Annotated in this window: 109 protein-coding genes (2 of these 109 running past the window's edge); 62 read left to right on the top strand and 47 right to left on the bottom strand. The window is 59.3% G+C overall.

Annotated features, from left to right (window positions below):
- Positions 1–901, bottom strand: partial view of a 4-hydroxybenzoate 3-monooxygenase gene (gene pobA, locus KIK84_RS00845; RefSeq protein ID WP_214121092.1) — the 5' portion only. The gene continues 275 nt to the left of window position 1, outside the view; 901 of the gene's 1,176 nt are visible here — the first part of the coding sequence; it begins with the start codon at positions 899–901; its stop codon lies beyond the left edge, outside the window.
- A gap of 96 nt (positions 902–997) precedes the next feature.
- Between pobA and KIK84_RS00840 the strand changes: the two genes are divergently transcribed.
- The 13 genes from KIK84_RS00840 (at position 998) to KIK84_RS00780 (ending at position 14,892) form a co-directional block, all read left to right on the top strand.
- Positions 998–1,888, top strand: a complete 891-nt coding sequence (locus KIK84_RS00840; protein ID WP_214121091.1) for a helix-turn-helix domain-containing protein — start codon at positions 998–1,000, stop codon at positions 1,886–1,888.
- 95 nt (positions 1,889–1,983) lie between these two features.
- Positions 1,984–2,766: a crotonase/enoyl-CoA hydratase family protein gene (locus KIK84_RS00835; protein WP_214121090.1), complete on the top strand. Its 783-nt coding sequence runs from the start codon at positions 1,984–1,986 to the stop codon at positions 2,764–2,766.
- Positions 2,767–2,791: 25 nt separating this feature from the next.
- A complete protein-coding gene (locus KIK84_RS00830; RefSeq protein ID WP_214121089.1) occupies positions 2,792–4,657 on the top strand; it encodes a feruloyl-CoA synthase in 1,866 nt (621 codons plus the stop codon).
- A 14-nt stretch (positions 4,658–4,671) separates the two neighbouring features.
- A complete protein-coding gene (locus tag KIK84_RS00825; RefSeq protein WP_214121088.1) occupies positions 4,672–5,949 on the top strand; it encodes a thiolase family protein in 1,278 nt (425 codons plus the stop codon).
- 82 nt (positions 5,950–6,031) lie between these two features.
- Positions 6,032–6,796 (top strand): SDR family NAD(P)-dependent oxidoreductase, encoded by a 765-nt coding sequence (locus tag KIK84_RS00820; RefSeq protein WP_214121087.1) that lies wholly within the window; start codon positions 6,032–6,034, stop codon positions 6,794–6,796.
- A 10-nt stretch (positions 6,797–6,806) separates the two neighbouring features.
- On the top strand, positions 6,807–7,226 hold the full coding sequence (locus KIK84_RS00815; protein ID WP_214121086.1) for an acyl-CoA thioesterase: 420 nt from the start codon (positions 6,807–6,809) through the stop codon (positions 7,224–7,226).
- 43 nt (positions 7,227–7,269) lie between these two features.
- Positions 7,270–8,403, top strand: a complete 1,134-nt coding sequence (locus KIK84_RS00810) for an ABC transporter substrate-binding protein (RefSeq protein ID WP_214121085.1) — start codon at positions 7,270–7,272, stop codon at positions 8,401–8,403.
- Positions 8,404–8,473: 70 nt separating this feature from the next.
- On the top strand, positions 8,474–9,514 hold the full coding sequence (locus KIK84_RS00805) for a branched-chain amino acid ABC transporter permease (RefSeq protein ID WP_214121084.1): 1,041 nt from the start codon (positions 8,474–8,476) through the stop codon (positions 9,512–9,514).
- Positions 9,515–9,603: 89 nt separating this feature from the next.
- Complete coding sequence (locus KIK84_RS00800) at positions 9,604–11,370, top strand: branched-chain amino acid ABC transporter ATP-binding protein/permease (RefSeq protein ID WP_214121557.1); 1,767 nt, start codon at positions 9,604–9,606, stop codon at positions 11,368–11,370.
- A 9-nt stretch (positions 11,371–11,379) separates the two neighbouring features.
- A complete protein-coding gene (locus KIK84_RS00795; RefSeq protein WP_214121083.1) occupies positions 11,380–12,114 on the top strand; it encodes an ABC transporter ATP-binding protein in 735 nt (244 codons plus the stop codon).
- Positions 12,111–13,787 (top strand): acyl-CoA dehydrogenase family protein, encoded by a 1,677-nt coding sequence (locus KIK84_RS00790; protein ID WP_214121082.1) that lies wholly within the window; start codon positions 12,111–12,113, stop codon positions 13,785–13,787. Before KIK84_RS00795 ends, KIK84_RS00790 begins: the two co-directional genes overlap by 4 nt.
- Before the next feature lie 10 nt (positions 13,788–13,797).
- The gene (locus KIK84_RS00785; RefSeq protein WP_214121081.1) at positions 13,798–14,283 is read left to right on the top strand and encodes a MarR family winged helix-turn-helix transcriptional regulator; all 486 of its coding nucleotides are present in this window, start codon (positions 13,798–13,800) and stop codon (positions 14,281–14,283) included.
- A 12-nt stretch (positions 14,284–14,295) separates the two neighbouring features.
- Entirely contained in the window at positions 14,296–14,892 is a 597-nt protein-coding gene (locus tag KIK84_RS00780) for a hemerythrin domain-containing protein (protein WP_214121080.1), read from the top strand.
- 19 nt (positions 14,893–14,911) lie between these two features.
- Here KIK84_RS00780 and KIK84_RS00775 read toward each other — a convergent pair whose 3' ends face one another.
- A complete protein-coding gene (locus KIK84_RS00775; RefSeq protein ID WP_214121079.1) occupies positions 14,912–15,832 on the bottom strand; it encodes a LysR substrate-binding domain-containing protein in 921 nt (306 codons plus the stop codon).
- Between the two features lie 104 nt (positions 15,833–15,936).
- Between KIK84_RS00775 and KIK84_RS00770 the strand changes: the two genes are divergently transcribed.
- From KIK84_RS00770 to KIK84_RS00720, 11 genes are all read left to right on the top strand, one after another.
- Positions 15,937–16,638, top strand: coding sequence for a substrate-binding domain-containing protein (locus KIK84_RS00770; protein ID WP_214121078.1), 702 nt, complete (start codon positions 15,937–15,939; stop codon positions 16,636–16,638).
- 39 nt (positions 16,639–16,677) lie between these two features.
- The gene (locus tag KIK84_RS00765; protein WP_214121077.1) at positions 16,678–17,721 is read left to right on the top strand and encodes an amidohydrolase family protein; all 1,044 of its coding nucleotides are present in this window, start codon (positions 16,678–16,680) and stop codon (positions 17,719–17,721) included.
- 1 nt (position 17,722) lies between these two features.
- A complete protein-coding gene (gene ligK / locus KIK84_RS00760) occupies positions 17,723–18,406 on the top strand; it encodes a 4-carboxy-4-hydroxy-2-oxoadipate aldolase/oxaloacetate decarboxylase (RefSeq protein WP_214121076.1) in 684 nt (227 codons plus the stop codon).
- A gap of 83 nt (positions 18,407–18,489) precedes the next feature.
- Positions 18,490–19,011: a TRAP transporter small permease gene (locus tag KIK84_RS00755; protein ID WP_214121075.1), complete on the top strand. Its 522-nt coding sequence runs from the start codon at positions 18,490–18,492 to the stop codon at positions 19,009–19,011.
- Positions 19,008–20,330: a TRAP transporter large permease gene (locus KIK84_RS00750; RefSeq protein ID WP_214121074.1), complete on the top strand. Its 1,323-nt coding sequence runs from the start codon at positions 19,008–19,010 to the stop codon at positions 20,328–20,330. Before KIK84_RS00755 ends, KIK84_RS00750 begins: the two co-directional genes overlap by 4 nt.
- A gap of 17 nt (positions 20,331–20,347) precedes the next feature.
- On the top strand, positions 20,348–21,373 hold the full coding sequence (locus tag KIK84_RS00745) for a TRAP transporter substrate-binding protein (protein ID WP_214121073.1): 1,026 nt from the start codon (positions 20,348–20,350) through the stop codon (positions 21,371–21,373).
- 8 nt (positions 21,374–21,381) lie between these two features.
- Positions 21,382–22,314 (top strand): amidohydrolase family protein, encoded by a 933-nt coding sequence (locus tag KIK84_RS00740; RefSeq protein WP_214121072.1) that lies wholly within the window; start codon positions 21,382–21,384, stop codon positions 22,312–22,314.
- A gap of 1 nt (position 22,315) precedes the next feature.
- Positions 22,316–22,759: a protocatechuate 4,5-dioxygenase subunit alpha gene (gene ligA, locus KIK84_RS00735; RefSeq protein ID WP_214121071.1), complete on the top strand. Its 444-nt coding sequence runs from the start codon at positions 22,316–22,318 to the stop codon at positions 22,757–22,759.
- Between the two features lie 3 nt (positions 22,760–22,762).
- Positions 22,763–23,632 (top strand): class III extradiol dioxygenase subunit beta, encoded by an 870-nt coding sequence (locus KIK84_RS00730; RefSeq protein ID WP_214121070.1) that lies wholly within the window; start codon positions 22,763–22,765, stop codon positions 23,630–23,632.
- 13 nt (positions 23,633–23,645) lie between these two features.
- Positions 23,646–24,596, top strand: coding sequence for a Gfo/Idh/MocA family oxidoreductase (locus KIK84_RS00725; protein WP_214121069.1), 951 nt, complete (start codon positions 23,646–23,648; stop codon positions 24,594–24,596).
- Between the two features lie 31 nt (positions 24,597–24,627).
- Positions 24,628–25,641, top strand: coding sequence for an aldo/keto reductase (locus KIK84_RS00720; protein WP_214121556.1), 1,014 nt, complete (start codon positions 24,628–24,630; stop codon positions 25,639–25,641).
- 40 nt (positions 25,642–25,681) lie between these two features.
- Here the strand turns inward: KIK84_RS00720 and KIK84_RS00715 are convergent, their stop codons facing one another.
- From KIK84_RS00715 to KIK84_RS00695, 5 genes are read right to left on the bottom strand one after another with little or no spacing between them, the layout of a single operon-like run.
- Positions 25,682–26,479 (bottom strand): SDR family oxidoreductase, encoded by a 798-nt coding sequence (locus KIK84_RS00715; RefSeq protein ID WP_214121068.1) that lies wholly within the window; start codon positions 26,477–26,479, stop codon positions 25,682–25,684.
- Positions 26,480–26,539: 60 nt separating this feature from the next.
- Positions 26,540–27,310, bottom strand: coding sequence for an SDR family NAD(P)-dependent oxidoreductase (locus tag KIK84_RS00710; protein ID WP_214121067.1), 771 nt, complete (start codon positions 27,308–27,310; stop codon positions 26,540–26,542).
- Positions 27,307–28,038, bottom strand: coding sequence for a FolB domain-containing protein (locus KIK84_RS00705; protein ID WP_214121066.1), 732 nt, complete (start codon positions 28,036–28,038; stop codon positions 27,307–27,309). Before KIK84_RS00705 ends, KIK84_RS00710 begins: the two co-directional genes overlap by 4 nt.
- 14 nt (positions 28,039–28,052) lie before the next feature.
- Entirely contained in the window at positions 28,053–28,532 is a 480-nt protein-coding gene (locus tag KIK84_RS00700; protein ID WP_502757528.1) for a cyanophycin metabolism-associated DUF1854 family protein, read from the bottom strand.
- Positions 28,532–30,841, bottom strand: coding sequence for a cyanophycin metabolism-associated ABC transporter (locus KIK84_RS00695; RefSeq protein ID WP_214121064.1), 2,310 nt, complete (start codon positions 30,839–30,841; stop codon positions 28,532–28,534). Before KIK84_RS00695 ends, KIK84_RS00700 begins: the two co-directional genes overlap by 1 nt.
- 77 nt (positions 30,842–30,918) lie before the next feature.
- Between KIK84_RS00695 and KIK84_RS00690 the strand changes: the two genes are divergently transcribed.
- Positions 30,919–33,093, top strand: coding sequence for a cyanophycin synthetase (locus tag KIK84_RS00690; protein WP_214121063.1), 2,175 nt, complete (start codon positions 30,919–30,921; stop codon positions 33,091–33,093).
- Positions 33,094–33,125: 32 nt separating this feature from the next.
- Complete coding sequence (gene cphA / locus KIK84_RS00685) at positions 33,126–35,699, top strand: cyanophycin synthetase (RefSeq protein ID WP_214121062.1); 2,574 nt, start codon at positions 33,126–33,128, stop codon at positions 35,697–35,699.
- 220 nt (positions 35,700–35,919) lie between these two features.
- Here cphA and KIK84_RS00680 read toward each other — a convergent pair whose 3' ends face one another.
- The gene (locus KIK84_RS00680) at positions 35,920–36,258 is read right to left on the bottom strand and encodes a DUF3579 domain-containing protein (protein WP_214121061.1); all 339 of its coding nucleotides are present in this window, start codon (positions 36,256–36,258) and stop codon (positions 35,920–35,922) included.
- 153 nt (positions 36,259–36,411) lie between these two features.
- On the opposite strand from KIK84_RS00680, the gene KIK84_RS00675 reads away from it, so the two are divergent.
- From KIK84_RS00675 to KIK84_RS00660, 4 genes are all read left to right on the top strand, one after another.
- Complete coding sequence (locus tag KIK84_RS00675) at positions 36,412–37,638, top strand: aspartate aminotransferase family protein (protein ID WP_214121060.1); 1,227 nt, start codon at positions 36,412–36,414, stop codon at positions 37,636–37,638.
- The gene (gene argF, locus KIK84_RS00670) at positions 37,635–38,606 is read left to right on the top strand and encodes an ornithine carbamoyltransferase (protein ID WP_214121059.1); all 972 of its coding nucleotides are present in this window, start codon (positions 37,635–37,637) and stop codon (positions 38,604–38,606) included. The genes KIK84_RS00675 and argF overlap by 4 nt, the downstream gene beginning before the upstream one ends.
- An 81-nt stretch (positions 38,607–38,687) precedes the next feature.
- The gene (locus tag KIK84_RS00665) at positions 38,688–39,311 is read left to right on the top strand and encodes a LysE family translocator (RefSeq protein ID WP_214121058.1); all 624 of its coding nucleotides are present in this window, start codon (positions 38,688–38,690) and stop codon (positions 39,309–39,311) included.
- A gap of 13 nt (positions 39,312–39,324) precedes the next feature.
- Positions 39,325–40,122 carry an AraC family transcriptional regulator gene (locus KIK84_RS00660; RefSeq protein WP_214121057.1) on the top strand — a complete coding sequence of 266 codons (798 nt, stop codon included), beginning with the start codon at positions 39,325–39,327 and terminating at the stop codon, positions 40,120–40,122.
- A 7-nt stretch (positions 40,123–40,129) separates the two neighbouring features.
- Here the strand turns inward: KIK84_RS00660 and KIK84_RS00655 are convergent, their stop codons facing one another.
- Positions 40,130–41,314, bottom strand: a complete 1,185-nt coding sequence (locus KIK84_RS00655) for an FAD-dependent monooxygenase (RefSeq protein ID WP_214121056.1) — start codon at positions 41,312–41,314, stop codon at positions 40,130–40,132.
- A gap of 96 nt (positions 41,315–41,410) precedes the next feature.
- Between KIK84_RS00655 and KIK84_RS00650 the strand changes: the two genes are divergently transcribed.
- A complete protein-coding gene (locus tag KIK84_RS00650; protein ID WP_502757527.1) occupies positions 41,411–42,892 on the top strand; it encodes a sensor domain-containing diguanylate cyclase in 1,482 nt (493 codons plus the stop codon).
- Between the two features lie 16 nt (positions 42,893–42,908).
- Here KIK84_RS00650 and KIK84_RS00645 read toward each other — a convergent pair whose 3' ends face one another.
- Positions 42,909–43,049 (bottom strand): hypothetical protein, encoded by a 141-nt coding sequence (locus KIK84_RS00645; RefSeq protein ID WP_214121054.1) that lies wholly within the window; start codon positions 43,047–43,049, stop codon positions 42,909–42,911.
- Positions 43,050–43,105: 56 nt separating this feature from the next.
- Here KIK84_RS00645 and KIK84_RS00640 point away from each other — a divergent pair, with 56 nt between their 5' ends.
- Positions 43,106–43,753 (top strand): hypothetical protein, encoded by a 648-nt coding sequence (locus KIK84_RS00640; RefSeq protein WP_214121053.1) that lies wholly within the window; start codon positions 43,106–43,108, stop codon positions 43,751–43,753.
- 10 nt (positions 43,754–43,763) lie between these two features.
- Here the strand turns inward: KIK84_RS00640 and KIK84_RS00635 are convergent, their stop codons facing one another.
- The 3 genes from KIK84_RS00635 to KIK84_RS00625 form a co-directional block, all read right to left on the bottom strand.
- Complete coding sequence (locus KIK84_RS00635; protein ID WP_214121052.1) at positions 43,764–45,032, bottom strand: sensor domain-containing diguanylate cyclase; 1,269 nt, start codon at positions 45,030–45,032, stop codon at positions 43,764–43,766.
- A gap of 24 nt (positions 45,033–45,056) precedes the next feature.
- Positions 45,057–47,384: a DNA topoisomerase IV subunit A gene (gene parC, locus KIK84_RS00630; protein WP_214121051.1), complete on the bottom strand. Its 2,328-nt coding sequence runs from the start codon at positions 47,382–47,384 to the stop codon at positions 45,057–45,059.
- 67 nt (positions 47,385–47,451) lie between these two features.
- Positions 47,452–49,443 carry a DNA topoisomerase IV subunit B gene (locus tag KIK84_RS00625; RefSeq protein ID WP_214121050.1) on the bottom strand — a complete coding sequence of 664 codons (1,992 nt, stop codon included), beginning with the start codon at positions 49,441–49,443 and terminating at the stop codon, positions 47,452–47,454.
- 83 nt (positions 49,444–49,526) lie between these two features.
- Here KIK84_RS00625 and KIK84_RS00620 point away from each other — a divergent pair, with 83 nt between their 5' ends.
- From KIK84_RS00620 to bamC, 4 genes are read left to right on the top strand one after another with little or no spacing between them, the layout of a single operon-like run.
- Positions 49,527–50,786 carry an MFS transporter gene (locus KIK84_RS00620; RefSeq protein WP_250207663.1) on the top strand — a complete coding sequence of 420 codons (1,260 nt, stop codon included), beginning with the start codon at positions 49,527–49,529 and terminating at the stop codon, positions 50,784–50,786.
- On the top strand, positions 50,783–50,950 hold the full coding sequence (locus KIK84_RS00615) for a hypothetical protein (protein WP_214121049.1): 168 nt from the start codon (positions 50,783–50,785) through the stop codon (positions 50,948–50,950). Before KIK84_RS00620 ends, KIK84_RS00615 begins: the two co-directional genes overlap by 4 nt.
- Positions 50,951–50,983: 33 nt before the next feature.
- Positions 50,984–51,877, top strand: a complete 894-nt coding sequence (dapA, locus tag KIK84_RS00610) for a 4-hydroxy-tetrahydrodipicolinate synthase (protein WP_214121048.1) — start codon at positions 50,984–50,986, stop codon at positions 51,875–51,877.
- A gap of 27 nt (positions 51,878–51,904) precedes the next feature.
- Positions 51,905–53,017, top strand: coding sequence for an NlpB/DapX family lipoprotein (gene bamC, locus KIK84_RS00605; RefSeq protein ID WP_214121047.1), 1,113 nt, complete (start codon positions 51,905–51,907; stop codon positions 53,015–53,017).
- Between the two features lie 114 nt (positions 53,018–53,131).
- On the opposite strand, the gene KIK84_RS00600 is transcribed toward bamC, so the two are convergent.
- On the bottom strand, positions 53,132–53,356 hold the full coding sequence (locus KIK84_RS00600) for a hypothetical protein (RefSeq protein WP_214121046.1): 225 nt from the start codon (positions 53,354–53,356) through the stop codon (positions 53,132–53,134).
- Positions 53,357–53,545: 189 nt separating this feature from the next.
- On the bottom strand, positions 53,546–54,673 hold the full coding sequence (locus KIK84_RS00595; RefSeq protein WP_214121045.1) for a cupin domain-containing protein: 1,128 nt from the start codon (positions 54,671–54,673) through the stop codon (positions 53,546–53,548).
- A 16-nt stretch (positions 54,674–54,689) separates the two neighbouring features.
- Here KIK84_RS00595 and KIK84_RS00590 point away from each other — a divergent pair, with 16 nt between their 5' ends.
- The gene (locus KIK84_RS00590) at positions 54,690–55,187 is read left to right on the top strand and encodes an FKBP-type peptidyl-prolyl cis-trans isomerase (RefSeq protein ID WP_214121044.1); all 498 of its coding nucleotides are present in this window, start codon (positions 54,690–54,692) and stop codon (positions 55,185–55,187) included.
- Here the strand turns inward: KIK84_RS00590 and dut are convergent.
- Both dut and coaBC read right to left on the bottom strand, forming a co-directional pair.
- A complete protein-coding gene (gene dut / locus KIK84_RS00585) occupies positions 55,171–55,617 on the bottom strand; it encodes a dUTP diphosphatase (protein WP_214121043.1) in 447 nt (148 codons plus the stop codon). The two genes, KIK84_RS00590 and dut, sit on opposite strands and share 17 nt — an antisense overlap.
- A 26-nt stretch (positions 55,618–55,643) precedes the next feature.
- Positions 55,644–56,864, bottom strand: coding sequence for a bifunctional phosphopantothenoylcysteine decarboxylase/phosphopantothenate--cysteine ligase CoaBC (gene coaBC / locus KIK84_RS00580; protein ID WP_214121042.1), 1,221 nt, complete (start codon positions 56,862–56,864; stop codon positions 55,644–55,646).
- A 114-nt stretch (positions 56,865–56,978) separates the two neighbouring features.
- Here coaBC and pyrG point away from each other — a divergent pair, with 114 nt between their 5' ends.
- Genes pyrG through KIK84_RS00550 form a run of 6 tightly spaced genes read left to right on the top strand, consistent with a single transcriptional unit; the run spans position 56,979 to position 62,147 of the window.
- The gene (pyrG, locus tag KIK84_RS00575) at positions 56,979–58,649 is read left to right on the top strand and encodes a CTP synthase (RefSeq protein ID WP_214121041.1); all 1,671 of its coding nucleotides are present in this window, start codon (positions 56,979–56,981) and stop codon (positions 58,647–58,649) included.
- The gene (kdsA, locus tag KIK84_RS00570) at positions 58,646–59,500 is read left to right on the top strand and encodes a 3-deoxy-8-phosphooctulonate synthase (protein WP_214121040.1); all 855 of its coding nucleotides are present in this window, start codon (positions 58,646–58,648) and stop codon (positions 59,498–59,500) included. Before pyrG ends, kdsA begins: the two co-directional genes overlap by 4 nt.
- Before the next feature lie 49 nt (positions 59,501–59,549).
- Positions 59,550–60,836: a phosphopyruvate hydratase gene (eno, locus tag KIK84_RS00565; RefSeq protein ID WP_214121039.1), complete on the top strand. Its 1,287-nt coding sequence runs from the start codon at positions 59,550–59,552 to the stop codon at positions 60,834–60,836.
- Between the two features lie 10 nt (positions 60,837–60,846).
- Positions 60,847–61,122, top strand: coding sequence for a cell division protein FtsB (gene ftsB / locus KIK84_RS00560; RefSeq protein ID WP_214121038.1), 276 nt, complete (start codon positions 60,847–60,849; stop codon positions 61,120–61,122).
- Positions 61,123–61,136: 14 nt separating this feature from the next.
- The gene (locus KIK84_RS00555) at positions 61,137–61,499 is read left to right on the top strand and encodes a 5-carboxymethyl-2-hydroxymuconate Delta-isomerase (RefSeq protein WP_214121037.1); all 363 of its coding nucleotides are present in this window, start codon (positions 61,137–61,139) and stop codon (positions 61,497–61,499) included.
- Positions 61,500–61,502: 3 nt separating this feature from the next.
- Entirely contained in the window at positions 61,503–62,147 is a 645-nt protein-coding gene (locus KIK84_RS00550) for an AAA family ATPase (RefSeq protein ID WP_214121036.1), read from the top strand.
- Here KIK84_RS00550 and KIK84_RS00545 read toward each other — a convergent pair.
- The 4 genes from KIK84_RS00545 to hslO all read right to left on the bottom strand — a co-directional run bounded on the left by KIK84_RS00545 (position 62,144) and on the right by hslO (position 69,495).
- The gene (locus tag KIK84_RS00545) at positions 62,144–63,529 is read right to left on the bottom strand and encodes a sensor domain-containing diguanylate cyclase (RefSeq protein ID WP_214121035.1); all 1,386 of its coding nucleotides are present in this window, start codon (positions 63,527–63,529) and stop codon (positions 62,144–62,146) included. The two genes, KIK84_RS00550 and KIK84_RS00545, sit on opposite strands and share 4 nt — an antisense overlap.
- Before the next feature lie 176 nt (positions 63,530–63,705).
- Positions 63,706–64,638 (bottom strand): diguanylate cyclase domain-containing protein, encoded by a 933-nt coding sequence (locus KIK84_RS00540; RefSeq protein WP_250207662.1) that lies wholly within the window; start codon positions 64,636–64,638, stop codon positions 63,706–63,708.
- 4 nt (positions 64,639–64,642) lie between these two features.
- Complete coding sequence (locus KIK84_RS00535; protein ID WP_214121034.1) at positions 64,643–68,383, bottom strand: PAS domain S-box protein; 3,741 nt, start codon at positions 68,381–68,383, stop codon at positions 64,643–64,645.
- Positions 68,384–68,520: 137 nt separating this feature from the next.
- Positions 68,521–69,495 (bottom strand): Hsp33 family molecular chaperone HslO, encoded by a 975-nt coding sequence (hslO, locus tag KIK84_RS00530; RefSeq protein WP_214121033.1) that lies wholly within the window; start codon positions 69,493–69,495, stop codon positions 68,521–68,523.
- 76 nt (positions 69,496–69,571) lie between these two features.
- Between hslO and KIK84_RS00525 the strand changes: the two genes are divergently transcribed.
- Both KIK84_RS00525 and KIK84_RS00520 read left to right on the top strand, forming a co-directional pair.
- Positions 69,572–70,408, top strand: a complete 837-nt coding sequence (locus KIK84_RS00525; RefSeq protein ID WP_214121032.1) for a ferritin-like domain-containing protein — start codon at positions 69,572–69,574, stop codon at positions 70,406–70,408.
- Positions 70,380–71,624, top strand: a complete 1,245-nt coding sequence (locus KIK84_RS00520) for an EAL and HDOD domain-containing protein (RefSeq protein ID WP_250207661.1) — start codon at positions 70,380–70,382, stop codon at positions 71,622–71,624. The genes KIK84_RS00525 and KIK84_RS00520 overlap by 29 nt, the downstream gene beginning before the upstream one ends.
- Before the next feature lie 100 nt (positions 71,625–71,724).
- Here KIK84_RS00520 and KIK84_RS00515 read toward each other — a convergent pair whose 3' ends face one another.
- Entirely contained in the window at positions 71,725–72,282 is a 558-nt protein-coding gene (locus KIK84_RS00515) for a lipocalin family protein (protein WP_214121031.1), read from the bottom strand.
- A 168-nt stretch (positions 72,283–72,450) separates the two neighbouring features.
- On the opposite strand from KIK84_RS00515, the gene KIK84_RS00510 reads away from it, so the two are divergent.
- Positions 72,451–74,697 (top strand): OsmC domain/YcaO domain-containing protein, encoded by a 2,247-nt coding sequence (locus KIK84_RS00510; RefSeq protein ID WP_214121030.1) that lies wholly within the window; start codon positions 72,451–72,453, stop codon positions 74,695–74,697.
- On the opposite strand, the gene xerD is transcribed toward KIK84_RS00510, so the two are convergent.
- Positions 74,694–75,659, bottom strand: coding sequence for a site-specific tyrosine recombinase XerD (xerD, locus tag KIK84_RS00505; RefSeq protein WP_214121029.1), 966 nt, complete (start codon positions 75,657–75,659; stop codon positions 74,694–74,696). The two genes, KIK84_RS00510 and xerD, sit on opposite strands and share 4 nt — an antisense overlap.
- Before the next feature lie 49 nt (positions 75,660–75,708).
- Between xerD and KIK84_RS00500 the strand changes: the two genes are divergently transcribed.
- Positions 75,709–76,635 carry an AEC family transporter gene (locus KIK84_RS00500; protein ID WP_250207660.1) on the top strand — a complete coding sequence of 309 codons (927 nt, stop codon included), beginning with the start codon at positions 75,709–75,711 and terminating at the stop codon, positions 76,633–76,635.
- 6 nt (positions 76,636–76,641) lie between these two features.
- Here KIK84_RS00500 and KIK84_RS16755 read toward each other — a convergent pair whose 3' ends face one another.
- The 3 genes from KIK84_RS16755 to queG all read right to left on the bottom strand — a co-directional run bounded on the left by KIK84_RS16755 (position 76,642) and on the right by queG (position 80,351).
- Complete coding sequence (locus KIK84_RS16755) at positions 76,642–78,264, bottom strand: methyl-accepting chemotaxis protein (protein WP_284150450.1); 1,623 nt, start codon at positions 78,262–78,264, stop codon at positions 76,642–76,644.
- A 135-nt stretch (positions 78,265–78,399) separates the two neighbouring features.
- The gene (locus KIK84_RS00490; RefSeq protein WP_214121028.1) at positions 78,400–79,242 is read right to left on the bottom strand and encodes a cysteine hydrolase family protein; all 843 of its coding nucleotides are present in this window, start codon (positions 79,240–79,242) and stop codon (positions 78,400–78,402) included.
- A 14-nt stretch (positions 79,243–79,256) separates the two neighbouring features.
- Positions 79,257–80,351 (bottom strand): tRNA epoxyqueuosine(34) reductase QueG, encoded by a 1,095-nt coding sequence (queG, locus tag KIK84_RS00485; RefSeq protein ID WP_214121027.1) that lies wholly within the window; start codon positions 80,349–80,351, stop codon positions 79,257–79,259.
- Positions 80,352–80,380: 29 nt separating this feature from the next.
- On the opposite strand from queG, the gene tsaE reads away from it, so the two are divergent.
- Positions 80,381–80,896: a tRNA (adenosine(37)-N6)-threonylcarbamoyltransferase complex ATPase subunit type 1 TsaE gene (tsaE, locus tag KIK84_RS00480; protein ID WP_214121026.1), complete on the top strand. Its 516-nt coding sequence runs from the start codon at positions 80,381–80,383 to the stop codon at positions 80,894–80,896.
- Complete coding sequence (locus KIK84_RS00475; RefSeq protein WP_214121025.1) at positions 80,893–82,344, top strand: N-acetylmuramoyl-L-alanine amidase; 1,452 nt, start codon at positions 80,893–80,895, stop codon at positions 82,342–82,344. The genes tsaE and KIK84_RS00475 overlap by 4 nt, the downstream gene beginning before the upstream one ends.
- A gap of 20 nt (positions 82,345–82,364) precedes the next feature.
- Here the strand turns inward: KIK84_RS00475 and KIK84_RS00470 are convergent, their stop codons facing one another.
- Complete coding sequence (locus tag KIK84_RS00470) at positions 82,365–82,943, bottom strand: helix-turn-helix domain-containing protein (protein ID WP_214121024.1); 579 nt, start codon at positions 82,941–82,943, stop codon at positions 82,365–82,367.
- A 103-nt stretch (positions 82,944–83,046) separates the two neighbouring features.
- On the opposite strand from KIK84_RS00470, the gene KIK84_RS00465 reads away from it, so the two are divergent.
- Positions 83,047–83,646 carry an AzlC family ABC transporter permease gene (locus tag KIK84_RS00465; protein ID WP_214121023.1) on the top strand — a complete coding sequence of 200 codons (600 nt, stop codon included), beginning with the start codon at positions 83,047–83,049 and terminating at the stop codon, positions 83,644–83,646.
- Between the two features lie 9 nt (positions 83,647–83,655).
- Positions 83,656–83,985, top strand: a complete 330-nt coding sequence (locus KIK84_RS00460) for an AzlD domain-containing protein (protein ID WP_214121022.1) — start codon at positions 83,656–83,658, stop codon at positions 83,983–83,985.
- Positions 83,986–83,996: 11 nt separating this feature from the next.
- Here KIK84_RS00460 and KIK84_RS00455 read toward each other — a convergent pair whose 3' ends face one another.
- Positions 83,997–84,635 carry a DedA family protein gene (locus tag KIK84_RS00455; RefSeq protein ID WP_214121021.1) on the bottom strand — a complete coding sequence of 213 codons (639 nt, stop codon included), beginning with the start codon at positions 84,633–84,635 and terminating at the stop codon, positions 83,997–83,999.
- A gap of 37 nt (positions 84,636–84,672) precedes the next feature.
- On the opposite strand from KIK84_RS00455, the gene mutL reads away from it, so the two are divergent.
- From mutL to KIK84_RS00425, 6 genes are all read left to right on the top strand, one after another.
- On the top strand, positions 84,673–86,727 hold the full coding sequence (gene mutL, locus KIK84_RS00450) for a DNA mismatch repair endonuclease MutL (RefSeq protein WP_214121020.1): 2,055 nt from the start codon (positions 84,673–84,675) through the stop codon (positions 86,725–86,727).
- A 63-nt stretch (positions 86,728–86,790) separates the two neighbouring features.
- The gene (locus KIK84_RS00445) at positions 86,791–87,357 is read left to right on the top strand and encodes an RNA polymerase sigma factor (RefSeq protein ID WP_214121019.1); all 567 of its coding nucleotides are present in this window, start codon (positions 86,791–86,793) and stop codon (positions 87,355–87,357) included.
- On the top strand, positions 87,354–87,815 hold the full coding sequence (locus KIK84_RS00440; RefSeq protein WP_214121018.1) for a DUF3619 family protein: 462 nt from the start codon (positions 87,354–87,356) through the stop codon (positions 87,813–87,815). Before KIK84_RS00445 ends, KIK84_RS00440 begins: the two co-directional genes overlap by 4 nt.
- Before the next feature lie 21 nt (positions 87,816–87,836).
- Positions 87,837–88,508, top strand: coding sequence for a DUF3106 domain-containing protein (locus KIK84_RS00435; protein ID WP_214121017.1), 672 nt, complete (start codon positions 87,837–87,839; stop codon positions 88,506–88,508).
- 135 nt (positions 88,509–88,643) lie between these two features.
- Positions 88,644–89,105: an RDD family protein gene (locus KIK84_RS00430; RefSeq protein ID WP_250207711.1), complete on the top strand. Its 462-nt coding sequence runs from the start codon at positions 88,644–88,646 to the stop codon at positions 89,103–89,105.
- Positions 89,102–89,521, top strand: a complete 420-nt coding sequence (locus KIK84_RS00425) for a diacylglycerol kinase (protein WP_214121015.1) — start codon at positions 89,102–89,104, stop codon at positions 89,519–89,521. The genes KIK84_RS00430 and KIK84_RS00425 overlap by 4 nt, the downstream gene beginning before the upstream one ends.
- A gap of 13 nt (positions 89,522–89,534) precedes the next feature.
- Here the strand turns inward: KIK84_RS00425 and KIK84_RS00420 are convergent, their stop codons facing one another.
- The 4 genes from KIK84_RS00420 to ppa are packed head-to-tail and all read right to left on the bottom strand — an operon-like array spanning position 89,535 to position 92,630.
- A complete protein-coding gene (locus KIK84_RS00420) occupies positions 89,535–89,873 on the bottom strand; it encodes a P-II family nitrogen regulator (protein ID WP_214121014.1) in 339 nt (112 codons plus the stop codon).
- A gap of 18 nt (positions 89,874–89,891) precedes the next feature.
- Positions 89,892–91,568 carry an NAD+ synthase gene (locus KIK84_RS00415; RefSeq protein WP_214121013.1) on the bottom strand — a complete coding sequence of 559 codons (1,677 nt, stop codon included), beginning with the start codon at positions 91,566–91,568 and terminating at the stop codon, positions 89,892–89,894.
- Between the two features lie 2 nt (positions 91,569–91,570).
- A complete protein-coding gene (locus KIK84_RS00410; RefSeq protein WP_214121012.1) occupies positions 91,571–92,059 on the bottom strand; it encodes a chemotaxis protein CheW in 489 nt (162 codons plus the stop codon).
- Between the two features lie 34 nt (positions 92,060–92,093).
- Positions 92,094–92,630, bottom strand: coding sequence for an inorganic diphosphatase (gene ppa, locus KIK84_RS00405; protein ID WP_214121011.1), 537 nt, complete (start codon positions 92,628–92,630; stop codon positions 92,094–92,096).
- Between the two features lie 99 nt (positions 92,631–92,729).
- Between ppa and KIK84_RS00400 the strand changes: the two genes are divergently transcribed.
- The gene (locus KIK84_RS00400) at positions 92,730–93,335 is read left to right on the top strand and encodes a response regulator transcription factor (protein ID WP_349815885.1); all 606 of its coding nucleotides are present in this window, start codon (positions 92,730–92,732) and stop codon (positions 93,333–93,335) included.
- Here KIK84_RS00400 and KIK84_RS00395 read toward each other — a convergent pair.
- From KIK84_RS00395 to KIK84_RS00385, 3 genes are read right to left on the bottom strand one after another with little or no spacing between them, the layout of a single operon-like run.
- Positions 93,328–95,262 (bottom strand): hybrid sensor histidine kinase/response regulator, encoded by a 1,935-nt coding sequence (locus KIK84_RS00395; RefSeq protein WP_214121009.1) that lies wholly within the window; start codon positions 95,260–95,262, stop codon positions 93,328–93,330. The two genes, KIK84_RS00400 and KIK84_RS00395, sit on opposite strands and share 8 nt — an antisense overlap.
- Positions 95,259–96,185, bottom strand: coding sequence for an ABC transporter substrate-binding protein (locus tag KIK84_RS00390; RefSeq protein WP_214121008.1), 927 nt, complete (start codon positions 96,183–96,185; stop codon positions 95,259–95,261). The genes KIK84_RS00395 and KIK84_RS00390 overlap by 4 nt, the downstream gene beginning before the upstream one ends.
- Before the next feature lie 2 nt (positions 96,186–96,187).
- Positions 96,188–98,140 carry a TonB-dependent receptor plug domain-containing protein gene (locus KIK84_RS00385; RefSeq protein ID WP_214121007.1) on the bottom strand — a complete coding sequence of 651 codons (1,953 nt, stop codon included), beginning with the start codon at positions 98,138–98,140 and terminating at the stop codon, positions 96,188–96,190.
- A gap of 80 nt (positions 98,141–98,220) precedes the next feature.
- On the opposite strand from KIK84_RS00385, the gene moaA reads away from it, so the two are divergent.
- Both moaA and mobA read left to right on the top strand, forming a co-directional pair.
- A complete protein-coding gene (moaA, locus tag KIK84_RS00380) occupies positions 98,221–99,306 on the top strand; it encodes a GTP 3',8-cyclase MoaA (protein WP_214121006.1) in 1,086 nt (361 codons plus the stop codon).
- Entirely contained in the window at positions 99,299–99,958 is a 660-nt protein-coding gene (gene mobA, locus KIK84_RS00375; RefSeq protein ID WP_214121005.1) for a molybdenum cofactor guanylyltransferase MobA, read from the top strand. The genes moaA and mobA overlap by 8 nt, the downstream gene beginning before the upstream one ends.
- Here mobA and rnhA read toward each other — a convergent pair.
- Complete coding sequence (rnhA, locus tag KIK84_RS00370; protein WP_214121550.1) at positions 99,955–100,404, bottom strand: ribonuclease HI; 450 nt, start codon at positions 100,402–100,404, stop codon at positions 99,955–99,957. The genes mobA and rnhA overlap by 4 nt on opposite strands.
- A gap of 12 nt (positions 100,405–100,416) precedes the next feature.
- Positions 100,417–101,226 carry a class I SAM-dependent methyltransferase gene (locus KIK84_RS00365; RefSeq protein WP_214121004.1) on the bottom strand — a complete coding sequence of 270 codons (810 nt, stop codon included), beginning with the start codon at positions 101,224–101,226 and terminating at the stop codon, positions 100,417–100,419.
- On the opposite strand from KIK84_RS00365, the gene gloB reads away from it, so the two are divergent.
- Positions 101,225–101,998 carry a hydroxyacylglutathione hydrolase gene (gene gloB / locus KIK84_RS00360; RefSeq protein WP_214121003.1) on the top strand — a complete coding sequence of 258 codons (774 nt, stop codon included), beginning with the start codon at positions 101,225–101,227 and terminating at the stop codon, positions 101,996–101,998. The genes KIK84_RS00365 and gloB overlap by 2 nt on opposite strands.
- On the top strand, positions 101,995–103,659 hold the full coding sequence (locus KIK84_RS00355; protein WP_214121002.1) for a transglycosylase SLT domain-containing protein: 1,665 nt from the start codon (positions 101,995–101,997) through the stop codon (positions 103,657–103,659). The genes gloB and KIK84_RS00355 overlap by 4 nt, the downstream gene beginning before the upstream one ends.
- A 24-nt stretch (positions 103,660–103,683) precedes the next feature.
- On the opposite strand, the gene KIK84_RS00350 is transcribed toward KIK84_RS00355, so the two are convergent.
- The 10 genes in view from KIK84_RS00350 to KIK84_RS00305 are tightly spaced (at most 27 nt apart) and all read right to left on the bottom strand, a layout consistent with a single transcriptional unit that may run on beyond the window.
- The gene (locus tag KIK84_RS00350) at positions 103,684–104,343 is read right to left on the bottom strand and encodes a 4'-phosphopantetheinyl transferase family protein (RefSeq protein ID WP_214121001.1); all 660 of its coding nucleotides are present in this window, start codon (positions 104,341–104,343) and stop codon (positions 103,684–103,686) included.
- Between the two features lie 27 nt (positions 104,344–104,370).
- Positions 104,371–105,612 carry a beta-ketoacyl synthase N-terminal-like domain-containing protein gene (locus KIK84_RS00345; protein ID WP_214121000.1) on the bottom strand — a complete coding sequence of 414 codons (1,242 nt, stop codon included), beginning with the start codon at positions 105,610–105,612 and terminating at the stop codon, positions 104,371–104,373.
- On the bottom strand, positions 105,612–106,844 hold the full coding sequence (locus tag KIK84_RS00340) for a beta-ketoacyl-ACP synthase (RefSeq protein ID WP_214120999.1): 1,233 nt from the start codon (positions 106,842–106,844) through the stop codon (positions 105,612–105,614). Before KIK84_RS00340 ends, KIK84_RS00345 begins: the two co-directional genes overlap by 1 nt.
- A complete protein-coding gene (locus tag KIK84_RS00335) occupies positions 106,841–107,572 on the bottom strand; it encodes a 3-ketoacyl-ACP reductase FabG2 (RefSeq protein WP_214120998.1) in 732 nt (243 codons plus the stop codon). The genes KIK84_RS00340 and KIK84_RS00335 overlap by 4 nt, the downstream gene beginning before the upstream one ends.
- Entirely contained in the window at positions 107,569–108,048 is a 480-nt protein-coding gene (locus tag KIK84_RS00330; protein WP_214120997.1) for a hotdog family protein, read from the bottom strand. Before KIK84_RS00330 ends, KIK84_RS00335 begins: the two co-directional genes overlap by 4 nt.
- On the bottom strand, positions 108,045–109,253 hold the full coding sequence (locus KIK84_RS00325; protein ID WP_214120996.1) for a beta-ketoacyl-[acyl-carrier-protein] synthase family protein: 1,209 nt from the start codon (positions 109,251–109,253) through the stop codon (positions 108,045–108,047). Before KIK84_RS00325 ends, KIK84_RS00330 begins: the two co-directional genes overlap by 4 nt.
- Before the next feature lie 6 nt (positions 109,254–109,259).
- On the bottom strand, positions 109,260–109,877 hold the full coding sequence (locus KIK84_RS00320; RefSeq protein ID WP_214120995.1) for a DUF3261 domain-containing protein: 618 nt from the start codon (positions 109,875–109,877) through the stop codon (positions 109,260–109,262).
- Complete coding sequence (locus tag KIK84_RS00315; RefSeq protein ID WP_250207707.1) at positions 109,874–112,309, bottom strand: MMPL family transporter; 2,436 nt, start codon at positions 112,307–112,309, stop codon at positions 109,874–109,876. The genes KIK84_RS00320 and KIK84_RS00315 overlap by 4 nt, the downstream gene beginning before the upstream one ends.
- Before the next feature lie 5 nt (positions 112,310–112,314).
- Positions 112,315–113,025 carry a LolA family protein gene (locus KIK84_RS00310; RefSeq protein ID WP_214120993.1) on the bottom strand — a complete coding sequence of 237 codons (711 nt, stop codon included), beginning with the start codon at positions 113,023–113,025 and terminating at the stop codon, positions 112,315–112,317.
- Positions 113,022–113,367, bottom strand: partial view of an acyl-CoA thioesterase gene (locus KIK84_RS00305; RefSeq protein ID WP_214120992.1) — the 3' portion only. It continues 80 nt past the right edge of the window; only the last 346 of its 426 coding nucleotides appear in the window; its start codon lies off the right edge, out of view; its stop codon occupies positions 113,022–113,024. The genes KIK84_RS00310 and KIK84_RS00305 overlap by 4 nt, the downstream gene beginning before the upstream one ends.

Here is a 113,367-nt window from a genome sequence, read left to right as displayed (position 1 = left end):
TGAGCCCACGAGCACCGGTGGGTGGCACGATGTGGGCAGCATCCCCAGCTAAGAACAGATTGCCATAGCGCATAGGCTCTGCAACGTAGGAGCGCAGCGGTGCGATGGATTTTTCGATCGAAGGGCCTGTCACCAACTGCTCGGCTACTTCGGTGGGCAAGCGTCGTTTGAGTTCAGCCCAGAATTGATCGTCCGACCAGTCTTCTACTTTGTCCGTCAGTGGCACTTGAATGTAATAACGCGACAAGACCTGTGAACGCAAAGAGCACAGGGCAAAACCGCGTTCATGGCGTGCATAAATCAACTCAGGTGAGACAGGCTTGGTGCGCGAAAGGACGCCCAGCCAACCGAATGGATAAACCTTCTCGTACTCTTTGAGCACATCGCGCGGAATGGACTTGCGGCTGACGCCGTGAAAACCGTCCGCACCGATCACATAGTCGCAATCAATGCGCACCACTTCATCACCATGGCGGTAGGTCACATAAGGAGGTGTGGCCGCTTTGAGGTTGTGCAACTGCACATCTTCTACGTTGTGGATGACCTTGCCCTTGAGTTTGTCACGGGCTTCATACAGGTCACGGGTCAACTCCGTCTGGCCATAAACCATGACGGAATTACCACCACTGTACTTGTACAAATCGACCCTGCTCTTTTTGCCGTCATGGGCAATATAAAAGCCTTCGTGTATTTCACCTTCACGGTCCATACGCTCGCCACAATGGGCTTGGCGCATCAACTCGGCAAAGCCGTGCTCAAGCACACCGGCACGGATACGGGAAAGTACGTATTCACGGCTTTGCCTCTCAAGAACAATGGTGTCTATGCCTTGAAGATGAAGCAATTGAGACAAAAGCAAACCCGATGGGCCGCCACCAATAATGCAAACGCTGGTTTTCATGAAAACTGTCTCCTGGTTGTTTTGTGCTTCCAAGAATAGGAGCAGTCCTCGACATCATCAATGTCACAATCCAACCAAAACTTGTCTATATCGAACATGCCAAGCGCTTCAAAACAAGCCAGCAATCAGGGCGTTCTTTTGTCCCATGGTTTGTTCGGCGAATCCACCCAGCTACCCGATGTGATGCACTGCGAGACGATTGCCATCCGTTCGTCATTGCATGACTGGGAGCTGGCACCCCATAGGCATGACCGTTTGCACCAAATCATGGTGGTGCACCAAGGTTCAGGAGTCGTTCAACTGGAAGGCGAGCACACCCCCTTTGCAGCCAACACACTGATCAACGTGCCTGCAGGCAGTGTCCATGCCTTTCGCTTTACACCGGCAACCGAGGGTTATGTCATCACACTGGCTGATGAGATGCTGGATCTGATCTTGGTTGAAGCTGCCGATGTGCGCTACGCGCTGGGTCACGGCGCTGTCTGCGATGCGCCCCCACAGGCGCTGCAGATCAGTGAAACCATCTGGCATGAGTTCAATGGGCTAGAAAGATCCCGCGCTTTAGTGCTGCGCGGTTTGTGCTCAACTTTGCTGGGCTTAACGGCTCGCCAGTTATTTCCATCGGAGCAAGGCAGCACAGCACAAGACCGAACGCATGTACTACAACGCTTCGAAGCCTTGCTCGATGCACATTACCTTGAACACTGGGGCGTTGCACAGTACGCGCGCAGTTTGTCGATTTCACCCACCCACTTCAACCGCTTAGTACGTGCTGCCACCGGATCGCCTGCATCTGCACTGATCAACGCGCGATTGGTGCGGGAAGCACGCCGCCAACTGGCCTACACCAACCTGCGCATAGCCAGCATTGCCGATGCATTAGGGTTTAGCGATCAGTCCCATTTCAGCCGGGTTTTCAGCCGCGCCACAGGCGTGTCGCCCCGCACATTCAGACAGCAGTTAGCCCAGCGGACGCCGGCTTACTAAAGCCTAGGGGAAAGCACTAGTGAAATTGGCGCTCACGGCCATTGAATTGGTTATTGGTTATAACCATAATTCCATCAAACAAAAGGGCATCAAACATGAGCAACAAAGACATCCACCTAGATCTCTGCGGCGACAGTCAGGAGATCGCCGTCATCCACCTCACGCGCCCCAAAAAGCGCAACGCCATCAACGACGGCCTGATTTTGGCCATCCGTGACATCTTCGACCACCTTCCTGCCACGGTGCGTGCCGCCGTCATTAGTGGCGAGGGCGAGCACTTCTGTGCAGGACTGGATCTGTCCGAGCTCTCCGAGCGTGACGCCAGTGAAGGCATCTTGCATTCCCGCATGTGGCACCAGGCGCTGGAGCGCGTGCAATATGGCCCCGTACCCGTCGTTGCGGCCCTGCATGGCGCTGTCGTTGGCGGTGGACTGGAACTGGCCAGCGCCTGCCACATCCGCGTGGCCGATGCCTCCACCTTCTACGCTTTACCCGAAGGCACGCGCGGCATCTTCGTGGGCGGTGGCGGTTCGGTGCGCATTCCACGCCTGATTGGTACCGCACGCATGGCCGACATGATGTTCACCGGCCGCGTTTACAACGCCGAGGAGGGTGAACGAATCGGCCTCTCCCAGTACGTGGTGCCTGCCGGCGAATCATTTGCCAAAGCCTTAGAGCTGGCCCAGGCGATTGCCCGCAATACCCCCATGACCAACTATGCGCTGATGCATGTGCTGCCACGCATCGCGGAGCAACCGGCCGACCAAGGTTTCATAACCGAGGCGCTGGTGTCCTCCATTGCCCAGAGCGCCCCCGAAGCCAAGGCCCGCGTTAAGGCATTCCTAGAAGGCAAAGCCGCCAAGGTCAAGAAGGCCTGAAGGCCCGACCCGAGGAGACAAGACAATGACTACAACCACATCCCATCCCTACCGAAGCCTGCGCTTTGGTGTCACACGCGGTATCCGCACCGAAGGTGCAGACGGCGTGCAATACCTGCGCGCCGAAACCTCCCTGCAGCCCTATGCCGAGCGCATGACCGATCGCCTGCTGCACTGGGCTGCGACGACGCCCAACCGCACTTGGATGGCCCAGCGTGTGCACCTGGCCGACGGCAGCAAAGGCGACTGGCGCACCATCAGCTATGCCCAAGCGCTGGCCAGTGCCCGCGCCATTGCGCAAAATCTGCTACAGCGTAATTTGAGCGCTGAGCGCCCGGTGCTTATCCTCAGCGAAAACGACCTGGATCACGCCCTGCTGACCTTGGGCTGCATGCTGGCTGGCGTGCCATGGTCTCCGGCATCGCCCGCCTATTCCACCATCAGCACGGACTACTCCAAGCTGCGCCATGTGGTGAACACCTTGACCCCTGGTCTGGTGTTCGCCGCCGACCCAGATCGCTATGGCAAGGCCATACAGGCCACCATTGGCAACGACGTGGATGTGGTGCTATCGAACGGTTCACTGGAGGGGCGCGCCAGCACGCCATTTGCCCAATTGCTCGCCACCACAGCCACCGATGCCGTGGATCGTGCCATAGCCGCCACCGGCCCTGACACCATCGTCAAATTCTTGTTCACCAGCGGCTCTACCAAGCTGCCCAAGGCCGTCATCAACACCCAGCGCATGTGGTGCGCCAACCAGCAGCAGATGCGCCAAAGCATGCCAGTGCTGACCGAGACAGCACCGGTGCTGGTGGACTGGCTGCCCTGGAACCACACCTTTGGCGGCAACCACAACTTCGGCATGGTGCTGTACAACGGTGGCACGCTCTACATCGACGAGGGCAAACCGGTTCCCGCCCTGATTGGCGAGACCCTTCGCAATCTGCGCGAGGTGGCACCCACGCTGTACTTCAACGTGCCCACTGGATTTGAAGCCATCGCTGCTGCGATGAAGACCGACCCGTTTTTGCGCAAAAATTTCCTCTCCCGCGTGACCATGTTCTTCTACGCTGGTGCCTCCCTGGCCCAGCCAGTGTGGGACAGCTTATTCGAAAGCGCGCAAGCCGAGATAGGCGAGCGCATCGTCATGGCCAGTGGACTGGGCATGACCGAGTCCAGCCCTTTTGGCCTGTTTGTGACCAGCCCTGATGTGGTCTCCGGCGACCTGGGCCTGCCTACACCGGGACTAGAGCTCAAGCTGGTGCCCACCGATGGCAAGCTGGAGGTGCGCTACCGCGGCCCCAATATCACCCCTGGTTACTGGCGCGCACCGCAGGAAACCGCAGCCCACTTCGACGCGGAAGGTTTTTTCTGCACAGGGGACGCCCTCAAGTGGGCTGACCCAGACAACATCCACCAAGGCTTGCGCTTTGATGGCCGCATTGCCGAAGACTTCAAGCTGGCCACCGGTACTTTTGTGAGCGTAGGGCCGCTGCGCGCCAAGATCATTGCCGCCGGAGCGCCGTGTATTCAGGACGTCGTCATCACCGGATTGAACCAGCACGAGGTCGGTGCCATGGTATTTCCCAACCTGGCAGCCTGCAGAAAGACTGCCGGTCAGGATGCCAGCGCCACACCCGAAGAGGTGCTGACACACCCCGCCGTGCTCGCTCACTTCCAGCAGCTGGTGAACACGCTGGCCGCCAGTGCCACCGGCAGCGCCAACCGCATCGCTCGCCTATGCCTATTGGCAGAGCCACCCACCATCGACCGCGGCGAGATCACCGACAAGGGATCGATCAACCAAAGAGCCGTGCTGGCACACCGCGCCGCCACTGTGCAGGCCCTGCACGACGGCAGTCTGCCCCACACCCTGACCCCCCAGTAACAAAGGACCCAACCATGGCTTCCAAAGGATTTTTCAGCGCATTCAATGACGTGTGGATGCTCGATGGTGTGCGCACTCCCATGGTGGACTACTGCGGCGCACTGGGCCACATATCCCCCACCGATCTGGGCATCAAGGTGGCCCGTGAAGCGCTCAAGCGGTCGGGCGTGCCAGGTGCGGATATCGGCTCGGTGGTGACCGGCAACATGGCTCCTGGCGATTTTGACCAGTTCTTCCTGCCACGCCACATCGGCTTATACGCAGGCGTGCCAGTAGAAGTACCAGCCATCATGGCCCAGCGTATCTGTGGCACCGGCTTTGAGCTGTTCCGCCAAGCTGGCGAACACATCCAGGGCGGTGCCTGCGATGCAGCCCTGGTGGTGGGCACCGAAAGCATGACGCGCAACCCGATTGCCGCCTTCGACCACCGCACCGGCTTCAAGCTGGGCGCGCCAGTGGGCTTCAAGGACTACATGTGGGAAGCGCTGAAGGATCCGGCTGCAGGCATCAACATGATCCAGACTGCGGAGAACTTGGCCAAGAAGTACGGCATTACCCGCCAAGAGGTGGACGCCTTTGCCTCCCTCTCCTTCGCCAAGGCCGTGGCCGCCCAGCAAAGCGGTTTCCATGCCGGTGAGATCGTGCCGGTGGTGACCGAGAAGTTCGAACTGGAAGGCTACAAGACCCGAGGCATCAAGCTGCAGGGCAAGATCACCGAGGTGACCCAGGATACGCACCCGCGCCTCTCGCCCCCCGAGGTGCTGGCCAAGCTGCAGACCGTTTTCCCCGACGGCGTGCAGACCGGCGGCAACAGCGCCGCCTTGGTTGACGCTGCGGCTTCTGTGGTGGTGGCCTCGGGCGACTACGCCAAGAACCATGGCTACCAGATCGTTGGGCCTGGCACTGGCCGCAAGCCCCTGGGCCGCGTGGTCGCGGCCGCAGCCGTGGGTGTACCGCCCGAAATCATGGGCATAGGCCCGGCACCGGCAATCCGCCTGCTGTTGGCGCGCACTGGCCTGACGCTCGATCAGATTGGTCGCTTCGAAATCAATGAGGCCCAGGGCGCGCAAACACTGGCTGTGGGCAAGGAACTGGGTATGGATTTGGCCAAGCTGAACGTGAATGGCGGTGCCATCGCACTGGGCCACCCGCTGGCCTGCACCGGTGTGCGCCTGACGCTGACCCTGGCGCGCGAGATGCAGCGCGCCAACGTCCGCTGGGGCATCTCCAGTGCTTGCGTGGGCGGCGGCCAAGGCATTGCGCTGCTAATCGAGAACCCGCAAGGCACGTGATTCTGCAGGAGTCAATAAGGCTACAGCCCTTACTGGAATTGCTTATGCAGCTATCAAATTCATAGCAAAAAGGAAACCCACCATGCAGATTCAAGGACAAGCAGCACTCGTGACCGGCGGCGGATCGGGTTTGGGCGAGGCCACCGCGCGTGAGCTGGCCCGCCTGGGCGCCAAGGTCGCCATCTTGGACGTCAACATCGACGGTGCAAACCAGGTTGCCGCCGACATTGGCGGCATTGCCATCCAGTGCGACGTGACCAGCCCGGACAGTGTGCAGTCCGCCATCGCCCAAGCGGCAGCCGCGCACGGACCGGCCCGCATCCTGATGCAGATCGCGGGCATTGGATCAGCCAAGCGCGTGATCGGCAAGGACGGCAATGCCGCGCCACTGGAAGACTTTGTGCGCGTCATCAACGTCAACCTAGTCGGCACCTACAACGTAGCCCGCCTGTTTGCCGCGGCGAGCGCCAAGCTAGAAGCACTGGAAGACGGCGAACGCGGTGTCATGGTGTTGACCGCATCCGTGGCAGCGTTTGATGGACAGGTCGGTCAACAGGCCTACAGCGCCTCCAAAGCCGGTGTGGCCGGCATGACCTTGCCCATGGCGCGTGATCTAGCGCAGCACGGCATCCGCGTCTGCACCATTGCCCCAGGGCTGTTTGCCACGCCGCTGATGAAGACGCTGCCCGAACCGGTGCAACAGTCGCTCGCCGCGAGCATCCCCTTCCCGCAGCGTCTGGGCAAGCCCCAAGAGTTCGCGCAGCTAGCCACGCACATCGTGACCAACGGCCACCTCAACGGTGAGGTTATCCGTCTGGATGGTGCCCTGCGCATGGCCCCGCGTTGAAAGGAAAATCATGAGCAAGACCGTTGTATTCGAAGTGGAAGTGATGTTTGGCGATTGCGACCCTGCCGGCATCGTGTTCTTCCCCAATTTCTCCAAATGGATGGACGCATCCAGCCTCCATTTTTTCCGCCAATGTGGCGTACCGCCTTGGCGCGAGTTGGTCAAGACCACCGGCATCATCGGCAACCCGCTGCTGGAGATCCACACCACCTTCAAACGCCCGGCTACCTATGGCGAACGGTTGCAGGTTCACACCACCGTGGAAGAGTGGCGCGAGAAAACCTATGTGCACCGCCATGTGATCAAGCGCGGTGACGAAGTGTTGTGCGAAGGCACCGAGATCCGCGCCTTCTGCGTCAAGGTGCCTGGCGAGGACTACCGCATCAAGGCCATTCCCATACCCGAAGACATCAAGGCACTGTGCACCTGATGTGCGTTCCCGTTCCCACCCCGAAAACAAAGAGGAGACAACCATGAAACTGTTCAAGATGAACCTAGTCGGCACCGCTATTGCCCTGCTGGCTACCAGTGCAATGGCCGACATCACCATCGGCGTGGTCGTGCCGCTGACCGGCCCGGCCTCCGGCCTGGGCATTCCGGCCGCCAATCAGGTCAAGCTGTGGCCCAGCACGATTGCTGGCGAGAAGCTCAAGGTCACCGTGCTGGATGACGGCACCGATCCAACCAACGGCAGCAAGCTTGCCAAGCGCTTCGTCACCGAGGACAAGGTGGACGTGATCGTCGGCTCCGTCGCCACCCCCGTGGGCGTGGCTATTGCCGATGTGGCGATGGAAAGCCAAACACCCCAGCTGGCCCTGACCCCCGTTGTCCTGCCTCCCGGCAAGGATGTTTGGACTTTTCGTCTGCCACAGTCCAATGATGTGATGGCCTACGCCATGGTCAACCACATGAAAAAGATGGGCGTCAAGACCGTGGGTTTCTTGGGTTACACCGACGCCTATGGCGAGCAATGGCTCAAGGCTTTCACCGCCGAAAGTGAAAAGGTTGGCATCAAACTCGTGGCGGTAGAGCGCTTTGCCCGCTCAGATACCAGCGTGACGGCCCAGGCCCTCAAACTCGTGGCAGCCAACCCCGATGCCATGTTGATCGTTGCCTCTGGCAGCGGCGCTGCCATGCCACACAAAGCCGTGGTCGAGCGCAATTTCAAGGGCAAGATTTACCAGACACACGCCGCTGCCACCAAGGATCTGATGCGCATCGGTGGCAAGGATGTAGAAGGCTCCTACGTGGTCTCTGGCCCTGTGATCGCGCCCGAGCAGTTGCCCGACAGCAATGCCTCTAAGAAGACTGCATTGGACTTTGTTGCCAAGTACGACAAGGCTTACGGCGCGGGCACCCACAACCAGTTCGCTGGCCACGCCTATGACGTGGTACTGGTGCTGGAAAAGGCGGTTCCGTTGGCTCTGAAGAAGGGCAAACCCGGCACACCCGAGTTCCGTGCAGCCTTGAAGGATGCCTTCGAGACCATGGGCCGCACGGTCGTAGCGCACGGTGTGCTGAACTGGACCAAGGACAACCACTGGGGCTACACCAACGACACGGGCGTGATGGTCAAGGTTGTCAACGGCGACTGGAAAGTCGACTGAAATGTGTGCGCCCACCTTGGGGCGGCCCGGGGTGGGCTAGCAACGAATTCAACAAACGATAAGGTTTGCCATGGACTTTTCGATCGCCAGCATTTTGATGCTGGACGGTGTGACCAACGGTGCTGTCTATGCCCTGCTGGGCTTGGCCACGGTGCTGGTCTTTACCGTCACGCGTGTCATCTTCATTCCGCAGGGCGAATTCGTCGCTTACGGTGCCTTGACGCTGGCCATTTTGCAGACCGGCAAGGTTCCTGGAACGGTGTGGCTGCTGCTCATCCTGGCCACTCTGGCGGCGGCCATGGATGCGACCGAGGTTTGGCTGCGCCAGCGCAACGTGGCGCGTTGCCTCCAAGCCGCAGGCAAGACGCTGGCCGTGCCGCTGGTCGTAGCCGCCCTGACCGCATGGCTGGCCCCCATGCAAACGCCCCTGCTGGTGCAGGCGGCGCTGTCCGTGGCCGTGGTTACCGCCTTTGGTCCGCTGGTGTACCGGGTGGCTTATCAGTCACTCGCCGATGCCACGCCGCTGGTGCTGCTCATCGTCTCGGTAGGCGTGCACTTTGCCATGACCGGCTTGGGCCTCTTGTTCTTCGGCGCTGAGGGATTCCGCAACCCGGCGTTCTGGGACTTGCGCTTGGTGCTAGGCCCTATCAGCCTAACCGGCCAGACGCTGATCGTCGTGGCTGCGTCGGCTGCACTCATCGTGCTGCTGTGGTTGTTTTTCGAACGCTCGCTGTACGGCAAGGCGCTGCGCGCCACTGCCGTGAATCGGCTGGGAGCGCGCCTCATGGGCATCTCTTCCCCGGCAGCCGGTCAGCTCACCTTTGCCATGGCGGCCTTCATCGGCGCGTTGTCGGGCCTGCTGATCGGCCCCACCACCACGGTGTTCTACGACACGGGCTTCCTGATTGGCCTGAAGGGCTTCGTGGCCGCCGTGGTGGCAGGCCTGTCCAGCTACCCTGGTGCGCTGGTCGGCGCGTTGTTTGTTGGCGTGGTGGAGGCTTTCGGCTCCTTTTACGCCAGTGCCTTCAAGGAAGTCATTGTGTTCACCATCATTTTGCCGGTGTTGCTATGGCGCTCCCTGCACGGCAGTCATTCGGATGAGGATCACTAAAAATGAAACACCCACGCTCTTTCACTTCGGGTAGTTCGCTGCCCCCCGGGGGGGCCGTTAGCGCCTTCGGGCGGCCAGGCAGCGCTGGCATGCTGGCGCGCAAATATGGTTTGTGGGTGCTGGTTGCCGTACTCATTGCGGTGGCCGTGCTGCCACTGCCCGATTTCTGGATCACCCAGCTCAACTACATCGGCCTCTACAGCCTGACCTGCCTAGGCCTAGTACTGCTAACAGGGGTGGCCGGTCTCACCTCCTTCGGGCAGGCCGCCTTTGTGGGCATCGGTGCGTATGCCAGCGCTTGGCTCACGCTCAATGCAGGCCTGTCCCCTTGGGTGACGCTGTTCATCGGGCTGGGTATCACGGCTGCATCGGCCTGGATCGTGGGCAGCCTCACGCTGCGCATGTCGGGCCACTACCTGCCGCTGGCAACCATCGCTTGGGGACTTTCGCTGTACTACCTGATGGGCAACGTCGACGCCCTGGGCAAATACGACGGCCTGCTGGGTGTGCAGGGCCTGTCCCTGTTCGGCTATGACCTGGGCCAAGGCCGGGGCTTTTATGTGCTCACTTGGACATTGGTGGTGCTGGCGGCGTTGGCGGTGTTGCACCTGCTGGACTCCCGTGTAGGCCGCGCCATGCGGGCGCTGCGCACCGGCACCCTGATGGCCGAGGCAATGGGTGTCAACACCTTGCGTTTCAAGATCATCATCTTCCTGATTGCCGCGCTCTTGGCATCGCTCTCGGGCTGGCTGTTCGCGCACTTCCAGCGCACGGTGAACCCCTCGCCATTTGGTTTGAAGATGGGCATCGAGTACCTGTTCATGACCGTGGTGGGCGGCGTGGGCCATGTCTGGGGCGCTATCACCGGTGCACTGTTGACCAAACTGCTGGAAGACCAGTTGCAGGTACTGCTGCCCCAGTTGCTTGGAACCAGCGGCAGCTTCGAGATCATCGTGTTTGGCATCGTACTGGTGCTGATGCTCAAACACCTCCCTCATGGTCTGTGGTCTTTTGTGGATAAGCGCCTGCCACGCCCCCAGCGTATGCAGGATTGGGCCGATGCCCCTGTGTTGCCCGAGAAGCCCAAGCCCGCCAAGGACGAGTTGGTGTTGGACGTGCAGGCCATTCGCAAGAAGTTCGGCGGCTTGGTGGCGGTGAACGGCATCAGTTTTCAGATCAAGGCGGGGCAGATCGTCGGCCTGATCGGGCCCAATGGTGCGGGCAAGTCCACCACGTTTAACCTGATCTCCGGCGTGCTGCCCCTCACCAGCGGCGATGTGGTGTTTCGTGGTCAGAAGATTGGCGGCCTGCGTTCGCGCGAAATTGCCGCACGCGGTATGTCGCGCACCTTCCAGCACGTGAAGATGATCCCAGACATGACGGTACTGGAAAACGTGGCCTTGGGTGCCCATCTGCGCGGATCCAAAGGCGTTCTCAGCGCCATGACCCGCATGAACCGTGCCGAGGAACAGCAACTATTTCGCCAGGCCCAGTGCCAGCTTGAGCGCATCGGCATGGGTGCCTACCTGCACGAGCAGGCCGGTAACTTGGCGATGGGCCCGCAGCGTTTGATGGAAATCGCCCGTGCCCTGTGCGGCGATCCGGCCTTGCTACTGCTGGATGAACCCGCCGCTGGCCTGCGCCACAAGGAGAAACAAGCCTTAGCCGATGTGCTGCGCCAACTGCGCAGTGAGGGTATGAGCATCCTGCTGGTGGAGCACGACATGGACTTGGTGATGGGCATCTGCGACCACTTGGTGGTGATGGAGTTCGGCACTTTCCTGACCGAAGGCACGCCCGAATTCATTCAGCAAAGCCCTGAGGTGCGCGCTGCGTACTTGGGTACCGAACACTAAGGAGCCGCAATGACTACCCCTCTCCTGCAAGTCAACGGCCTGCGCGCTGGTTACGGCCGTGCCGAGGTGCTGCATGGCATCAATCTCTCTGCCAACAAGGGCAGCGTCATCACCGTGATCGGCCCCAACGGTGCCGGAAAGTCCACCCTGCTCAATACCCTGATGGGCATCTTGCCCGGTCAGGGCGGCATTCAGTTCGATGGCAAACCCATTCTGGATACAACATTGGAAGAGCGCGTGATGCAGGGCGTGGCACTGGTGCCCGAGAAGCGTGAGCTGTTCGGTTCCATGTCGGTGCAAGACAATCTGGTGCTGGGCGGTTTTCGCCAGATGCGCCTGAAGAATGCCCAGTGGCGCGACCGCTTGGCCGATGTGTACGACCTGTTCCCGCGCCTGAAAGAGCGCCGCATCCAATTGGCCGGTACGCTGTCCGGCGGCGAGCGCCAGATGCTGGCAGTCGGCCGCGCCCTGATGAGCCGGCCCAGCCTCTTGATGCTCGACGAGCCCAGCCTAGGTCTAGCCCCGCTGGTGGTGCGCGAGATCTTCAACATCATCACCGAGCTGCGCCAGACTGGCGTGACCATCGTGCTGGTGGAGCAGAACGCCCGCGCTGCTTTGGCCGTGGCCGACTACGGTTACGTGCTGGAAATGGGTGAACTCAGCGTGCACGGCCCTGCTGCCGATCTGGCAGAAGACCCGCGTGTGATTGCCACCTACCTCGGTTCTGCTAAGAAGACTGCATGAATTCCTACCACCCCCCAGTGGCCGACATGGTCTTTATCCTGCAGACCGTGCTGCAGGCCACGACACAACTCCAAGCCCTGCCTGCGTATACCGAAGTCGATGCCGACCTGTTACAGCAGGTGCTCGAAGAGTCCGGCAAGTTTGTCGGCGAGGTCATTGCGCCATTGAACCGCATCGGGGACGAAATAGGCGCTCAGTGCAAGGATGGTCAGGTCACCATGGCACCTGGCTTTCGTGATGCCTACCAGGCCTTCTGGCAGGCTGGTTGGCCTGCGCTCTCGGCCGCGGTGGAGGACGGCGGTCAGGGTTTGCCCTCCGTGCTGGAGGCTACTCTGTACGAAATGCTCAGTGCCGCCAACCACAGCTGGACCATGGCACCGGGCCTGCTGCACGGCGCCTACGAGTGCCTCAAGCACCACGGCTCGCAGGAACAGAAAGATCAATACATCCGCAAAATCGCCACCGGCGAATGGCTGACCACCATGTGCCTGACCGAACCCCAGGCCGGCAGCGACCTTGGCTTGGTTCGTACCAAGGCCACACCACAGGCAGATGGCAGCTACGCCCTGTCGGGCACCAAGATATTCATCTCCGGCGGCGAGCACGACCTGTCCGACAACATCGTCCACTTGGTGCTGGCCCGCCTGCCCGATGCACCGCCGGGGCCCAAGGGACTGTCACTGTTCCTCGTACCCAAGTTCTACCCCGACGGAACCCGCAGTGCGGTGCACTGCGAACGCATTGAGGAAAAAATGGGACTGCACGGCAGTCCGACCTGCGTGATGCGCTTTGACCAGGCCCGCAGCTCAATCATCGGTGAACCGGGTCGCGGCCTCAATGCCATGTTCGTGATGATGAACGCCGCACGCCTGCATGTGGCCCTGCAAGGCATAGGCCTCTTGGAGGCTGCTTGGCAGAAAGCCAACGCCTATGCCCATGAGCGTCGCCAGATGCGTGCACCCGGAGCCAAAGACATTAGTGTGGTTGCCGACCACCCAGCCATCCGCCGCATCCTAGACACCCAGCGCGCTTGGATCGACGGCGCTCGTGTGCTGGCCTACCGCACCGCGCTGGAATTGGACATGGCCAAGCACCATGCGAACACTGCGCGGCGTGAGGCTGCGCTGCGCTGGTGCAGCTTTGTCACTCCGGTCATCAAGGCCGCCTTCACACACCAAGCTTTCTATGGTGGCAGCGAATGTCTGCAGGTGTTTGGCGGGCACGGCTATGTGTCCGAGTGGGGCATCGAGCAGCATGTGCGCGATGCCCGCGTGGCCATGATCTACGAGGGCACCAACGAGATCCAAGCCATCGACCTGCTGGTGCGCAAAGTGCTGCCCGATGGTGGCGAGGCTTTCTGCGATTGGCTCAATGGGCTGTGTGGCAACGGCCACCCCGACGATGCACTAAGTAGCTCTGTGCGCACCCTGCAGGGACTCACCGCCCGTCTCGCGCAGGCGGCCCAGCACAACCCGGCCTTGCCATACTGGGTGGCCGACGACTACCTGCGCGCCGTAGCCCTGCTGCTGCTGCAGTGGGCCTGGGTACAGATTGCCTCGCAGGCGTCTGCGGATGCGATGCGTTGGAACGCCCCGGCGCAGGCGTTTGCGCGCTGGGTGTTGCCTGAGTTGGAGATGCGCCTAGCTATGATCAAAAGCGCCTCCACTTCTTGACCGCTGCACCATGGACATTTCCCATAAAACCACTCCCGACTTAACCGCTGACACCGCCGTGGATCTGGTGGACACGCGCTTCCTCGAGTCCCTGCTGGGGTACAACACGCGACGGGCCACACTGGTCATCATCGGCGCGTTTTTGGAGCGCATGGAACAGTTCAATCTGCGCCCGGTCGACTTCTCGGTGGCTTCGCTCATCGTGCACAACCCCGGCATCACCTCGCGCCAGCTCTGCGCTACGCTGGGCCTGTTGCCGCCCAATCTGGTGGGCCTGATCAACACCTTGGAAAAGCGTGGACTCATCACGCGCCGCCCCCACCCCAACGATGGTCGCGCCATGGGCTTGCACCCTACGCCAGCCGGTATCGCACTGATGCAGGTGGCCGAACAAGAGGCTTTCGACGTGGAGGCCCAGGCCGCCTCCACCCTGACCGCCACCGAGCGCAAGACCTTGATCCGCCTGCTGCAAAAGGTCTACCTCACCTCCACCTAGCCCCAACCCACCATGACGCCCCAACAACAAGCCCTGTCCATCGTCCGCAACGAGCACATCACACTGATTGCCGTGATAGACGCTCTCAAGTACGTGGCCACCGACGTGGCTGCGGGCAAACTCACGCCCGACTACAAGCTGCTGTGGTCCATCCTTTACTACATAGAGGAATTCCCCGAGCGCCTGCACCATCCTAAGGAAGACGCGGTGCTGTTCCCACGCCTGCGTGCGCGCACGGCAGACATCAACGCCACCTTGGACGAACTGGAACGCCAGCATGTCAACAGCCAACCCGCACTGGATCGTCTGAAGGCCGTGCTAGGCCGCATGGAAGCCGATATTCCCGGTGCCAAGGCCGAATTTGCCGAGCGCTGTGCCACCTACGCGGGCTTTCACCGCCAGCACATGGCGCTGGAAGAAGCGGTGGTGCTGTCCAAGGCCACTGAGGTTTTTACGGACCAAGACTGGGTTGAAGTAGCCCAAGCCTTTGCGCAAAACAAGGATCCGCTGCGCAATGGTGCAGTGCACGACAGCGACTGGTTCCGCCAGTTTTACCGCCACATCGTGGCCTTGGTGCCTGAACCGTGGGGGGTGGGAGAGCGCAAGTAGGCCAACCTTTGGCCAACCATCACCGGTAGTACTGCATCGCCTCGCGCACCACGTCCGCTACCACCGCCTGTACCGCTTTGTGCGTTCCTGTGACGGGGCGGTGGGCCGACGTAACAAGCATCAGTTCGCACACCAGTTGGGGGTTGAACAGCTTGCGGGTTGAAAACACCTGCGCTTTGTCGATATGGCTGAGCGTGTAGGGCGGCAAAACGGCAAAGCCCAAACCCTCGCCCACCAGTTCCAGTATGGCGTTAAGGCCGTCCACCTCCAGCTCGATACGGGGCTTTAGTCCCAAGCGCACCAGTTCGGTCTCAATCAGGATGCGAAAGGCGTTGGGTCGGCTGGGCAGGATCAGGGGCAACTCGGCCAATGTGGCCAGCGGCATGCGGCTTTTCAGGCGCACATCGGGCACGCGCTTGATAGCGGCCTCGGACGCAATCAATACCAAGGTTTCGCGGCGCAGCACTTGGATTTCGATGTCGGGCGAGTGCGGTGTGTTGTAGAGCAGGGCCATGTCCAACCGTCCCGAACGCAAGCCCTCGTTCATGGCCACAGAAAACCCTTCGGTCAGCGTCAGGCGCGCCTGAGGCATGCGCTTGCGGAACTCCAGCGTCAGGGGGACGGAGATGAGCTTGCTGAGCGATGGCGGCAAGCCGATGGACACATGGCCTCCCAACGCGCCGCGGGTGGCCTCTAATTCCTCACGTGCTAGCGCTACTTGGTGCAGGATGCCGCGCCCGTGTTCCAACAACACCAGGCCCGGATCGGTCAGCGTCACGCCGCGCCCGTTGCGCAGCATAAAAGTCTGACGCAGCTCAACCTCTAGCTGGCGAACGTGGCGGCTCAGCAGTGGCTGCGGCAGTCCCAGTGCAGTAGCAGCGCGGGTGAAACTGCCCAGTTCAGCCACGCGGACAAAGGATTCGAGTTGTTTGAGGTCCATGTCGTATATCGGTATAACGCTTCACAAGCTATGCATTTCAGTTATAGCAGATAGTGGCCAATTTCGCACGACAAACGGGGGGGGCAATCCCTAGAATTTCCCGCATGCACACCCCCTGCGCAAACACCCTGACTGGCATTTCCTCCATGGCCACCCGTGCCGTGCTGGCCGACCTCGTACAAGCCTATGTGCAGCAGGGGGGCTCGCCCATTGCTATTGAATCGGTGGGTGGAGTGGACGCCGCCAAACGCGTGCAAGCCGGTGAATCCTTTGATGCGGTGTTCCTGGCTGGCGATGCCATCGACAAACTGATTGCCAGCAGCCATGTGCTGCCCGACAGCCGCGTGGATCTGATGCGCAGCGCTGTCTCGGTGGCTGTGCCAGCCGGTGCCGCGCTGCCAGATATCAGCAGCGAGGCCGCCTTGCGCGCCACCGTACTGGCCGCTCCCACCATTGGTTATTCCACCGGCCCCAGTGGTGTGGCACTGGTGAGGCTGTTTGAGCGCTGGGGCTTGGCCGCCGAACTGCACAGTCGCATTGTGCAGGCACCTGCTGGTGTACCCGTGGGCACGCTGGTGGCGCAAGGCAAGGTGGCGCTGGGCTTTCAGCAGACCAGCGAGTTGTTGTTCGTCCCCGGCATCACCCTTGTCGGCCCCATGCCAGACGAGGTAGCCATACTGACTACGTTCTCCGCCGGCATCTGCACCACCTGCCGTGACGTGCCTGCCACGCATGCCCTGCTGGAGTTCTTTGCCTCACCCGCCGCCTTGGCCGCCAAACGCCGCCAAGGCATGGAAGCGGTTTGAGTGAAGCCCCCCCTAGAAGATGCCCCCAGAGAGAGACCCATGAAACAACATTCCCTCATCATCGACTGCCACGGCCACTACACCACGGCCCCCAAGGCACTGGAGAACTGGCGCAATGCGCAGATCGCCGGTATCAAAGACCCGGCAGCCATGCCCAAAGTGGCCGACCTGAAGATCAGCGACGACGAGCTGCGCGAGTCCATCGAGACCAACCAGCTCAAACTGATGAAAGAGCGCGGTAGCGACATCACCCTGTTCAGCCCCCGCGCCAGCTTCATGGCCCACCACATTGGCGATTTCAACGTCTCCAGCACCTGGGCGGCCATCTGCAACGAGCTGTGCTACCGCGTCAGCCAGCTCTTCCCCAACCACTTTGTGCCCGTGGCCATGCTGCCGCAGTCGCCCGGTGTCGATCCGGCCACCTGCATCCCCGAGCTGGAAAAGTGCGTGAAGGAATACGGTGCCGTCGGCATCAACCTGAACCCCGACCCTTCCGGCGGCCACTGGACCAGCCCCCCGCTGACCGACAAGCACTGGTATCCCATCTACGAAAAGATGGTGGAGTACGACCTGCCCGCCATGATCCACGTGAGCACCAGCTGCAACGCGTGCTTCCACACCACTGGCGCGCATTACCTGAACGCTGACACCACGGCCTTCATGCAGCTTATCCAGGGCGATCTGTTCAAGGACTTCCCGACTCTCAAGTTTTTGATCCCCCACGGCGGCGGCGCGGTGCCTTATCACTGGGGTCGCTTCCGCGGTTTGGCGCAAGAGATGAAGAAGCCACTGCTGCAAGAACACTTGCTGAACAACGTGTTCTTCGACACCTGCGTGTACCACCAGCCCGGCATTGACCTGCTGAACACGGTGATTCCGGTGAAGAACGTGCTGTTTGCCAGTGAAATGATTGGTGCAGTGCGTGGCATCGACCCCACGACCGGGCATTACTACGACGACACCAAGCGCTACATCGAAGCCAGCAAGATCCTGAGTGCCGAAGACAAGCACCAGATCTACGAAGGCAACACGCGCCGCGTGTTCTCCCGACTCGATTCACGCCTGAAGGCAAAGGGGCTTTGATATGTATGAACTAGGCGTTGTCTACCGCAACATCACCCGCGCTGACCGAGCAGCCGCCGACGGCCTAGCCGCCCTTGGCTCGGCCACCGTGCACGAGTCCATGGGCCGCGTGGGTTTGCTCAAACCCTATATGCGGCCTATACAGACAGGCGTGCAGGTCAGTGGTACCGCCGTGACCGTGCTTCTGCACCCCGGCGACAACTGGATGATGCACGTCGTGGCAGAACAGATTCAAGCAGGTGACATCGTGGTTGCCGCCATTACGGCCGAATGCACCGATGGTTATTTTGGCGATTTGCTGGCCACTTCCTTTCAGGCACGTGGCGCGCGGGCGCTCATCATTGATGCGGGTGTGCGCGATGTGCGCACGCTCAACGAGATGAACTTTCCGGTATGGAGCAAGTGCATTTCCAGCAAGGGCTGTATCAAAGAGACCATTGGTTCCGTCAACATCCCGGTGGTGTGCGCTGGCATGCTAGTGACCCCTGGCGACGTGATCGTGGCCGACGATGACGGCGTGGTGTGCGTGCCTGCATCCCGTGCCGTAGAAACGCTGCAAGCAGCGCAGAAACGAGAAAGCTTTGAAGGTGAGAAGCGCGCCAAACTGGCCAGCGGCGTGCTGGGCTTGGACATGTACAAGATGCGCGAATCGCTGGAAAAAAAAGGACTGCGCTACATCGACTGAATCCGGAGGCCCCTGCAGCAATCTGCTGGCAACGTACCGGCACAGCAGGGTCTCAAGACAAGCACTAAAAATGAGGAGACAAGATGACCAACATATTGAGCGAGAGTGCGCCGCCGCAAGCCAGAGACTGGCTTGAGCGCTTGTGCGATGCCAGTGCCGCGGTTGGCGCACTGGTGCTTCTGGCCATTGCATGCATGACCACGTTCAGCGTCATTGGGCGCGCCTTTTTTGCCTACCCCATATTGGGCGACGTCGAGCTGGTGCAGCTAGGTGGTGCGGTAGTAGTGGCATCGTTCATGCCGTTCACACAGTACCGAAGCGCCAACATCATCGTGGACTTTTTCACGACTGGGGCCAGTGCGCGCACCCAGCATCGCATGGACACACTGGGCGTGCTGCTGTACACCAGCGTGATGGCTTTGGTGCTGTGGCGCGTGGCGGTCGGTGGCTTGGATATCCACTCTGCGGGTGAACGATCGATGCTAATGGATCTGCCCCTGTGGATTCCTTACTTGCTCATGCTCCCAGGTCTGGGTTTGTGCGTGCTGATTGGTTTGGTACAACTGCACCGCATGCAGCACGTCGATGGAAGAGCGACTGTATGAGCACCATGGCGATTGGTTTGGCAATGTTTGGAGCCATGCTGCTGTTGATGACGGTGCGTGTTCCCATCGCAGTGGCCATGTTTGTACCCGGCGCTGTGGGCTATTGGATGCTGTCTGGCTGGTATCCGCTGCTATCTCATCTCAAAGGGGCGGTCTACGCTCGGGTATCGGTGTATGACCTGTCCGTCATTCCGCTGTTCATGTTAATGGGTGGGTTGGCGGTGCAGGGGGGAATGGCTAAAGCACTCTTTGATTTCGCCAATGCCGTGTTGGGCCGTTTTCGAGGCGGTATGGCCATGGCGGGTGTGCTCGCCTGTGCAGCATTTGGCTCTATCTCGGGTTCTACCGTGGCGACGACCGCCACCATCGCCCAAGTGGCATACCCGCAAATGCGCCGCATTGGATACAGTGGCCGTTTGGCCACCGCCGCGCTGGCCACAGGTGGCACCATGGGGGTACTGCTGCCACCCTCAGTAACGCTGATGGTTTACGCCATCTTGACTGAGCAGAACATCACCAAGATGTTTTTAGCGGCCTACGTACCTGCGCTGCTGGCTGCCATCGGCTACCTGATTGCGATTGCTGTGGTGGTGCGCATGCATCCCGAGCAGGCACCTGCTGCAAAAACTGCATCGGCCAGCGAAGTGCTGCAAGCCGGGTTGCGGGTGTGGCCTATCGTGGCCATTTTTGCGGTGGTGTTTGGTGGTATTTATGGCGGCTTGTTCACCGCCACCGAGGGTGCTGCCATTGGCGTGGTGCTGACGCTGGGCATCACACTGGTACGCGGCGAAATCAACCGTGAAAAGATGGTCGCCGCAGTGCGTACGACCGCGCAGACCAGCGGTATGATTTTTCTGATCTTCATCGGCGCTGACATGATTAACGCCTCTTTGGCCTTGTCACAGTTGCCGCGCCAATTGGCCGACGTGGTGAGCCATCTGCAGCTATCGCCCATGATAGTCATGGCGGGCATCATGGTGTTCTACGTCATTCTCGGCTGCGTCATGGATGAGATGAGCATGATCTTGCTGACCGTGCCAACACTGTTCCCAGTGATTATGGGGATGGACTTCATGGGCTTGGAGGTATCAGATAAGGCGCTGTGGTTCGGCATCCTAATCCTGACGGTATGCGAGATCGGAATGATCTTCCCCCCCGTGGGACTGAACGTCTACATCATGAACGGCTTGGCACGCGATGTCCCGATGGTGGAGACCTACAAAGGCGTAATTCCCTTTTTGTTGACCGATGCTATTCGGTTGACCCTGCTCATCATGTTCCCTGTGCTGACCCTGTGGTTGGTGCAAATCTTGACGTAAATAACTAGGAGACAAACATGAAATTTCGACGCATTCTTGCCTCTGTCGGTTGGGGCTTGTTGGCACACAACGCCATGGCTCAAGAAGTTACCCTCAAAGTTCACCACTTTCTGCCCGCTACCTCTGCGGCGCAGACGCTGTTCATCAATCCTTGGTGCGACAAAATCGCCAAAGAGTCCAATAACCGCATGAAGTGCCAGATCTACTCTTCAATGCAGTTGGGCGGCACTCCTCCACAGTTGTTTGAACAAGTTCGGGATGGTGTGGTAGACATCATTTGGACTTTGCCTGGCTACACCGCAGGGCGTTTTCCATCGTTGGAAGCGTTTGAACTGCCATTCATGATGCAGAGCCCCGAAGGAACCAGTAAGGCGCTCTGGGATTACGCCCAAATCCACAGCGCCAATGAGTTCAAGGATGTCAAACCTCTCGTTTTCCACGTGCACGGTGATGGCGTCTTTCACATGACCAAAAAACCGATCAAAACCATGGCCGATCTTCGCGGCCTCAAGCTGCGTGCCCCTACGCGATTGACCAATAAATTCATCGCTATGCTGGGGGCCACGCCGGTGAGCATGCCCGTGCCGCAAGTGGGTGATGCCTTGTCCAAGGGGGTGATCGACGGAGCCGTCGTGCCTTATGAAGTGGTTCCCGCAGTCAAAATTCACGAGCTGGTGAAGTACCACTCAGAGACTGATCCGGCGGAACCAGCGTTCTACACATCCACTTTTGTGTTGGCGATGAACAAAGCCAAGTATGACGCATTGCCTGCAGACTTGAAGAAGGTGATCGATGCCAATTCAGGTCAGGCAGCGTCCGCAGGAGCTGGCAAAGCCTTTTTACAAGCCGATGTGGATGGCAAAAAACTGGTGAACCAAGCGGCAATCAACATGATTTCAGCGACCGAACTGGTGCAGTGGAAGGCACTGGGCAACAAACTCGCAGCAGAGTGGGTGAAAGAGATGAATGGCAAAGGCATGGATGGCCAAAAGATGCTGGACGACGCCCGTGCTCTCATCGCCAAATACAGCGCTAGCAAGTAGGCCCCACTATGACCCAATTGACCACTGACAATTTTCTGAAGACGAACGGTTGGCTCGATTGGTACGCCCAGCCGTCCCAACCCCGTTTCCAGTTGCCCGCAGGGGCGGTGGATGCCCACTGCCACGTGTTTGGCCCGGGTGCTGAGTTTCCCTACGCGCCTGAGCGCAAGTACACGCCCTGCGATGCCAGCAAGTCCCAGCTCTTTGCGCTGCGTGATCACCTGGGCTTCTCGCGCAATGTGATCGTGCAAGCCACCTGCCATGGCGCGGACAACCGCGCGCTGGTCGATGCCTGCCTGTCGTCCAACGGCAAAGCGCGCGGCGTGGCCACGGTCAAACGCAGCGTGAGCGATGAGGAACTGCAAACGCTGCACGCGGCCGGCGTGCGCGGCGTGCGCTTCAACTTCGTCAAACGTCTGGTGGACTTCACGCCCAAGGACGAGCTCATGGAGATTGCGGGCCGTATCGCCAAGCTGGGCTGGCATGTGGTGATCTATTTCGAGGCCGTGGACCTACCTGAGCTGTGGGACTTCTTCACTGCGCTACCCACCACGGTGGTGGTGGACCACATGGGCCGCCCCGATGTGAGCAAGCCCGTGGACGGCCCCGAGTTCGCGCTCTTCCTCAAGTTCATGCGCGAACACAAAAATGTGTGGAGCAAGGTAAGTTGCCCCGAGCGTTTGTCGGTGACCGGCCCCAAGGCCTTGAACGGCGAACAGGCCGCGTACAAAGACGTGGTGCCCTTTGCGCGCAAGATCGTGCAGGAGTTCCCTGATCGCGTGCTGTGGGGCACCGACTGGCCGCACCCCAACCTGAAAGACCACATGCCCGATGACGGCCTGCTGGTGGATTTCATACCGCACATAGCCCCAACAGCAGAGCTGCAAAAGAAGCTGCTGGTAACCAATCCGATGCGGCTCTATTGGCCAGAGGAAATCTAAGATGTCATTAGAAAAACCCTACAAGGACGTGCCCGGCACCATCATTTTTGATGCCGAGCAATCACGCAAAGGCTACTGGCTCAACCAGTTCTGCATGAGCCTGATGAAAGCAGAAAACAGAGATCGGTTCAAAGCCAACGAACGCGCCTATCTGGACGAATGGGCTATGACTGAAGAGCAAAAGCAAGCGGTACTGGCAAGAGACCTGAACTGGTGCATGCGTACGGGTGGGAACATCTACTTTTTGGCCAAGATAGGTGCTACCGATGGCAAAAGTTTCCAGCAAATGGCAGGCTCCATGACCGGTATGACCGAAGACGAATACCGCGCCATGATGGTTGGCGGGGGACGCTCGATAGAAGGCAATCGTTACATTGGTGAAGACGGTGACGCACAGGCTCACCGTCAGCCGCAAGGCAAAGCCAGCCAGGCCAAAAAGGATTGATACATGGCACGCATCACAGCATCTGTTTACACATCGCATGTACCGGCTATCGGCGCAGCCATGGATTTGGGCAAAACGCAGGAAGACTACTGGAAGCCTGTTTTCGCAGGCTACGATTTTTCCAAGCAATGGATGAAGGACAACAAGCCCGACGTCGTTTTCCTCGTCTACAACGACCATGCCACGGCCTTCAGTCTGGATCTGATTCCAACCTTTGCCATCGGCACGGCTGCGCAATACCAACCTGCTGACGAAGGCTGGGGCCCGCGTCCTGTACCAGTGGTACAAGGCCACCCTGCACTGGCCAGCCACATTGCGCAAAGCGTGATCCAGCAAGATTTTGACCTGACCATCGTCAACAAGATGGATGTCGATCATGGTCTAACCGTACCGCTGTCACTGATGTGCGGCGAGCAAAACCCCAAGACTGGCTCTTGGCCCTGTCCTGTCATTCCCTTTGCGGTGAACGTGGTGCAGTACCCTGTGCCCAGTGGTCGCCGTTGCTTCCAACTGGGTCAAGCCATAAGACGGGCCGTGGAGAGCTATGACGAAGACCTGAACGTGCACATTTGGGGGACAGGCGGCATGAGCCACCAGTTGCAGGGCGCACGCGCAGGCCTTATCAACCGCCAGTGGGACAACGCTTGGCTCGACCGACTCATCAACGACCCTGAAGGCTGCGCCGCCGTGCCGCACATCGACTATGTGCGCGAAGCGGGTAGCGAAGGCATTGAGCTCGTGATGTGGTTGATCGCGCGCGGCGCGATGAGCGACGTAGCGGGCAAGGGCCCGGCACCGAAAGTCGCTCACCGTTTCTATCATGTGCCTGCGTCGAATACGGCGGTGGGCCACCTGATTTTGGAAAATCAATAAAAGGATATTCACTATGACGATCAAAGTTGCACTCGCCGGTGCCGGCGCTTTCGGTATCAAGCACCTGGACGGCATCAAAAACATCAAGGATGTGGAAGTCGTGTCCCTGATCAGCCGCGATTTGGACAAGACCCGGGAAGTGGCCGACAAATACGGCATCCAACACGTCACCACCGAGCTGGCCGACAGCCTGAAGATCAAGGAAGTCGATGCGGTGATCCTGTGCACGCCCACGCAGATGCATGCCGCGCAGACCAAGGCCTGCCTTGAGGCCGGCAAGCACGTGCAGGTGGAAATTCCGCTGTGCGACGTGCTGAAGGAAGGCGAAGAAGTCTTGGCCTTGCAGAAGCAAACCGGCAAGGTGGCCATGTGTGGCCACACGCGTCGCTTCAACCCCAGCCACCAATACGTGCACAAGAGGATCAAGGCCGGTGAATTCAACATCCAGCAGATGGACGTGCAGACCTATTTCTTCCGCCGCACCAACATGAACGCGCTGGGTCAGCCGCGTAGCTGGACGGACCATCTGCTGTGGCACCACGCCGCGCACACGGTCGACCTGTTCGCCTACCAGTGCGGCAGCCCCATCGTGAAGGCCAATGCCATCCAAGGCCCGATCCACCCCACGCTGGGCATCGCCATGGACATGAGCATCCAACTCAAGGCGGCCAATGGCGCGATCTGCACGCTGAGCCTGTCATTCAACAACGATGGCCCTTTGGGCACCTTCTTCCGTTACATCGGCGACACGGCGACCTACATCGCGCGTTATGACGATCTGGTCAACGGCAAGGAAGAGAAGATCGACGTGAGCAAGGTGGATGTGTCGATGAACGGCATTGAGCTGCAAGACCGCGAGTTCTTCGCCGCCATCCGCGAAGGCCGCGAGCCCAACGCCAGCCTGGCCCAGGTGTTGCCTTGCTACCAGGTGCTGCACCAGCTGGAGCAGCAGCTTCAGGCCTAATCTGCCTTTACAGGAGTCCCCCATGTCTGCCATGCCACAGCGCGCTTTAGGCCCCTTTACTGTCAGTGCCATTGGCTTAGGCTGTATGAATCTGGATCATGCCTATGGCCCTGCTGCCAGTGAAGCCGATGGTGAACGCCTGCTGCTGCAAGCCCTGGATGCGGGCTACACCCTGCTGGACACTGCCACGCTCTACGGCAGTGGTCGCAATGAAGAGCGCTTGGGTCGGGTGCTGGCACAGCACCGCCAGCGCTACACACTGGCCAGCAAATGCGGTATGGCCATAGTGCCTGTGGATGGCAAACCGCAGCGCGTCATCGATGGCCGCCCAAGCACGCTGCGCCAGCAATGCGAAGACAGCTTGCGCCGATTGCAAACCGATGTCATTGACCTCTATTACCTGCACCGCTGGGACAAGCGCGTTCCCATCGAAGACAGTGTGGGGGCACTGGCCGACTTGGTACGCCAAGGAAAAATCCGTTGCATCGGACTGAGTGAGGTTTCAGCCGCGACCTTGCGCAAAGCCCATGCGGTGCACCCCATAGCCGCAGTGCAAACCGAATACTCGCTGTGGACACGCAATGCCGAAATCGCCGTGCTCGATGCCTGCCGTGAACTGGGGGTGACCTTTGTGGCGTTCAGCCCAGTCGGGCGTGGTTTTTTGTGCGACACCCTGCACGACACGCAGTCACTGGATGCCAAAGACATTCGCCGCGCCATGCCGCGCTTTACAGCGGCACATTGGCCCACCAATGTGGCGTTGCTAGACGCTTACCGGGTGATGGCACAGGAAGCGGCTTGCACCCCCGCCCAGCTGGCGTTGGCTTGGTTACTACACCGTGCACCCCACATTGTTCCTATTCCAGGAACGACCCAACGGCAGCACTTGTTAGACAACGCCGCCGCGGCCCAACTGAGCCTGTCCGCTGCGCAGATGGATCAGTTGGAGGCCCTTATCAACCACGCCACGGTATCGGGGCCACGCTACGACGCCCATACCAGCCAAGAAGTCGATACCGAATCATTTGACTGCGTCCATTCTTGAATGGCTACAGCGCTTGCTGTTCACTGCGGCTGAACCGTTTTTATAAACACACTTCACCGCTGCTGCGGTCGTAACGGGCAGCCGCATCGACCACGATGTGCTGACCATACAGGGAAGGGTTGGAGGCCAAAAACACCGCTGTGGCCGCTACGTCTTGAATGCGAGGGTGATGGCCACTGACCGAACTGGCATCGACCAAGGCGTCCAAGGCCTCTTGCGTCATACCATGCGCTGCCAACACAGGGCCAGGGGCAATGGCATTGACCCGCAGATAAGGGGCATAGGCCACGCACAGGTAGGGCAAGTTGCCATGCAGTGCGTGCTTGGCCACCGAGTAAGACAAAAAGTCGCCATTGAGGCGCTCCACCTTGTAGTCGGTAAACAGCGTCACGCTGGTGTCAGGCAAAGACTGCTGCGCTGCGAGCCGGGCTGCTTGCTGCGACAAACGCCAGCCCAAATCAGCACAGTAGGCAGTGGGAAACACAAAGTTCAGTTCCAACTGCGCCGTCACATCGGGCAAGGTGGCTTGGGCAGGCTGGTCCAAGTCATACGACGCTGCGCACAGCACACTGGCCTGCGGCAAGCGGCCTAGCTGCTGCTCGCAGTGATCCAACAAGGTGCGAGCGGCCAGCTTGGCATCGGTGATGGCGTGCAGCAGTACATCGGCCTGCACACCACGTGTGCGCAAATCATCCTGCAAAGCCAGCGCCGCCTCGTGCGAGCGGTTGGCGTGAATCAAGCAGTCGTATCCCGCATCGGCAAAGGCGGTGATGACCGCCTTGCCAATGCGCTGGGCTGCACCAGTGACCAGAACCAAAGGGCGTTGTGGAGTAGACATAGGCAATTATTAGAAGTTATTAAAAAAATTTAAAAGCCAATGCAGCCACCTAGGGCGCACCTAAAGCGTAACGCCACCATCCAAACTCACGGCAGCCCCAGTCATCCACGATGCGCCCAAAATATGCACGGCTGAATCGGCAACTTCCTTCGGATGCCCCAATCTGCCAAGGACATGGAATTTTCGGCCTTCTTCAAATTGACGATTCAATCGCTCATTCAACTCATCACCAACAGGAGGAATTTCTCCTTCGTGCAGTCGAACAACTCTGGTCATCTTGGTATCTAGCAGTCCTGGTAGCAATGCATTCACTCTTATTTGACTGGCGCCAAGCTCAATAGCCATAGAACGGACTGATGACAACAAAGCCGCTTTGCTTGCGGCATATCCTGCCGTATGCGGTGCCGACCTGATGGCAAGAGATGACGCTATGTGAAGAATGGAGCCTGGAGTTTCTTCTTTCTTCAACCTAGAAGATATTGCCTGTGAAATCATGAATGGCGCCACAAAATTAATATCAAACTGCGCCCTAAGAGCTTCCAAGCTTACCGTACCAATTTCTTGATAATTGACCACGCCCGAGCAACTTACCAATCCATCCAATAGAAACGGCGTTTCTGATATATGTTGAATTATTTGAGCCAGCTCGCCCTCTTGATTCAGTGCACAAGATACCGTTTCTACCGAAAATTCTTCTCGTATAGATTCAAGTTTTTCCCCATCTCGTCCATGGGCCACAATATCAACACCTGCGGTTTTAAGAGCGGATACCACTTCATAACCTATTGCACCTGTTGCACCCAATACCAGCACTCGTTTAGGAAGCGTCATGAGAACCAACCTGGAATAAGGGGAACGTCTACCGCAGGCTTTGATACCAGCACTTCATCGTGATGCATAAATTTAGGTCTATCAATGCACAACAACGACTGCCATCGATTGGTTAGATTCTCATATACATGAGGTGTAAATTTTGGCCAATGACGCACCGACCCCACTGGGGCGGGAAGATGTTGGCATTGAACGCCATCCGTCAAAATAAATTCAGATTCATCCATAACACGGTGTTCATGCATGGGGATTTTATTTCCCGGCGAAATACTTAATCGATACAAACCAAAATCCATTGTTTCATGAATTATTTTCACCTTTCCAAACGGCTTTTCCTCATCAATATATTTCGCCCACAAAGCATTTCTTGTTATTTCTACGGACGCCCCCCCATATGATTTGAGCGCTTCCGGCATATGCAAAACCAAATGAACCTTCTCAACCTGGGCACGTTTTTCATCAATGGCTGGTGGCATTAAAATCATTTTTGCAATGGTATGTGCGGCCACTTCAAGCAAAGTAAAACTACAAACCTGGAGAACGAAAGCAATTTGTTGGGCAATCAGAGTAAAGTCAACAGCATCATCAAGAGACTCAGAATTTGCAGCCCTTTCCGTTTCAAAAAACAATTCCACATCAACCAAAACACGCTGCTTATTTAAGTTTTCTTTTACTCCCCGACCAATGGAACAATTTATCTCTAAATTTTCTATTTTTACTTTATCCATAAATTTAATTCCAATTAGAAAAAACGATCCAGTATGCGCTTGCTGTGGGCGTCGAGTGCAAACTGGTCGCGCACCAAATACTGGATGCCGTGGGCATCGGCAATCAGCAACGCATTGTGGTGCCCCAAGCGGCGAATGTCCTCCTCGCCTTTGAGCACAAAACTGGTCATTCCGCGATCGGTTTGCACCGTCCACGTGGACGGGGTGGCATAGCTGCTCACACTGTCTATGCGCTCGATGACCGGCATGAACTCGCGCTGTACCAGCTCCTCGCGCAACAAGGTTTGGGCAGGCTCTGGGACTGCAGCCAGCGCGTCAATCCAAGCCACTTCCTTGCCATCGGCATTGAGCAGCGAAATGCCGTGCTCGGGCGCCTTGACGGGAAAAGCCCGTACGGGCTGCACGCCTTCGTGCACGGTGCCGCTGGCATCGGTCAATGCCAGCTTGCCAAAAGGAGTGCGGTACAGGTTCAAAGTGGGGATCACAGTACTCATCATGCTTCGCTCCCAGAGCCCACGCGCTGCGCGTCTTCGGCCTGCTGGCGCGCTTGGGCTTGGTAGAGGTTGTAGTAAGCGCCTTGGGCAGCCATCAGCGCATCGTGCGGGCCCTCTTCCACCACGCGGCCTTTGTCCAGCACCACCAAGCGGTTGGCGCGCTGCAAGGTAGAGAGGCGGTGGGCTATGGCGATGGTGGTGCGGCCTTGCACCAAGTTGTCCAAGGCCTTTTGGATTTCTTTTTCGGTCTCCGAATCCACCGAGGCAGTGGCTTCGTCCAAAATCAAAATGCGCGGGTTGATGAGCAGCGCCCGGGCGATGGAAATGCGCTGGCGCTCCCCACCCGATAAGCCCTGCCCACGCTCCCCCACCATGGAGTCATAGCCCTGTGGCAGGCGCAAGATGAACTCGTGCGCGTGCGCCGCCCGCGCTGCGGCAATGATCTCCTCACGCGTGGCATCGGGCTTGCCGTAGGCAATGTTGTCAGCAATGGTGCCGAAAAAGAGAAACGGCTCTTGCAGCACCAGGCCGATGTGGCGGCGGTAATCGGCCAGCGCGTACTGGCGAATGTCCACGCCATCGACCAAAATCGCGCCCTCGCTCACGTCGTAGAAGCGGCACATCAGGTTGACCAGCGTACTCTTGCCCGAGCCACTATGCCCCACCAGCCCGATCATTTCACCCGCTTGGATGGACAGGTTAATGCCTTTGTTCACCTCGCGGTTGCCATAGCGGAAACCCAGTTCACGCACTTCAATATCCCCCCGTACCTGCTGCAATGGCACGGGGTTGGCAGGCTCGGGCACGCTGGACACGTGGTCCAGAATGTCAAAGATGCGCTTGGCCGCCGAGGCCGACTTTTGCGTCACCGATACGATGCGGCTCATGGAGTCCAAACGGCCATAAAAGCGGCTGATGTAAGCAATGGCCGCCAGCAGCATCCCCACCGTGATCATGCCGTGGGCGATTTGCCAAATGCCAAAGCCCCACACCACCAACAGGCCAATCTCGGTCAGCAGGGAGACAGTGGGAGAGAACAGCGACCAGATTCTGTTGATGCGGTCGTTCACCAGCAGGTTGTGGCGGTTGGCCTCACGAAAACGGTTGGCTTCGCGGGTTTCTTGGGCAAAAGCCTTGACCACGCGGATGCCGGGAATGGTGTCGGCCAGCACATTGGTCACCTCACCCCATACGCGGTCGATTTTTTCAAAGCCAGTGCGCAGGCGAAAGCGCACGAAGTGGATCATCCAGCCAATAAAGGGCAGCGGCACCAGCGTGATGAGTGCCAGCCACGGGTTCATGCTGAACAAAATGACCGCCGTCATGACAATCATCACCACATCGCTGGCAAAGTCGGTCAGGTGCAGCGACAAATAGACGGCAATACGGTCGCTTTCGCTGCCCACGCGCGAAAGCAAATCGCCCGTGCGTTTGCCACCAAAATATTCCAGCGACAGGCGCAGCAAATGCTCGTAGGTGGTGGTGCGCAAATCGGCCGCAATGCGCTCAGACACCAGTGCCAGCACATAGGTCTTGCCCCAAGACAAACCCCAAGCCAACACCCCCGCCCCCAGCAGACCGGCCAAATACAGGGCTACCGTGCCAATGGGGATGGGCTGGCCATTTTGGTAAGGAATCAGCACTTCATCCACCAGTGGCACCGTCAGGTACGGTGGCACTTGGCTGGCCGCCGTGCCCAACAGCAGCAGCACAAAGCCCAAGATCAATTGGCCTTTGTAAGGCTTGGCAAAGCGCCACAGGCGCAACAGCGTCCACGTGCTGGGCGGGGTGTGCACAACTTTGGTACACACCGGGCATTCTTCTTGGTCTGGTTCCAGGGGGGCTTTGCAGCTGGGGCAGCTACTGGCGTTGCTCGCGGGCAGTTCTTGGCCACTGTGGTGGTGTTGCAGCGCCTCAAACTGGCCCAGCAAACGCAGGGCCTGCAGGTTTTGCCCTAAGGTAAAGCGCCATACGGCCAGGCGCTGGGTGTCGTTCACCAGCTCGATATGGCCCACACCCGCATGGTCATGGTGTTGCAAGCGCGTGCTGGCCTCTAGCGGCCAAGACTGCCATGCCAGCGCTTGCGCCGGGTCTGCTTGCACCGCCAACAGGCGCTGGTTGGTCAGGGCCAAAATACCGTTTCGGTACTGCAGGCGTTCATCCAAGTCAACGTCCAGCGTGGCTAATACGTTCTCATCAGGGCGTAGCGTGTGAGCCAATGCCTGATGCCAAATTTCTGCACTGGCTGGAGCACTGGCTAAAGCACTATCGACGCCACGTACCGTTACAGCATGAGATTGAGTTGTCATTGATTTGTTCTATCTAAGCGAAAATACACAACGCACCAGCAATGCATTCGGTGTACCAACATTCCCAAGCCCATTCCATGACAGCTGCCAAACACATCGAGATCCTGCGCGTTAATTACCTGCGCGGCCCCAATATCTGGACTTACCGCTCGGTCATCGAAGCCTGGGTCGATATCGGCGTCCTCGAAGACTACCCATCCAACACCCTACCCGGCTTTTACGAACGCCTGACCACTTGGCTGCCCGGTTTGATTGAGCATAAATGCAGCCCCGGCGTGCGTGGCGGCTTTCTGCAGCGCTTGCAACAGGGCACTTGGGCAGCCCATATTTTGGAGCATGTCTGCATTGAGCTGCAGAACTTGGCCGGTTCTCAGGCCGGTTTTGGCAAAGCACGCAGTACGTCCCAACGCGGGGTGTACAAGGTTGCCTTCCGCTGCCGCCAAGAAGATTTGGGCCGCCAAACCTTGGAAGCAGGCCGTTTGCTGCTGGAAGCCGCCATCAACGACACCGCATATGACCTGAACGCCAGTGTGGCCAAACTGCACGATTTGGTGGACTCCCTGTGCTTGGGCCCCAGCACCTCCAGCATCGTCAATGCCGCGACCGACCGGGGTATTCCCCACATCCGCCTGACCGATGGCAACCTGGTGCAACTGGGCTATGGCCATGCGCAACGCCGCATTTGGACAGCAGAAACCGACCAAACCAGCGCCATTGCCGAAGAAATCGCCAGTGACAAAGACATGACCAAAAGCCTGCTCAAGGCCTGCGGCGTACCCGTTCCCGAAGGCACCTTGGTGCGCAGCCCCGACGCAGCGTGGGAAGCCGCCCAAGACATTGGCCTGCCTGTGGCGCTCAAGCCCCTGGATGGCAACCATGGCCGTGGCGTGTCGCTGGACTTGAGCAACGAAGAGGCCATCCGCACGGCCTACCATGTGGCCAAGGAGCAAAGTGGTGGCAGCGTGATCGTGGAAAAATTCATTCCCGGCAACGAACACCGCCTGCTGGTGGTGGGCAAGCAAGTGGTGGCTGCCGCCCGTGGCGAAAGCGCTTGGATTGTGGGCGATGGCATCCAGACCGTGACCCAACTGGTCGATGCGCAAATCAACACCGACCCGCGCCGTGGCGAAGCCGAAGAGCTGCCGCTGAGCCCCATCATCCCGTCGCAAAGCCCCGAAGTGCAGCTAGAGCTGCAGCGCGTGGGCCTGACGCCCGACTCGATTCCCGCCAAAGACCAGCGTGTGCTGATCCAGCGCAATGGCAATGTGGCATGGGACGTGACCGACGATGTACACCCCAGCGTGGCCCGCGTGGCAGCCATGGCCGCCCGCGTGGTGGGTCTGGACATTGCCGGCATCGACATGGTGCTGGAAGACGTCTCCAAACCGCTGGAAGCCCAGCGCGGCGCGGTCATCGAAGTGAATGCCAGCCCCGGCTTGCTGTTCCACCTCAAGCCCGCGCACGGCAAAGCACGCCCCGTGGGCGAAGCCATCGCCCAGCACCTGTTTGCCGACGATGCCTCGGGTCGCATCCCCGTGGTGGGCATTACCGGCACGCGCAATACCGGTCGCTTGGCCCGCCTGACGGCTTGGCTGGTGCACATCAGCGGCAAGCATGTGGGTCTGGCTTGCAGTGAAGGCTTGTTCTTAGACGGCCGCCAAGTGTCTGCCAAAGACAGCACCCAGTGGGAGGCGAGCCAACGCGTGCTCATCAACCGCCAAGTGCAGGCCGCTGTGTTTGAAAACCCCAGCCGCATGATCTTGGCCGATGGCTTGGCCTACGACCGCTGCGCCGTGGGCGTCATCACCGACGTGAGCCACACCCCTGAACTGAACCACTTTGACATTTTGGACGCCGAGCAAGCCTACAAGGTGGTACGCACGCAAGTGGATGTGGTGCTGCCCGATGGCTGCGCCGTGCTCAATGCCGCCGACCCGCAAGTGGTGGAAATGGCCGAACTGTGCGATGGCGAAGTCATTTTCTACGCGCTGGACGAAAACCACCCCGTGCTGGTAGAGCACCGCAAGGCCCAAGGCCGCGTGGTCTTTGTGCGCAGCGGCACCATCGTCTTGGCCGCTGGCGAGCAAGAGACCGAGTTGGTGGCACTGGCCCACCTCAAGCCCGCCAAAGCCGCGCAGCCCGAGCTGGTCATGGCCGCCTCGGCTGCGGCGTGGGCCTTGCACATCCCAGTGCAGCTCATTGGTGCGGGTTTGCGCACTTTCGAGTCCAGCCCCAAGAAAACACCTTACTGAATTTAGCCTGTCCCCTGAGAGCGAAAAGCACCATGGAAATCTCCCGTGTACGCGCCTTGCGCGGCCCCAACCTCTGGACCCACCACACCGCCATCCAGGCGATCGTGCAATGCCAGCCCGCTGAATGCGACATCAGCTACCTCACTGGCTTTGAAGACCGGCTGCGCCGACTCTTTCCCCAGCTCAGCGCACTGCACCCGGTGGGCCACGAAGAACGCATGTCGCTGGCCCGCGTGCTGGCCCAAGTTGCGCTGGACTTGCAAGCCCAATCGGGTTGCCCCGTCACCTTTACCTGCACCGCCCCCACGCTCGATGAAGGCGTGTACCAAGTGGTGGTGGAGTACAGCGAAGAAGAAGTAGGCCGCAAAGCCTTTGAGGAAGCACAAAAACTGTGCCAAGCCGCCCTCAATGACGGCACCTATGACCTGAACACCGTGTTGGCCGACCTGCGTGAGCTCGACGAAGACGTGCGCTTAGGCCCCAGCACAGGCTCCATCGTGGATGCCGCCGTGGTGCGCGGCATTCCCTACAGCCGCATGACCGAGGGCAGCATGGTGCGCTTGGGCTGGGGCAGCAAGCAGCGCCGCATCCAAGCCGCCGAGATCGACGCCACCAGCGCGATTGCCGAGGCCATTGCACAAGACAAACAACTCTCCAAACGCTTGCTGGCAGCCGCTGGTGTACCCGTGCCCGAAGGCCGCGAAGTGGTGGATGCCGAGGACGCTTGGAAAGCCGCCCAGGAAATTGGCCTTCCCGTGGTGGTCAAGCCGCAAGACGGCAACCAAGGCAAAGGCGTGACAGTCAACATCACCAGCCAAGAACAACTCTACAAAGCCTTTGCCGCGGCCAAAGAGCACCGCGACAACATCTTGGTTGAGCGCTTCATGCCCGGTAGCGACTACCGTTTGCTGGTGGTGGGCGACCGTTTGGTAGCCGCAGCCCGCCGCGAGCCGCCTGCCGTGGTGGGCGATGGCATCCACACCGTCAAACAACTGGTGGACAAGGTGAACGAAGACCCCCGCCGAGGCACGGGCCACGCAACGTCGTTGACCAAAATCCGCTTTGATGACATTGCCAAGACCTGTTTGAGCAACCAAGGTCTGCAACCCGACTCCATCCCACCCAAGGGCCAGCGCGTGCTGCTGCGCCACAACGCCAACCTGTCCACAGGCGGCTCGGCCACCGATGTGACCGATGACGTGCACCCCGATGTAGCGGCCCGCGCCGTGGCTGCGGCCCAAATGATTGGACTGGACATTTGCGGCGTGGACGTGGTGTGCGAATCCATCCTGCGCCCACTGGAAGAGCAAGGCGGCGGCATTGTGGAAGTGAACGCCGCACCGGGCTTGCGCATGCACTTGTCGCCCTCGTACGGCAAAGGCCGCCCTGTGGGGGAAGCGATTGTCAACACGCTGTTCAAGCGCGGGCAAGATGGGCGCATTCCCATCGTGGCGGTAACGGGCACCAATGGCAAAACCACCACCGTGCGCCTGATTTCGCACATCTTGACCCAGCACCAGTTGCGCGTGGGCATGACCAACACCGATGGCGTGTACGTCAACGGCCATTGCATCGACACGGGCGACTGCAGCGGCCCGCGCAGCGCCCGCAACGTGCTCTACCACCCCGACGTGGATGCTGCCGTGCTGGAAACCGCACGCGGCGGCATCTTGCGTGAAGGCTTGGCTTTTGACCACTGCGATGTGGCCGTAGTCACCAACATCGGCGCAGGCGACCACTTGGGGCTGAACTACATCACCACCGTGGACGAACTGGCGGTGCTCAAGCGCGTCATCGTGCAAAACGTCGCCCCCCATGGCACAGCGGTGCTCAACGCCGCCGATCCGATAGTGGCGGCCATGGCCAGCAAAACCAAGGGACGGGTCATTTTCTTTGCCGCCGATGCGGGCAACCCCATCATGACCACCCACCGCGCCCACGGCCATACCGTGGTCTACGTGGAGCGCGGCGAAGTAGTACTGGCCACACCCGATGCCGAGTACCGCTACCCACTGGCCAACGTGCCCATCACCATGAATGGCGCGATTGGCTTCCAAGTGGAAAACACCATGGCCAGCGTGGCCGCTGCGTGGGGCTTGGGCCTGCCGTGGGACACGATTTGCAAAGGCATCGCCACCTTCTCCAGCGACAGCCACAACGCTGCCGGGCGCTTTAACCTGTTCAACTACCGCGGCGCTACCGTGATTGCCGACTACGGCCACAACCCCGATGCCATGACGGCGCTGGTACATGCTGTCGAAGCGCTGCCTGCCAGCCGCCGCAGCGTGGTCATCAGCGGTGCGGGGGATCGCCGTGACCAAGACATTCGCCAGCAAACCGAAATTTTGGGCCGCGCTTTTGACGAAGTGGTGCTGTTTGAAGACGCCTGCCAGCGTGGCCGCAACAATGGCGAAGTGATTGCCCTGCTGCGCGAAGGCTTGGCCAACGCCCCCCGTACCAAAGAGCGCCACGAGGTGCACGGTGAGTTCAAAGCCATCGACATGGCCATGGACAAGCTGCAGGCCGGTGAGTTGTGCCTGATCTTGGTAGACCAAGTGGCCGAAGCCATGGCCCACATTGCCGCCAAGTGCGAGACTGGACGCTGAGAAATCATGCCTGCGGCACAACTCTGCTGCGGCTAGGCCCGCTTAGGCTTCACGCAGAAAGCCAATCATCTGTTCTTCGGTAAATCTCTTCTTCACGTCCAATCTCCTGTCTCATGGGATTGGACTCCAGAGTCACCTGCTACTCAAATCCGGGGGGACGTCGCCCCCAACAAAAAGCCCCGCAGTGCGGGGCTTTTTGTTGGGCAAATCGGTAGCGGATTTATTCGCTGCTGCGCTTGCTACCTGCTGCTGCAGGTGGCAATTCGGGCTTGTGGTCAAACATCTGCAATTGGTTGTCTTTGGCAAAGTTGACGCAAAAGTCCCAAGCACGCACATCGTAGTCGCGCAAGTCGCGGTGGATGATGACGCACTTGACGTTGCCAATGGCCGTGGGCGTACACCACGGGGAGTAACCCAAGTGGCTACCGCGTTGTGCACCGCCCGGACGGAACTGGCTCATGACGCCCGCCAAACGCTCGGCCCAATCGCTGGGGCGAAACGCCTTGCCTTGCTGCGTCAAGCCCAGGATATAGAGTTCTTTGGATGTATCAGAGACCATGGGGCGAGATGAAAAAGCTGCGCGATTCTAGCAAGCCAAGGGCTTATGCCTAGGGTAAGCCCGCAACATGGCCCTAAAATCAGCTTTCAACGGCCCAAGCTGCACTGCACGCGTTGGGCCGCTCTGTTTTGCAACCTGACTAGGAGTTACACCATGTCTGCCTCGCCTGCTGCAGCCACTGCTGCGCCATCGTCCCCGCATGTGATGACCACATACGGACGTCTGCCTATCGCCATGAGCCATGGCCAAGGCTGCTACGTGTGGGACACAGCAGGCCGACGATACCTGGACGCCTTGGCAGGGGTGGCAGTCAATACCGTGGGGCACAACCACCCCGTGCTGGTGGCTGGTTTGCAAGATCAGGTGAGCAAGCTCATCCACACCTCCAACTACTACCACATCCCCTTGCAAGAGGAGCTGGCCAAGCTGCTGGTCGAACGCAGTGGCATGGAGAACGCCTTCTTCTGCTCCACCGGGCTAGAAGCCAATGAAGCGGCACTCAAACTGGCACGCAAGTTTGGCCACGACAAGGGCATTAGCAACCCGCAGATCGTGGTGTACGAGAAGGCCTTCCATGGTCGCTCCATCGCCACACTGAGCGCCACGGGCAACCCCAAGGTGCAAGCCGGTTTTGGCCCCTTGGTGGAAGGCTTTATCCGCGTGCCAATCAACGACATCGAGGCCATCAAGGCCGCTACCGCCAACAACCCCCATGTGGTGGCTGTGTTCTTTGAAGCCATTCAGGGCGAAGGCGGTGTCAACCCCATGCAGTTGGACTATCTGCGCCAACTGCGCGCTCTGTGCGACGAGCGCGACTGGCTGATGATGATCGACGAAGTGCAATGCGGTATGGGCCGCACCGGCAAGTGGTTTGCCCACCAGTGGGCCGGCATCAAGCCTGACGTGATGCCCTTGGCCAAGGGCTTGGGCTCTGGCGTGCCCGTGGGTGCGGTGGTAGCTGGCCCCAAGGCCGCGCACATTTTCGGCCCTGGCAACCACGGCTCCACCTTTGGTGGCAACCCACTGGCCATGCGCGCTGGCGTAGAAACCATCCGCATCATGGAGCAAGAAGGCCTGCTGGCCAATGCAGCCACCGTGGGCCAGCACCTGCGCGACAGCCTGGCCAAAGGCTTGGCTGCCGAACTGGCCAGCGGCGCGGTGAAGGAAATCCGTGGCCAAGGCCTGATGTTGGGCATTGAGCTGAACAAACCCTGCGGTGCCCTGATGCAACGTGCAGCAGACGCTGGCTTGCTGCTGAGCGTGACCGCCGACAGCGTGGTGCGTTTGGTGCCTCCGCTGATCCTGACTGTGGCCCAAGCCGATGAACTGGTGTCCATCGTGGTGCCGCTGATCCAGACCTTTTTGAAGGAAAACGCATGAGCTTCAAGCAAGGCATTCCCTCTACCCTGCCCCAAGGAGCGCCACCGGTGCGCCACTACCTGCAATTCACCGATTTCACGGCCGACGAATACGCCTACCTGCTCGCGCGCACGGCGTTTATCAAAGCCAAGTTCAAGCGCTTTGAAAAACACCAGCCGCTGGTAGACCGCACGCTGGCCATGATTTTCGAGAAGGCCTCCACCCGCACCCGCGTGAGCTTTGAGGCGGGCATGTACCAACTGGGTGGCAGCGTGGTGCACCTGACCACGGGCGACAGCCAGCTGGGTCGCTCCGAACCGATTGAGGACAGCGCGCGCGTCATCAGCCGCATGACCGACATCGTGATGATCCGCACCTTTGAGCAAACCAAGCTGGAGCGCTTTGCCGCGCACAGCCGCGTGCCGGTCATCAACGGCCTGACCAACGAGTTCCACCCCTGCCAGATACTGGCCGACATCTTCACCTACATCGAGCACCGCGGCCCCATCCAAGGCAAAACGGTGGCGTGGGTGGGCGATGGCAACAACATGGCCAACACTTGGCTGCAAGCGGCTGCCTTGCTGGGATTCAAACTGCACGTGTCCACACCCAGTGGTTACGAGTTAGATGCCAAAATAGCCGCTACAGCGCATGGAATAAGCTCGAGCAGCTATCAAACTTATAGCAACCCGATGGATGCTTGCCGTGGTGCGGATTTGGTCACCACCGACGTGTGGACCAGCATGGGCTTTGAGGCCGAGAACGAAGTGCGCCGCCAAGCCTTTGAAAAGTGGTGCGTGACCGAAGAGATGATGGCCGTGGCAGCGCCCAACGCGCTGTTCATGCACTGCCTGCCCGCCCACCGCGGCGAGGAAGTGCAAGCCGAGGTGATCGACGGCCCGCAATCAGTGGTCTGGGACGAAGCCGAGAACCGCATGCACGTGCAAAAAGCGCTCATGGAGTACCTGCTGCTGGGCAAGCTGGACTAAAGCGCCGCGCAATTTCGTTCAATACAAGGCCAGCCTTGTTCGACAAACTCCGCCTCTTGCTGCAAGAGACGGAGTTTTTTTATGGATACAGCCTACCTGCCTTATCAGCCCCACCTGTCCATGGCCGTTTTCGCCTTAGTCGGTGCCATTACCCCAGGGCCGGTGAATATTTTGGCGCTCGGCCAATCGCTGCGCTACGGATTGCCCAGTGGTTTGCTGTTGGTCACTGGGGCTAGCTTGGGTTATACGGCTATCGTGGTGCTATTGGCCTATGGGCTGCAGCTATGGGCACTCGCTGGGCCATGGTTGCTGTGCCTGCAACTCATGGCTGCAGCGTATCTGGTGTATTTGGCTTGGCGGGTTGCCCACAGTCCTGTGCAAACACGCTCGCCCGCTGCAGAGGATGCAAGGCCCATTCAAGGGCATTGGCGCGCGGTGCAAATAGGCGCAGTGAGCCAATGCATCAATCCCAAGGCATGGCTCTATGCCCTCAGTGGGGTGAGCCTGTACACCCAGCATGGGGGCTTCGATAGCGTGATCGCATTCAGTGCCATTTCTTGCCTGTGTTGCAGCCTCGGCATCGGCGTTTGGGCAGGACTTGGCTCACTGGCGCAATCGCATTTACAGTCTGCAGCACGCCAACGATTGGCCAACCGCATCTTGGCGCTCATGTTGTTGACAACCCTGTGGCCTCTACTGACTTGAACCAAAGTACACCATGCCCACTGGCCAGCACGCTTTTTTCCGTTATCCACACTGCCCCCATCTGGAACTGCGTGTGAGTACTGCAGTGAGCGACTGCTACCAGTTGCACAGCCATGCAGAGTTTTCTTTCGGCCTGATAGATGGCGGCAGCGCGGTATGCCAAGTGCGGGGAATGCACACCGCACTCCAGCCGGGCATGTCCATCATGATCGAACCGCATGTGCCCCATGCCTGCAACCCCATACCCGGCAGCGCATGGGCTTACCGCATGCTCTACGTGCAAAGCGATTGGCTGGCCCAGCAAATGGCCGCGCCCACTGTGGACGAGCTGCTTTTCAGCCAGCATTGCATCCATGATCGACGCAGCTTCCAGCGTTTGCACCGCATCATGCAGCGCATGTCGAGTGCCGCATTGGCTTTGCAAACCGATGAAGAGTTGCTGCAATGGGCCGCAGAGCACATGCATCCCACGGCGCCTGCTCCACAACCCGTGCCAGCAGCCTTGCGCCAAGCACGTGACTGGATTCATGCCCACGCCACCGAGGCCATCCGTTTACAAGACTTGTCGCAGCACTGCGGCCTATCGGGCTACCAACTGATACGGCAATTCAAGCACACCTATGGCTTGCCACCCCATGCCTACCAGTTGGACTTGCGCATCCAAACGGCGCAGCAACTGCTCAAAAGTGGCATGGAATTGAGCCAAGTGGCTCTCGATTTGGGCTTTGCCGATCAAGCCCATTTTCAGCGGCACTTTCGCAAACGCAGTGCTACCACACCAGCCACCTATGCTGCGCATAGCGCCGCCTGAACCTGCGTTAAACCGGACTGCGGTAGCCGTAGAGCCACGGCTGATCCATGAGCTGCTGACCAGCAGTGCGCAAAGCCCAGTCGCGTGCCCAGCGCAGTGGGCCACGCAAATGGAATATGCGCCCATTGCGCTCGGCCTTGGCCTGCACCATGGCGTTGCGCTGCCAGCGTGCACGGGCGTAGTGCTGCAGGGCCAAGGTCGGCTGCAAGGCATGCAGTTGCCACGAGGCAGCTAGCTGCTGGGCGTCTTCAATGGCCATGCCTGCGCCTTGGGCCAAATAGGGCCGCATGGGGTGGGCGGCATCGCCCAGCAATGCAAGCCGCCCTTGTGCCTGGTGGGCTGCACCCGCCATGGGTGGGGTGGCGTACAAAGGCCACAAACGCCAATGGTCTATGGCATGCAACAAATCGAGCAACGGGGCTTGCGTCTGGGCCAAACGGGCGCGCAGTTCGGACGCATTGGCTTGGTGATCCCATGTTTGCAAATCGCCTTCCAAATGGCCATGAACAATGGCCACCACATTGAGCCAATCGCCACCGCGCACGGGGTACTGCACCACGTGGAAGGCAGGCCCCATCCACGCAGTGACCACTTGGCTGCGCAGTGCCGCTGGCAAATCGCGTTGCGGCACCATGGCACGGTAGGCCAAGTGCCCAGTGGGCTGGGGCAGCAGGTGCGGCAACAAGTGCTGGCGCACGCGGCTCCACACCCCGTCTGCCCCCACCAGCACATCGGCGTGGTGCAAGGTGGCATCGTCTTGCAGTTGGTACTCCACACCGTCCACGCGGTGGTGCACGATGGACTCGAACTTGGTTTGCAAACGCGGCTGCGTCAATTCGAAGGCCTTGGCCAGCAGCATGCTGTGCAAGTCCGGGCGGGCGATGGTCACGTAGGGTGCGCCGTAGCGCTTCTCTGCACTGCTCCCCAGTGGCAAGCTGGCCAGTTCGGCACCCGATAAGGCATTGCGCACCACCAAGCGCTCCGGGCGGCAAGCCACCGCATCCAGTGCCTGCCCCAACCCCCATGCCTGCAGTACCCGTGTGACATTGGGGCCCAATTGCACCCCAGCCCCCACCTCGCCAAATGCACTGGCTTGTTCCAGCACTTGCACCGAATGTTTGCGCAGACCCAGCGCCACCGCGCTGGCCAAACCGCCGATGCCGCCTCCCACGATCACAAATTGTGTTGTCATGTGCCGATTCTCCCCTGCCACAGCGCAGGTGCCTTGACTTGCGTCAGGTTTTATACCCGCACGCCTTTACACGCGCATTGCACAATGGGGGACATGATGAGCGAACCCACTTCCCCACTCCCCTATACCGACCTAGAGGGTTTGTTCGAACTGACCCCTATGTCTCTTTGGCTTGAAGACTACAGCCAAGTCAAAACGCTGATGGACAACTGGCGCGCCATGGGCGTGACCGATTTGCAAGCCCACCTGCGCGCCGACCCTCTGCGCCTAGACCAATGCATCCAAGCCATACGGATCGTGCGGGTCAACCAAAAGACCCTGCAACTGTTTGGTGCCAGCAACCAGCACGAACTGGTGCAGCGCATGGACGAGGTGATGCGCGATGCATCCCACCATGGTTTGCAGCGCGAACTGCAGCAACTATGGAACGGCAAACTGGCGTTTAGCAACCAGAGCGTGAACTACACCCTCGATGGCAAGCGCATCAACATCCGCATCCACGTGCGCGTGTTACCCGGCCATGAGGACACTTGGGACAAGGTGCTGGTGTCGCTGGACGACATTACCGCCACCACGCAAGCGCACGAGCAACTGCACTACAGCGAGCAGCATGGGCGCAATTTGTTTGATTTGTCCCCCGTTTCGCTGTGGGTTGAGGACTTCAGCAGCGTGAAAGATGCCTTGGAAGAGGTGCGCGCTTCGGGCATCCACGACTTTCGGACCTTTCTGGACGTGCACCCCGACTTTGTCGTGCGGTGCATGGAGAAAATCCGCGTGCTCGATGTCAACCAGCATACGCTGCACATGTTTGGCGCGCGCGACAAGCAAGACCTGCTGCACCGATTGGACGAAATATTCCGCGACGAAATGCGCGCCTCCTTCACCCACCAGTTGATGGATTTGTGGAACGGCAAGATCCACCAAGTGCGCGAGGTGGTGAACTACTCATTGACTGGTGACCCGATCAACATCCACCTGCAATTTGCCGTGATGCCGGGCCACGAAGAACACTGGGACATGGTGCTAGTGTCATTGGTAGACATCACCGCCCGCAAAAAGGCCGAGGCTTATTTGGAATACCTGGGCAAGCACGATGCCCTGACCCGGTTGCGCAACCGCGCTTACTACGTGGAGGAGCTCAACCGCATCAGCCGCCGAGGGCCATGGCCGGTCAGCATTGTGGCCATGGACATGAACGATCTCAAAACCATCAACGACACACAAGGGCACGCTGCGGGCGATGCACTGCTGCGGCGCATGGGCGAAGTGCTGGCCAAAGCCAGTGAAGGCTTGTCGCACGTGTGCGTGGCCCGCACCGGGGGCGATGAGTTTGTGGCCCTGATGCCAGGATCGGACGAACGCGCAGCCCAAGCATTCCAAGAACGCCTGGGCAGCATTCTGGATTTGAACAACCAGTTTTACCCCGGCCAAAAACTCAGCCTATCGGTGGGTACAGCTAGCTGCAGCGGGCCGAGCGAAGTGGAAAGCGCCATCCACAAGGCCGACCAACGCATGTTCGACGCCAAACGCCGCTACTACGCAGACCACCAGCTCACGCGGCGCAACGACAGTGCGTGAGCCAGCCCGCGACTGGCTAGCCCAGTAGGCGAATCAGTCCGTACAAGGCGATGGCACCACTCAAGGCCAGCATGAGGGTTTTGACAAAACGCGCTGTGGCAAACAAGCCCACGGCGTTGCACAGAATAATGGCGATGAACAGATAACTCGTTTTCATGCAAGCCATGATAGCGAGGGATAGGCCGCACTCGGACGCTGCCGTACCATGGCTGTATGAATAAATACAAGCTTGTCGTGTTGGCGCTGCTGGTGCTGCTCATGGGGGCACTGGCCTTTGGCGCATGGTGGCTCAACCGCAATCTGGATGGGCTGGCGGCGCAAGCCCTGCGCGACTACGGCAGCGCCATGACAGGTGCGCGTGTGCAAGTCGAATCGGTGCAACTGCAAGCCACATCCGGGCATGGAGCCATCATGCACTTGGTGGTGGGCAATCCCGCAGGATTTGCCACCGAACATGCGCTCTCCGTGGAACGCATTGAACTGGATATAGAGGCCAGCAGCTTGGCCAGCCCAGTAGTCACGATAGAGCGGGTGCGCATCGTGCAACCCAAGCTGATTTATGAAAAGGCCAATGGCACGACCAACTTGGAAACCATTGTGCGCAATATCAACCGCTATTTAGGCCCTGGCAGCGCCAGCACAACCCCCCGGCGCTTTATCGTGCGCGAACTGCGCATCAGCGATGCCAAAGTACAAGCCAGCGCAGGCTTTATGCTGGGCCATACCGTGGGCATGAAGCTGCCCGACATCGTGCTCAAAGAGGTGGGTAGCAAACAAGGCGGTTTGACCGCTGGGGAGCTGGGACAAACGGTGGCCAAAGCGTTGTTGGCCAAAATCCAAGCCAGCTGGCGCTTGTTCTAATCGCACTGTGCTAAACGACGCGATTTCGCCCCAAGGTCTTGGCTTGATAAAGCGCTTCATCGGCTCGTTCGTACACCCGCATGGCCGACTCATCATCCAATTCGTACTGGGCTACCCCAATGCTGACGGTGATGGGAATGGCCAAGTCCCCCTCTACCATTGGTGCGGCCTCTACCGCGCAGCGAATCCGCTCGGCCACATCCCGCGCTTGGACTATGTCTGCGTCATCGAGAACGAGCAAAAACTCCTCCCCTCCCACGCGGCCAAAACAATCCTGCGGACGATACTGGGCATTGATGCGCTCCACCACCCCGCGCAACACCATGTCGCCAACCAAATGCCCGTAGTTATCGTTGATGCTTTTGAAGAGATCCAAATCGATGACTAGTACGGAAAAAGGCATGTGCCGACGCCGATCGGCCACAGCGCGCTGTTGAAAGGTTTTGGACAAAAACTCCATCACGCCCCGCCTGTTCAGGCACCCTGTCAGTTGGTCTTGGATAACCAACTCCTGCAAGCGCTGCTGCATGCGCTTGCTCTCGGTCACATCACGCCAAATACCCTCCACCCCGGCAAATTCACCATCTTCATCCAACAGCACATTGGATGTGATGGAAATATCGATGAGCGTGCCATTGTGGTGGCGCAAACGACCTGGGTACTCATAGACTGACCCTTGGTTGCGGATTGCCTGTATCACGGCCAAACGTTCATTGGCATCTGGGTAAAACTGGACGGCTGATTGGCCAATCACCTCTTCCGGTGCATAACCCAAAATCCGCTGCACCGCCGCAGACACGTAGACGACGATGCCTTGGGCATCGGTGCGGTAGTACACATCCTGCAAGCTGCGCATCAGGCGATTGAAGTTGCTATCACTCTCGCGCAAGCGACTTTCCATCAAAGCCCTATCGGTCATATCCAGCATGGTGGCAATGATGGCCATTTGCCCCATGTGCTGCATGGGCGAGCTGCGCACAGCCAACACACGCTCTCCCCCGCGTGCAGTGATGACGCGGCACTCGGTCACGGGGACTGTTTCAGTCTTGTCTTCCACTACCCGAACCCGCGAGCGGATGCGGTGCTGATCCAAGGGGTGGAGATAGTTCCAAAAAGACTGCCCTATGAGTACAGAGGCATCGGGCACCTCCAAAATTTGGGCCGCCATGGGATTGGCAAACTGGATAACCCCATTGACCGATACCAACACACCACTGGGCAAATGCAACCACCATTCGGTCGATGGTATCCAAACGTTGGTGGGGACTGTGTGAACCATGACCGAATAATAGTTCTTATTAGGCTATTCCACTCGCACAATTCTCTGGGGTTTGAACCCTAAATCTGCAGCTTTGCCTTTGCGACCGCGTGCGGCCTTGGCATTGTTCAGACTGCGAATTTCCAGCGTCTCCTCGCGCTCTTTGCCACCACGCCCCAGTCCCTGCAAGCGCACACTGCGGGTGTAGGCTGCCGCGCCAGCCAAGCTGTCTTTGTCTTCCAAATCCAGCAGCATGAGGCCACGCCCGCCGTTGGGCTGCACTTTGAGTTCGGTGATGTCAAAAGTCAAAATGCGCCCCCCCACCGATGCACAGGCCACCTGCGTAGCCCCGGCGGCCAGGGAAGGCGCACACAGCGTCTCGCCCACTTGGCAGGTCACAAAGGCTTTGCCCGCTTTCTGACGCGAGACCATGTGCTCCACCTGTGCCAAGAAGCCATAGCCGCCACTCGATGCCAGCAGCAACTGGGTAGCAGCCGCTCCGGCAAAGTAATGCGCAATCTGCGTACCCGTTTCCAGCTCGATGAAGGTAGTAATGGGCTGCCCATCACCGCGTGCACCGGGCAAGGCCGACACGGCCACGGAGTAGATGCGCCCATTGCTGCCAAACACCAGCAGGGTATCGACGCTGCGGCACTCGAAGGTGCCATACAGCGCGTCGCCCGCCTTGAAGGCAAAGCTGCCCGCCTCGTGGCCATGGCCGGTGCGCACGCGCACCCAGCCCTTTTGGCTCACCACCACGGTCACGGGTTCATCGACCACCTTGACCTCGGCGACCACTTTCTTCTCGGCCTGAATCAGCGTGCGGCGCGCATCGGCAAAGGTTTTGGCGTCCAGCTCAATCTCTTTGACCATGAGGCGGCGCAGCGCAGCGGGGCTGTTCAAAATTTCTTCCAGCTTTTGCTGCTCGCCGCGCAGCTCCGACAGCTCCTGCTCGATCTTGATGGCTTCCAAGCGCGCCAACTGGCGCAAGCGGATTTCGAGGATGTCCTCGGCCTGGCGCTCACTCAAGCGGAAGCGCTCCATCAGCGCGGCCTTGGGCTCGTCGCTGGCGCGGATGATGGCAATCACCTCATCGATGTTGAGCAGCACCAACTGGCGGCCTTCGAGGATGTGGATGCGATCCAGCACCTTGCCCAAGCGATGGCGGCTGCGCCGTTCAATGGTCTGGTGACGAAACGCAATCCACTCCGTCAGCATCTGGCGCAGCGACTTTTGCACCGGCTTGCCATCCAAGCCAATCAGCGTCAGGTTGATGGGAGCCGACGTTTCCAAGCTGGTGTGCGCCAGCAGCGCCACGATGAGTTCTTGCTGCTCGATACGGCTGCTCTTGGGCTCAAAAACCAAGCGCACGGGCGCGTCTTTACTGGACTCGTCGCGCACGCCGTCGAGCACGCCCAGCATGCTGGCCTTGAGTTGGGTTTGCTCCTGCGTCAACGCCTTCTTACCCGCCTTCACCTTGGGGTTGGTGATGTCCTCAATCTCTTCGAGCACGCGCTGGGCGCTCACGCCGGGCGGCAATTCGGTCACCACCAGTTGCCACTGGCCGCGCGCCAAGTCTTCTATCTTCCAGCGCGCCCGCACCTTGAGGCTGCCACGCCCCGTGCGGTAGGCGTCCGCTATGTCGCTGGCGGTGCTGATGATCTGCCCGCCACCGGGGTAGTCCGGGCCGGGGACGAGGGTGAACAACTCGTCGTCGGAAAGTTTGTCGTTCTTGATCAGGGCCACGCAAGCATCGGCCACTTCGCGCAGGTTGTGGCTGGGAATTTCGGTGGCCAAGCCCACCGCGATGCCGCTGGCCCCGTTGAGCAAGCTAAAAGGCAGGCGCGCTGGCAACTGGCGCGGCTCTTCGGTGGAGCCGTCGTAGTTGGGGATGAAGTCCACCGTGCCCATGTCAATCTCGTCCAGCAGCAAGCTGGTGATCTTGGACAAGCGCGCTTCGGTGTAGCGCATGGCCGCAGCGCCGTCGCCGTCGCGGCTGCCGAAGTTGCCCTGCCCGTCGATCAGCGGGTAGCGCTGGCTGAAGTCCTGCGCCATGCGCACCAGCGCGTCGTACGCTGCTTGGTCGCCATGCGGGTGAAAGCGGCCCAGCACATCGCCCACCACACGGGCGCTTTTGACCGGTTTGGCGGGCGTATTGCCATTGGGGCCGCTGTAACCCAGCCCCATGCGCTGCATGGCGTACAAAATGCGCCGCTGCACGGGCTTTTGTCCGTCCACCACATCGGGCAGCGCACGGCCCTTGACCACGGACAGGGCGTATTCGAGGTAGGCCCGCTGCGCGTAGCTGGCAAGGTTGAGGTCGTTGTCGCCGCCACTAGGGCTGCTCAGGTCAATCGTTGCTTGATCGGTCATAGTTCAACAGTCAATTCAGCTCCAGAGCTTATGGGATATGCTAATGCAGCTATCAATTTGATAGCAATCAAATATCCACTTCCACGGCATCGCCGTGCAGCTCCATCAGTTCACGGCGGGCGGCGGCTTCGCCTTTGCCCATGAGTTTGGTCATCAACTCCACGGTGGCGGCAAAGTCCACGCTGCCCAAGGCCACGGGCAGCAGGCGGCGCGTGTCAGGGTTGAGGGTGGTGTCCCACAACTGCTCGGCATTCATCTCGCCCAAGCCTTTGAAGCGGCTGATCTGGCACTTCTCCCGCGCCACGCCGTCTTTCACAGCCTTGTCCAAAATGGCTTGCAGCTCGCCCTCGTCCAACGCGTAGGCCTTGCTGGCGGGCTTTTTGCCACGGGCGGGCACGTCCACGCGGAACAGCGGTGGGCGCGCCACGTACACGTGCCCGGCGTCTATCAGCTTGGGGAAGTGGCGGAAAAAGAGGGTGAGCAGCAGCACCTGGATGTGCGAACCATCCACATCCGCGTCACTCAAAATGCACACCTTGCCGTAGCGCAGGCCAGACAGGTCGGGGGTGTCGTCCGGCCCGTGCGGATCGACGCCAATGGCCACGGCCATGTCGTGCACTTCGGTGTTCTTGAACAAGAGGTCGCGCTCCACTTCCCAGGTGTTGAGCACCTTGCCGCGCAAGGGCAAGATGGCTTGGGTCTCTTTGTCGCGGCCCATTTTGGCGCTGCCGCCAGCGGAGTCCCCCTCGACCAAAAACAGCTCGTTGTAGGCCAGATCGCGGCTCTCGCAGTCGGTCAGCTTGCCGGGCAGCACGGCCACGCCGCTGCTCTTGCGTTTTTCTACTTTTTGGCCAGCGCGCTGGCGGGTTTGCGCGGCCTTGATGGCCAGCTCGGCCAGTTTTTTGCCGTACTCCACGTGCTGGTTGAGCCACAACTCCAGCGCGGGGCGCACAAAGCCTGACACCAAACGCACTGCATCGCGCGAGTTCAGGCGCTCTTTGGTTTGGCCCTGGAACTGCGGATCCAGCACCTTGGCGCTCAGCACATAGCTGGCGCGCACAAACACGTCTTCGGGCATCAGCTTGACGCCTTTGGGCAGCAGGCTGTGCAGGTCGATAAAGCTCTTGACCGCTTGGAACAGCCCATCGCGCAGACCGCTCTCGTGCGTGCCGCCTGCGCTGGTGGGAATCAGGTTGACGTAGCTCTCGCGCACGGGCGCACCCTCTTCGGTGAAGGCCACGCACCAGCTAGCGCCCTCGCCTTCGGCAAAGCTCTCGTGCCCGGCGTCGGCAAAGCCATCGCCCTCAAACAAGGGAATAGCGGGCTCGCCATTGAGCGTCTGGCTCAGGTAGTCGCGCAAGCCACCTTTGTATTGCCAGGTCTGGGTTTCGCGGGTTTTCTCCACCGTCAGGCTCACGGTCACGCCGGGCATGAGCACGGCTTTGCTGCGCAGCAAATGGGCCAACTCCCCCATGGGAAACTGCACCGACTCGAAATACTGCGCATCGGGCCAAACGCGCACGGTGGTGCCTTGTTTGCGGTCTTTCTCGCCATCAGCGGCCTCACCCGCTTTGCGCACCTGCAGTGGCTCAATCACATCACCGCCTGCGAACACCAAGCGGGCCACTTGGCCGTCGCGGTAGCTGGTGGCTTCCAGCCGCTTGCCCAAGGCGTTGGTCACGCTCACCCCCACGCCGTGCAAACCGCCCGAAAAGCTGTAGGCACCGCCCTTGCCCTTGTCGAACTTGCCGCCCGCGTGCAGGCGGGTGAACACCAGTTCAATCACGGGGGCGTTCTCTTCCGGGTGCATACCAAAAGGAATGCCGCGCCCGTCGTCCTCCACGCTGACCGAGCCATCGGCATGCAGCGTGACCTTGATTTTTTTGCCAAAGCCCGCGAGCGCTTCGTCGGCGGCGTTGTCTATCACCTCCTGCACGATGTGCAGCGGGTTGTCGGTGCGGGTGTACATGCCCGGGCGCTGCTTGACGGGCTCTAGCCCTTTGAGCACACGGATGGAGCCTTCGGAATAGTCAGGAGTGGGAGTGGGTTTGCTAGCCATGGCGACAAATTCTAAGGAAGGGAAAAGGGGGACTGCACACTGTATTTCCATACATATTACACAAGGGCTGTACAGTGGCTTGCATGACACACCCTCGCAACACCCCTGCGGCAGCAATGCCAGCACGCCTGCCTTTGCTGCGTTTGTTGGCCTGTGCCGCAGCCGTAGTGACCTTATCCATGGGCATACGGCACGGCTTTGGTCTGTGGCTGCAGCCCATGGTGCAAAGCAATGGGTGGCCGCGCGAGCTGTTCTCCATGGGTCTGGCCTTGCAAAACCTGGTTTGGGGCGTGAGCGGTATTGCCGCAGGCATGTTGGCCGACCGCTTTGGTGCTTGGCGTGTGCTGCTGGCTGGAGCCTTGCTGTATGCGTTGGGCTTGTGCGGCATGGCCTTGAGCACGCAGGCCAGCACCTTCATTGCCACCGCAGGCGTACTCATTGGGCTGGCCCAAGCTGGCACAACCTATGCCGTGGTGTACGGTGTGATTGGCCGCCATGTGAGTGCTGACAAGCGATCTTGGGCCATGGGCGTGACAGCGGCAGCGGGGTCGTTTGGGCAGTTCCTCATGGTGCCGGTGGAGGGGCAGTTGATTGTGCAACTGGGTTGGCACAACGCGTTGCTGGTATTGGCGGCCTTGTCCTTGTTGATCGCCCCGCTGGCTTGGGGCTTGTACGAGCCTTCAAGCCCTGGCCAGCCCCATCCAGCCACCCCACCAGGACTGGGGATGTGGCAAGCCTTGCAACAAGCCTTTGCTTACCGCAGCTTCCAGTACCTCATGGCGGGTTACTTTGTGTGTGGCTTTCAGGTGGTGTTCATTGGGGTGCACCTGCCCAGCTACCTCAAGGACAAAGGCCTGCTGCCCGAGGTAGCCAGCATTGCACTGGCGCTCATTGGGTTGTTCAACGTGGTGGGCACCTACATCGCGGGCTGGCTGGGGCAACGCCAGCCCAAGCGTTGGTTGCTGGCCTTTATTTACGGCAGCCGCAGCGTGGTTATCAGCGCCTTTTTGCTGCTGCCACTGAGCCCCACCAGCGTGTACGTCTTTGCCGCCCTCATGGGGCTGCTGTGGCTGTCCACCGTGCCACTCACCAATGCCACCGTGGCACAGATTTTTGGTGTGCGATACCTCTCCATGCTGGGCGGCTTTGTGTTTTGCAGCCACCAAATAGGCTCTTTTCTGGGGGTGTGGCTGGGGGGATTCCTCTATGACATGACAGGCCGCTATGACGCGGTCTGGGGACTGAGCATCGCTTTGGGCGTGGCCGCCGCGCTGATCAATCTCCCCATTGAGGAAAAGGCCTACCCAGCTTCTGCCAACTCTGGCGCTACAGTCCAACCATGACATACGCTGCCCGCAGCCAAGCTCCACGCCGCACGCCGGCTTGGTTGCGCCCATTGATCTGGCACACCATCGCCTTGGCAGTGCTAGTGGCTGTAGGCAGCTTGTATCTGCAAACGGATTTTTTGCTACTGCTGGTCAACCAAATCATGCTGTGCGGCAGTTAGTAGAATGTTTCCTTTCTGGTTTCACCCTTTGCTATGAACGCTACCTACAAGCCCATTCGCGGCAGCATCGTTGCCATCATCACTCCCATGAATGAAGACGGTTCCGTCAACTACGGGGAGCTGCGAAAGCTGATCGACTGGCACATAGCAGAAGGCACCGACTGCATTGGCGTGGTCGGCACTACGGGTGAATCGCCCACCGTGAGTGTGGAAGAACACTGCGAAATCATCCGCGTGGCGGTGGAGCAATCCGCTGGTCGCGTGCCCATCATGGCCGGTTGCGGTGGCAACTCCACCCGCGAAGCCATAGAACTGGCCAAGTTCGCCAAGCAAGTAGGTGCCGATTGCCAACTGCAGGTCGTGCCCTACTACAACAAGCCTACCCAAGAAGGCCAATACCTGCACTTCAAGGCCATTGCCGAAGCGGTGGATCTGCCGGTCATTCTCTACAACGTGCCCGGCCGCTCGGTGGCCGATATGCAGCACGAGACTGTGCTGCGCTTGGCCCAAGTGCCGGGCATCGTGGGCATCAAAGAAGCCACTGGCAATATCGAACGCGCCCAGTGGCTCATCAAAGAAGCGCCCAAGCACTTCTCTATTTACAGCGGTGACGACCCGACTGCTGTGGCCCTGATGCTGTGCGGCGGCCATGGCAACGTCAGCGTCACGGCCAACGTGGCCCCCAAGCTGATGCACGAACTGTGCGTTGCCGCCATGTCCGGCAACATCCAGCGCGCCATGGAGATCCAATTCCAACTGCTGCCACTGCACAAAACCCTGTTTGTGGAAGCCAACCCTATCCCCGTCAAGTGGGCCTTGCACCGCATGGGCAAAGCCAGTGCCGGCATCCGCCTGCCCTTGACCCCGCTGACCAGCGCCAACCAAAGCGTGCTGGAACGCACCCTGCAAACCACTGGTTTGCTGTAATCCTTTGCGAAGAGAACCAAGTTCCCCATGACACGTCCTGCGCTTTTTGCCTCACACACCCGCGTGGTGTACACCGCCACCGCCTTGGCAGCCATCAGCCTTCTGGGCGCTTGCTCGTCGCTGCAGACCGATAAGGTGGACTACCGCACCACCGTCAAAGCGCCAGAACTGGCTGTCCCGCCCGATCTCACACAGCTCTCCAAAACGACACGCTACACCGTGGTCGATGGCGGTGTATCGGCCTCCAGCCTGCAGCGCTCTGACATCACCACCGGCACCATTGCCCCCGATAAAGTGGGCAATGTGCGCTTGGAGCGTGATGGCTCGGCACGCTGGTTGGTGGTCGATCGTGCTCCGGAAAAAGTATGGGACACGGTCAAAGCGTTCTGGCTAGAAAACGGCCTGCCAATTGCCACAGCGCAGCAAGACACTGGCGTGATGGAAACCGACTGGGGTGAAAACAAAGCCAAACTGCCCATGGATGGCATTCGCAAAGCCTTGGGCGGCATATTGGACTCGGTATACGACACTGGTGAGCGTGACAAATACCGTACGCGCATCGAGCGCAACGAAAAAGGCGGCACCAACATCTACATCACCCACCGTGGGATGCAAGAGGTCTATGTGCGTGAAGGCACCAAAGAAACCATGTGGCAACCCCGGGCGGCAGACCCTGGACTGGAAGCCGAGTTTCTGGCACGCCTGATGGTCAAACTAGGCTCTAGCACCGAACAAGCGCAACAGCAAGTGGCGCAGAGTGCAACCCCCGCACCGAGCAAAGCCACCGTGGTAACCCAAGATGGCTTGCCAGTGGTAGTGCTTAATGAAGACTTTGACCGTGCTTGGCGCCGCGTGGCTCTGACACTGGATCGCACAGGTTTTACGGTGGAAGACCGTGACCGCAAGCAAGGCCTGTTCTACGTGCGCTATGCGGTTGCAACGTCAGAAAACTCTGATCCCGGCTTTTTTGCCCGCATGTTCAAAGGGGCTAAAGCCATAGAACCCGGCAAATACCGCTTGGCACTGCAAACCCAAGGCAACCAAACCACCACCATCAAGGTATTGAATGAGGCAGGCCAGCCTGACACCACGCCTGCAGCGGAAAGCATTGCCAAAGTCTTGGCCGAAGACATCAAGTAAGCCCTTGCTTCGGGCATAGAGAACCAGCACCTCGGTGCTGGTTTTTTTATGCCTATGCATGCAGCGGGCATAAAAAAAGCCACCTTGCGGTGGCTTTTGTTGCACAAGCAAAAATTATTGCTTTGCAGGCTCAGCAGGCTTAGCAGCGTCAGCAGCAGGAGCGGCTGCGGGAGCAGCAGCGTCAGCAGCAGGAGCGGCTGGGGCAGCAGGAGCGGCTGCGGGAGCGGCAGGAGCTTCAGCAGCAGGAGCGGCTGCAGGAGCAGGAGCTTCTTCTTTCTTGCTGCAAGCGGCCAGAGCGGCGGCAGCGATCACAGCTGCCAAAACGATAGACTTGTTCATTTTGATCTTCTCAAAAAGTTGGTTGTTACAAACAATTTCCGGAAATTGCCTAGCAGTTCCCTGCCAGTCCCTGCAAAAAATTTCCTTGCAGAGCCTTACATTATACAAAAAACACTGCGAAATTCTGGGGTTAACCCTCAAAGCGCCCCAAAAGAGAACAAAAAAGCCTCCGCAATGGTGCGCACGCCCTTAATTGAGTGCACAAACCCAACCATCTTCTGACCACTGGCCGAGCAAGCTTCTGGCTCCATCTGTCAACAATTTCACATCTTTTACCGACAAAAACCGCTCGTTTGCCAATTTTTGCATCAACTTGAAGTCTTTCCCTTTGGCCACATAACTCTCACCGTTGATGAAAACATGGTGCTGGTCGTACATCATGTGCGTGCGCCTATCGAGCGCCACATCCACACCATCAGGCAGGGCATCGCCTGCATCAAACCAGACCAAGGCCTTGGGTTCTGTCATGTATTCGCCCAAAGCGCGGGCAATGGCATCGGGTGCCAACACTGCAGCCTCTATCGCCTCGCTGGCAAAAGCGTGCAATTGGGCGGGCATGGCAGCAGGCTCTGTCACCGCCTCCTGCTCTGGGTCGCGGTAGATTTTTTCCTCTAGGCAGTCCTCGGCAGCATCGGCCATGCGTTGCAGCAGCTCACGCGCCAACTCCACACTATTGGGGGAGCGAAAACCCACCGAATACGTCATGCACTCGCCCTCTGCAATGCCGTCGTGGGCGTAACCCGGTGGCAGATAGAGCATATCGCCGGGCTCCAATACAAACTCCTGTTCAGGCTCGAAATGGGCCAATATCTTCAGTGGCAAATCGGGCACCAAACGCTTGTCTTTTTGGCGGCCAATGCGCCAGCGGCGCTGGCCATGGGCTTGCAGCAAAAACACATCGTAGTTGTCAAAGTGCGGGCCAACACCGCCCGTATCGGTGGCGTAGCTGATCATCAAATCATCCAAACGCGCATCCGGCACAAAGCGGAACTGCTGCAACAAGTCATGGATGCGCTGGTCGTGCAAATCCACGCCTTGCACCAGAAACGTCCAGCCCGCTTGCTTGAAAGGCGGCAAGGAGCGGCGCACCAGTGGCCCGCGCTTGAATTGCCACTGTTTTCCTTGGTGGGGTTGCACGATCAAGCGCGACTCCACATCGTCGCGCTCGGCCAAGTCCAGCAACTCGGCGCGGCTGAGCACAGCAGAAAAACCGGGTATGGCTTGGCGAATAAGCAGTGGCTTGCGGTGCCAATAGCGTTGCATGAATTGCTCTGGGCTGATGCCGCCCAGCAGCTGCAAGGGTTCTGTGGTGTTCATGGGACAATTCTCTCCTATGCAAATTACTCAACAATGCGTCGTCGCCCTGACATGGACGCTGAAAGACACCTTGGGCGAAACCTTGGATGTATTGGACGATCCGGTGGAATTTTTGGTCGGTGGCAACGACTTGCTACCCGCTATCGACAGTGCTTTACTGGGCAAGAGCGTAGGCGAAACCGTCGAGCTGCAGCTTGAGCCGGAACAAGCCTTTGGTGACTTCAACGACCAACTGGTGTTTTTGGAGCCGCGTGCGCTGTTTCCACAAGAAATCGAAGAAGGCATGACCATCGAAGGCCACGCCTTGCCCACTGGCTGTAACCCCGACGCGCCCAAGGATGTGCTCTACACCGTGGCCGATCTGTACCCTGAACACGTGGTGCTAGACGGCAACCACCCGCTGGCGGGTATTGCCATCCGCGTGCAGCTAGCCATCCGCGCCGTGCGCGAAGCCACCGAGGCCGAAGTCGGCCAAGGCACCTTGGGAACGGGCTTTTTCAAGCCTTTCCAGTAGAGCCGTAACCGCCCTCACCGCGCTGCGTGGGGGCGAACTCATCCACCACCTTGAACTGCGCCTGCACCACGGGCACGATGACCATTTGCGCAATGCGCTCCATGGGCTCGATGGTGAAAGGCACATCGCTGCGATTCCACGCGCTGACCATGAGCTGGCCTTGGTAATCGCTGTCGATCAGCCCCACCAAATTGCCCAACACGATGCCGTGCTTGTGACCCAAGCCGGAACGCGGCAACAGCAAGGCCGCGTACCCTGGGTCTTGCAGGTAAATAGACATGCCGGTGGGCACCAACTGCCACGCATTGGGTTGCAGGGTTAGGGGCTCGCTCAGGCAGGCACGCAAGTCCAAGCCTGCACTGCCAGGGGTGGCATAGGTGGGAAATTGGCTTTTGAGCCGTTCATCGAGGATTTTGACTTCTACTTGCATTCGGTTCTCAGGTTGGTGTGATCGCATCAAGCGCGCTGGGCCAAGCGCAGAGCAATCTGCTCGACCAGCTGGGTGGCCAACACGGTTTTGCTGTTGTGCGGCAGTTCGGTCACGCCCGCATCGTCCAGCAGCAGCAGCGCGTTGTCGTCGCGGCCAAAAGTGGCGGGGCCCACATTGGCCACCAACAAAGGCACACCCTTGCGCTCGCGCTTGGTGCGGGCGTGTTCCAGCAGGTTTTCACTCTCGGCAGCAAAGCCCACGCAGTACAAAGCACCGCTGCGGGCCCGCTCACTGCGGGCGATGGTGGCCAGCAAATCGGGGTTCTCTACCAAGACCAAGGCTGGTGCACCAGCCCCGGCTTGCTTTTTCATCTTGTGCTGCGCCACTTGCGCTGGCGTCCAGTCGGCTACGGCTGCCGTTGCTACAAAAATAGTAGCATCCTCAGCACATCCAGAAAGGGCTGCAAGCATTTCCTTAGCAGACTCGACATCGATGCGCTGCACCCCACGCGGCGTGGGCAGGGCCACAGGCCCGGCCACCAGGGTGACCTGCGCCCCAGCCATGCGGGCGGCACGGGCGATGGCAAAACCCATCTTGCCGCTGGAGCGGTTGGTGATGCCGCGCACGGGGTCGATGGCCTCGAACGTGGGGCCTGCGGTCACCCACACCCGCTGGCCTGCCAGCGGTTTGGGCGCGAGGGCGCAAAGTAATTCTTCAACTATTTCGTCGGGCTCGAGCATGCGGCCAGGGCCGTTCTCGCCACAGGCTTGGTCGCCATGGCCTACGCCCAGAATGACAGCGCCGTCCTCCTGCACTTGGCGCAGGTTGCGCTGCGTGGCCGGGTGGGCCCACATCTCGCGGTTCATGGCCGGGGCCAGCAACAGCGGCACACGCTCCATGGGGCGGGCCAAGCACAAGAGCGGCAGCAATTCGCCCGCCCGGCCTTGCACCAGTTGGGCTACAAAATCGGCGCTGCAGGGGGTAATCAACACCGCATCGGCCTCCCGGGCCAAATGGATGTGTGGCATGTTGCTGGGCTCGCGCGCATCCCACTGCGTGGTATACACGGGCCGCCCTGATAAGGCCTGCATGGTGACGGGGGTGATGAACTGGGTGGCCGCCTCGGTCATGACCACCTGCACCGTGGCACCGGCCTTGGTGAGCAGGCGACACACCTCGGCAGCCTTGTAACAAGCCACCCCACCGGTGAGGCCCAAAAGAATGTGTTTGCCAGCTAAATCGTGCATGGGCGGCAATGTACCACTGGCCTGCTGGCGCGGGCAGCGAACAGCCCAGCCCCATGCCAGCCTTTTATAATCCCAATTTCCTCACCTGCGAACCCTACCGGGTTTGCCTCTGACATGACCAAATTTGTCTTCGTCACCGGCGGTGTGGTGTCTTCCCTGGGCAAGGGAATCGCCTCAGCCTCCCTCGCTGCGATCCTCGAATCGCGTGGCCTCAAAGTCACCCTGATCAAGCTCGATCCCTACATCAACGTCGATCCGGGCACTATGTCGCCCTTCCAGCACGGGGAAGTGTTCGTCACCGACGATGGTGCCGAAACCGACCTCGACCTGGGCCACTACGAACGCTTCATCGAAACCCGCATGAAGCAAACCAACAACTTCACCACGGGCCGTATCTACCAGTCTGTGTTGGAAAAAGAGCGCCGTGGCGACTACTTGGGCAAAACCGTGCAGGTCATTCCGCACGTGACCAACGAGATTCAGGAATACGTCAAACGCGGCGCGGGTGTTGGCACACCCGACGCGGTGGATGTCGCTATCTGCGAAGTGGGCGGCACCGTGGGCGATATCGAGTCCCTGCCCTTTTTAGAAGCCGTGCGCCAACTGGCCCTCAAGCTCGGCCCCAACAACGCCGCCTTTGTCCACCTGACCTACCTGCCGTGGATCGCCACTGCGGGCGAACTCAAGACCAAACCCACCCAGCACACGGTGCAAAAACTGCGCGAAATCGGCATCCAGCCCGATGCGCTGCTGTGCCGCGCTCAGTTCCAAGTGCCCGAGGACGAAAAGGCCAAGATTTCTTTGTTCACCAACGTGCCCGAGTGGGGCGTCATCTCCATGTGGGATGTGGACACCATCTACAAAGTGCCTCGCATGCTGCACGAGCAAGGCTTGGATGGCCTCATCTGCGACAAGCTGCGCCTGAACACCCCGCCCACCAACCTCAAGCGTTGGGACGACTTGGTGTACGAAACCGAACACCCCCAAGGCGAAGTGAACATCGCCATGGTGGGCAAGTACGTGGAGCTGACCGATGCCTACAAGTCGGTCAACGAAGCGCTCAAGCATGCTGGCATGCGCAACCACGTGCGCGTGAAGATCACCCATGTGGATTCGGAAACCATTGAGGACGCCAACGCCCAAGAGCAACTGGGTGCTTACGACGCCATCTTGGTGCCCGGTGGTTTTGGCAAACGCGGCGTGGAAGGCAAGATCAGCACCGCCCGTTTCGCCCGCGAAAAGCAAGTGCCTTACCTCGGCATCTGCCTCGGGATGCAAGTGGCGACCATCGAATACGCCCGCCATGTGGCCGGTCTGGCCCATGCCAACAGCACCGAGTTCGACCCCGAAACGCCCCACCCCGTCATCGCCCTCATCAACGAGTGGAAAGACGCCGACGGCAGCATCCAAAAGCGGGACGAAAACTCCGACCTCGGTGGCACCATGCGCTTGGGCGCGCAAAGCTCGGACGTGGCCCCTGGCACGCTGGCGCACAGCATCTACGGCGACGTGGTGACCGAGCGCCACCGCCACCGCTATGAAGCCAACGTCAACTACCTCGACCCACTGCGCGCAGCGGGATTGGTGATTTCCGCCTTGACGCAGCGCGAGCAACTGACCGAAATTGTGGAGCTGCCCCAGTCCGCCCACCCGTGGTTTGTGGGCGTTCAGTTCCACCCCGAGTTCAAATCCACGCCGTGGGATGGCCACCCCTTGTTCAATGCATTTGTGCGTGCAGCACTAGATAATCAAGCTGGGCGCGCTACAAAAAGGATAGCAAAATGAAACTCTGCGGATTCGACGTCGGTTTAGACCAGCGCTTCTTTCTGATCGCAGGCACCTGCTCCATCGAAGGGCTGGAGATGTCGCTGGACGTGGCCGGGCAGCTCAAGGAAATCTGCAGCGATTTGGGCATACCGCTCATTTACAAAGGTTCTTTTGACAAAGCCAACCGCTCCTCGGGCAATACCCCGCGCGGCGTGGGCATGGAAAAAGGCCTGCATATTTTGGAAGAAGTGCGCCGCCAAACTGGCCTGCCCGTGATTACCGACGTGCACGACGAATCCCAAGTGGCCGAGGTGGCCAGCGTGGTCGATGTGCTGCAAACACCCGCCTTCCTGTGCCGCCAGACCGACTTCATCCGCGCAGTCGCCAAGTCGGGCAAACCGGTCAACATCAAAAAAGGCCAGTTCCTCGCCCCGTGGGACATGAAGAACGTGATCGACAAGGCGCGTGCTGCGGCCATCGAAGCAGGCTTAGACCCTGACCGCTTCTTGGCCTGCGAGCGCGGCGTGAGCTTTGGCTACAACAACTTGGTAGCCGACATGGTGAGCTTGGCCGAGATGCGCAAGTCCGGTGCCCCCGTGGTGTTTGACGTGACGCACTCGGTGCAAAAACCCGGCGGCCAAGGCACCAGCAGCGGCGGTGCCCGCGAGATGGTGCCCGTGCTGGCCCGTGCTGGGGCAGCCGTGGGTGTGGCGGGTTTTTTCATGGAAACCCATCCCAAACCGGCCGAAGCCTGGTCCGACGGCCCCAACGCCGTGCCCTTGCGCCACATGCGCGCGCTGCTGGAAACCTTGGTAGCGCTCGATTCCGTAACCAAAAAAACACCTTTCTTGGAAAACAGCTTCCAATAAAGCCGCCCATGATGGCGAACCCCTTTATCCACTTCAGAGAGAGACCGATATGAGTGCAATCGTTGACATCGTAGGACGCGAAATCCTGGACAGCCGTGGCAACCCCACCGTGGAATGTGACGTGCTGTTGGAGAGCGGCGTCATGGGCCGTGCGGCCGTGCCATCTGGCGCGTCCACTGGTTCGCGCGAAGCCATTGAACTGCGTGACGGCGACAAGAGCCGCTACTTGGGCAAAGGCGTGCTCAAGGCCGTAGAGCACATCAACACCGAAATCTCCGAAGCCGTGCTGGGCTTGGATGCAGCCGAGCAAGCGTTCTTGGACAAAACGCTGATCGACTTGGACGGCACCGACAACAAGAGTCGCTTGGGTGCCAACGCCATGTTGGCCGTGTCCATGGCCGTGGCCCGTGCCGCAGCCGAAGAAGCTGGCCTGCCCCTGTACCGCTACTTTGGTGGCATGGGTGCCGTGCAACTGCCTGTGCCCATGATGAACGTCATCAACGGCGGCGCGCACGCCAACAACAGCCTGGACTTGCAAGAGTTCATGATCGTGCCCGTGGGCGCGCCCACCTTCCGCGAAGCCCTGCGCTGGGGTGCTGAAGTGTTCCACGCCCTGAAGAAAATCATCGACAGCCGTGGCATGCCCACCGCCGTGGGTGACGAAGGTGGCTTTGCCCCCAGTGTAGCCAACCATGAGGCCGCCATCCAATTGGTGCTGGAAGCCATCGACAAGGCTGGCTACACCGCCGGTGAGCAAATCGCTTTGGCGCTGGACTGCGCTGCCAGCGAGTTCTACAAAGACGGCCAATACGTGCTCGAAGGCGAAGGTGGCATCGCGCTGACCTCAGCCCAGTGGACCGACATGCTGGCTACTTGGGTTGATAAATACCCCATCATCAGCATCGAAGACGGTATGGCCGAAGGCGACTGGGATGGTTGGAAGATCCTGACCGACCGCTTGGGCAAGAAGGTGCAGATCGTGGGGGACGACTTGTTCGTGACCAACACCAAGATCCTGAAAGAAGGCATCGACAAAGGCATCGCCAACTCCATCCTGATCAAGATCAACCAGATCGGCACCCTGAGCGAAACCTTTGCCGCCATCGAAATGGCCAAGCGCGCTGGCTACACCGCCGTGGTATCGCACCGCTCGGGCGAAACCGAAGACAGCACCATTGCCGACATCGCGGTGGGCTTGAACGCAGGCCAAATCAAGACCGGCTCGCTGTCCCGCTCGGACCGCATGGCCAAGTACAACCAGTTGCTGCGCATCGAGGAAGACCTGGGCGATGTAGCTGTGTACCCTGGCCGCGCTGCCTTCTACAACCTGCGCTAAGCCTCCACCCATGCCACGCCGCCTCGTCACACTGATCCTGCTGGTACTCCTCGTGAGCCTGCAAGCACAGCTGTGGCTGGGCCGTGGCAGCCTGCCGAGCGTGGCCAAGCTGCACCAGCAAGTGCAGGAGCAGCAAAACCGCAATGCGCAGGCCCAACTGGCCAACGAGCAAATGCAAGCCGAAATCCGCGATCTGCAAGAAGGTTTGGAAATCGTGGAAGAAAAAGCCCGCTCTGAGCTGGGCATGGTCAAGAGCGACGAGATTTACGTCCAAATCGCCCGCTAACTCCCCTCCTTCCTATGCCACACCTGAATTTGGAATACTCCAGCAACTGCCATGGCTTTGACGCACAAGCCACCCTGCTGGCCATCAACACCGCGCTGATTGCTACGGGTGAGTTCAAAGACGTGGACGTGAAAAGCCGCGCCCAAGCATTTGACGCCTTCCAGATCGGCACCCAAGGCGGACGCGGTTTTGTGCATGTCCGCTTGTCCGTGATGCCCGGACGCAGCCCTGAAACCAAAAAAATGCTGACCGAGCGCATCGTGCAAGTGCTGGTGGAACAAACCATCCACGTGGGCAGCCCTGCCGATTTGCAGCGCACGGCAGAGATCAATGAATTTGACCGCGCAGCCTACTCCAAAGACCACCGCGCAGCCTGAATCGTGACGGCCCAGCACCTGTGTATTGCCTTACTGGGCGCAGAGTGCACGGGCAAAACCAGCCTGCAGCACGCTTTGCTGCACAGCGGGGTGCTGCAAGCCGAGCGCACCCAGCTGGTTGGCGAATACCTGCGCCAGTGGTGCGACACGCACCAACGCCTGCCGCGTGGCCCCGAACAAACCCACATTGCGCTGACACAGCAAGAGCGCATCCAACACGCGCTGCGCACCCACCACGTGGTAACCGACACCACGGCGCTGATGACCGCTATTTACAGCGACGTGATACTGGGTGACGACAGCCTCTACCCCTTGGCACTGGCGTGGCAGCGCGCCATGCCCGTCACGCTGGTACTGGCCACCGATTTGCCGTGGCAGGCCGACGGCATCCAGCGCGATGGGCGGGAGATGCAGCAGCGCATAGACCGCCGCCTGCGCGAGGTGCTGGCCCAAGCGGGCATCCCCTTCAGCGTGGTGCGTGGCCAAGGTCTGGAGCGCACCACCCAGGCCGTACTCGCTATCCGCCGTGCCTTAGAGCCCGTGCAGAACGCAAGCCCTGCGCTGGACTTGTGGCACCGCTGCGAAAATTGCTCGCACCCCGAAGGGGAGAGGGCTTTGTTCAGGGCCCTGCTGGCTCCCACCGCTTAGGCAGAGCAAACCCGATTGCGCCCGGTTTTTTTGGCCTCATACAGCGCCATATCCGCCCGCTGGATACAGGCATCGGTGCTCTCATCGTCGGCGTAGCCGCTCACGCCCACGCTCAGTGTGAGTTGGATATTCAAATCCCCCACCTTGAGGCTCGCTTGTTCTACAGCAAGGCGCAAAGCATCGGCCATCTGCATGGCGTCTGCGATCTCACACCCCTGCAGGAACACCAAAAATTCTTCGCCCCCCCAGCGCACTGCAATGTCGGAGCGGCGCAATGAGTTGCGCAGCAACTCGGCTACAAGACGCAGCACTTGGTCACCCACATCGTGCCCGTAGCGGTCGTTGATGGTTTTGAAGTGGTCGATATCGATCAACAACAAACAAAAAGGCTTGGCATCGCGCTGGTAGTTGACCATGTGGCGCTCCATCACGAGGAAGAACGCACGCCGGTTGAGCAACCCCGTCAGCTCGTCAGTAGTGGCGAGGAGCTCCATATTGCGCTGGTAGTGTTTGACGATCAGGTGCGCCAGCGACAGCACCACCACCATTACCACACTGCAAATCAGCAAATTGACATAGAGCGCACGGTGCACACTGGACAATGCCTCGGATTCGTCTTTTTCTACAAACAAATACCACTGCAACTCTGGGATGTAGTGCACATTGAGCAAGTAGTGTCGGTTGGCATAGTGGTAGTCGTAACTGCCAGATTTGCCTGCCAAGATGGTGCTCAGCTGGCGCGCCAAGCCTGGCCGATCTGACAGATTGGTTTGTTGCGGTGCGTTGCGGTTGTTCGCGTCCGCCAGCACCATGCGCCCTTGCGCATCCACAAAATAGACAGTGCGCTGGTAACGTTTCTGGTAGTCAGCCACGATGCGGTGCACCGCATCGAATGTGATGCCCACACCGGCCACACCCAGATAGTGGCCTTGGGGGTCGTGCATGCGGTAGTTGATGAAAATGGTCATGGCGTCTTTGTGCGCCATATCAGGATCGTCACTGATTTCGTAAGGCACCTGCATGCCGCGCACGCGGTAGTACCAGCGATCACGGGGCTCTTGGGGCGAGATTTTTTTCAGAATGCCTTCACCGGTGTAGTAGTTGGCTGTGCGCTCTGACACCACAAAGCTGGTAAAGGCACCGTAGCGCCCTTTGACCTCCCGCAGGTACTTGGTGAGAGCCGCCACATCCCGCTCACCATGGAGCATCCAGTCACGCAAGAAAGTGTTGTTGGCCATGGTGGAAGCCAACTGCACATGGCGCACAAAGTCTTTTTGGATTTCGGCGTAGATATTGCTGGCCGCCAAAGGCAACTCTTGGTCGACGATGGCACTGCGCACAGCTTGACGCGAGACCCAGTAACTGCTGAAGGTGATTGCCAAAAACCCCACGAACAAGAGCGTACCAACGAAGACAACAAGGCGATGGCTTTTATAAAAAGGTGGGTGCTGCGGCATGCTTCTCTGGGGGACGTTGGTGTTGAGATTCTCCGATAAATTCCCTTCCGCCAGACTGGCGCCCCCGATCTCTAGTGGCGCGACATGGGCTCAGCAGTGGGTCACAGCGCTGTCGCCACTACCCTGTCGCGTCCTTGGCGTTTGGCCTCATACAGTGCAGCATCGGCTTTTTCTAGCAAGACGTGCGGACTGTGGCAGCGATCTGCACGCCCGGTCGAAACCCCGACACTGACCGTCACACGCGGCGCAATGGGGGAATCGGCATGCGCAATATCCAAAGCCAAAACGGCAGCGCGCAGTGCTTCGGCCATGCGTTGGGCAGAGGTGAAATCGCACTCTGGCACCAAACACACAAACTCTTCCCCGCCATAGCGGGCCACCAGGTCATAGCCCCTGTGCAGCACTGAGCTCAAGGCGGTAGCTATTTTTTGCAAGCACTGGTCTCCTGCTTGGTGGCCGTAATAGTCGTTGTAGCGCTTGAAGTAATCCACATCAATCATCAACAAACTCAAGTCCTTGGCATGGCGCACGCAGTTGCGATAGGCCGTTTGCAAGGCCTCGTCAAATCGCCGGCGATTGGCAACCCCCGTTAATCCATCCACATACACCATGCTGCGCAACAAATCCGCATGCTGCTTGAGCGCCAAATGGGTTTTGACTCGGGCACGCAAAACGGCCACGTTGATCGGTTTGGAAATGAAGTCGCTGCCACCGACGCTCAAGCCTTTGGTCTCATCGGCAGAGCCAGACAAGGCGGTGATGAAAATCACCGGGATATCGGCCAACTCGGGATCCTGTTTGAGTTGACCACACAGGGTGTAGCCATCCATATCGGGCATCATCACATCGAGCAAGATGAGATCGGGCTTGTGCTCTCGCTTCAACAGCTCCAGCGCTTTGCGCGCGCTGCTGGCAATGAGCACCTCATAGTCTTCGTGCAAGGCGCTTGCAACAACCTGAATATTGGCTGGCGTGTCGTCCACAATCAAAATCCGATGGCACGTGGACTGCTGCAAGGTCATGAGTGCATCCATGGCTCTATTCACCTATTTCCAGTTGGCAACATGAGGCCAACTCCTGCAATGTGCTCAGTGCGGTGTCGTAAGACAGCGCCTCAATTTGTGCCAACAGCTTGCTGTACACGATGTGTTGTACAGGGGTAGATACGCCAGCCCCCAACTCTTCCAACCATTTCGGCGACACAAACCTAGACTGCTGCAAGGCGGTATGAATATCGTGCAGCAAAGCCTGCATACGCTCTTTGGGCAGATCACGCGCAGGCTGTGCCATGTCGTCAGCGGGCAACCTGCGAATGGCGTCGCACACATTGACCAGCGCCAATGCAAAGGCGTTGTGCGATGTCGAGAGTCCTTGCTGCATTTCCATTTCGAGCTGCTCAGCCAGTACGGCCAACTCGGTAGCGCCAATGGTTTTGGCAACACCCTTGACGGTATGCACCAGTTCGCTGGCGCTTTGCATGCGCCCTTGTGATAGCAGATGCTGCAACTCTTGGGGCACCTTGTACATGTCGATGGCAAAGCTTTGCACGATGCGACGCAGCAAGCCCCAATCGCCCCCTAGGCGGGCCGCAGCTTCTGGGAGCGCCAAACCAGCCACAAAAAAGGATGTTTTCCGCTGCGCCAAGGGCTGCGCTGCATCCAGCATGGCAACGCTCTCGTGCTGCGTGGGTTGGATCCAGCGCAGCAGCACACTGGTAAGCTCGGTAACGTCGATCGGCTTGGGCAAGAAATCATTCATGCCCACCTCCTGCGCGGCTTGCCGATCCGATGGCAGGGTGGCCGCAGTCATCGCGATGATGGGGACACTCTGCCCCTGCGGCAGAGTTCGGATATACCGCGTTGCCTCTATCCCCCCCATACCAGGCATTTGCAAATCCATCAAAATAGCCGCAAAAGTATGAACTTTGCTCTGCTCAATCGCTTCCTGACCGCTGCCCGCAATCACAATGCGCAGTCCTAATTTTTCGAGCAAGGCGTAGGCCACCAATTGGTTGGTAGGGTTATCTTCCACCAGCAACACTGTGGCACCGCGTATGGCAAAGGCTTTCATGCGATTGCGCTGCAAATCGCCCCAGTCTTCAAATGCTTGAGGCCCGCCCATCCCCTGCTGCAAACTGCTCACCAAATCCAATAGCTGCGAAGGGATGATGGGCTTGTCCAAAATGGCATCCAAGCGCACTTCGGGTGAGAGCTTGGCCACATCTTGGCGTCCGTAAGCCGTCACCATGACCACAATGGCAGGCGAGTGATGCGTAGCCCACAGGGTTTCCTCTTCCCGCATGTGGTGTGCCAATTCAATGCCATCCATCTCCGGTAGCCGCCAATCAAGCATGACCAACTCGTAAGGCATATTGCGCTGCAGGGCAGCGACAAATTTATCCAATCCTTCTTGGCTGGAATGGGCCACATCCACATCAAAGTCCCATGCGCTAATAAGGTTGGACATGGCCAAGCAGGCCGCCTCTTGGTCATCAATGATGAGCGTGCGCATTCCCTGCAAGCTAGCCGCTGAACGGGGTTGCATGGGCGTTTTCGAGACCTTGAGCTCGACTGTGAAGGTGAAGGCACTTCCAAAGCCGGGGGCACTCTCCACCACCATCGTCCCCGACATCAGCTCCACCAAGCGTTGGGCAATGATCAAACCCAAGCCACTGCCCCCATATTGGCGGGTGGTAGAGGCATCGGCTTGCTCAAAGGCTTGGAATAGGCGTGCTTGCAACTCTGTGCTCATGCCAATGCCGGTATCGCGCACCGTAGTTTGGAGCACGATGCGATCGCCTAATCGCTCTTGCACCGACATGGATAACTGGACGTAGCCCTTGCTGGTGAATTTGATGGCATTGCCCAGCAAGTTGTTAATGATCTGTCGCAGGCGCAGGGAATCGCCCACCAGCACCATCGGAATGTCGGATGCGATATCGAACACCAGCTCCAAACCCTTGCTGTCGGCGGCCAAAGCAAACAAGGTGGAAATGTTCTCCAATAGCTCGACCATTGAGAAATCCACTGACTCGATATCGAGCTTGCCCGCCTCCATCTTCGAATAATCGAGAATGTCATTGAGAATGCCCAGCAGTGATCGCGCCGACGTGTGCAATTTGGTCAAATAGTCACGCTGACGGGTGTCGAGCTCGCTATCGAGCAGCAATTGCGACAAGCCAATCACGGCATTCATGGGGGTGCGTATTTCGTGGCTCATGTTGGCCACAAAATCGGACTTGGCACGGCTGGCGGCCTCAGCCTTGTTTTTGGCCACCGTCAAATCGTGCTCGACGGTTTTAAGGGCTGTCACATCGTAGTTCACCCCCACCATACGCAGCGGCTTACCATCATCAAAAGTAGTGTACGAAGCGGCCTTGATATACCGCACCTCGCCACTGGGCCATACGATGCGAAATTCCGGGGCATAGTCCCGCTCGCCCCGCAAAGCGGCTTGCATCTCCCCCTCGACATAAGCCACATCGTCAGGGTGAACGGCACGCAGCCAAGCCCCATACACGCCCTCCCAGTCTTCCTCAGAGACTCCGTAGAGCTTGTGCATCACACTGTCCCAGTACAAGTGTTGGGTTTGCAAATCCCAATCCCAAATACCAATAATGCCCGCCGATGCCGCAGCCCTCAAGCGGTTCCAACTGTCCCGCAAGGCTTTTTCACTGTCCACCCGATCCGAGATATCACGCACCACTTTGGCATAGCCATTGAAATGACCATCTTCATCGTTCAAGGCAACGATGACCACATCGGCACTGAAACGTTCACCATTTTTGCGCACACGCTGCCCCATGTCTTTGGCACTACCTTGGAGCTTGGCCTGCTGCAACAGCCGCTCAGGCTTGCCAGTCGCCACATCCTCAGGCGTGTAAAACACACTGATGGGTTTGCCAATAATCTCCTCGGCCTCGTACCCTTTAACGTGTTTGGCCCCATCGTTCCAAGACTCGATCAAACCATCTGTTGTCAAAAAGATGATGGAGTAGTCCCGCACGTTCGAGATCGACGACAGAAAGCGCATTTCGCTCATGCGCAAATGCTTTTCTGCCGTCTTACGGGCTGTGATGTTGTTATTGGCCCCCACATAGCCAGTGATATGACCATCAGCTTGGCAAATCGGCGCTGCCGTTCCCGATATCCAAGTAACAACCCCAGTGATGCAGTTCTGCATGCGGTATTCGAGTGCCCAACGCCCTCCTGCTTTGACCATGTGTTCCCACGCACTGGACACTTTGTCTCTATCTTCGGGATGGATGCCACGCAACCACCCACTGCCCAAGGCCTGTTCCTGCGTTAAACCCGCAAATCCCTGCCAAGTGCTATTCACCAGCACACAAGCCCCCTGGGCATCGGTTTCGTAAATTCCGGTTGGAGATGTTTCCAGCACCGTGCGCAAGCGGCGCTCTTGGTCTGCAGCTTGCGCGTGGAGGCGCTGCAAATAGGTTTTGTTATCCAGCATTTTTTGCGCCAAAACACTGACCAATAAACCGCTGAAAACAACCATTCCTAAGCGGTATAAATCATCCTCACTGAAAACAAAGAAGGGGGTCTCTGGCGACAGACTGAATGCTGCCAGCAAGGTGGTTACAGCAGTAGCTAAAAAGCCAGGCCACTTACCGCCCAGCAAAGCAACTACCAGCATGGCAGGAATAAACGTAACCAGCAAAGGCTGCTGGTGTAAATCAATTGGCAACAGCAAGCGGCCAAAATAGGTCGCTATTGGCAATGCCACGGCCAAGACACTAGCTGCAATGAAGCGCTGTTTCATTTTTAGATGGCTCCCTGACTCCCAGCTTCGTTAAAGATAGCTGGATCTATTCATTGTCAGTGGAGCTGTCTATTAGTGAAAGCTTTCTTAACCGCAGTAGTGAAACAAATGTCTATAACTGTAGCTAAAAGTATTATTTAATGCCGCCCCGCACCTTGGTCGTGCCGATGCTCAGGTGCCAAAAACAGTTGAGCGGCATCAATCGGATCCAGACGGTACTGGGCACCGCAGAACTCGCAGCCCACTTCGATATTGGGGCGCTCGGCCAAAATGGCCTCCACCTCTTCGCGGCCCAAGCTTTGCACCATGCGCTGCACACGCTCCATGCTGCAGGAGCAATCAAAACGCGGGGTATCGGGCGCAAAGCGGCGCACGTCTTCTTCCCAGAACAGGCGGCGCAAAATGGTTTCCACATCCAAGCCCAATAGCTCCTCACGCTTGAGGCTGCTGGCCAGGATCGAGATGCGGTTGTAGTGCTCATCGAGCTCCTCGTCGGTCAACACCACACCTTGGCCTTGCAGGTTGCCCGTGCCTTCCAGCGGCAGGCGCTGAATAAAGAGGCCTGCAGCCACCTTGTCGTCTGCAGCCAGCACCAAGGTGGTGGGCAACTGTTCGCTTTGCTGCATGTAGTGCTGCAGCATTTGGTTTACGTGGTGCAAGGGCTTGCCCTGTGGATCGGAGAGTGGCACCACACCTTGATAGGGTTGCTGACCAGCTTCTTTACCCGCATCGGACGGATCCAGCGTGATAGCGCAACGGCCTTGGCCCGTGGTGTTGACCATGTGGCTCAGTGGCACATGGTCAGCCACTTCGCCCTGCAGAGTGGCCGTGGTGCGGAAAGACAGGTCTGGCCCGACTTCCACCACCGCCACTTTCACAGGGCCATCGCCAAAGATTTGCAGTACCAAGTCGCCATCAAATTGGATGCTGGACTGCATCAGCACCGCAGCAGCGGACATCTCACCCAGCAAAGATTGCAAGGCCAGTGGATAGGGACCTGTTTCGGTGTTGTTGGCACGGCGTTGCAGCACTTCTTGCCACGCATCAGTCAGGCGCACGATGGCACCGCGCACAGGCAGGCCTTCAAACAGGAATTTGTGTAGTTCGGACATTGTTTTCTCCAGTCATGGCTGGCCTGCTATCAGGCCATACGCGGCGGCGCTGCTTGATAAACCTAGAATTGTAGAGATGGACTTGCGCAACCTTGCCTTGCAGGCATTTTCTCTCTCAGACCCCCAAGCCAAGGTGGAGGCGGTGCTGGCGCTTTTCAAGCAACGGCACGAGACCCGCTTGGATACCCACGTCGCGCTGCACCTGCAGTACGACGATGCCCAACCCGGTAACCCACCCCAGCTGCAGTTGGTAGCGCCACAGGACGTGCCGCGCCGCTCCCCCTACACCCGTGACGGACTGGCTGCACTGGCCCATTCCATTGCCCACATTGAGTACAACGCTATCGCCCTGGCATTGGATGCGGTGTGGCGCTTTGCCGACATGCCCACCAGCTACTACCAAGACTGGCTGCAAGTGGCTTATGAGGAGGCGCAGCATTTCAGCCTGCTACAAGAACGCCTGCGACACATGGGCTACGCCTATGGCGACTTTGCCGCCCACCAAGGCCTGTGGGATGTGTGCAGCGCCACCCGCCACCACATCACCGCCCGCATGGCGCTGGTTCCCCGCACGCTGGAGGCGCGCGGACTGGATGCCACCCCTGTCATCCAAGACAAACTGCGCCGCGTGGGCTCACCCGATGCCCTGGCCCTACTGCCAGTGTTGGACACCATACTGCGCGAAGAAATTGGCCATGTGGCCACGGGCAACCGTTGGTTTTACTGGCTGTGCGAACGCGAGCAGCGCGAACCCCACGCCTTTTACGCCTATGCTGCCCAGCACTACCGCGCGCCCAAACCCAAACCACCGTTTAATCTGCAAGCACGCGCCCAAGCGGGCTTTAGCGCTACGGAACTCGAACAACTTCTGCTACAAAACCAGCATGAGCAACGCCCTACCCCTGCAAACTGAGCCCATGTCCATCGCCCGCCAAGCCATTGTGGACAAAGAGCGCAGCGTCGTCGCCTACGAGCTGTTCAACCGCTCGCGCCCTTCGGGCGAGCACACAGCAGCCAGCGATGCACAGTTGCTGTTCAACTTTTTGATGGTGGCGCAGGACGATGGCGGCCTGAACACTTACCCCACCCTGTTCATCAACTGCACACACACCAGCTTGGCCAGTGGGCATTTGGACTTGGTATCGCCCCAGCACGTGGTGCTGGAAATACCTCCGCTGCCTGAAAACAGCACCAGCAGCATTGCCGACTTGGCTCCCACGCTGCAAAAAATGCGGCAGAAGGGCTTTCGACTGGCCTTTGACCATACGGTGCTGCAGAAAAGCTATGCCCCTTGGCGCGAGCTGGCCAGCTTCATCAAGCTGGACAACCAAGCCTTCCCTATCAGCGAGTTGGCGCAAATCGTGCACAGTGCGCGCAACGATGGCCCGCCTGTGCAATTGGTAGCCGAAAAGGTGGAGACCGATGCCCAGTTCCGCGCCCTGCACGCCTTGGGCATAGACCTGTTCCAAGGCTATTGGTTTGCCAACCCCGTGCTGGTGGAGGGACAGCGCATTCACTCCAGCCAGTCGTCCATCTTGCAGCTTATCAACTTGGTGCGCCAGCAGGCCAGCACAGCCGAGATTGAAGAAGTGCTCAAACGCGACCCCACACTCTCATTCAACCTGCTGCGCTTTATCAACTCCGCCAGCTTTGGCATGCGCACCGAGGTCACCTCCTTCCGCCACGCCGTCATGCTGCTGGGGCTGCAAAAGCTCTTCAAATGGTCGGCTCTGCTGCTGACTACCTCGCACGCCAACCAAAGCGCAGCGGCTGTGGGCAGTACCGCCGTGGTACGCGGGCGCATGATGGAGCTGCTGCTCAGCGAAACCGAAGCCAGCAGCGACGACACCGACAACGCCTTTGTGGTGGGGATTTTTTCTTTGCTAGATACCATGCTGGGCGTTCCCATGGACACCGCACTGGCCCAGATGCTGCTGCCTGCCAGCATCACCGAAGCGCTGCTGTTGCAAACCGGCCCACTGGCCCTCCACCTGGCGCTGGTGGTAGCCTGTGAGCAAAGCGATGAAGCCACCTTTTCCCGCCTGTGCAAGCAACTGAACCTGACCAGCAACCAAGTGAACTGGGCTCACCTGCAAGCACTGGCTTGGGCCGAATCACTGGTGGCCTAAAGGTTTACAAAGCCCGCCGCAGTGCCCCCACGGCAGGGCCACGGCTTTTGTCGAACACATGCACCACATGGCCGCCCTGTGCAAGAGGGCTGCTGCTTGCTTAGGGTTGCGGGTCCGTGCGGTCGTGCGTCACCCAAATGAGGGACTGCGCATCAATGCCCAGCGCTTGCGCACGTGCGGCCAGTTGCTCGCGCACAGCAGGCGTGAGTTGCTTGCTGCGCGACAAAATCCAGCAATAGCCGCGGTCTGGCCCCACCACCAGCGCCCACTGGTAATCGGCATCGAGCGCGGCCACGTGGTAACCGCCGTAAAACGGCCCAAAGAACGACACCTTGAGCGAAGCGGTGCTCGCATCGCCCGTGAACAGCGCCTTGCCCACGGCTTGGCGCCAGTCGTTTTTGGCACTGTCAAAGCCGCGGTTGAGCACCCGCACACTGCCATCACTCTGCAGCTGGTAGGTGGCGGTCACATCGCTCATGCCGCGTTCAAACGAATGGTCTAGCCGCGCCACTTCGTACCAACGCCCAGCGTAGCGCTGCACATCGAACGGAGACACGGGCGTAATGCCCTCAGGTGGACGTGTAGAGGTACAAGCCGTCACCACCAGCAGTGCACACAAAGCCATGGCGCGGCGAAGCAAGGGGAAATATGGAGACATATACCAATCAGTCGCAAAATAAACTCAATGGTATACACAATACCCCAAACTGGCCAGTGACCAGTAAAAGACAGGTCACTGGCCTATCGGATACATTCAGCGACCCACGGGGCAACACCCCCAACCCAGTAGCCTCCTCGTTGCGCGAGGCGATTCAGGATTGTTTTCATGGAAATCAAGGTCAACTTTCTCGACAAGCTGCGGCTGCAAGCCCAGTTTGACGACTTCACGGTGGTGGCAGACCAGCCCATTCGCTACAAGGGCGATGGCTCGGCACCCGGGCCATTCGATTACTTCTTGGCCTCGTCGGCCTTGTGCGCGGCCTATTTCGTCAAGCTGTATTGCGACACGCGCAACATCCCCACGGACAACATCCGCCTGTCGCAGAACAACATCGTCGACCCGGAAAACCGCTACCAGCAGACTTTCAAAATTCAGGTCGAGCTGCCCGCCGATATTTCGACGGCGGATCGCCAAGGCATCTTGCGCTCCATCGAGCGCTGCACGGTCAAAAAGGTAGTGCAGCAGGGGCCAGAGTTCGTCATCGAAGAGGTGCACAACCTCGATGCCGACGCGCAATCGCTGCTGACCATCAACCCGACAACGCTTGCGGATGGCGCGGCCACCTACATCCCCGGCAAAGACCTGCCGCTGGAGCAAAGCATCGCCAACATGACGGGCTTGCTGGCGAACCTGGGTATCAAGATCGAGATTGCCTCGTGGCGCAACATCATTCCCAACGTGTGGTCGCTGCACATCCGCGACGCGCATTCGCCCATGTGCTTTACCAACGGCAAGGGCTCTACCAAGGAAAGCGCCTTGGCCTCGGCCTTGGGCGAGTACATCGAGCGGCTGAGCTGCAACCACTTCTACGCCGGGCAGTACTGGGGGCCGGAGTTGGCCAAGGCCGACTTTGTGCACTACCCCAACGAGCGCTGGTTCCAACCCGGCCGCAAAGACGCGCTGCCCAAAGACCTGCTGGACGCGTATTGCCTGCCCATCTACAACCCCGACGGCGAGCTGCGTGCCTCGCACCTGATCGATACCAACTCGGGCAACGTGCAGCGTGGCATCTGCGCCCTGCCCTTTGTGCGCCAGTCCGATGGGCAGGTGGTGTACTTCCCCTCCAGCTTGGTAGAAAACCTGTACGCCAGCAACGGCATGAGCGCGGGCAACACGCTGGCCGAAGCGCAGGTGCAGTGCCTGTCTGAGATATTTGAGCGCGCCGTCAAGCGCGAAATATTGGAGCAGGAAATAGCCCTGCCCGATGTGCCCGCCGAAGTGCTGGCACGCTACCCCAGCATCGTGGCCGGTATCCAAGGGCTGGAGGAGCAGGGCTTTCCGGTGCTGGTCAAAGACGCCTCGCTGGGCGGCCAGTATCCGGTGATGTGCGTAACCCTGATGAACCCGCGCACCGGCGGCGTGTTCGCCTCTTTTGGCGCACACCCCAGCATGCAAGTGGCGCTGGAGCGCAGCCTGACCGAGCTGCTGCAAGGCCGCAGCTTTGAAGGCCTCAACGACCTGCCCCGCCCCACCTTCAACAGCGGCGCGGTGACCGAACCGTACAACTTTGTCGAGCACTTCATCGACTCCAGCGGCATCGTGTCGTGGCGCTTTTTCAGCGCCCGGTCAGACTACGTTTTTGTGGACTGGGATTTCACTGCCAAAGACGACAACGCAAGTGACAGCACAGGCGAAAGTGCCAACGAGAAAGAAGCGGCAACCTTGTTTGGCATCCTGCAGTCCATGGGCAAGGAGTCCTACATGGCGGTGTACGACCAGCTAGGGGCCACGGCTTGCCGCATCGTGGTGCCGGGCTATTCGGAGGTGTACCCGGTGGAAGATTTGGTATGGGACAACACCAACAAGGCTTTGCTATTCCGCGCCGACATCCTGAACCTGCACCAGCTAGACGATGCCGCGCTGGAGGCACTGCTGGAGCGCCTAGAGAGCAACGAGCTAGACGACTACGGCGACGTGGCCACGCTCATTGGCATTGAATTTGACGAAAACACCGTGTGGGGCCAACTGACGGTGCTGGAGCTCAAGCTGCTGATCCGCTTGGCGCTACAACAGTTTGAAGAGACGCTGGAGTTGGTAGGCGCTTTCCTGCAGTACAACGACAACACGGTCGAGCGGCGCTTGTTCTACCAAGCACTGGGGGCGGTGCTGGAAGTAGTGCTGGACGATGAACTGGCGCTGGACGACTACGTGGCCAATTTCCGCCGCATGTTTGGCAACCCGCGCATGGACGCGGTGCTGGGCTCGGTCGATGGCAGCGTGCGCTTTTACGGGCTCACGCCCACCAGCTTGCAGCTAGAGGGGCTCGACAGGCACCAGCGCCTGATGGACAGCTACCGCAAGCTGCACGCCGCACGGGCGCGAGCCCATGCATCCACCAGCACCAAAAACTAGCCCCGGGGGTGGTGCTGCGCATGCAGCGCCGCCAAGCGCTCACGCGCCACATGGGTGTAAATGGTGGTGGTGGAAATGTCAGCGTGGCCCAGCAGCATTTGCACGGCCCGCAAGTCTGCCCCGTGGTTGAGCAAATGGGTGGCAAAGGCGTGGCGCAGGGTGTGCGGCGAGAGCTGCACGCGAATGCCCGCCAGTAAGGCGTACTTGCGCACAATGCCCCAAAACATAACGCGCGACATGGCTTGCCCAGCCTGCGCGCCCCGGCTGCTGACAAACACATCTTGCGAGGCGTGCCCCGCCAGCAAACTGGGACGCCCCTCGGTCAAATAGCGCTGCAGCCACAGCAAAGCCACTTCGCCCAGCGGCACGAGGCGCTCTTTTTGCCCTTTGCCCGTGACGCGTACCAAACCCTCGTTCAGGCTCAGTTGGAACACCTGCAAGCCCACCAGTTCACTCACGCGCAGACCCGATGCGTACAGCACCTCCAGCATGGTGCGATCGCGCAGACCCAACAGGGTGTCGGTATCGGGTGCAGCCAGCAAGGACTCCACCTGCGCTTCGGTCAGCGTTTTGGGCAAGCGCACGGCCATTTTGGCGGGCTCTAGCCGCAGCGTGGGATCGACTTGCAGCAAGCGTTCGCGCAGGGCCCAGCGGTAAAAACGGCGAAACACCGTCAGGCGGCGGTTGGCCGTGGTGGCCTTGGTGCTGGCGTGCTGGGCGCTGATGAATTGGCGCAAATCTGCCTCGCCCAAATCGAGCAGCTTGCGGCCCGCACAGCCTTTGGCAAGTTGCTGCAAATCACGCCGATACGCCGCCAAGGTGTTGTTGGACAGGCCCTCTTCGAGCCACAGAGCGTCGATGAAGCGATCAATGTCTTGCCATGCCAGCCCCAGCGCAGCGGGTGTCTGAGTATCTGGCGTGGAGGAAAGAGGGGACGCAGTGGGAATCGGACGGGCGGGCATAGGTGCAAACGTATAGAGACATGCATGCTATGCCAAAGTGGCACGCTCTATGGACTGCTATGCTTCCAACGTGAACTACGCGCAACTGCTTCTCCCCGATTTTTCGCTCATCGTGTGTGGCTACCTGATCTGCCGCTACACCGCCCTCAACCGCACTGTGTGGGACCAGGTGGACAAGCTGGTGTACTACCTGCTGTTTCCGCTGCTGCTGTTTCACTCCATCGTGAAAAGCCCCCTCGACTGGGCGCATGCCTCCACCGGTTTATTGGCGGCTGTGGGGGTGTTGTTGTCGGGTATTGCGCTGTCCTACAGCCTGCCCTACTGGCCCGGTGCCGCACGGTTTTTCAGCCACCGCGACCACGCTGGCGTGGCGCAGGTGGCGTTTCGCTTTCACTCCATCTTGGGCTTGGCCATCATCGAACGGGTGGCTGGTGCAGAGGGGCTGCAGCTCATGGCGCTCATCATCGGCGTGGGCGTGCCCATTGCCAATGTGGGCGCTGTGTGGCCCATGGCCAAGCATGCGCAAACTGGGGTGCTGCGCGAGTTGGCACGCAACCCGCTCATCATCGGCACCGTGTCAGGCTTGCTGGTGGCGGTGCTGGGTATCCACCTGCCCGCTTGGGTGCAAACACCCATGTCGCGCATGGGCGCGGCCACCTTGGCGTTGGGGCTGCTGGCCGCAGGCGCAGGCATGCAGTTGAGCGCTTTGGCACAGGCCAAGGTGCTGTCAGCAGGGGTGCTGGGCATTCGCCACTTGGCACTGCCACTGGTGGCGTGGGGGCTGTGCGTGCTCTTGCATTTGCCTCCCACTGCCAGCCAAGTGGTGCTGATATTTGCCAGCCTGCCCACCGCATCGAGCTGCTACGCGCTGGCAGCCCGCATGGGCTATGACGGTGGCTTTGTGGGGGCGCTGGTCACGCTCTCGGTGTTGCTGGGCATGGCCAGCCTGCCGTTTGGCTTGGCCTTGCTGAGCTGACTAGCCTTAGGCCAGCAACAGCGGTGTAGCAGGATGGGGACTGGCATAGTCAGCGCCCCCGTGACCCAGCTTGAAGAAGTCCATCGCATGCACCATCTGCTCGGCCTGCTTGCTCAGGCTCTGGGCTGCGGCAGACATTTCCTCCACCAAAGCCGCATTGGCTTGGGTGGAGCGGTCAATTTGCGCCACTGCCTCGCTAATGGCCACAACGCCCGTGCTTTGCTCGTCGGTGGCATGGGTGATGTGGCGGATGATGTCCGTCACCTCGCGGATGCTGCGCACCACGCCTTGCATGGATTGACCCGCTTTGTTGACCAAATCCACGCCTTTGTCCACCCGCTCCACGCTGGCAGAGATCAGTCCTCGGATTTCTTTGGCCGCCTCTGCGCTGCGGCCAGCCAATGAGCGCACCTCAGTGGCCACCACGGCAAAACCGCGCCCTTGTTCACCGGCACGGGCGGCTTCCACGGCCGCATTCAAAGCCAAGATATTGGTTTGGAACGCAATGCCGTCGATGACGCTGATGATGTCGGCAATGCGGCGCGAGCTTTCGCTGATTCCGCTCATGGTCTGCACCACTTCTTGCACCGTTTCACCACTGCGTTCCACCTCGCTACTGGCCACTTGGGCTAGCTGGTTGGCACGGCGGGCGTGCTCGGCGTTTTCGCGCACACTGGCGCTGAACTCTTCCATGGTGGAAGCCGTTTGCTGCAGCGAACTGGCTTGCGCCTCGGTGCGGCTAGAGAGGTCTTGGTTGCCTTGGGCGATTTCCGAGCTGGCCGAGGCCACGCTTTCACCGGCCACGCGCACTGTGCGCACGATGCGGGTCAGTTCCTGCTTCATGTGGCCCAACTGGGCCAACAAGCTGTCGGGCTCTTGGCTTTGCAAAGCCACTGGGTGATCCAAACGACCTTGCGCTACATAGGCCACCTCTTGCGTGGCCACCGCTGGCTCGCCGCCAAGCTGGGCAAACACGCTGCGCAAAATAAGCCAAGTCAACGCCATAGCCAGTGCCACCCCCACCAAAATGATGAGCAACACCGTGATCCAAGCGCGCTTGTACACAGCTTGGGAAGATTCATACGAATCAGCCGCCATCTGCTTATTGAGTTTGAGCAAAGCGTCCATGGTGTTTTGAATCGCTGTGGCCATGTCACCAGCCTCACCAAACGTGTAGGTATAGGCCTCTTGGCGTGCGTCAGGGCCTTTCTCAATGAGGGCAATCACTTTGGCTTGCGAGGCATAGAAAGGCGCCACTTTGGATTTCAGCTCCTCGTACAGTGCGCGCTCTTGCGGACTTCGCAGCAGGCTGGCGTACTCGCTCACTTGCTTATCAAAAATGCCCACCCACTTGTCAAAGTTCTTTCGAGTTGACTCCCGCTTTTTCTCGTCGCTTTCATACACAATCCAGTAGTTGAACTGCAAGCGCCTGAAGCGATTGAGGGTAAAGCGCATTTCCTGGATTGCATCCACCGCGGGCAGTGAGCTGCCCGCTATGTCATCGGTGTTGCTGTCCAACACTCTCATAGCCCACAAACTGGCCCCACCCAATCCCAGCAAAATCGCAATCAGCAGTGCAAACGCACCGATTAGCTTGCTGCGTAAATTCCACGTGGTGACTTGCAACATACCCTCTTCCCTTCCATAAAAACAAGGGAAAACCCTTGAAAAAGTGGGAGCGAATTTACAGCATGTTTCAAATTGAGTGATAGCTAACTTGTTAGATATCGCAAATAAAAACACCAAACCGATGCATATCCACCACTAAAGCAAGGGTTGCAGCCCACTTTCGCGCCAACCCAAATCGCGCAGGGTTTGGGTGGCCAAGCCTGCAGCACGGGCCCCATCCAAGAACGCCTCGCCCATGGCTTCGAACCCCGGAACGGGGCTCATGCAGTCGGTGAGCAGGACAGTTTGGCGCAAATGCTCGCCGGGCATATTGAGCATCAAATCCTGCACCGAGGCTGCCACGCAATGGCTCAGGGCCTCCCCCGCTACCAGCAGCGTAGTGTCGGGCGTGGCGATGGCACGAATGAGATCCAGATTGAGCTGGGTGCGAGGGTCATCTTGCCGTGGCACTTCGGCCTTGAAGGCGCTGTATTGCTCGGTCAGCGGGTTTTGGCCTTTGAGCACTTTGCGGCTCAAACGCCCCGTGTGGGCTTCCCATGCGGCAACGGCATCGGCCAAGGCAGGGTAAATATTGTGCCCCCACGTGCCCAGCACACAGTGCACGGGCCACACCACCAGTTGGCGCTGGCTGGTGCCCTCCAGCGCTTGCAGGTAACGCAGCACGTCGGCGGTGAGGCCGGGATGCTTGTCCGCATGGCGTGGCCGGTAGCGCCCCTGGGCCAGCTCTTGTGCGCTGATGACGGTAAACGGTTGCACCGCACTGCCATCGGCTTGCTGCCAAAAACTGGTGCGCTCCACGGCCAAGCTGGGGTGGGAGTCCAAGGTAATGGTGATGTGCAACACCTCATCCAGATGGCCCAGCAACCAACGCGCCAACCGGGTCATGTCGGTACTGGCACCGGGCACAGGCAAGGCGGCGCCCTCCACGTCCATGAAATCGTTTTGCGGATCAATCACCAGCAGGTGATAAGGGTGCATACACTCACTCCGTTTCAAGAGGCTTGCAAAGCCCAGTCCACATGCTCTTGCACCAAAGTGCTGGCAGTGACAGACCATGCATTCAAATTATGTAACAGCTCAGCACGCACAGAGGCTGACAAAGCGTTGTCACGCAAAGCGTTACCCGCAGCCACGGCCAAGTTGCGCTGCCAGCGCTCATAGCCTATGCGGCGTATCGGGCTGCCCTCTAGCCGCTGCATGAAGTCGGCCTCGCTCCAGCGCATGAGCTGCGCCAAGCTGCTGGCCTCCAAACCATTGCGGGCATCAAAATCGGGCAGGCGGCTGGTGGTGGCAAATTTGTTCCATGGACAGGCCAACTGGCAGTCGTCACAGCCATAAATGCGGTTACCCAGCAACGGACGCAATGCAGGAGCGATAGGCCCTGCATGCTCGATGGTCAGGTAACTGATGCAGCGGCGCGCATCAAGCACGTGCGGCGCCACGATGGCCTGCGTGGGACACACATCGATGCAGGCTTGGCAACTGCCGCAATGGCCTTGGCTGCTGGTTGGGGCGGTCAGTGGCAAGGCCATGTCGATGAAGATTTCGCCCAAAAAGAACAAGGAACCGGCCTGCCGGTTCAGAACCAGCGTGTGCTTGCCGCGCCAACCTTGGCTACTGCGCCGGGCCAGCTCGGCCTCCATGACAGGGGCCGAATCGGTGAACACACGAAACCCCAGCGGCCCCACCTGCTGCTGCAGCCGTTCGGCCAGTTGCTGCAGGCGCTGGCGCAGCACCTTGTGGTAGTCGCGGCCCCGGGCGTACACCGATACCACTGCCTCGCTGGCCGTGTGCAGGCGCTGCCATTCGTGGCTGCGCCAGTTGGCCGCGGTGTGGCGGGGCAAGTAGTCCATGCGGGCGGTGATGACGCGCACAGTGCCCGGCACCAACTCCTGCGGGCGGGCGCGCTTGAGTCCGTGCGACTGCATATAGGCCATCTCGCCATGAAAACCTTTGTCCAGCCAATCGAGCAAACCGGCCTCGGCATCGGACAGATCGACATCGGCCACGCCGATTTGGGAAAATCCCAACTCGTCTCCCCAGCGCTGCAACTGCTCCACGATGGCGTGGCCCTCTTGCTCAGTCATGGTGTTGCTTCTGGTATGGTTCAAGGCTTATGAGTGTGATCGATCACCACCCCCGCATTGTAGAAAGGCATTGGCCCAGTGAAGCGGCCACCCAGGCAGCCGCCACAGCATGGGCGGCTAGCCCGGCTTTGCAGCACGCCATCGTGGCGCTGCATGGCGACTTGGGCGCTGGCAAAACCACGCTGGTGCGCCACCTGCTGCGGGCGCTGGGCGTGCAAGGTCGCATCAAAAGCCCCACCTACGCCGTGGTGGAGCCTTACGAATTGGACGATCGCACCCCGCCACTGCAGGTGTGGCATTTCGACTTTTACCGCTTTGCCGACCCCCGCGAGTGGGAGGATGCTGGCTTTCGCGACATCTTTGCCAGCCCCGGCCTCAAGCTGGTGGAGTGGCCACAAAAAGCCGCGCCGCTGCTGCCCCAGCCCGACTTGGAAGTGACGCTGCGCATGGACAGCGCCGAGAGCGAAGACAGTCGCCATGTGCAACTGGCGGCCCACAGCCCTGCGGGTTTGGCGCTCATAGACGCATTGGAAGCCTTGCCATGACACAGCAACGCCCCGCCCCACTGCTGCAACGCCGCCAATGGCTCCAAGCCGCTGGCGGCACGCTGGTGCTGAGTTTGGGCTTGCCGGAGTTGGCCTGGGGTGCCTCCATCATGACGGTGCGGGTCTGGCCTGCGGCCGACTACACACGGGTGACCATCGAATCCGACACCGCCCTCATCACCCACCAGACCTTTGTGCCCAACCCGCCCCGGCTGGCGGTGGACATAGAAGGCATCACGCTCAACGCGGCGCTCAAAGAGCTGGTGGCCAAGGTTCAGTCGGACGACCCCAATATCGCCCGCGTGCGGGTGGGCCAATTCATGCCCACCGTGGTGCGGCTGGTGCTCGATCTCAAACGCCCCATGCTGCCGCAGGTGTTCAGCCTCAACCCAGTGGGTGCCTACAAGCACCGCTTGGTGCTGGACTTGTACCCGCAAGATGCCCCCGACCCACTGAGCAACTTTTTGGCCGAGCAAGGCCACGCGCCTGTGCCATCTGCGGCAGACAACGACCCCATTGCCGAACTATTGGCCCAGCGCCAACGCGCCGAAGCAAGCAACACCGTTGCTAGCAATTCTGTAGCACTCCCAGCTTATTCCACGGGCTCTACAGGCCAAAAATACCCTGAACGCGAAGCCAACAAAGACGCCCGCGATCTGGCCAAAGATGCCGCCAAAGACACAGCCAAGAAAGCCCCGTCCCGCAGCAGCGAGGACAACGCAGACCGCTACATCATCGTCGCGCTAGACCCCGGCCACGGCGGCGAAGACCCCGGTGCCATAGGGCCAGCAGGCACGCAAGAGAAAGACGTGGTGCTGAAAATCGCCCACTTGCTGCGTGAGCGCATCAACGACAGCAGCGTCAACGGCAGCCCCATGCGCGCCTTCCTGACGCGCGACGCCGACTTCTTTGTGCCGCTGGGCACCCGGGTGCAAAAAGCCCGCCGCGTGCAGGCCGACCTGTTTATCAGCCTGCATGCCGATGCCTTCATCACCCCGCAGCCACAGGGAGCCAGCGTGTTCGCCCTGAGCGACAAAGGGGCCACCAGCAGCACCGCCCGCTGGATGGCGGACAAGGAAAACAAGGCCGACTTGATTGGCGGCATCAACGTACACGCCAAAGACGCCACCGTGCAGCGCGCCCTGCTGGACATGAGCACCACCGCCCAGATCAAAGACAGCCTGAACCTAGGCAACAACCTGCTGGGGCAAATCAAGCGCGTGGGCAAGCTGCACAAAAACAAGGTGGAGCAAGCCGGCTTTGCCGTGCTCAAAGCGCCCGATATCCCCAGCGTGTTGGTGGAGGCCGCCTTCATCAGCAACCCCAGCGAAGAAACCAAGCTCAACACCGAGGCGTACCAAAACCAACTGGCCGATGCCATCATGAAAGGCATAGAGGCCTACTTCGCCAAGAACCCACCCTTGGCCCGCAAACGCACGACGAGCTAGGCGAACAGGCCCTCAGAGGGCTACACGTACTCCAGTATCACCACCGCCGAGGTGCTGGGCTCCAGTGCGTGGTAGACGTGGGCTTCGTCAGCGGCAAAAGCAGCGTAGTCGCCCGGTGCCAGCTCTACTTCGTTGCCCACGGGGCCCACGCGGGCGCGGCCTTGCATCACGATGACGTGTTCTATGGTGCCTTTGGCGTGTGCTGCGGCTTGGCGGCTGGCTTGTCCGGGCTCAAACTGTATGCGGTACACATCGCGCCGTGCCAGCGGCGGGCTGGTGCTGAGCAGCGTCACTTGGTAGGGTGCATCGGCAGAGTTCACGGTCATGCCCTCGTGGGCGCGCACCACATGCACACTGGCCTTGGTGGGTTCTAGCAAGCGGCTAAAGGGCACATCCAGCGCCAAGGCCACACTCCACAAACTTTCAATCGATGGATTGCCCTGCCCGGCCTCCAGCTGCGAGAGCGTGGATTTGGCAATACCCGCTTGGCGTGCCAACTCGGACAGCGACAGCCCTGCCCGCTCGCGCTCGCGCTTGAGGGCTTGGGCGATGGTGGCGATAGGGTTGGGGGAATTCGGGTGATTGGCAGCAGAGGTCATGAACAAGCTCCAGTGGCTACGCTTGCAAGGAATGGCAATCGTTTTTCAAAAAGAACAATCGTTCATATTGACAAACAGCCATGGATGGCAAATCATACCGAACATGCGTTCATTATTTCAAACGATTTATCGCGAACAGGCCCACCGCTTGGCAAGCCTGAATGGCTCAGCCATCCACAGCGTGGCCTTGGTGTGCTTGGCCTGTGCGTTGGTGGGGTTGTCGTACGGCGCCATTGCCAGCGCAGCAGGGTTGCCGTGGTGGTATGTGCTGCTGCAGTCCAGTTTGGCGTTTGGTGGCGGGGCGCAATTTGCCCTCATGGGGGTGCTGCTGGCAGGTGGCGGCTGGGTGGCTGCCGTGCTGGCGGGCCTCACGCTCAACAGCCGCTTGCTGCTGTACAGCTCGGCCGTGTCGCCCCTGCTGCAGGGGCCGCGTTGGCAGCGCTGGCTGGGCGCGCACTGGGTGACGGACGAGTCGGTGGCCATTGCCTTGCAGCAGCCCACGCCCGCCCAACAAAGACTAGGCTTTTGGCTCTGCGGCCTAGCCTTGTATGTGAGCTGGAACATGGCATGCCTGCTGGGCGTGGCTCTGGGCAACGCGCTGGGTGACTCGCAGCGCTGGGGCTTGGACGCCGCCTTTCCCTCCCTCATGCTGGCTTTGGTGATTGCCGTGCTGCGCCCACAACGGGCTGCACAACCCCACTGAATGGAAGCTATGACACATTCTCTCTCCACCACCCAACTGCTGTTGGCCACCGGCGGTTTGGCCGCTGGCACCTTTGGCCTGCGCCTGCTGGGCGTGCAACTGGGGGGGCGTTTGGCCCGTTACCCGCGCTTACAGCAGTATTTGCAGACCTTGTCTTTGCTCTTGCTGGCAGGCTTGGGCCTGAGCGCCACCTTGCTGCAAGACGGCGCTTACGCCGGACACGCCCGCGTGCTGGGCGTTGCCAGCGCATTGCTGCTGGCTTGGCGCGGTGCACCCTTGTATGCAGTGGTGCTGTGCGCAGCCGTGGTGGCCGCGCTCAGCCGCTGGATGGGTATGTGAACCAACAGTGATCAGGCCTTGGCGCGCCCGCGCCAAGCGCCCACCAAGACGATGAGGCCGGGCACCAGAATCATGGCCCAAATGATTTTGTCCAAATTCGCCTTCACCCAGGGGAAGCTGCCCAAGAAGTAGCCCGCCGTGCAAATGCCCACCACCCACAGGCAAGCGCCAATGACGTTGAACAGCGTGAACTTGGCACGGTTCATGTGCGCCACGCCGCCGACAAAGGGCACAAAGGTGCGCAAAAAGGGCATGAAACGCGCCGCAATGATGGTAAAGCCGCCGTAGGTTTCGTAAAAAGCGTGCGCTTTGTCGAAAGCCGCTTTATTGAAAAACCGGCTTTGCTCCCACTGGAACACCTTGGGCCCGAAGTAGCGCCCTATGCTGTAGTTGCACTGGTCGCCCAGCACGGCGGCCAGCAGCAGCAAGCCCACTGCCACGGGGTAACTCATGAGCCCTGCGCCGCACAGCGCCCCCACCACAAAGAGCAGCGAATCGCCGGGCAAAAAGGGCATGACCACCACACCCGTTTCCACAAAAATCACCACAAACAGCAGGGCGTAGACCCATGCGCCGTAGGCGGTGACGAAGTTCTGCAGGTGAACGTCCACGTGCAAGATGAAGTCGATGAGAAAGGTCAGCAGTTCCATGGGCGGGCATTATCCCTGCACCCTACAATGCCCCGCCATGTCCGCCGCTCTTTCCTCAGCACCCTCGCCCAGCCAGCACCCCACCCAGCCCCAACGCGCCATCCGTGAACTGCCCGATGAGCTGATCAGCCAGATCGCCGCTGGTGAAGTGGTGGAGCGCCCGGCCAGCGTGGTGCGCGAGCTGGTGGACAACGCTTTGGACTCGGGGGCCACGCAGATCACGGTGCGCTTGCTCGCGGGTGGCGTACGCCTGATCAGCGTGGAAGACGACGGCTGCGGCATAGCGCCAGCCGACTTGCCGCTGGCCTTCAAACGCCACGCCACCAGCAAGATCAGCAATCTGCACGAGCTGGAGAGTGTGGCTACCATGGGGTTTCGGGGGGAAGCCTTGGCCGCTATCAACTCGATTGCCGAGTGCGCCATCGTCTCGCGCCCGGCGGGACAGGCCGAGGCTTTTTTGCTCGACGGGGGCAGTGGCGAGTTGCGCCCTGCCGCCCGCGCCCATGGCACCACGGTGGAGGTGAAAGAGCTGTTTTTCAGCACCCCGGCGCGGCGCAAATTCCTCAAAAGTGACAGCACCGAGCTGGCGCACTGCATCGACAGTGTGCGCCGCCACGCCCTGGCCCGCCCGGATGTGGGTTTTGCCATCTGGCACGAGGGCAAGCTGGTAGAGCAATGGCGGCGCTGCACGCCTGATCTAGACAACGCAGCTGCAGATGCCCCTCCCAGCGACGATGCCACGCTGCAAGCGCTGGAGCGCCGTTTGGCCGATGTGCTGGGCGCCGACTTTGTGCGAAACAGCGTGCGGGTCAACTGGCATAGCAACCACCGCAGCGAAGACGGCCAGCCCCTCGTGCGCGTGTGGGGCCACGCAGGCGTGCCCGATGCTGCCCGCAGCCGCGCCGACCAGCAGTTTGGCTATGTGAATGGGCGCTTTGTGCGCGACAAGGTCATCACCCATGCGGCCCGCAGCGCTTACGAAGACGTGCTGCACGGCCAGCGCCAGCCGGTGTATGCCCTGTTTGTGGCGGTGCAACCCGAGCGTGTGGACGTGAACGTGCACCCCACCAAGATAGAGGTGCGCTTTCGCGACAGCCGCGAAATCCACCAAGCCATACGCCACGCGCTGGAAAGTGCACTGGCCGTGCCACGGGCGGGCACCCAGCCCCCAGGCCATTCTGCGCTGGGCAGCGCAGCAACATCCGCTGCGCTGCCCAATAGCGGCAGCGCACCACTGGGTGATTACCAAGCAAATTGGCCTGCAGAGCCCATGTACCGTGCTCAAGCAGCTATCGAATTGATAGCAAAACCAGCACAAGAAAATCTGCCCGCGTGGAATGCGGCTGCAGTGACTGCCGCCGCAGCAACAGCCGCCATGCCCTCCCCCGGCACGGTCAACACCAGCGTGGGGGACTCTGGCGCTGCGGCATTGGTCAACAGCAATTTGGCTGCCACACCGTGGCCTAGCGCCCCCTTACCAGAAGGCGACTGGCCCTTGGGCCGGGCGCTGGCCCAGGTGCACGGGGTGTACATCCTGGCGGAGAACCGCCAAGGGCTGATCGTGGTGGACATGCACGCAGCGCATGAACGCATCGTCTACGAGCGCCTCAAAACCCAGCTGGCCCCCAGCGCACCCGACGGCACACCGCACCCACTGCCCAGCCAGCCGCTGCTTATCCCAGCAACGTTTGCCGCCACCCCCCAAGAGGTGGCTACCGCCGAAGCCCATGCCGACACGCTGCGCACGCTGGGCTTGGAGGTGAGTCCCTTCTCGCCCAAAACACTGGCCGTGCGCGCCGTGCCCACCGCCCTGAACCAAGGCGATGCCGTGGAGTTGGCGCGCAGCGTGCTGGCCGAGCTGGCGCAACACGATGCCAGCACCATCATCGAGCGCGCCCAGCATGAAATTTTGGCCACCATGGCCTGCCACGGCGCAGTGCGGGCCAACAGACGTCTGACATTGGAAGAAATGAATGCACTCTTGCGCCAGATGGAAGAAACCGAGCGCTCCGACCAGTGCAACCACGGTCGGCCCACTTGGCGGCAATTGAGCATGCGCGAACTCGACGCCCTCTTCCTGCGCGGGCGCTAAAAAACAGCAGAACTGGCAAGATGCCATAATCCGCGCCGTTTTGACCCTAAACCCCAATCGCACTTGGCAACCGAAAAAGAGCTGTCAGATTTTCTGAAAAGCGTGGAGGCGCGGGCCTTCAAGCGCGCGCTCTACCATGTGCGTGACGATGAAGCGGCGCTGGACATCGTACAAGACAGCATGATCAAGCTGGCTGAACACTACAGCCACAAAGGCCCGGATGAGTGGCCCATGCTGTTCCAGCGCATCCTCTCCAACACCACCCTCGACTGGTTCCGCCGCAACAAGGCCCGTTCGGCCTTGTTCACCAACATGAGCGATTTTGAGGGTGACGACTCCTCCGATGACTTCGATGTGTTGGAGATGCTCAGCTCCCAAGAAGCGGGTGAAATTGGCGAAAGCAGCGAAAATAGGTTAGAACGGGAACAAACCTTGCTTGCGATAGAAAAAGAGTTACAAGATTTGCCAGAGCGTCAACGGGAAGCATTCCTGCTGCGTTACTGGGAGGATATGGATGTGGCAGAGACAGCGGCGGCGATGGGTTGCTCAGAAGGCAGCGTCAAAACGCACTGTTTCCGTGCTGTCAAAGCACTGGCTGCCGCCCTGAAAGCGAAAGGCATCTCACTATGACGACACAGCACCTGCAAACCCTCTCTGTCACCCCTACCGAGCAACAGGCCGCCGATGCCTTGGCGCATGCTGTGGTGCGTCACCTCAACCACGGCGCGGAGCAGCTACCGCATGACATCAGCCAACGCCTCAAAGCAGCCCGCAGCTTGGCACTGGAAAAACGCCGCCAGAGCTTGGTGGCGGCCCAAAACTGGCAAGCACAAGCCAATGGTGCCTCTGCCAGCCTGACCTTGACGGGTGGCCCCAGCGGTTTATGGCGTTGGCTACGCCCCATGGGTGCCACTGCTGCGTTTTTGCTGCTCATGGCCACCTGGGTGGCCATGGACCAATGGAAGGCCGACGACTACGCCCAAGAAGTAGCCGATGTGGACACCCAAATCCTGACTGGTGAATTGCCCCCCAGTGCCTATACTGACCCCGGTTTTGCCCAATTTCTGCGTAACAATCAGTCACAATAAGCGCCGCCATACTATCGGTTCATGCACGCACCTCGGTTTAGTTCTACAGCACCCAACACCACGCTACGCAACACCCTGCTAGCCGTGGCGTTGCATGCTGTAGCTACCCTTGCCTTTGCCCAGCTAGCCGATGCCCCCCCCGCCCCCGATGCGCTGGAGCCGCTGCCTCCGACAGCACCTGCCCCAGCCCCTGTAACCGCACTGCCTGCGGTCATTGCTGCACCGCAGTGGCATGAACTCACCAGCGCCCAGCAAGAAGCCCTGCGTCCGCTCAAGCAAAACTGGAACAAAATGGCTGACAGCCACCGCCGCAAGTGGGTCGCCTTGGCCAAAAACTTCCACCAGCTTGCCAGCGCAGACAAAGACAAACTGCAAGACCGCATGCAGGAATGGGCGGCCCTGTCCAACAAAGACCGTGACCAAGCACGCCTGAACTTTGCCCAGACACAAAAAATCACCCCCGAGCAACGCCTAGCGCAGTGGCAGGCCTACCAAGCCTTGGATGCCGATGCCAAAAAAGCACTGGCAGAGCAAGCCCCCAAAAAACCCAAAGGTGCGGCATTGGTCGTCAAACCCACAGCGGCAGATAACCTGCCAGCAGTCGCCCCCAAAAAATCCGGCGGCACCCGCAATATCCCTGCTGATCCGCGCATAGATCCCCGCACCCTGTTGCCGCTGCGTCGCCAGCCTTGAGCAGCAAACCTTGACCTGAGGCAACTGGCGGGCATTGCCCACCCCTACAATGCGGCGGCCATGCCAGCTTCCCAGCAAACCACTTTTTCTAGCACCAGCAACGCCTCTTGGACGACACCCAGTTTGCGCCGCCGCATGGCCTGCTGGCTGTATGAGGGGGTATTGCTGTTTGGGGTTGTTTTTCTGGCAGGCTATCTCTTTAGCACGCTGAGCCAAAGTCGCCATGCACTGGAAAACCGCACCGCCTTGCAGTGGTTCCTGTTCATCGTGCTGGGTATTTACTTTGTCTGGTTTTGGGCACATGGCCAAACCTTGGCCATGAAGACTTGGAATATTCGGGTGGTTGATCGCCACGGCCAGGCTTTGAGCCAAACACGCGCACTGGTGCGCTATGTGCTGTCCTGGGTGTGGTTCATGCCCGCCTTGGTGGTGGACTGGATGATGGGCCTAAGCTCACTGCAGTCTTTGGTGTTGGTACTAGGGTGGATAGCCATTTGGGCCATACTCAGCCGCTTTCATCCCCAAGGCCAGTTTTGGCACGATGCATGGGCTGGTTCCCGCTTGGTGCATTCGCAACCTTTAAGCCGTTTGACATGAGTTCATTGCCCCCCAATCCCCCATCCACACCCCCTACACCGCACACCAATCTGCAAAAGTCCCGCACAGGCTTGCTGCGCGTTTGGTATGCGTTTGGCTATTCACTGGCAGGCTTGCGCGCGGGCTGGAAAGAAACGGCATTCCGCCAAGAAGCCATGTTGGCTATCGTGCTGGTGCCTTCGGCCTTTTGGCTGGGCCGCAATTGGTTGGAAGTAGCCGCCTTGGCAGGCAGCATCGTCTTGCTGATGGTGGTGGAGTTGCTCAACACCGCAGTTGAGACATGCATTGACCGCATTGGCCCCGAGTGGCACGACCTGAGCAAACGTGCCAAAGACATGGGCAGCGCGGCCGTGCTGCTCACCTCTTTGCTGTGTGCGGGGATTTGGCTCGCTGCCCTGTGGCAGCGATTTGCTTGAATGGGATAGGGGCTTAAACGGCCTCTGCGCCTTGCTCGCCCGTGCGGATACGGATGACTTGCTCGACCGAGCGCACAAAAATCTTGCCATCCCCAATCTTGCCGGTACGCGCCGCTGTCACGATGGCATCGATGCAGCGATCAACGTCTGCGTCTTGCACCACGATTTCGATCTTGGTTTTGGGCAAGAAATCGACCACGTATTCAGCACCACGGTACAACTCGGTATGGCCTTTTTGACGACCAAACCCCTTCACTTCGGTCACTGTCAAGCCAGTCACACCACAGTTGGCCAGCGCTTCACGCACAGCATCGAGTTTGAACGGTTTGACAACAGCAGTAATCAGTTTCATAGCGGTAATAGAACGGGCTCAGGCCCGGAAGCGATTGGTAATAGGATAGCGCCAGTCCTTGCCGAAGCTACGGTGGGTTACCCGTATGCCAACGGGGGCTTGGCGCCGTTTGTATTCATTGAGTTTGATCAGTCGCGTGACTTTCTCGACATCCGCTGGGTCAAAGCCCTCGGCCATTAAATCGTCGATGCTGGCGTTCTCTTCCATGTAGCGCTTGATAATGGCATCGAGCACATCGTAGGACGGCAAGCTGTCTTGGTCTTTCTGATCCGGACGCAACTCGGCACTAGGCGGACGGGTGATGATGCGATCAGGAATGGGATTGGCACAGCGCCCATAGGGGTCGTGCGCGTTACGCCACCGGGCCAAGGCAAATACCGTGGTTTTGCACACGTCTTTGATGACGGCAAAGCCACCAGCCATATCGCCATACAGTGTGCAATAACCCGTTGCCATTTCGGATTTGTTGCCCGTGGTGAGCACCACAGCCCCAAATTTGTTGGACAAGGCCATCAACATGGTGCCACGAATGCGCGCTTGGATATTTTCTTCCGTGGCATCCAAAGGCAACCCTGCAAATTCGGGTTTGAGCATTGCCTCAAAGGCCTGCATTTGGGGCACGATGGAATACTCGTCGTAGCGAACACCAAGGCGCTGCACCATATCGCGCGAGTCAATGCAACTGATGTCTGCGGTGTAGGGCGAAGGCATCATGACGGCCCGTACTTTGTCTGCGCCTAGGGCGTCCACCGCTATGGCCAGCACCAGCGCCGAATCGATACCGCCAGACAAGCCCAACAAGGCGCCGGGAAAACCGTTCTTCCCGACATAGTCCCGCACGCCCAAAACCAGCGCATGCCAAAGCTGCTCCAAATCGCTCTGGGCAGTGTGCACGGCACCCTGCAACTGCCACCCTTGTGCACTGGCTTGGCAATCGAGCATGACCAACTCTGGCTGGAAAGCTGGGGCACGGCAAGCCAATGCACCATTGGCTTGCACGGCCAAGGATTGGCCATCAAAAATCAACTCATCTTGCCCGCCAACCAAGTGCGCGTAAACAATGGGTACACCGGTCTGCTGGGCACGCTGCGCTAACAGCTGCTCTCGCTCTTGCCCTTTGTGCACATGAAATGGTGAAGCGTTGAGCGAAACGATCAAATCAGCGCCTGCGGCAGCGGTTTCCTGGGCTGGATGCTCGTACCACAGGTCTTCGCAGATAAGTACCCCCAAGCGCACAGACTCCGTGCCGCACCGCACATCTACCACGCACACCGCTTGACCGGGCGCAAAGTAACGGCACTCATCGAACACTTGGTAATTGGGCAAGCAGCGCTTGGCGTAGCTGGCCAAGACTTTTCCACCCTGAATGACGCTGGCTGCGTTGTACCGCTGGGACTGGGACCACGATTTACCGTGGGTGTGGTGGCCTTGCGGATGGCCTACCACGAGTACCAAGTCGCTCAAATCGGCCAATTGCGCGGCCAACTGCTGCACAGCCTCAGCGCAGGCCTGGGCAAACGCTGGGCGTAAAAACAAATCTTCAGCGGCATAGCCACAAATAGCCAACTCGGGTGTTAATACCAAGCGGGCACCTTGTGCATAAGCCTGCCGCGCAGCTTGCGCTATGGCCTGTGTATTTCCAGCGACGTCACCAACGGTGTAATTGAGTTGAGCAATGCAAAGCTTCAATGCCATCCTCAACCCACAGCCGCCAAGCCCAATTCGGCATTGCTCATCAAGGCATTCATATCCATCACGATCAGCGCACGCTGGCCTTGGTGGGCAATGCCGCGGATAAAGCGCGCCTCAATCCCTGCATTGAATTGCGGTGCTGGTTGAATCGTATTAGGCGCGATATTGACCACATCGGAGACACCATCCACCACCACGCCCACTACCGTAGAACGCACTTTAAGGATGATGACCACCGTGAAGTCGTTGTACTCCACTTGGGCTTGGTTGAGTTTGAGCCGCAAATCCACAATGGGGACAATGACCCCACGCAAGTTAATAACGCCCTTGATGTAAGACGGCGAATTGGCCATCTTGGTGGGCTGCTCATAAGAGCGAATTTCTTGCACTTGCAAAATGTCGATGACGTACTCTTCTGTACCCAACTTGAATGCCAAGTACTGGTTGAGATTGTCCACCGTAGCATTCAGCGCGGCATCAGCGACTTGCTCCATAGCAGCCTCCTTTGATCAAGACGTGTAGAACTAATTAAGCCTTGGTTTTAGCGTAATTGGCAACACCATCCAATACTTCTTTGTGCGCCGCTTCAACACCATCCCAACCGGTGACCTTGACCCACTTTCCTTTTTCCAAATCTTTGTAGTGTTCAAAGAAGTGAACTATGGAATTCAAGAGAAATGGGCTGACATCGGTATAGCTTTTGTAGCCATCGTACAACGGCAAAATTTTGCTTGTGGGCACGGCCAGCAACTTGCCATCCTCGCCTGCTTCATCTTGCATTTTGAGAATACCCAATGCACGGCAAGGCACCACCACGCCTGCAGGCAATGGGAAAGGCGTGATCACGAGCACATCCACTGGATCACCATCTCCAGACAAAGTTTGGGGAACATACCCATAGTTGGTGGGGTAATGCATGGCGGTGCTCATGAAACGATCCACAAACAAGGCACCAGACTCCTTATCCACCTCGAACTTGACGGGATCGGCATTCATAGGGATTTCAATGATCACATTGAATGCTTCGGGAACTTTGCTGCCAGGAGTAACAAGATTCAGTGACATAGGGGTCTCAATTAAGGTTTAATAAGGAATTCCTTGATTCTACCGATTCACTCCAGAGTGTTCTGGGTGTTAAGCGGTTTAATGCATACTGGTCTTCCTGTGAAAATACTCGTTGTCGATGATCATGCCCTGGTGCGCGAAGGCCTGCACCAAGTGCTCAAAGGGCTAGATGAAAGCGTTGAGGTACTCCAAGCCCAACGCTGCGATCAGGCTTTCGCTTTAGCAGCACAACACTCCGATATCGATTTGGTCTTGTTGGACTACCACATGCCTGACATGAATGGTTTACAAGCCTTGGAGGTGTTTGGGCAAGAACACCCTGAACTGCCCATCATCGTCATCTCTGGCACAGACAGCACGCATGCAATACGGCAGATGCTGCAAGTCGGGGCCTCCGGATTTGTCAGCAAATCATCCATGAGCGACGAACTGTTGACTGCGGTACGCACCGTACTGCAAGGCGACATTTACGAGCCACCAGAACTGCTCAACAGCGACCACCAAGAAAACCTTACCCAACGCCAAATCAAGGTATTGCAGCTATTGCTTGATGGCTTGTCCAACAAAGACATCGCTGAGCGTTTATTCATTTCAGAAGAAACCGTGAAATCCCACGTGGCCGCCATCTTGCGCCACTTTGACGTGCAAAACCGCACCCAAGCCGTGGTGGCAGCTGCACGCAGCGGCTACATGGGGCTCAACTAATGTCCGGTACTTGAGCGCGCAGTCGTCTCAAGAAGCTGCGCAACTTGGCCGGGCGTACTGGCTTGTGCAAGAGTGTCAGGCCGCCTTCTTTGACACGGGCCAACAGATCGGCATCGGTATCCCCGCTGATCAAACAAGCCGGGGTCAATGTACCCAAATGCTCCCGCACAGCCACTATGGTCTCAATCCCATCCATCCCATCGGCTAGACGGTAATCACTGACTATCACATCCGGACTTGGCCATTGATTCAGTTGCGCCAGCGCAGCATGACCACCACTGCATGCGTAGACCTCGCACCCCCAAGATTGCAGCAAATCAGCGACCGACTGCCGCACCAAATCATCGTCCTCGATAAGCCAGACGCGCATGCCTGCCACATCGGTTTCAGCCATGCCAACGGGCAGCGTCGCCATGGATGCAGCAACAGGTTCAGCCAGCGGCAACACGATAGAAAAGCGCGTTCCTTGGCCCAAATTGGACTGCACTGCCAAAGCATGCCCCAATAACCTGGCTGTACGCTGCACGATACTCAAGCCCAAGCCCAAGCCCAAATTGCGATCGCGCGCTTGGTTCCCAATTTGGAAAAACTCTTGGAAGATGCGCTCTTGGTGCTCTGGGGCAATGCCTATGCCAGTGTCCAGAACATCAAGCCGCAAAGCATTGTCTTTGACCAAACGCCGCGCCCCTAGCAGGACTGACCCTGTATCGGTATAGCGAATGGCATTGGAAACCAAATTCATCACGATCTGCTTCAACAGCACCGGATCGGTTTGCACCCAATGGCTATTGGAGACCACACGCAAACGCAAACCTTTGGCTTGCGCAACGTTTTCGTATGACTTGCGCACATCATCAAAGATGAGTTGCAACGGAACTGGTTTGGCATGGGCCTGTACGGCCCCAGCTTCTAGACGCGACAAATCCAACAAGCCGTCTAGCAAGTCCTGCATAGCCGACAACGAAGCTTCCAAATTGCGCACCACATGGCGCGCCTCGTCGGTCAATGACAGTTGCCCCAAGCGGGCAACAAACATGCCCAAAGCATGGGTCGGTTGGCGCAGATCGTGGCTTGCTGCAGCCAAGAACCGACTTTTGGCCAAGGTGGCCAATTCAGCTTCCTCTTTCTTGAGACGCAACTCATTGGTAACGGTCGCAACGCGAAACTCCATCTCTTCGCGCCCCCATGCCAAACGCTGCGCCATTTGGTTCAAACGGATTTGCAAGTCGTACAACGGGTCATCGACGCGCGCATCGTGGGCTGGGCGTAAATCCCCTTGGCCCAAACGTTCGATCATGCGCGTAATGCGCATCACAGGGCGCATGACGCCCTCGCCCAACTGCAAAGCCAAAATGCCACCGACCACAATGCCCAACAGGGTCACACCCAAAGCCAAAAACAGCAAGTCCTTTTGGCTGGTAATGAGCCGCTGGCGACTGACCTCTAGCACCACATAACCCAAGGGCCGCTCCACCACACTGCCATCGGACAATGTCATGGTGCTGTACATATCGTCTTGCAAGGCTGCGCCCGATGAAATCGGTTCCACCAACAATTCCAAATTGCGTTGGTGCACCAAATGGGCCTGCACATCGCTGCGAGCTTGATCCAAATCCAAATAGGTCAACGGCCCGACGCTGACCAATTTTTTGCCATTGATATCGAAAATAGCCACCGATCGCACATCAGGCTCTTTGGCAGCACCCGCAGCAATGTCGCCCAACACCGCCACATTGCCTGCAAATACCCCATACACCCCAGATGCTGCGGCCTGGCGTGCAATCAAACGTGCGTGCTGCAAAAATGTGGCGTCCAAATCGTTCATGCGGTTCATCCAGAACACACTGGACAAGACCACAATCACCAATACCACAGGCATCAAGGCTGCAAGCAGCATGCGGCGGCGTATGCTGGTAAACAACATCATGGCTTGATAGCCTCCATGCGTTTGACCCGCTCGGTCAAAACGGCAGCACTGGTAGCAAAACCCAAGGACTTGGCCACGTAGTCATTGACGTCTATCGTGAAATCTTGCGGGAATTGGGCGGCAGGTACAGAGTTGCTGGACAACACCCCCATGACTTGGGCCACAATTTGCGGTGCTAGCTGCTTGGGGGTTGTGTACAAAGCCAACAGCGCACCAGCCCTGACGTAAGCTGGCGAAAAAGCCAACACAGGCACACCAACACGGTAGCTGGTTAGCAAAATATTGCTCACAGAACTGGCGTTGTAAACCAAAGGATCGGCCAACGCTATCAGCAATTGGGTGTCATCCAATACGCTTTGCAATGCAGCAAAAATTTGGGTGCTGGCAAACACTTGGGCTGAACGTACCGCAAAGCCCTGCTCGTGCGCCGCCGTTTGAAAGGCATTAGACACAAGAACCGACTCATTGCCCCACAAAACCCCCACTCGTTTGGACTCGGGATAGGCCGCACGCGCTGCGGCTAGCACACGGGGCAATGGTTGATCAAAATACACAGCAGTAACGCCTGCTGAACGCCCCCCCCACTCGCGCAGCGTTCTGTCATATGCCAATTTGGGCAACATCGATGCCACAACAGGCGGGCGGTTGGGCACCGCCAACAAAGTCGATAAGGCATCTGACCCTACAGCAAGCCAAACCTTGGCACCCATAGAGACTGAGCGGTTTTGCTGCCACTCCGTTACCGTTTGCAAGCCAATATCGCTGCGGGACACCCCTCGGCGCAGCAACTCCTCCACCAACAAATCCGAAGCTTCGGCATAAGCCGGATTCCTGTCCGAACGCACCACCAGTACTTCAAAAGCATTGGCACTCACAAGCAGCATTCCAAAGAGCGCAATCAGGAGGAAAAAACGGCGCAGCATCGTCAGTACTCCACCGTCATACCCAACAGCCACTGCTGCAGTAAGTAAAACTTCCTATCACCATCGCGGTAAGACGGGCCAATGTTCTGCCCCGTCAAATGCCATGAACCTTTGTTGCGGCCCCACTGAAAGGGTTTGGCTATGCGGGCATCCCAGCGCTCAGCCGAGAAATACGGCTGCTCATCGCTAGCAGACAACAAGGTCATTTGCTGCCATACGTTGTAAGCCATGCTCACACTCATGCCCGAAGGCAGGGTATGCATCGCCAACAAAGATGCCGAGAATTTAGGGGCGCTGTACACAGTCCGATAAGTCTTGTCGCTGCGATTGGTCTGCAATTGACTGATATCAATCCAAGAGGCGCCATGAAACAAAGCCGTTGCACTGGTGGGGCGCCATTCCAATTGGTATTCAAGGCCTTGGATGTTGTAGCGCTCAAGACCCAAATAAATGACAGGCGTTTGGCCGTTGTGGCGAATACCGTCAGTGATTTTTTCTTGGAACCAGCGTACATCGGCACTGATGCCATTGCCCAAACGGCCCAAGTTGTACCCCAACTCCTGCACCAACAAACGCTCAGAGCCGAGCGTGCCATCGGCTTGGGAAAACGTGATGGTTTGACTGGTGTGGTTTGGATTCCAGAACCGCAAAACACCAAACTTCTCAAAAGCACTGGGCGGGCGAAAAGCCTGTGACACCCCTGCACGCACAGTCTGTGCAGGCATGAACTGCCAATTGACCATCAACCGCGGAGACAAGGAATCGCCCCCCAAAGTACTGCGCTCGGCCAGTGCACCAGCGTTCAAAGTCCAATCGGGCTGAAAGTGCCATTCCCAGTTGGAATAAAGGCGCTCGAAATGCGACAACACTTGTCCACCGCTGGCGCTGTAAAGGGATTCAGAGACATCGCGCTCTTGGCGAAGCTCTGCACCCAGCACTAAGCGCTGCGTAGGCCCAAGGCGTTGGGTGCTTTGCACCGATAGTGCATCGTTAATTTCCAGCGAAGAACTATCGACCGACCAACCGTAATAAATCGACGAAGGATCCCCGTACGTATAGGCATCATTGAGTGTGTAAACCGAATGGGAAGCCTCGACGGCGATGTCATGGTTGGCATCCAAAGACCGCTGCCAGCGTACTTGGGTATAGCCTGTGGTGTAACCCCTAAAGCGGGCGGGATTGCCGTACTCCGTGGCATCGGTTGAACCTGTTCCAGCCCTGAGTTGCAAACCACCCAAACGCCACTCCAACTCCCCTGCCTCTTGCCAATCCCAAAGCGCCGCCATATTGACGCGACGGCTTTGGTTTTTGCCAAATGCTCCTTGCAAGCCATCATCTTGGGTACTGGAGAAACTCACTTCGTACACCGCATCGGTTTCGCCCCACGTGATGCGGGCACTGCTATCAGCCACTCCATTGGTGCCGGCTTGTAAGCTCACACGGCTGCTGGGGCCCTGCCGCAAGGAACGCGACACGATATTGATAACCCCCAAAAACGCCCGTGCACCGTAGCTTGCAGAATTGGAGCCACGCAGCACCTCTATGCGCTCAATGTCCTGCACATCGAGCTGCTGCAAGCCCAGACCAACTGTTCCGTCTTGGTTCCCAAAATACACCGAACGGCCATTGACCAAGACCTGCATGCGGCTGGAGAAATCATCCACCCGACCATGGTACGCGGCGGTGGACACATCGGTTTCATATGAGGTAGTGGACTGAAAACCGGGCACCAAACGCAACAAATCAGCCACATTGCGGGCACCACTGGCACGGATAAAAGCCTGATCCAGAATCGTCACCGCTCCCGGCGCCTCATGCAAAGGCTGGCTTAAGCGCGACACCGACAGCACCACGGGTACATCAGATAAGTAGTCGAGCTCGCTCACGGACTGCGCGTGAACAAAAGGTACCGTGGCAAACCAACCTATCCAAAACAGCGTGCGAGATTCAAACATCTGGTGTGGTGGCTCCCAATTTCCACCGATTTATCTGTGCATAACAAGGTGTATTGTCACAGTCACCGCACAATACTGGCATGCCCTCTACTTTGCAACCGTTTTTGCCGCTTCTGGACACACTGAATCGCCCACTGCATGACTTGCGCATCAGCGTGACCGATCGCTGCAACTTTCGCTGCGCCTACTGCATGCCCAAGGCAGTGTTTGGCAAAGACTACCCTTACCTGCCCCATAGTGCTTTGCTCAGCTTTGAAGAAATCACCCGCTTGGCACGCCAATTCGTGGCTTTGGGTGTACGCAAGATACGGCTTACTGGCGGTGAACCCCTGCTGCGCAAAAACATAGAACGCTTGGTCGAGCAACTGGCGATGCTACGCACGCCAGATGGTCACCCACTGGATTTGGCCCTGACCACCAATGGCTCCCTGCTGACCCAAAAAGCACGTGCCCTCAAAGATGCGGGACTGACCCGGATCACCGTCAGCTTAGACAGCCTAGACGACGCTACTTTCCGCCGCATGAATGACATGGACTTTCCCGTGCACAGCGTGCTTGAAGGCATAGCCACTGCGCAGTCGGCGGGGTTTGGCCGCATCAAAATCAACATGGTGGTGCAGCGCGGTGTGAACGACCATGAAGTGCTGCCTATGGCACGCTACTTCCATGGGCACAACGTGGCACTGCGCTTTATTGAGTACATGGACGTTGGCAGCACCAATGGCTGGCAAGCCAAGCAAGTGGTTCCCTCGGAGCAATTACTGGCCCAGCTACAGCAGCACTTCCATCTGACCGAACTACCACGCCAGAGCGGCGAAACCGCGACCCGCTGGGGCTACTGCCGCACCAACAGCACGGGAGCAGACCCCAGCTTAGGGGAGTTGGGCTTTATCAGCAGCGTGAGCCAAGCCTTTTGCCGTAGCTGCACGCGTGCACGCTTGTCCACCGAAGGACAGCTTTACCTGTGCCTGTTTGCCCACCAAGGCCACGATTTGCGCAGCCTGCTGCGCAATGGCGTAGATGACACCACGCTGCAAACACGCATTGCCACTATCTGGCAGCAACGGCAAGACCGCTATTCCGAGCTGCGCAGCTTGGGCCAAATACCGAATACGGTAGTCGACCAGCCCTTGCGCCGCATAGAAATGAGCTACATCGGTGGCTGAACACTCTGCGCCAACCCGCGCACTCCCCCACACAGACAACACCTGTGCCGTGGTACTAGCGGGCGGTCAAGGTCGCCGCGTTGGAGGACGTGACAAGGGTTGGCTTCTTTACCAACAGCAGCCCATGGTGCAACACGTACTGGGGCAGTTGCAACAGCAAACAGATCCCACCACCGATAGCACGCTGCTGCAGCGCTTTGGCATCAACGCCAACCGCCACATCGAACGCTACCAAACACTGGGTTACCCGGTTTGGAGTGACCACCAACACCTGCAAGCAGGCCCCTTGGCAGGCATGCTCAGCAGCCTGCGCTGGGCCCAAAGCCAAACCAACCTAGAGTGGCTGCTGTTTTGCCCCTGCGACATGCTGCACCTACCAACCCACACGCTGTACCGCTTGCAGCAAGCGCTGCGTGCTGCACCAGCCTCTACACGGCTTGCTGCTGTCAGCACCGCACAGGGCCCACAACCACTGGTGTGCTTGGTCTGTCTGGATGTGCTCGATGCGCTGGATGCAGCGCTACATGCAGGCACACGGCGCGTGCAAGACTGGTACGCCAGCCTACCCATGGTCTGGGCCACGGTAGAGAGCGATAGCCCTGACGCCTTTGCCAACCTGAACCACAGCGCCGACTACGTGGTGGGCCACTAGCGCCCCAAAGCCAGCTCTACCCCGCGGTTGGCCAGTGCATCGGCATGCTCGTTACCGGGGTCGCCTGCGTGGCCTTTAACCCAACGCCATTCAATGCGGTGGCCTTGCCCATTGACCAGTGCATCGAGCTGCTGCCATAAATCGGCGTTTTTGACAGGTTGTTTAGCAGCCGTCACCCAACCTTTGGCCTTCCAGCCCGGCAGCCATTCGGTCATGCCTTTGAGCACGTACTGGCTATCCACATGCAACTCCACTGCACAGGGGCGGCGCAGCGCCGTCAAGGCTTGGATCACTGCCATCATTTCCATGCGGTTGTTGGTGGTATCACGTTCGCCACCAAACAGCTCTTTTTCGGTGCCATCGACAGCACGCAGCAAGGCCCCCCAGCCACCGGGGCCGGGATTACCCTTGCAGGCACCATCGGTGTAGACCACCACCCGTGTCAGGGCTTTTTCCATTCACTCATCCTTGTATTCATGCGCAGGGGTGCGGCGCACCCGCTGCGAGGCCACGGCAATGGGTCGGCTGCGGGCATAGCGCTTGGTACGTGCGGGCTCTATCAAGCGCATGCCATGCACCCGCTTGATCGCCACCAGCACATAGGCAGCACCCAGCACAGGCCACCAACGCCGCCCCACGGCATCGAGCCAACGCCAGCGGTGCAACCACTCCTGACTGGCACACGCAGGCCGAAACGCCCCGCAGTGCACCACCTCTACCTCCAACCCCAGCAAATGCAGCCAATCGCGCAAACGAGGGTAAGACAACCAGTGTGGGCGTCCGTCATCGAGCTGATCGGCATTGACGCTTTTGGGAGTAGGCCAGCGGTAGGCTGCCCCCAGCTGCAGGCCCCACAAACTCCATGGGTTCAGGCCCGACAACACCAACTTGCCCTCGGGCACCAACACTCGCTCCACTTCGCGCAAGATGGCATAGGGATCGTGTGCCGTCTCCAGTGTGTGGGGCATGACCACCAAATCCAAGCTGCGCCCTGGAAAAGGCAAGGCACCGCAATCGAGAACCACTTGTGCGCCTTGGGTTCGGGCACTGGCAATGACATCTTCCCCTTGCCAGTGCACACACGCTTGCCAACGGTGCGGCATGCGGTTGGCATGCAATACCGGTATGCTGGGACTGCCCAACTGCAGCGCGTGGTAGCCAAACACATCGGCCACCGCCTCTTGCAACAGCGGAGCTTCCCATGCGCACAGGTACTGTCCGGCGGGGGTCTGTAGCCAATCGTGCAAATTTATAATTCGACCGCTCATGGAACTGCTTGCGCTGAATGCTTTCTCGGACAACTACATCTGGTTGATGCACAACGGGCAAGACGCTCTGGTGGTCGATCCGGGGCAAGCGCAGCCTGTGCAAACCGCCTTGCAGACCTTGGGCCTTGCGTTGCGGGCGATTGTAGTGACGCACCACCATGCCGACCACACTGGCGGCGTACCCACTTTGCAACAAGCTACGGGGGCTAGCGTGTACTGCCCGCATTTCACTACGCCCTTGGACTGCCCCTACCAATCTGTCGCCGATGGCATGGTACTTGAGCTTTTGGGCTACCAATGGCAAGTGCTGGGTGTGCCAGGCCATACCGCCAGCCACGTGGCTTACTACAGCACCCAAGCATTGCCAGAAGGCGTGCTGTTTTGCGGCGATGCCCTGTTTAGCGCCGGCTGTGGCCGGGTATTTGATGGCACCATCGCGCAGCTACAGCAGTCGCTGGAGCGCTTGGCCGCATTACCCGCTGCTACCCGGGTTTATCCAGCCCATGAATACACTCTCTCCAACCTCCGCTTTGCCCAAGCTGTAGAGCCCGGCAACCCGGACATAATGGCCCACCAACAAGACTGTCAAACACTCAGAGCGTTGGAAAAGCCCACGTTGCCCACCAGCATCGCGCAGGAAAAGCGGATCAACCCCTTCCTGCGCTGGCAGCAGCCGCACATCGTGCAAGCGCTGCGGCAGTACGACGCTGACTATGTGACGCAACACGGGGCTTTTGCCACCCTCCGGCACTGGAAGAACCAATTTCAATGATCCGCTTCACCCTTCTCACCCTCAGCGTGGCCTTGCTGGCTGCAGGCTGCACCTCTGTTCCGCTAGACGTGCCCACCCAGCCAGCCCCCGTGGCTACAACCCCCACCCCAGCAACCAAACCGGCACCCGCCAAGCCCAGCAGCAACGACAAGCTGACCCTGCGTGACAGCCGTGACCTGAACAAAACCACCAAACCCAACCCAGCGCCTAGCACCAACAGCGTGCCCACGCCCAGTGCCACAGCTAGCAGTGCTGCAAGCACAGCCAGCCCCCCCGCAGAGCCAATGCCCAACTTGGCGAGCAGCAGCGATGCCGCTGCTCCCAGCCCATTGCAAACGGCAGAACCGTCTTCTCGCTCTATCGTGCAACTGTCTGCTCCCCGCGACTTGTGGGAGCGCATTCGGCGTGGTGCAGCCATGCCCACGCTGGACAATGATTTGGTACGTGACCGCGAACAGTGGTATGCCAATCGGCCCGACTACATCGAGCGCATGACCGAGCGCTCGCGCAAATACCTGTTCCACATCGTGGAGGAACTGGAACTGCGCAATATGCCCACCGAGCTGGCACTACTGCCCTTCATCGAAAGTGCTTTCAACCCCCAAGCGGTATCGAGCGCCAAAGCCGCTGGTATGTGGCAGTTCATGCCTGCAACTGGCAAGCACTTTGACCTCAAACAAAACATCTTCCGGGATGACCGCCGCGATGTGCTGGCCTCCACCCGTGCCGCGTTGGACTACCTGCAACGCCTGTACGCCATGTTTGGTGACTGGCACTTGGCTTTGGCCGCCTACAACTGGGGCGAAGGCAATGTGCAGCGCGCCATCGCCCGCAACACCAAAGCAGGCCTACCCGGCAACTACGAAAGCTTGCGCATGCCCGCTGAAACACGCCTGTACGTGCCCAAGCTGCAAGCGGTCAAAAACATCGTGTTTGATCCCGACTTGTACGGCAGCAAAGTGCCTGTCATACCCAACCACCCCTACTTTGACAGCGTGACCATCCACCGCGACATAGACGTTACGCTGGCAGCCAAGCTGGCTGATGTAGCCTTGGATGACTTCAAATCACTCAACCCATCCATGAGCCGCCCTGTGATTTTGGCCGCTGGTACACCGCAAATCTTGTTGCCATGGGACAACGCGGAAATTTTCCAAAAAAATCTGGCCCACTACAAAGGCCAACTGGCCACTTGGACTGCTTGGGTGGCTCCCAAAACCTTGCACCCTAAAGATGCAGCCCAGATGGTTGGCATGAGCGAATCGGAGCTGCGCCAAGTCAACACCATCCCCCCACGCATGCTCATCAAAACCGGCTCCACCTTGCTGGTACACCGCAAAGAAAATGGCCGGGATGTGAACGAGCGCATTGCCGACACTGGTGCAGTGAGCTTTGCCCCCGAAATCGTGTTGCGCCGCGTCACCGTCAAAGCGGGCAAGAAAGATACCGTCAGCAGCATTGCCACCAAGTACAAAGTAAGCGCCGAAAACGTAGCCCAATGGAACAAACTGAGCAGCGTCAAAGCCAGCTTCAAGCCCGGACAAAGCGTTGTGCTGATGTTGCCTGGTAAGAAGACCGCTCAAGCCACCCGCACTAGCACCACCAAAGCCGCCGCCAAAAGCAGCCAGGCCAAAGCAGCTACCAAATCCAAGAAAAAGTAAGGCGCTACACCCACTCCATACCACTCAGCCCCACGCCAAGGCCAGCACAGCGCTAATGCCGTCACCTTGGTTGTGGGCACCCACATGGCACAGTGGCAGCGGCCATGCTGCTGTGTCTAAACGCGGTATAGCCGGGTGGCTCGGAGTAGCGGGTACAGCCGCCACCGATCCATCAGATTGCACCAGCACGCTTTCCATACCGATGGCATGTGCACAGTGACTGGCTTTGAGCCACGCTTCTTTGCGACACCATAGCTGCATCGCTTGCAAGGAGCGCTCTTCGGCACGGAGTTGCGCCATTTGGATTTGTTCTTGCGCATGCAAATACAGCGGCCATGTTTGTTCATCCGCCAAGCTAGGCGCTGGATAGCGTTCGATATCGATACCCACACGCAGCAGTTTGCTCACAGCACAAGCCAACCAGCCATCGCGGTGCGAGAGACTGATGGAAAGCCGCATGGGGGCCACCACCCGCAGCACATGCCGCCCCCCGCCCTCCAGCCCCCAAGCATCAGGAGCCACGGACGGGTAACTCTCGGATAGCAACCAGCGCGCCATCTGGCGGGCAGCATGGCTTTGCGCTTGACGGCGCTGAGGCAAAGGCAAGGCCTCTAGCGGCGGCATATAGGCCAGCGCTATTTGCACCTCTACCCCCTCAGGAGCCGAGTAGCGCTGGTAATGCATGCGTTGCCCCTTCAGTGCAGAACTCTGCTAGTGCGCCAGTCGACGCAGCAGCAAACTCACGTTCGTGCCACCAAAGCCAAAGCTGTTGCTCATCACCGTATGGATGCGCTGGGCACGGTTTTGCAGCAAGAGACGGTAATCAGCACAAGCCGGGTCGAGCTGCTCTACATGCGCGCACCCAGCAATGAATCCTTCTTGCAACATGAGCAAGCTGTAAATCAATTCATGCGCTGCCGCCGCACCGAGCGAATGCCCACTCAAACCCTTGGTGGACGAGATCAACGGCATCTGTGCACCGAACACCTGACCTATGGCTTGCAACTCGCTCACATCCCCTATGGGGGTAGAGGTTCCATGTGCGTTGATGTAGTCCACCTCCTGCAGGGAGGCGCAATCGGCATCCTGCAAGGCATCGCGCATGGCTTGGGCAGCCCCCTGTGGACTGGGGCTGATCATGTCCACCCCGTCGCTGCTGTAACCCACCCCGGCCAATTCGGCATAAATGCGTGCGCCCCGGCGGCGAGCATGCTCCATTTCTTCGAGCACCAGTACACCAGCCCCCCCAGCGATGACAAAGCCATCACGCTGGGCGTCATAGGGGCGCGAAGCCGTATTGTCTTTGCGCGCTGTGGCCAAGGCACCCATGGCGTCAAAAGGCAGCGTAATAGTCCATGCCACCTCATCGCTACCGCCAGAGAGAATAATGTCTTGCCGTCCACAGCGGATCAAGTCTGCAGCCATACCCAGCGCATGCCCCGCGCTAGCGCAAGCCGATGCCACCGTCACACTAATGCCTTGCATGCCCAGCATAGTAGAGAGTACCGCCGAGGCGGAGTTGCTCATGATGCGCGGCACCGAATAAGGCAACACCTTACGCACTCCCTTGCTGTGCAGGGTGTCCAGCATCTGCGTGAACTCAGCAAACGAGCATGCTGCCGACCCCACCACTACACCAGCCTTGGGGTGGCGCAGCTGCTCAGGCTGTATACCTGCATCCTGCAAGGCACTGCTACACGCATGGTAAGCATAGAGCGCGGGGGCGGCCATAAAGCGGCTCCATTTGCGCGCCACGGCAGGCAATGCGCTGGTATCGGGCACCCCTGCCACTTGGCTTAAAAAACCCTTCTGGGCATATTCGGGCACAAACGCAATGCCCGAACGCTGCTCGCGCAAACTGGCACTCACGGTCTGCAAATCGTTGCCCAAGCACGAGACTATGCCCATGCCGGTGATTGCCACGCGTCGCAAATGTCGTGCTGGCTGTGTCATCAGTTCTCCCAGCGCTTGAAAATGAGCGAGGTGTTGATGCCACCAAAGGCAAAGTTGTTGCTCATGACATGCTGCGCTTGCAAGGCCAACCCCTCTGGTAACAGGTGCCGCAGGGGCGCACAAGCGGGATCGGGTGTGTGCAAATTGATGGTGGGAGCAAACCACCCATCGCGCATCATGGCAATAGTCCACCAGGCCTCGATAGCACCACATGCGCCCAGCGTGTGCCCTAGGTAACTCTTCATAGAACTGATGGGGACACCATCCCCCAGCACTGCATGGGTAGCGTGCGATTCGGCCACATCGCCGCGGTCAGTGGCTGTGCCGTGGGCACTCACGTAGTCAATGTCGTGGGCCGACAGCCCTGCATCGGCCAAGGCTGCACGCATGGCATAGGCCATGGTGCTGGCTTCAGGCTGGGTCACGTGACGACCATCGCTGTTACAGGCAAAACCCACCACCTCAGCCAAGATGGAAGCGCCACGCTCGCGTGCATGCTCGTAGTCTTCCAACACCAAACTGGCTGCACCCTCGCCCACCACCAAACCATCGCGCCCAGCGTCAAACGGACGCGGTGTGAGGGCGGGCTCCTCATTGCGTGTACTGGTAGCAAACAGGGTGTCAAACACCGCAGCGCTGGGGGCTGATAACTCCTCAGCGCCACCAGCCAGCATCATGCGCTGACGCCCAAAGCGGATGGCTTCGTAGGCATAACCAATACCCTGACTGCCCGAAGTGCAGGCGCTGGAAGTGGGAATGACCCGCCCCTGCAACCCAAAGTACAGACCAATATTGACCGCTGTGGTATGCCCCATCATCTGGATGTAGCTGGTCGAGGAAACGCCTTGCATAGAGCCGTTTTCCAGCATGTGACCAAATGCTTTGACAGGCTCCATACTGCCAGCCGAGGAGCCATAGGCCACGCCCATGCGCCCATCGGCAATGCGCTCATCGCCCAACAAACCGGCATGCTGCAATGCCATCTCACTGGCGCGCACGGCCAGCAGCGACACGCGCCCCATGGAGCGTACCGTCTTGCGCGGGTAGTGGGCAGGCACCACGAAGTCATCCACAGGCGCGCCTAAACGGGTGTGCAACGCCTCCACATAGTCCCATTCAGGCATACGGCGAACCGCGTTGCGGCCTTGCTGCAAGCGGGTGCGAATAGCGCTCCACTCCTGCCCCAAGGCGGTAATGCCCGCCATGCCAGTCACGACCACCCGGCGGGTCACACCAAGCCTCCATTTACACCCAGTACCTGGCGGGTGATGTAAGAAGCTTGGTCGGACATGAGAAAAGCCACCGCAGCAGCAACCTCTTCAGCTTGGCCCACCCGGTTCATGGGAACCATGCGCAGCGCTTCATCAAGCGGTAGGTCTTCGGTCATGTCCGTGGCAATCAAGCCCGGTGCTACACAGTTAACGGTGATTTTGCGCGTAGCCAGCTCCACCGCCAGCGCCTTGGTAGCGCCTATCAGCCCAGCCTTGGCCGCGCTGTAGTTCACCTGCCCCCGATTGCCCATTACACCCGACACCGAGGCGATGGTGACAATGCGCCCGCCCTTTTTCTGCCGCACCATGGGCATGACCAAAGGGTGCACCACGTTGAAAAAACCATCCAAGGAAGTGTCCAGCACGATGTCCCAGTCCTCGGGTTCCAGCGCAGGGAATGCGTTGTCGCGCGTCACCCCAGCATTGCACACGATGCCGTAGTAAGCGCCGTGGGCTGCCACATCTTGCTCCAGCAAGCTGCGGGCGGCTTCGCGGTCACAAATATCGAACTGCAGCACCTGGGGTTGCACACCACCAGCGGCCACGATCTGCGCAGCCAGCGCATGCGCTTCGTCTACCGACGCGCGGCAATGGATAGTCAGTGCAAAGCCATCTTGCGCCAAGCGCAAAGCGATAGCGCGGCCAATACCACGGCTAGACCCCGTGACCAAAACTCTTCTGTTACTCATGCTGGACTGTTGCTGTGTTGGGCCAAAAAGGCCTGGAAATCGTCGGGTTCGTACACCTTGATACTGGCCTCTACCAGCACCTGACCCTGCTGCAATATAGAACAGCTATAAGCCCCCAAACCACTGGTGTCGAGAAACTCCAACTCGGCGCGCACCTGCAGCACCCCGCTAAAGGAGGGTACGCGGCTGCGGTAGCTGCGGGTGCCCAGCAGCACGCCCATTTGGGGCGGCAATTGCTGCTGCGCTTTGACCCACCCCACATGCAAGGCAATGGCTTGGGCCATCAGCTCAATGCCTATCCACGCAGGCATGGTTCCGGGTTGGTCTTGTTGGTTTTGCTGGTCTTGGTACCACGCATTGGCACGCTCGGGCGAGGACACATCCACCATGGCCAAGGCGTGGTGGGCATCCACCTGCACCAAACGGTCTAGCAAGAGCAAAGTACCGCGGTGCGGCAACAAATCTTCTACCCTCATCGGGCATCTCCAATCAACACCGAGGCATTGTTGCCCCCAAACGCAAACGAATTGCTCATACACACCCGCCCTTGCTGACGACTAAATGAACGCCCTGCCTGCACCAAGTCCAGCACAGGCAGTTCAGTATCGGGGCAACCATCCCACACATGCACTGGCAAGCGGCCAGCCTGCAAAGCCAACCAGCACAAGCCCACTTCGGTAGCCCCGGCTGCACCCAGCAAATGGCCCGTCAGTGGCTTAGTGCTGCTGGCAGCTACACCGTGCGCAAACACCCGTGCCACGGCCTGCGCTTCCATGCTGTCGTTTTTGGGTGTAGCCGTGCCATGCAGATTGAGGTAGTCCACTTCCTCTGGCGACAAACCCGCTTGCTGCAAGGCCGCGCGCATGGCCTGTTCAGCGCCCCGCCCTTGTGGATGCGGGGCCGATATGTGGTGCGCATCACTGCTCTCACCCACCCCCAGCAGTTGCACTGCTGCGGGCTGCTTGCTCAGAACAAACAGGGCCGCACCTTCGCCGATATTGATGCCCGCACGGTGGGCACTCATGGGGTTGGTCAGATCGGTACTGGTCGATTCGAGGGCACTAAAACCTGACACCGTCATGCGTGCCAAGCCATCTGCCCCACCCAAGACCACGGCATCGCACAGACCTGCATCAAGCAAGCGTACCCCGGCAGCAAACACCTTGGCACTGGAGGTGCACGCGGTAGAAATGGAGTAGGCAGGCCCTTGCAATCCCCAGTGCTGGGCCAATAGCAGTGCGGGAGTACCCAGCTCCTGCTGGGCATAGTGGTAGTGAGCTCCCAACACTTGGCCAACGCCTGCTTGGGCCACCGCTTGGCTGGCTTCTTCCACGCCCGAATTGCTGCTACCCACCAGTACCGCAACGCGGTGGGCACCATGGTTGCGCAGGACTTGCTGCACCACGGTATCTATTTGCTGTGCTGCAGCCAATAGCAGTTGGTTGGTACGACTGGCCCAATGCGCCATACGCGGTTCGATGGCAGGCAATGCGGCCTGCACCTTGCCTACTCGGGCCAAGCCCTGGGGCAGCCAGCCAGACTCTTGCACCATCTGGGTTTGGGCAGCCGGGCTGTGGCTAGCCGCATCCACTGCAAACAGACGCTGGGCAATAGCGGCCACATCAGCCCCTAGGGCGTTGACCATTCCCAACGCTGGCAAGTAATACGCTTGTGAACTCATCGCAAATCAGGGCAAAGTGTTGATGTGCATCTCCAGGGCATGCACGGGCAATCGAATCTGCAAGGCACTGGGCGTGGGCAATTGACCGCTGTACTGCACATCCAGCCACAGCCTGCCACCCACCCACAACTGGCGCCGACCCGGCTCATCCACCCAAGTATGCGCGCCATGCAGTCCAGCCTGCACACTGGCACTGGGCCACAAGGCCATTTGCACCAGAGCGGCCAACAGGCCCGCCGTCACGGGCAAGCCCGCTGGTTGCTCTTGGGCCAAACGCGGCGGCGCCCATTGGGCTTGCATGAGCTTGGGCCCCAAGGGGCTGAACAAGGCCACTACAAACTGGGTATCGGTATTTTCTAGCTGGGCTAAAGCGGTCTCTTGCAAAGCCGGGCTGCGCACCAGCACTTGCTGCTGCACCTCAAAGCCAGTGGCATCGGCTGGCGGGCGCAAGCAGTATTGCACCCCCACAGTCAGGGGCATGCACGCAAGCCTATCTGCACCATTGGCTCCACCAATGCCGCCTACGGTGCTGCACGCCAACAGCCCAAAAGCAAGGGCACACAAACCAGCCCCCTTCACCCATCGCCACGCTGCGCTTGGCATCTGGAAAAGACACACCATCATGGGCGCTCCTGAAACCGATGGGCCGCCATCAGCCCCAACGTCCACGGCGAAAGCAGCACCGCGCTGCCCACGCCTGTGGCTATCGACAAACCAAACCCCGCCAATGCTGGAAAGGAACTGGCGGCCAATAAACCAAAGGACAGCAGCGTGGTGGCCGCAGACAGTTGCACCCCCGCAAAACTGACCGCACTGTGGCTGGCGTATTCGTACAAAAAGATGGAGTAGTTCACCCCCACCCCCAGCACCAACAGCAAGGCCATGACACCAAACAGCGTGAGTGGCAGTTGCAACCAACCAAAAGCACCCAGCGCCACCCCCAACGCCACGATGGTGGGCAGCACAATGGCCAGAGCCGGGTAGCGCCCATAGCGCCACGCCAGCAAGCCATACACCAGCACCAGCACGCCCAGCAGCCACAGCATGGCCCACTGGCGGTAGTGCGCAAACAGGGCACTCACACTGCGCGGCTTGTCCACCCACTGCACCCCGGGCACTTGCTGGGCCAGGGCTTGCAAGGCATGGGCGTCTTGCACACCGCTGGGCAGCACCAAGCTGGCATAGCCACCAGCGCCATCACCACGCCCCATCTGCGCCCCCATCCAAAGGTGACGCCAAGGTGCCGACAAGGGTGAGGCCAACCACTGCGCCACCGTCAGGGACTGCCCCTGCGCGGCGGCAAAGTCGCGCCGCAATGCCGGGGCTATGTCGGCTTGCAGCCCGGCTGCATCCAAGGTGGACTCCAAGGCACCCGCAGCAGACAGCACCTGCTGACTCCACCACGCCTCAGAGCTGTGCTGGCTGCGCTGCGATGGAACAAAGGCCGACACCGCCTGCACGGTCCCTAGCTGCAGGGCTTGCTGCAACGGGCGCAGCGCAGCGCGCAGCCGCTCTTCAGTTTGCAGCAGTTGCTCTACATCGGGCGCTTGCACCAAGAAAAACTGGCTGCTGTTGTCAAAGCCGGTCAGGCGGCGGATGGCCGCTTCTTGCTGGGACAAATCAGCATCCATGGCGATGAGCTGGCGCACATCGTCGTCCACCTGCACCCGCATCCAGCCCCCAGCAGCCAGCAGCAGTAGCAGCCCTGCCACCACCGCCCCGGTGCGGGCAGTTAAACGCTGGCGGTACCACTGCAACAAGCGCATCTGCCACTGGTGCAAGGCATGCACCCGGCGCTGGCTGGGGCGCTGCATGGCAAACGGCAACAACAAGCCCACCGTGAGCCATGCCCCCAGCAAACCCAGCATGGCAAAGCAAGCGATTTGCGACAAACCAGCAAACGGCATGAGCCACAGCACCCCATAGCCCAGCACACTGGTTCCCAAAGCGGTGGTGAGGCCAGGCCCCATAGCACGGATAGCCTGCTCGGCGTTCCACTGTTTGTCGGCCTCCAAGTGGGCGGCAAAGTATTGGATGGCGTAGTCCACCGCCTCCCCAATCAGGCTGGCTCCAAACACCAGCGTGATGAGGTGCAACTGCCCGTATACCGCCACGGTGCCCACATAGGCCAAACCCACCCCAAAGCCCACCGACACAAGCGCCCACCACAGAGGTCGCAGCGAGCGAAAAAAGGCATACAGCATGGCCAAAATGCCCAGCGTGGACAGGGCGCCGATGAAGTCCACATCGCGCTCGGCCTGGGTGCGGGCGGCATGGGCGTACAACACCGCCCCTAGCTGCAGCAGCGGCCCTGCTGCCGTGGCATTGCGGGCCTGCTCAATAGCGTGGTACACCGCCTGATCCACCGCTTTGTCATACGCTGAACCGGCTATCTGCGCAGCCACCAGCACCCAAGTCTGATCGTCGCTACGGGCCAGTAAAACGCCTTGCTGGGCTTGCAAGCGCAGGCTATTGAGCGGCAGCCCTTGCAACCAAGGCTGCAACGAGCCAAAGGGATCGAGCGCCAGCCCCAAGCCCGCATTGGTCGCCGCATCCACCGGGCTGAGTAGACGCTGCTGCAGCCGGGACAGCAAGTCTGTGCTGTGCAAGGCATCGCCCTGCGCCAGTTGGAAGCGGTAGCGCTGCAGCCAGCCTTGCCACTGCGCCATATCGGGCGCGGGCACATCCACCGTGATCTGGCTGAACGCGGTGGCGCCGCCATCGGCTTGGCGCAGTGCGCTGGCAAACTGGCGCGCCCGCGCTATGGCGGCCGCATCGTCCGGCGCTGCGAGCAAAAACACCACGCGCTGCGCGGTAAGCCCGGCCAATTGCTCTATGGCCCGTTCGGCCACTGGGTTGCGTTCGGTAGCAGGCAACAAAGCCAGTATGTCGGTTTGCACCGCACTGCGGCCCGCTTGGCGCTGCTGCTGCCACTGCAGCAAGCCCATGCACACCAGCGCCGCCAATAGCAGCAGCCACAGCACCGCACGCTGGCGCAAGCTGCGCGCCCACCACCACAGCGCTACCCTGCGCAACACGCTGCCCACCACCTGCATGGGCTTCACGCAGCACCGCCTAGCAGGGTTTGCAATTTGTCGCGCGGCAAGGTATCGAGCACGGTGTGCTCACTCAGTGTCAGGATGGTGCTATCGCCCGATTGCTCGTCGATTTGGATCAGCTCCAAATACGCCCCACCCGACACCGCAAGGCCTTTGAACAACTGCGCCACAGCGGGCTGCTTGGGGCTGAGCTGCAGGCTCCAACGAGCCACAGTGCCGCTGGCCTTGATGTCAAAAAAGTCCTGCACAGCCGCCACATCGCCACTGAAAAACGCCCGCATCACCTTGCCCACTTGCCCCAAAGCCGGGTTATCGCGGGCAGAACGCTCTTTGCGCACACCAGCGGTATCCACCTCAACCATGCGCTGATCAGTCAGCCAGTAGCCCATGCGCACCGGCGATTCGAGCTGCCAAAACAGCCCATCGGCCTGGGAAAAGACAAAAAAGCCTTTGCTCTGCAGCGGGCGCTTGAGCGCGGCCATTTGGCGCAGTTGCACAAAGCGCGCTTGCACCATGCCGTAACGGGCCAATTGCTTGCGGATTTGCGCTAGCAAATCGCCCTCAGCCGCTTGGGCCACTGGGCCACCCAGCAAACCCAAGGCAACCAGCCCCAGCAAGGCCACGCTCTGGCGACGGCCCATGACGGGCTGCGAGTGCGCCAAAGCAGCAGGAGCCACCGATTGAAAAACTATTCGGTCTACAAAATGGATCATGGTGCCCCCTGCAGCAATGCCTGCACCCGCTCTAGCAGCACGGTGGGACTGACCAGTTGCAGCTCGCCACTGCGCATGTCCACCGCCACTTGGATGGTTTGGCCTTTGGTCAGGCGTTCGCCGCTGGCTTGGTCTTGCACCTCGTAGGCAATGCGCAGGCGGTTTTCGTACTCTTGCAAGGTGGCACGTACCACCAAGCGCTGGCCAAAGCGGGCTGAGCGCACGTAGCGCAACTGGCAGTCCACCACTGGCCAGGCGTAGCCAGACTCGCGCATCTGCGGGTAGTCGTAATCCAAACGGCGCAGCAAGGCGCAGCGGCCTATCTCGAAATACTTGACGTAG

Source organism: Curvibacter sp. CHRR-16 (assembly GCF_018474005.1).
Classification (GTDB): domain Bacteria; phylum Pseudomonadota; class Gammaproteobacteria; order Burkholderiales; family Burkholderiaceae_C; genus Allorhodoferax.
Note: the sequence above shows the minus strand (reverse complement) of the source record. Positions and strands in the feature narration are given on the sequence as shown.

What these genes read in the sequence shown, in the direction of transcription:
- KIK84_RS00840 (WP_214121091.1), top strand. Translation starts at nt 998, where the DNA reads ATGCCAAGCGCTTCAAAACAAGCCAGCAATCAGGGCGTTCTTTTGTCC.
- KIK84_RS00835 (WP_214121090.1), top strand. Translation starts at nt 1,984, where the DNA reads ATGAGCAACAAAGACATCCACCTAGATCTCTGCGGCGACAGTCAGGAG.
- KIK84_RS00830 (WP_214121089.1), top strand. Translation starts at nt 2,792, where the DNA reads ATGACTACAACCACATCCCATCCCTACCGAAGCCTGCGCTTTGGTGTC.
- KIK84_RS00825 (WP_214121088.1), top strand. Translation starts at nt 4,672, where the DNA reads ATGGCTTCCAAAGGATTTTTCAGCGCATTCAATGACGTGTGGATGCTC.
- KIK84_RS00820 (WP_214121087.1), top strand. Translation starts at nt 6,032, where the DNA reads ATGCAGATTCAAGGACAAGCAGCACTCGTGACCGGCGGCGGATCGGGT.
- KIK84_RS00815 (WP_214121086.1), top strand. Translation starts at nt 6,807, where the DNA reads ATGAGCAAGACCGTTGTATTCGAAGTGGAAGTGATGTTTGGCGATTGC.
- KIK84_RS00810 (WP_214121085.1), top strand. Translation starts at nt 7,270, where the DNA reads ATGAAACTGTTCAAGATGAACCTAGTCGGCACCGCTATTGCCCTGCTG.
- KIK84_RS00805 (WP_214121084.1), top strand. Translation starts at nt 8,474, where the DNA reads ATGGACTTTTCGATCGCCAGCATTTTGATGCTGGACGGTGTGACCAAC.
- KIK84_RS00800 (WP_214121557.1), top strand. Translation starts at nt 9,604, where the DNA reads ATGCTGGCGCGCAAATATGGTTTGTGGGTGCTGGTTGCCGTACTCATT.
- KIK84_RS00795 (WP_214121083.1), top strand. Translation starts at nt 11,380, where the DNA reads ATGACTACCCCTCTCCTGCAAGTCAACGGCCTGCGCGCTGGTTACGGC.
- KIK84_RS00790 (WP_214121082.1), top strand. Translation starts at nt 12,111, where the DNA reads ATGAATTCCTACCACCCCCCAGTGGCCGACATGGTCTTTATCCTGCAG.
- KIK84_RS00785 (WP_214121081.1), top strand. Translation starts at nt 13,798, where the DNA reads ATGGACATTTCCCATAAAACCACTCCCGACTTAACCGCTGACACCGCC.
- KIK84_RS00780 (WP_214121080.1), top strand. Translation starts at nt 14,296, where the DNA reads ATGACGCCCCAACAACAAGCCCTGTCCATCGTCCGCAACGAGCACATC.
- KIK84_RS00775 (WP_214121079.1), bottom strand. Translation starts at nt 15,832, where the DNA reads ATGGACCTCAAACAACTCGAATCCTTTGTCCGCGTGGCTGAACTGGGC.
- KIK84_RS00770 (WP_214121078.1), top strand. Translation starts at nt 15,937, where the DNA reads ATGCACACCCCCTGCGCAAACACCCTGACTGGCATTTCCTCCATGGCC.
- KIK84_RS00765 (WP_214121077.1), top strand. Translation starts at nt 16,678, where the DNA reads ATGAAACAACATTCCCTCATCATCGACTGCCACGGCCACTACACCACG.
- ligK (WP_214121076.1), top strand. Translation starts at nt 17,723, where the DNA reads ATGTATGAACTAGGCGTTGTCTACCGCAACATCACCCGCGCTGACCGA.
- KIK84_RS00755 (WP_214121075.1), top strand. Translation starts at nt 18,490, where the DNA reads ATGACCAACATATTGAGCGAGAGTGCGCCGCCGCAAGCCAGAGACTGG.
- KIK84_RS00750 (WP_214121074.1), top strand. Translation starts at nt 19,008, where the DNA reads ATGAGCACCATGGCGATTGGTTTGGCAATGTTTGGAGCCATGCTGCTG.
- KIK84_RS00745 (WP_214121073.1), top strand. Translation starts at nt 20,348, where the DNA reads ATGAAATTTCGACGCATTCTTGCCTCTGTCGGTTGGGGCTTGTTGGCA.
- KIK84_RS00740 (WP_214121072.1), top strand. Translation starts at nt 21,382, where the DNA reads ATGACCCAATTGACCACTGACAATTTTCTGAAGACGAACGGTTGGCTC.
- ligA (WP_214121071.1), top strand. Translation starts at nt 22,316, where the DNA reads ATGTCATTAGAAAAACCCTACAAGGACGTGCCCGGCACCATCATTTTT.
- KIK84_RS00730 (WP_214121070.1), top strand. Translation starts at nt 22,763, where the DNA reads ATGGCACGCATCACAGCATCTGTTTACACATCGCATGTACCGGCTATC.
- KIK84_RS00725 (WP_214121069.1), top strand. Translation starts at nt 23,646, where the DNA reads ATGACGATCAAAGTTGCACTCGCCGGTGCCGGCGCTTTCGGTATCAAG.
- KIK84_RS00720 (WP_214121556.1), top strand. Translation starts at nt 24,628, where the DNA reads ATGCCACAGCGCGCTTTAGGCCCCTTTACTGTCAGTGCCATTGGCTTA.
- KIK84_RS00715 (WP_214121068.1), bottom strand. Translation starts at nt 26,479, where the DNA reads ATGTCTACTCCACAACGCCCTTTGGTTCTGGTCACTGGTGCAGCCCAG.
- KIK84_RS00710 (WP_214121067.1), bottom strand. Translation starts at nt 27,310, where the DNA reads ATGACGCTTCCTAAACGAGTGCTGGTATTGGGTGCAACAGGTGCAATA.
- KIK84_RS00705 (WP_214121066.1), bottom strand. Translation starts at nt 28,038, where the DNA reads ATGGATAAAGTAAAAATAGAAAATTTAGAGATAAATTGTTCCATTGGT.
- KIK84_RS00700 (WP_502757528.1), bottom strand. Translation starts at nt 28,532, where the DNA reads ATGAGTACTGTGATCCCCACTTTGAACCTGTACCGCACTCCTTTTGGC.
- KIK84_RS00695 (WP_214121064.1), bottom strand. Translation starts at nt 30,841, where the DNA reads ATGACAACTCAATCTCATGCTGTAACGGTACGTGGCGTCGATAGTGCT.
- KIK84_RS00690 (WP_214121063.1), top strand. Translation starts at nt 30,919, where the DNA reads ATGACAGCTGCCAAACACATCGAGATCCTGCGCGTTAATTACCTGCGC.
- cphA (WP_214121062.1), top strand. Translation starts at nt 33,126, where the DNA reads ATGGAAATCTCCCGTGTACGCGCCTTGCGCGGCCCCAACCTCTGGACC.
- KIK84_RS00680 (WP_214121061.1), bottom strand. Translation starts at nt 36,258, where the DNA reads ATGGTCTCTGATACATCCAAAGAACTCTATATCCTGGGCTTGACGCAG.
- KIK84_RS00675 (WP_214121060.1), top strand. Translation starts at nt 36,412, where the DNA reads ATGTCTGCCTCGCCTGCTGCAGCCACTGCTGCGCCATCGTCCCCGCAT.
- argF (WP_214121059.1), top strand. Translation starts at nt 37,635, where the DNA reads ATGAGCTTCAAGCAAGGCATTCCCTCTACCCTGCCCCAAGGAGCGCCA.
- KIK84_RS00665 (WP_214121058.1), top strand. Translation starts at nt 38,688, where the DNA reads ATGGATACAGCCTACCTGCCTTATCAGCCCCACCTGTCCATGGCCGTT.
- KIK84_RS00660 (WP_214121057.1), top strand. Translation starts at nt 39,325, where the DNA reads ATGCCCACTGGCCAGCACGCTTTTTTCCGTTATCCACACTGCCCCCAT.
- KIK84_RS00655 (WP_214121056.1), bottom strand. Translation starts at nt 41,314, where the DNA reads ATGACAACACAATTTGTGATCGTGGGAGGCGGCATCGGCGGTTTGGCC.
- KIK84_RS00650 (WP_502757527.1), top strand. Translation starts at nt 41,411, where the DNA reads ATGAGCGAACCCACTTCCCCACTCCCCTATACCGACCTAGAGGGTTTG.
- KIK84_RS00645 (WP_214121054.1), bottom strand. Translation starts at nt 43,049, where the DNA reads ATGAAAACGAGTTATCTGTTCATCGCCATTATTCTGTGCAACGCCGTG.
- KIK84_RS00640 (WP_214121053.1), top strand. Translation starts at nt 43,106, where the DNA reads ATGAATAAATACAAGCTTGTCGTGTTGGCGCTGCTGGTGCTGCTCATG.
- KIK84_RS00635 (WP_214121052.1), bottom strand. Translation starts at nt 45,032, where the DNA reads ATGGTTCACACAGTCCCCACCAACGTTTGGATACCATCGACCGAATGG.
- parC (WP_214121051.1), bottom strand. Translation starts at nt 47,384, where the DNA reads ATGACCGATCAAGCAACGATTGACCTGAGCAGCCCTAGTGGCGGCGAC.
- KIK84_RS00625 (WP_214121050.1), bottom strand. Translation starts at nt 49,443, where the DNA reads ATGGCTAGCAAACCCACTCCCACTCCTGACTATTCCGAAGGCTCCATC.
- KIK84_RS00620 (WP_250207663.1), top strand. Translation starts at nt 49,527, where the DNA reads ATGACACACCCTCGCAACACCCCTGCGGCAGCAATGCCAGCACGCCTG.
- KIK84_RS00615 (WP_214121049.1), top strand. Translation starts at nt 50,783, where the DNA reads ATGACATACGCTGCCCGCAGCCAAGCTCCACGCCGCACGCCGGCTTGG.
- dapA (WP_214121048.1), top strand. Translation starts at nt 50,984, where the DNA reads ATGAACGCTACCTACAAGCCCATTCGCGGCAGCATCGTTGCCATCATC.
- bamC (WP_214121047.1), top strand. Translation starts at nt 51,905, where the DNA reads ATGACACGTCCTGCGCTTTTTGCCTCACACACCCGCGTGGTGTACACC.
- KIK84_RS00600 (WP_214121046.1), bottom strand. Translation starts at nt 53,356, where the DNA reads ATGAACAAGTCTATCGTTTTGGCAGCTGTGATCGCTGCCGCCGCTCTG.
- KIK84_RS00595 (WP_214121045.1), bottom strand. Translation starts at nt 54,673, where the DNA reads ATGAACACCACAGAACCCTTGCAGCTGCTGGGCGGCATCAGCCCAGAG.
- KIK84_RS00590 (WP_214121044.1), top strand. Translation starts at nt 54,690, where the DNA reads ATGCAAATTACTCAACAATGCGTCGTCGCCCTGACATGGACGCTGAAA.
- dut (WP_214121043.1), bottom strand. Translation starts at nt 55,617, where the DNA reads ATGCAAGTAGAAGTCAAAATCCTCGATGAACGGCTCAAAAGCCAATTT.
- coaBC (WP_214121042.1), bottom strand. Translation starts at nt 56,864, where the DNA reads ATGCACGATTTAGCTGGCAAACACATTCTTTTGGGCCTCACCGGTGGG.
- pyrG (WP_214121041.1), top strand. Translation starts at nt 56,979, where the DNA reads ATGACCAAATTTGTCTTCGTCACCGGCGGTGTGGTGTCTTCCCTGGGC.
- kdsA (WP_214121040.1), top strand. Translation starts at nt 58,646, where the DNA reads ATGAAACTCTGCGGATTCGACGTCGGTTTAGACCAGCGCTTCTTTCTG.
- eno (WP_214121039.1), top strand. Translation starts at nt 59,550, where the DNA reads ATGAGTGCAATCGTTGACATCGTAGGACGCGAAATCCTGGACAGCCGT.
- ftsB (WP_214121038.1), top strand. Translation starts at nt 60,847, where the DNA reads ATGCCACGCCGCCTCGTCACACTGATCCTGCTGGTACTCCTCGTGAGC.
- KIK84_RS00555 (WP_214121037.1), top strand. Translation starts at nt 61,137, where the DNA reads ATGCCACACCTGAATTTGGAATACTCCAGCAACTGCCATGGCTTTGAC.
- KIK84_RS00540 (WP_250207662.1), bottom strand. Translation starts at nt 64,638, where the DNA reads ATGGATGCACTCATGACCTTGCAGCAGTCCACGTGCCATCGGATTTTG.
- KIK84_RS00535 (WP_214121034.1), bottom strand. Translation starts at nt 68,383, where the DNA reads ATGAAACAGCGCTTCATTGCAGCTAGTGTCTTGGCCGTGGCATTGCCA.
- hslO (WP_214121033.1), bottom strand. Translation starts at nt 69,495, where the DNA reads ATGTCCGAACTACACAAATTCCTGTTTGAAGGCCTGCCTGTGCGCGGT.
- KIK84_RS00525 (WP_214121032.1), top strand. Translation starts at nt 69,572, where the DNA reads ATGGACTTGCGCAACCTTGCCTTGCAGGCATTTTCTCTCTCAGACCCC.
- KIK84_RS00520 (WP_250207661.1), top strand. Translation starts at nt 70,380, where the DNA reads ATGAGCAACGCCCTACCCCTGCAAACTGAGCCCATGTCCATCGCCCGC.
- KIK84_RS00515 (WP_214121031.1), bottom strand. Translation starts at nt 72,282, where the DNA reads ATGTCTCCATATTTCCCCTTGCTTCGCCGCGCCATGGCTTTGTGTGCA.
- KIK84_RS00510 (WP_214121030.1), top strand. Translation starts at nt 72,451, where the DNA reads ATGGAAATCAAGGTCAACTTTCTCGACAAGCTGCGGCTGCAAGCCCAG.
- xerD (WP_214121029.1), bottom strand. Translation starts at nt 75,659, where the DNA reads ATGCCCGCCCGTCCGATTCCCACTGCGTCCCCTCTTTCCTCCACGCCA.
- KIK84_RS00500 (WP_250207660.1), top strand. Translation starts at nt 75,709, where the DNA reads ATGGACTGCTATGCTTCCAACGTGAACTACGCGCAACTGCTTCTCCCC.
- KIK84_RS16755 (WP_284150450.1), bottom strand. Translation starts at nt 78,264, where the DNA reads ATGTTGCAAGTCACCACGTGGAATTTACGCAGCAAGCTAATCGGTGCG.
- KIK84_RS00490 (WP_214121028.1), bottom strand. Translation starts at nt 79,242, where the DNA reads ATGCACCCTTATCACCTGCTGGTGATTGATCCGCAAAACGATTTCATG.
- queG (WP_214121027.1), bottom strand. Translation starts at nt 80,351, where the DNA reads ATGACTGAGCAAGAGGGCCACGCCATCGTGGAGCAGTTGCAGCGCTGG.
- tsaE (WP_214121026.1), top strand. Translation starts at nt 80,381, where the DNA reads ATGAGTGTGATCGATCACCACCCCCGCATTGTAGAAAGGCATTGGCCC.
- KIK84_RS00475 (WP_214121025.1), top strand. Translation starts at nt 80,893, where the DNA reads ATGACACAGCAACGCCCCGCCCCACTGCTGCAACGCCGCCAATGGCTC.
- KIK84_RS00470 (WP_214121024.1), bottom strand. Translation starts at nt 82,943, where the DNA reads ATGACCTCTGCTGCCAATCACCCGAATTCCCCCAACCCTATCGCCACC.
- KIK84_RS00465 (WP_214121023.1), top strand. Translation starts at nt 83,047, where the DNA reads ATGCGTTCATTATTTCAAACGATTTATCGCGAACAGGCCCACCGCTTG.
- KIK84_RS00460 (WP_214121022.1), top strand. Translation starts at nt 83,656, where the DNA reads ATGACACATTCTCTCTCCACCACCCAACTGCTGTTGGCCACCGGCGGT.
- KIK84_RS00455 (WP_214121021.1), bottom strand. Translation starts at nt 84,635, where the DNA reads ATGGAACTGCTGACCTTTCTCATCGACTTCATCTTGCACGTGGACGTT.
- mutL (WP_214121020.1), top strand. Translation starts at nt 84,673, where the DNA reads ATGTCCGCCGCTCTTTCCTCAGCACCCTCGCCCAGCCAGCACCCCACC.
- KIK84_RS00440 (WP_214121018.1), top strand. Translation starts at nt 87,354, where the DNA reads ATGACGACACAGCACCTGCAAACCCTCTCTGTCACCCCTACCGAGCAA.
- KIK84_RS00435 (WP_214121017.1), top strand. Translation starts at nt 87,837, where the DNA reads ATGCACGCACCTCGGTTTAGTTCTACAGCACCCAACACCACGCTACGC.
- KIK84_RS00430 (WP_250207711.1), top strand. Translation starts at nt 88,644, where the DNA reads ATGGCCTGCTGGCTGTATGAGGGGGTATTGCTGTTTGGGGTTGTTTTT.
- KIK84_RS00425 (WP_214121015.1), top strand. Translation starts at nt 89,102, where the DNA reads ATGAGTTCATTGCCCCCCAATCCCCCATCCACACCCCCTACACCGCAC.
- KIK84_RS00420 (WP_214121014.1), bottom strand. Translation starts at nt 89,873, where the DNA reads ATGAAACTGATTACTGCTGTTGTCAAACCGTTCAAACTCGATGCTGTG.
- KIK84_RS00415 (WP_214121013.1), bottom strand. Translation starts at nt 91,568, where the DNA reads ATGGCATTGAAGCTTTGCATTGCTCAACTCAATTACACCGTTGGTGAC.
- KIK84_RS00410 (WP_214121012.1), bottom strand. Translation starts at nt 92,059, where the DNA reads ATGGAGCAAGTCGCTGATGCCGCGCTGAATGCTACGGTGGACAATCTC.
- ppa (WP_214121011.1), bottom strand. Translation starts at nt 92,630, where the DNA reads ATGTCACTGAATCTTGTTACTCCTGGCAGCAAAGTTCCCGAAGCATTC.
- KIK84_RS00395 (WP_214121009.1), bottom strand. Translation starts at nt 95,262, where the DNA reads ATGATGTTGTTTACCAGCATACGCCGCCGCATGCTGCTTGCAGCCTTG.
- KIK84_RS00390 (WP_214121008.1), bottom strand. Translation starts at nt 96,185, where the DNA reads ATGCTGCGCCGTTTTTTCCTCCTGATTGCGCTCTTTGGAATGCTGCTT.
- KIK84_RS00385 (WP_214121007.1), bottom strand. Translation starts at nt 98,140, where the DNA reads ATGTTTGAATCTCGCACGCTGTTTTGGATAGGTTGGTTTGCCACGGTA.
- moaA (WP_214121006.1), top strand. Translation starts at nt 98,221, where the DNA reads ATGCCCTCTACTTTGCAACCGTTTTTGCCGCTTCTGGACACACTGAAT.
- gloB (WP_214121003.1), top strand. Translation starts at nt 101,225, where the DNA reads ATGGAACTGCTTGCGCTGAATGCTTTCTCGGACAACTACATCTGGTTG.
- KIK84_RS00365 (WP_214121004.1), bottom strand. Translation starts at nt 101,226, where the DNA reads ATGAGCGGTCGAATTATAAATTTGCACGATTGGCTACAGACCCCCGCC.
- KIK84_RS00355 (WP_214121002.1), top strand. Translation starts at nt 101,995, where the DNA reads ATGATCCGCTTCACCCTTCTCACCCTCAGCGTGGCCTTGCTGGCTGCA.
- KIK84_RS00350 (WP_214121001.1), bottom strand. Translation starts at nt 104,343, where the DNA reads ATGCATTACCAGCGCTACTCGGCTCCTGAGGGGGTAGAGGTGCAAATA.
- KIK84_RS00345 (WP_214121000.1), bottom strand. Translation starts at nt 105,612, where the DNA reads ATGACACAGCCAGCACGACATTTGCGACGCGTGGCAATCACCGGCATG.
- KIK84_RS00335 (WP_214120998.1), bottom strand. Translation starts at nt 107,572, where the DNA reads ATGAGTAACAGAAGAGTTTTGGTCACGGGGTCTAGCCGTGGTATTGGC.
- KIK84_RS00330 (WP_214120997.1), bottom strand. Translation starts at nt 108,048, where the DNA reads ATGAGGGTAGAAGATTTGTTGCCGCACCGCGGTACTTTGCTCTTGCTA.
- KIK84_RS00325 (WP_214120996.1), bottom strand. Translation starts at nt 109,253, where the DNA reads ATGAGTTCACAAGCGTATTACTTGCCAGCGTTGGGAATGGTCAACGCC.
- KIK84_RS00320 (WP_214120995.1), bottom strand. Translation starts at nt 109,877, where the DNA reads ATGATGGTGTGTCTTTTCCAGATGCCAAGCGCAGCGTGGCGATGGGTG.
- KIK84_RS00315 (WP_250207707.1), bottom strand. Translation starts at nt 112,309, where the DNA reads ATGCAGGTGGTGGGCAGCGTGTTGCGCAGGGTAGCGCTGTGGTGGTGG.
- KIK84_RS00310 (WP_214120993.1), bottom strand. Translation starts at nt 113,025, where the DNA reads ATGATCCATTTTGTAGACCGAATAGTTTTTCAATCGGTGGCTCCTGCT.